107 protein-coding genes, 2 pseudogenes and 1 riboswitch (1 of these 110 cut by a window edge) are annotated in these 115,343 nt (G+C 51.0%); of the genes and pseudogenes, 58 read left to right on the top strand and 51 right to left on the bottom strand.

The genetic code is table 11. The features are described from left to right. Positions 1 to 513: the 5' portion of an ATP-dependent endonuclease gene (locus tag A1SC_RS20095; protein WP_016261851.1), read on the bottom strand. Its footprint begins 1,146 nt before the window's first position; 513 of the gene's 1,659 nt are visible here — the first part of the coding sequence; it begins with the start codon at positions 511 to 513; its stop codon lies off the left edge, out of view. Positions 514 to 937: 424 nt separating this feature from the next. Between A1SC_RS20095 and aqpZ the strand changes: the two genes are divergently transcribed. From aqpZ to A1SC_RS20135, 8 genes are all read left to right on the top strand, one after another. Then, positions 938 to 1,633, top strand: coding sequence for an aquaporin Z (gene aqpZ / locus A1SC_RS20100; RefSeq protein ID WP_001516085.1), 696 nt, complete (start codon positions 938 to 940; stop codon positions 1,631 to 1,633). A gap of 140 nt (positions 1,634 to 1,773) precedes the next feature. After that, positions 1,774 to 2,673 (top strand): L-lysine exporter LysO, encoded by a 900-nt coding sequence (lysO, locus tag A1SC_RS20105; protein ID WP_000491126.1) that lies wholly within the window; start codon positions 1,774 to 1,776, stop codon positions 2,671 to 2,673. Positions 2,674 to 2,815: 142 nt separating this feature from the next. Beyond that, a complete protein-coding gene (gene hcp, locus A1SC_RS20110) occupies positions 2,816 to 4,468 on the top strand; it encodes a hydroxylamine reductase (protein ID WP_000458827.1) in 1,653 nt (550 codons plus the stop codon). Positions 4,469 to 4,479: 11 nt separating this feature from the next. Next, positions 4,480 to 5,448, top strand: coding sequence for an NADH oxidoreductase (hcr, locus tag A1SC_RS20115; protein WP_016261850.1), 969 nt, complete (start codon positions 4,480 to 4,482; stop codon positions 5,446 to 5,448). Between the two features lie 132 nt (positions 5,449 to 5,580). Next, complete coding sequence (gene poxB / locus A1SC_RS20120) at positions 5,581 to 7,299, top strand: ubiquinone-dependent pyruvate dehydrogenase (RefSeq protein WP_016261849.1); 1,719 nt, start codon at positions 5,581 to 5,583, stop codon at positions 7,297 to 7,299. A 36-nt stretch (positions 7,300 to 7,335) separates the two neighbouring features. Then, positions 7,336 to 8,337, top strand: a complete 1,002-nt coding sequence (gene ltaE, locus A1SC_RS20125; RefSeq protein ID WP_000566404.1) for a low-specificity L-threonine aldolase — start codon at positions 7,336 to 7,338, stop codon at positions 8,335 to 8,337. A 10-nt stretch (positions 8,338 to 8,347) separates the two neighbouring features. After that, entirely contained in the window at positions 8,348 to 9,778 is a 1,431-nt protein-coding gene (locus tag A1SC_RS20130; protein ID WP_016261848.1) for an SDR family oxidoreductase, read from the top strand. Positions 9,779 to 9,878: 100 nt separating this feature from the next. Continuing rightward, positions 9,879 to 10,892, top strand: coding sequence for an NAD-dependent epimerase/dehydratase family protein (locus tag A1SC_RS20135; protein ID WP_000866894.1), 1,014 nt, complete (start codon positions 9,879 to 9,881; stop codon positions 10,890 to 10,892). On the opposite strand, the gene amiD is transcribed toward A1SC_RS20135, so the two are convergent. Next, positions 10,889 to 11,719, bottom strand: a complete 831-nt coding sequence (gene amiD, locus A1SC_RS20140; RefSeq protein ID WP_001516080.1) for an N-acetylmuramoyl-L-alanine amidase AmiD — start codon at positions 11,717 to 11,719, stop codon at positions 10,889 to 10,891. The genes A1SC_RS20135 and amiD overlap by 4 nt on opposite strands. After that, the gene (locus tag A1SC_RS20145) at positions 11,716 to 12,039 is read right to left on the bottom strand and encodes a heavy metal-binding domain-containing protein (RefSeq protein WP_001160731.1); all 324 of its coding nucleotides are present in this window, start codon (positions 12,037 to 12,039) and stop codon (positions 11,716 to 11,718) included. Before A1SC_RS20145 ends, amiD begins: the two co-directional genes overlap by 4 nt. Positions 12,040 to 12,164: 125 nt before the next feature. Between A1SC_RS20145 and A1SC_RS20150 the strand changes: the two genes are divergently transcribed. The 6 genes from A1SC_RS20150 to artJ all read left to right on the top strand — a co-directional run bounded on the left by A1SC_RS20150 (position 12,165) and on the right by artJ (position 16,801). Then, a complete protein-coding gene (locus A1SC_RS20150; RefSeq protein ID WP_016261847.1) occupies positions 12,165 to 12,680 on the top strand; it encodes a lipoprotein in 516 nt (171 codons plus the stop codon). A gap of 217 nt (positions 12,681 to 12,897) precedes the next feature. Next, positions 12,898 to 13,626 (top strand): arginine ABC transporter ATP-binding protein ArtP, encoded by a 729-nt coding sequence (gene artP / locus A1SC_RS20155; RefSeq protein WP_000027205.1) that lies wholly within the window; start codon positions 12,898 to 12,900, stop codon positions 13,624 to 13,626. A gap of 17 nt (positions 13,627 to 13,643) precedes the next feature. Continuing rightward, positions 13,644 to 14,375 carry an arginine ABC transporter substrate-binding protein ArtI gene (gene artI / locus A1SC_RS20160; protein WP_000756581.1) on the top strand — a complete coding sequence of 244 codons (732 nt, stop codon included), beginning with the start codon at positions 13,644 to 13,646 and terminating at the stop codon, positions 14,373 to 14,375. A gap of 6 nt (positions 14,376 to 14,381) precedes the next feature. Beyond that, the gene (artQ, locus tag A1SC_RS20165) at positions 14,382 to 15,098 is read left to right on the top strand and encodes an arginine ABC transporter permease ArtQ (protein WP_001001690.1); all 717 of its coding nucleotides are present in this window, start codon (positions 14,382 to 14,384) and stop codon (positions 15,096 to 15,098) included. Further along, positions 15,098 to 15,766: an arginine ABC transporter permease ArtM gene (gene artM, locus A1SC_RS20170; RefSeq protein WP_000895404.1), complete on the top strand. Its 669-nt coding sequence runs from the start codon at positions 15,098 to 15,100 to the stop codon at positions 15,764 to 15,766. The genes artQ and artM overlap by 1 nt, the downstream gene beginning before the upstream one ends. A gap of 303 nt (positions 15,767 to 16,069) precedes the next feature. Then, the gene (gene artJ, locus A1SC_RS20175) at positions 16,070 to 16,801 is read left to right on the top strand and encodes an arginine ABC transporter substrate-binding protein ArtJ (protein ID WP_001516078.1); all 732 of its coding nucleotides are present in this window, start codon (positions 16,070 to 16,072) and stop codon (positions 16,799 to 16,801) included. 174 nt (positions 16,802 to 16,975) lie between these two features. On the opposite strand, the gene rlmC is transcribed toward artJ, so the two are convergent. The 10 genes from rlmC to A1SC_RS20225 all read right to left on the bottom strand — a co-directional run bounded on the left by rlmC (position 16,976) and on the right by A1SC_RS20225 (position 25,699). Then, the gene (gene rlmC, locus A1SC_RS20180; RefSeq protein ID WP_001149757.1) at positions 16,976 to 18,103 is read right to left on the bottom strand and encodes a 23S rRNA (uracil(747)-C(5))-methyltransferase RlmC; all 1,128 of its coding nucleotides are present in this window, start codon (positions 18,101 to 18,103) and stop codon (positions 16,976 to 16,978) included. Between the two features lie 40 nt (positions 18,104 to 18,143). Further along, the gene (locus tag A1SC_RS20185) at positions 18,144 to 18,632 is read right to left on the bottom strand and encodes a YbjO family protein (RefSeq protein ID WP_000389253.1); all 489 of its coding nucleotides are present in this window, start codon (positions 18,630 to 18,632) and stop codon (positions 18,144 to 18,146) included. A gap of 59 nt (positions 18,633 to 18,691) precedes the next feature. Then, entirely contained in the window at positions 18,692 to 19,537 is an 846-nt protein-coding gene (gene potI, locus A1SC_RS20190) for a putrescine ABC transporter permease PotI (RefSeq protein ID WP_016261846.1), read from the bottom strand. Next, complete coding sequence (gene potH, locus A1SC_RS20195; RefSeq protein ID WP_001516075.1) at positions 19,534 to 20,478, bottom strand: putrescine ABC transporter permease PotH; 945 nt, start codon at positions 20,476 to 20,478, stop codon at positions 19,534 to 19,536. The genes potI and potH overlap by 4 nt, the downstream gene beginning before the upstream one ends. Positions 20,479 to 20,487: 9 nt before the next feature. Further along, the gene (gene potG, locus A1SC_RS20200) at positions 20,488 to 21,621 is read right to left on the bottom strand and encodes a putrescine ABC transporter ATP-binding subunit PotG (protein WP_000995979.1); all 1,134 of its coding nucleotides are present in this window, start codon (positions 21,619 to 21,621) and stop codon (positions 20,488 to 20,490) included. 94 nt (positions 21,622 to 21,715) lie between these two features. Next, entirely contained in the window at positions 21,716 to 22,828 is a 1,113-nt protein-coding gene (potF, locus tag A1SC_RS20205; RefSeq protein WP_000147250.1) for a spermidine/putrescine ABC transporter substrate-binding protein PotF, read from the bottom strand. Positions 22,829 to 23,178: 350 nt separating this feature from the next. After that, the gene (locus tag A1SC_RS20210; protein ID WP_001516074.1) at positions 23,179 to 23,655 is read right to left on the bottom strand and encodes a type III secretion system chaperone family protein; all 477 of its coding nucleotides are present in this window, start codon (positions 23,653 to 23,655) and stop codon (positions 23,179 to 23,181) included. An 87-nt stretch (positions 23,656 to 23,742) separates the two neighbouring features. Further along, the gene (rimK, locus tag A1SC_RS20215; protein ID WP_016261845.1) at positions 23,743 to 24,645 is read right to left on the bottom strand and encodes a 30S ribosomal protein S6--L-glutamate ligase; all 903 of its coding nucleotides are present in this window, start codon (positions 24,643 to 24,645) and stop codon (positions 23,743 to 23,745) included. Between the two features lie 60 nt (positions 24,646 to 24,705). After that, complete coding sequence (nfsA, locus tag A1SC_RS20220) at positions 24,706 to 25,428, bottom strand: nitroreductase NfsA (protein WP_001516073.1); 723 nt, start codon at positions 25,426 to 25,428, stop codon at positions 24,706 to 24,708. Next, positions 25,412 to 25,699, bottom strand: a complete 288-nt coding sequence (locus A1SC_RS20225) for a YbjC family protein (RefSeq protein ID WP_001259126.1) — start codon at positions 25,697 to 25,699, stop codon at positions 25,412 to 25,414. Before A1SC_RS20225 ends, nfsA begins: the two co-directional genes overlap by 17 nt. Positions 25,700 to 25,858: 159 nt before the next feature. Between A1SC_RS20225 and grxA the strand changes: the two genes are divergently transcribed. After that, positions 25,859 to 26,116, top strand: a complete 258-nt coding sequence (gene grxA, locus A1SC_RS20230) for a glutaredoxin 1 (RefSeq protein ID WP_001195226.1) — start codon at positions 25,859 to 25,861, stop codon at positions 26,114 to 26,116. Positions 26,117 to 26,148: 32 nt separating this feature from the next. Here the strand turns inward: grxA and A1SC_RS20235 are convergent, their stop codons facing one another. Next, positions 26,149 to 26,526 (bottom strand): inner membrane protein YbjM, encoded by a 378-nt coding sequence (locus A1SC_RS20235; RefSeq protein ID WP_000681115.1) that lies wholly within the window; start codon positions 26,524 to 26,526, stop codon positions 26,149 to 26,151. A gap of 268 nt (positions 26,527 to 26,794) precedes the next feature. On the opposite strand from A1SC_RS20235, the gene A1SC_RS20240 reads away from it, so the two are divergent. Further along, entirely contained in the window at positions 26,795 to 28,480 is a 1,686-nt protein-coding gene (locus A1SC_RS20240) for an aspartate:alanine antiporter (protein WP_001024862.1), read from the top strand. A gap of 135 nt (positions 28,481 to 28,615) precedes the next feature. On the opposite strand, the gene rcdA is transcribed toward A1SC_RS20240, so the two are convergent. After that, complete coding sequence (gene rcdA / locus A1SC_RS20245) at positions 28,616 to 29,191, bottom strand: DNA-binding transcriptional regulator RcdA (protein WP_016261844.1); 576 nt, start codon at positions 29,189 to 29,191, stop codon at positions 28,616 to 28,618. Positions 29,192 to 29,275: 84 nt separating this feature from the next. On the opposite strand from rcdA, the gene A1SC_RS20250 reads away from it, so the two are divergent. The 3 genes from A1SC_RS20250 (at position 29,276) to ybjH (ending at position 31,668) form a co-directional block, all read left to right on the top strand. Next, the gene (locus A1SC_RS20250) at positions 29,276 to 30,484 is read left to right on the top strand and encodes an MFS transporter (protein ID WP_010379705.1); all 1,209 of its coding nucleotides are present in this window, start codon (positions 29,276 to 29,278) and stop codon (positions 30,482 to 30,484) included. Further along, the gene (locus tag A1SC_RS20255) at positions 30,484 to 31,299 is read left to right on the top strand and encodes a Cof-type HAD-IIB family hydrolase (protein ID WP_001516070.1); all 816 of its coding nucleotides are present in this window, start codon (positions 30,484 to 30,486) and stop codon (positions 31,297 to 31,299) included. Before A1SC_RS20250 ends, A1SC_RS20255 begins: the two co-directional genes overlap by 1 nt. Before the next feature lie 84 nt (positions 31,300 to 31,383). Beyond that, the gene (gene ybjH / locus A1SC_RS20260; RefSeq protein WP_010379680.1) at positions 31,384 to 31,668 is read left to right on the top strand and encodes a protein YbjH; all 285 of its coding nucleotides are present in this window, start codon (positions 31,384 to 31,386) and stop codon (positions 31,666 to 31,668) included. A gap of 40 nt (positions 31,669 to 31,708) precedes the next feature. On the opposite strand, the gene mdfA is transcribed toward ybjH, so the two are convergent. Beyond that, on the bottom strand, positions 31,709 to 32,941 hold the full coding sequence (gene mdfA / locus A1SC_RS20265) for a multidrug efflux MFS transporter MdfA (protein WP_001516067.1): 1,233 nt from the start codon (positions 32,939 to 32,941) through the stop codon (positions 31,709 to 31,711). Positions 32,942 to 33,226: 285 nt separating this feature from the next. On the opposite strand from mdfA, the gene ybjG reads away from it, so the two are divergent. Both ybjG and deoR read left to right on the top strand, forming a co-directional pair. Further along, positions 33,227 to 33,823, top strand: a complete 597-nt coding sequence (gene ybjG / locus A1SC_RS20270; protein WP_000892326.1) for an undecaprenyl-diphosphate phosphatase — start codon at positions 33,227 to 33,229, stop codon at positions 33,821 to 33,823. A 57-nt stretch (positions 33,824 to 33,880) separates the two neighbouring features. Continuing rightward, on the top strand, positions 33,881 to 34,639 hold the full coding sequence (deoR, locus tag A1SC_RS20275) for a DNA-binding transcriptional repressor DeoR (RefSeq protein ID WP_000450142.1): 759 nt from the start codon (positions 33,881 to 33,883) through the stop codon (positions 34,637 to 34,639). A 47-nt stretch (positions 34,640 to 34,686) separates the two neighbouring features. Here deoR and dacC read toward each other — a convergent pair whose 3' ends face one another. Continuing rightward, positions 34,687 to 35,889, bottom strand: a complete 1,203-nt coding sequence (gene dacC / locus A1SC_RS20280) for a serine-type D-Ala-D-Ala carboxypeptidase (RefSeq protein WP_016261843.1) — start codon at positions 35,887 to 35,889, stop codon at positions 34,687 to 34,689. Between the two features lie 245 nt (positions 35,890 to 36,134). On the opposite strand from dacC, the gene gstB reads away from it, so the two are divergent. Next, positions 36,135 to 36,761, top strand: coding sequence for a glutathione S-transferase GstB (gene gstB, locus A1SC_RS20285; RefSeq protein WP_010379678.1), 627 nt, complete (start codon positions 36,135 to 36,137; stop codon positions 36,759 to 36,761). On the opposite strand, the gene A1SC_RS20290 is transcribed toward gstB, so the two are convergent. From A1SC_RS20290 to A1SC_RS20300, 3 genes are all read right to left on the bottom strand, one after another. Further along, complete coding sequence (locus tag A1SC_RS20290; RefSeq protein WP_016261842.1) at positions 36,758 to 37,876, bottom strand: PQQ-dependent sugar dehydrogenase; 1,119 nt, start codon at positions 37,874 to 37,876, stop codon at positions 36,758 to 36,760. The genes gstB and A1SC_RS20290 overlap by 4 nt on opposite strands. Before the next feature lie 110 nt (positions 37,877 to 37,986). Further along, a complete protein-coding gene (bssR, locus tag A1SC_RS20295) occupies positions 37,987 to 38,370 on the bottom strand; it encodes a biofilm formation regulator BssR (RefSeq protein WP_000497146.1) in 384 nt (127 codons plus the stop codon). A gap of 104 nt (positions 38,371 to 38,474) precedes the next feature. Continuing rightward, positions 38,475 to 40,529 carry a beta-galactosidase gene (locus tag A1SC_RS20300; protein WP_016261841.1) on the bottom strand — a complete coding sequence of 685 codons (2,055 nt, stop codon included), beginning with the start codon at positions 40,527 to 40,529 and terminating at the stop codon, positions 38,475 to 38,477. A gap of 233 nt (positions 40,530 to 40,762) precedes the next feature. On the opposite strand from A1SC_RS20300, the gene A1SC_RS20305 reads away from it, so the two are divergent. The 3 genes from A1SC_RS20305 to rimO all read left to right on the top strand — a co-directional run bounded on the left by A1SC_RS20305 (position 40,763) and on the right by rimO (position 44,788). Continuing rightward, a complete protein-coding gene (locus A1SC_RS20305) occupies positions 40,763 to 41,845 on the top strand; it encodes a LacI family DNA-binding transcriptional regulator (protein WP_000849774.1) in 1,083 nt (360 codons plus the stop codon). A gap of 254 nt (positions 41,846 to 42,099) precedes the next feature. Next, positions 42,100 to 43,335: an oligosaccharide MFS transporter gene (locus tag A1SC_RS20310; protein ID WP_001516062.1), complete on the top strand. Its 1,236-nt coding sequence runs from the start codon at positions 42,100 to 42,102 to the stop codon at positions 43,333 to 43,335. Between the two features lie 127 nt (positions 43,336 to 43,462). After that, entirely contained in the window at positions 43,463 to 44,788 is a 1,326-nt protein-coding gene (rimO, locus tag A1SC_RS20315; protein WP_000049369.1) for a 30S ribosomal protein S12 methylthiotransferase RimO, read from the top strand. 46 nt (positions 44,789 to 44,834) lie between these two features. Here the strand turns inward: rimO and A1SC_RS20320 are convergent, their stop codons facing one another. From A1SC_RS20320 to iaaA, 7 genes and pseudogenes are all read right to left on the bottom strand, one after another. Beyond that, positions 44,835 to 46,163 (bottom strand): GGDEF domain-containing protein, encoded by a 1,329-nt coding sequence (locus A1SC_RS20320; protein WP_001516061.1) that lies wholly within the window; start codon positions 46,161 to 46,163, stop codon positions 44,835 to 44,837. 7 nt (positions 46,164 to 46,170) lie between these two features. Then, a complete protein-coding gene (locus tag A1SC_RS20325) occupies positions 46,171 to 48,519 on the bottom strand; it encodes a sensor domain-containing phosphodiesterase (RefSeq protein WP_016261840.1) in 2,349 nt (782 codons plus the stop codon). 177 nt (positions 48,520 to 48,696) lie between these two features. Beyond that, complete coding sequence (gene gsiD, locus A1SC_RS20330; RefSeq protein ID WP_016248520.1) at positions 48,697 to 49,608, bottom strand: glutathione ABC transporter permease GsiD; 912 nt, start codon at positions 49,606 to 49,608, stop codon at positions 48,697 to 48,699. A 2-nt stretch (positions 49,609 to 49,610) separates the two neighbouring features. Continuing rightward, positions 49,611 to 50,530 (bottom strand): annotated as a pseudogene (gene gsiC, locus A1SC_RS20335) (glutathione ABC transporter permease GsiC). Positions 50,531 to 50,547: 17 nt separating this feature from the next. Beyond that, positions 50,548 to 52,086, bottom strand: a complete 1,539-nt coding sequence (gene gsiB, locus A1SC_RS20340; protein ID WP_001516057.1) for a glutathione ABC transporter substrate-binding protein GsiB — start codon at positions 52,084 to 52,086, stop codon at positions 50,548 to 50,550. 19 nt (positions 52,087 to 52,105) lie between these two features. After that, the gene (gene gsiA, locus A1SC_RS20345) at positions 52,106 to 53,977 is read right to left on the bottom strand and encodes a glutathione ABC transporter ATP-binding protein GsiA (protein WP_010379674.1); all 1,872 of its coding nucleotides are present in this window, start codon (positions 53,975 to 53,977) and stop codon (positions 52,106 to 52,108) included. After that, positions 53,964 to 54,929 (bottom strand): beta-aspartyl-peptidase, encoded by a 966-nt coding sequence (gene iaaA, locus A1SC_RS20350; protein WP_000513756.1) that lies wholly within the window; start codon positions 54,927 to 54,929, stop codon positions 53,964 to 53,966. Before iaaA ends, gsiA begins: the two co-directional genes overlap by 14 nt. A gap of 204 nt (positions 54,930 to 55,133) precedes the next feature. On the opposite strand from iaaA, the gene moeA reads away from it, so the two are divergent. Together moeA and moeB are read left to right on the top strand one after the other, a co-directional pair. After that, a complete protein-coding gene (gene moeA / locus A1SC_RS20355; protein WP_016248515.1) occupies positions 55,134 to 56,369 on the top strand; it encodes a molybdopterin molybdotransferase MoeA in 1,236 nt (411 codons plus the stop codon). Next, positions 56,369 to 57,118 (top strand): molybdopterin-synthase adenylyltransferase MoeB, encoded by a 750-nt coding sequence (gene moeB / locus A1SC_RS20360; protein WP_016248514.1) that lies wholly within the window; start codon positions 56,369 to 56,371, stop codon positions 57,116 to 57,118. Before moeA ends, moeB begins: the two co-directional genes overlap by 1 nt. A 187-nt stretch (positions 57,119 to 57,305) precedes the next feature. Here the strand turns inward: moeB and fsa are convergent, their stop codons facing one another. Further along, positions 57,306 to 57,968 (bottom strand): fructose-6-phosphate aldolase, encoded by a 663-nt coding sequence (gene fsa / locus A1SC_RS20365; protein ID WP_001516055.1) that lies wholly within the window; start codon positions 57,966 to 57,968, stop codon positions 57,306 to 57,308. Positions 57,969 to 58,096: 128 nt separating this feature from the next. Between fsa and A1SC_RS20370 the strand changes: the two genes are divergently transcribed. The 4 genes from A1SC_RS20370 to A1SC_RS20385 all read left to right on the top strand — a co-directional run bounded on the left by A1SC_RS20370 (position 58,097) and on the right by A1SC_RS20385 (position 63,805). Then, positions 58,097 to 58,996 carry a glycyl-radical enzyme activating protein gene (locus A1SC_RS20370; protein ID WP_001516054.1) on the top strand — a complete coding sequence of 300 codons (900 nt, stop codon included), beginning with the start codon at positions 58,097 to 58,099 and terminating at the stop codon, positions 58,994 to 58,996. Positions 58,997 to 59,001: 5 nt separating this feature from the next. Further along, positions 59,002 to 61,434: a glycyl radical protein gene (locus A1SC_RS20375; RefSeq protein ID WP_016261838.1), complete on the top strand. Its 2,433-nt coding sequence runs from the start codon at positions 59,002 to 59,004 to the stop codon at positions 61,432 to 61,434. 145 nt (positions 61,435 to 61,579) lie between these two features. Then, on the top strand, positions 61,580 to 62,395 hold the full coding sequence (ybiV, locus tag A1SC_RS20380; protein WP_016248513.1) for a sugar-phosphatase YbiV: 816 nt from the start codon (positions 61,580 to 61,582) through the stop codon (positions 62,393 to 62,395). A gap of 150 nt (positions 62,396 to 62,545) precedes the next feature. Continuing rightward, on the top strand, positions 62,546 to 63,805 hold the full coding sequence (locus tag A1SC_RS20385) for a DUF1479 domain-containing protein (RefSeq protein WP_000144645.1): 1,260 nt from the start codon (positions 62,546 to 62,548) through the stop codon (positions 63,803 to 63,805). Between the two features lie 221 nt (positions 63,806 to 64,026). Here the strand turns inward: A1SC_RS20385 and A1SC_RS20390 are convergent, their stop codons facing one another. After that, a complete protein-coding gene (locus A1SC_RS20390) occupies positions 64,027 to 65,619 on the bottom strand; it encodes an ABC-F family ATPase (protein WP_000961451.1) in 1,593 nt (530 codons plus the stop codon). 218 nt (positions 65,620 to 65,837) lie between these two features. On the opposite strand from A1SC_RS20390, the gene ldtB reads away from it, so the two are divergent. Continuing rightward, positions 65,838 to 66,758 (top strand): L,D-transpeptidase, encoded by a 921-nt coding sequence (gene ldtB, locus A1SC_RS20395; RefSeq protein ID WP_001056379.1) that lies wholly within the window; start codon positions 65,838 to 65,840, stop codon positions 66,756 to 66,758. Between the two features lie 57 nt (positions 66,759 to 66,815). Here ldtB and A1SC_RS20400 read toward each other — a convergent pair whose 3' ends face one another. Further along, positions 66,816 to 67,934: an anion transporter gene (locus A1SC_RS20400; protein WP_016248511.1), complete on the bottom strand. Its 1,119-nt coding sequence runs from the start codon at positions 67,932 to 67,934 to the stop codon at positions 66,816 to 66,818. Next, a complete protein-coding gene (gene mntR / locus A1SC_RS20405) occupies positions 67,931 to 68,398 on the bottom strand; it encodes a manganese-binding transcriptional regulator MntR (RefSeq protein WP_000091026.1) in 468 nt (155 codons plus the stop codon). Before mntR ends, A1SC_RS20400 begins: the two co-directional genes overlap by 4 nt. A 185-nt stretch (positions 68,399 to 68,583) precedes the next feature. On the opposite strand from mntR, the gene mntS reads away from it, so the two are divergent. Further along, positions 68,584 to 68,712, top strand: a complete 129-nt coding sequence (gene mntS, locus A1SC_RS20410) for a manganase accumulation protein MntS (protein WP_001001759.1) — start codon at positions 68,584 to 68,586, stop codon at positions 68,710 to 68,712. A gap of 267 nt (positions 68,713 to 68,979) precedes the next feature. Further along, a complete protein-coding gene (opgE, locus tag A1SC_RS20415) occupies positions 68,980 to 70,563 on the top strand; it encodes a phosphoethanolamine transferase (protein ID WP_016261836.1) in 1,584 nt (527 codons plus the stop codon). A 50-nt stretch (positions 70,564 to 70,613) separates the two neighbouring features. Here the strand turns inward: opgE and ompX are convergent, their stop codons facing one another. Both ompX and A1SC_RS24895 read right to left on the bottom strand, forming a co-directional pair. After that, on the bottom strand, positions 70,614 to 71,129 hold the full coding sequence (gene ompX / locus A1SC_RS20420; protein WP_001516050.1) for an outer membrane protein OmpX: 516 nt from the start codon (positions 71,127 to 71,129) through the stop codon (positions 70,614 to 70,616). A gap of 52 nt (positions 71,130 to 71,181) precedes the next feature. Continuing rightward, positions 71,182 to 71,247 carry a protein YliM gene (locus tag A1SC_RS24895; protein WP_120795379.1) on the bottom strand — a complete coding sequence of 22 codons (66 nt, stop codon included), beginning with the start codon at positions 71,245 to 71,247 and terminating at the stop codon, positions 71,182 to 71,184. Between the two features lie 233 nt (positions 71,248 to 71,480). Between A1SC_RS24895 and rhtA the strand changes: the two genes are divergently transcribed. The 6 genes from rhtA to ybiO all read left to right on the top strand — a co-directional run bounded on the left by rhtA (position 71,481) and on the right by ybiO (position 78,285). Next, positions 71,481 to 72,368, top strand: a complete 888-nt coding sequence (gene rhtA / locus A1SC_RS20425; RefSeq protein WP_001119539.1) for a threonine/homoserine exporter RhtA — start codon at positions 71,481 to 71,483, stop codon at positions 72,366 to 72,368. Positions 72,369 to 72,667: 299 nt separating this feature from the next. Further along, positions 72,668 to 73,171: a DNA starvation/stationary phase protection protein Dps gene (dps, locus tag A1SC_RS20430; protein ID WP_000100800.1), complete on the top strand. Its 504-nt coding sequence runs from the start codon at positions 72,668 to 72,670 to the stop codon at positions 73,169 to 73,171. A 402-nt stretch (positions 73,172 to 73,573) separates the two neighbouring features. Next, positions 73,574 to 74,320, top strand: a complete 747-nt coding sequence (gene glnH, locus A1SC_RS20435; RefSeq protein ID WP_001516049.1) for a glutamine ABC transporter substrate-binding protein GlnH — start codon at positions 73,574 to 73,576, stop codon at positions 74,318 to 74,320. Between the two features lie 108 nt (positions 74,321 to 74,428). Next, positions 74,429 to 75,088 carry a glutamine ABC transporter permease GlnP gene (gene glnP / locus A1SC_RS20440; protein ID WP_001159054.1) on the top strand — a complete coding sequence of 220 codons (660 nt, stop codon included), beginning with the start codon at positions 74,429 to 74,431 and terminating at the stop codon, positions 75,086 to 75,088. Continuing rightward, positions 75,085 to 75,807, top strand: a complete 723-nt coding sequence (gene glnQ / locus A1SC_RS20445; protein ID WP_000569100.1) for a glutamine ABC transporter ATP-binding protein GlnQ — start codon at positions 75,085 to 75,087, stop codon at positions 75,805 to 75,807. Before glnP ends, glnQ begins: the two co-directional genes overlap by 4 nt. Before the next feature lie 252 nt (positions 75,808 to 76,059). Further along, positions 76,060 to 78,285: a mechanosensitive channel protein gene (gene ybiO, locus A1SC_RS20450; RefSeq protein WP_016261835.1), complete on the top strand. Its 2,226-nt coding sequence runs from the start codon at positions 76,060 to 76,062 to the stop codon at positions 78,283 to 78,285. On the opposite strand, the gene rlmF is transcribed toward ybiO, so the two are convergent. After that, positions 78,282 to 79,208, bottom strand: a complete 927-nt coding sequence (rlmF, locus tag A1SC_RS20455; protein WP_001516046.1) for a 23S rRNA (adenine(1618)-N(6))-methyltransferase RlmF — start codon at positions 79,206 to 79,208, stop codon at positions 78,282 to 78,284. The two genes, ybiO and rlmF, sit on opposite strands and share 4 nt — an antisense overlap. A gap of 275 nt (positions 79,209 to 79,483) precedes the next feature. On the opposite strand from rlmF, the gene mcbA reads away from it, so the two are divergent. The 5 genes from mcbA to ybiJ all read left to right on the top strand — a co-directional run bounded on the left by mcbA (position 79,484) and on the right by ybiJ (position 84,043). Further along, a complete protein-coding gene (gene mcbA, locus A1SC_RS24890; protein WP_001516045.1) occupies positions 79,484 to 79,744 on the top strand; it encodes a DUF1471 family periplasmic protein McbA in 261 nt (86 codons plus the stop codon). Between the two features lie 263 nt (positions 79,745 to 80,007). Beyond that, positions 80,008 to 82,290, top strand: coding sequence for a catecholate siderophore receptor Fiu (locus tag A1SC_RS20465; RefSeq protein WP_016261834.1), 2,283 nt, complete (start codon positions 80,008 to 80,010; stop codon positions 82,288 to 82,290). Between the two features lie 211 nt (positions 82,291 to 82,501). Beyond that, a complete protein-coding gene (ybiX, locus tag A1SC_RS20470; RefSeq protein ID WP_001516044.1) occupies positions 82,502 to 83,179 on the top strand; it encodes a PKHD-type hydroxylase YbiX in 678 nt (225 codons plus the stop codon). Positions 83,180 to 83,252: 73 nt separating this feature from the next. Beyond that, a complete protein-coding gene (ybiI, locus tag A1SC_RS20475) occupies positions 83,253 to 83,519 on the top strand; it encodes a C4-type zinc finger protein YbiI (protein ID WP_000146371.1) in 267 nt (88 codons plus the stop codon). A 263-nt stretch (positions 83,520 to 83,782) separates the two neighbouring features. Further along, on the top strand, positions 83,783 to 84,043 hold the full coding sequence (ybiJ, locus tag A1SC_RS20480; protein ID WP_000849310.1) for a DUF1471 family protein YbiJ: 261 nt from the start codon (positions 83,783 to 83,785) through the stop codon (positions 84,041 to 84,043). A gap of 222 nt (positions 84,044 to 84,265) precedes the next feature. On the opposite strand, the gene A1SC_RS20485 is transcribed toward ybiJ, so the two are convergent. The 3 genes from A1SC_RS20485 to dinG all read right to left on the bottom strand — a co-directional run bounded on the left by A1SC_RS20485 (position 84,266) and on the right by dinG (position 88,626). After that, positions 84,266 to 85,339: a malate/lactate/ureidoglycolate dehydrogenase gene (locus tag A1SC_RS20485; RefSeq protein WP_001516042.1), complete on the bottom strand. Its 1,074-nt coding sequence runs from the start codon at positions 85,337 to 85,339 to the stop codon at positions 84,266 to 84,268. 140 nt (positions 85,340 to 85,479) lie between these two features. Beyond that, a complete protein-coding gene (ybiB, locus tag A1SC_RS20490) occupies positions 85,480 to 86,448 on the bottom strand; it encodes a DNA-binding protein YbiB (RefSeq protein WP_016248504.1) in 969 nt (322 codons plus the stop codon). A 27-nt stretch (positions 86,449 to 86,475) separates the two neighbouring features. Then, on the bottom strand, positions 86,476 to 88,626 hold the full coding sequence (gene dinG, locus A1SC_RS20495) for an ATP-dependent DNA helicase DinG (protein WP_016248503.1): 2,151 nt from the start codon (positions 88,624 to 88,626) through the stop codon (positions 86,476 to 86,478). Positions 88,627 to 88,745: 119 nt separating this feature from the next. Between dinG and A1SC_RS20500 the strand changes: the two genes are divergently transcribed. Beyond that, positions 88,746 to 89,228, top strand: a complete 483-nt coding sequence (locus tag A1SC_RS20500; protein ID WP_072274915.1) for an NADAR family protein — start codon at positions 88,746 to 88,748, stop codon at positions 89,226 to 89,228. Positions 89,229 to 89,461: 233 nt separating this feature from the next. On the opposite strand, the gene rhlE is transcribed toward A1SC_RS20500, so the two are convergent. After that, positions 89,462 to 90,826 (bottom strand): ATP-dependent RNA helicase RhlE, encoded by a 1,365-nt coding sequence (gene rhlE, locus A1SC_RS20505; RefSeq protein ID WP_000007078.1) that lies wholly within the window; start codon positions 90,824 to 90,826, stop codon positions 89,462 to 89,464. 228 nt (positions 90,827 to 91,054) lie between these two features. On the opposite strand from rhlE, the gene cecR reads away from it, so the two are divergent. Genes cecR through A1SC_RS20530 form a run of 5 tightly spaced genes read left to right on the top strand, consistent with a single transcriptional unit; the run spans position 91,055 to position 96,696 of the window. Continuing rightward, positions 91,055 to 91,726: a DNA-binding transcriptional regulator CecR gene (gene cecR, locus A1SC_RS20510; RefSeq protein WP_024191852.1), complete on the top strand. Its 672-nt coding sequence runs from the start codon at positions 91,055 to 91,057 to the stop codon at positions 91,724 to 91,726. Positions 91,727 to 91,728: 2 nt separating this feature from the next. Continuing rightward, the gene (gene hlyD / locus A1SC_RS20515) at positions 91,729 to 92,724 is read left to right on the top strand and encodes a secretion protein HlyD (protein ID WP_001516038.1); all 996 of its coding nucleotides are present in this window, start codon (positions 91,729 to 91,731) and stop codon (positions 92,722 to 92,724) included. Then, entirely contained in the window at positions 92,717 to 94,453 is a 1,737-nt protein-coding gene (locus A1SC_RS20520) for an ATP-binding cassette domain-containing protein (RefSeq protein ID WP_000997115.1), read from the top strand. Before hlyD ends, A1SC_RS20520 begins: the two co-directional genes overlap by 8 nt. After that, entirely contained in the window at positions 94,446 to 95,579 is a 1,134-nt protein-coding gene (locus A1SC_RS20525; protein WP_016248501.1) for an ABC transporter permease, read from the top strand. The genes A1SC_RS20520 and A1SC_RS20525 overlap by 8 nt, the downstream gene beginning before the upstream one ends. 10 nt (positions 95,580 to 95,589) lie before the next feature. Continuing rightward, the gene (locus tag A1SC_RS20530; protein ID WP_016261833.1) at positions 95,590 to 96,696 is read left to right on the top strand and encodes an ABC transporter permease; all 1,107 of its coding nucleotides are present in this window, start codon (positions 95,590 to 95,592) and stop codon (positions 96,694 to 96,696) included. Here the strand turns inward: A1SC_RS20530 and A1SC_RS20535 are convergent. Then, positions 96,658 to 97,068, bottom strand: a complete 411-nt coding sequence (locus A1SC_RS20535; protein ID WP_000871975.1) for a YbhQ family protein — start codon at positions 97,066 to 97,068, stop codon at positions 96,658 to 96,660. The two genes, A1SC_RS20530 and A1SC_RS20535, sit on opposite strands and share 39 nt — an antisense overlap. A 132-nt stretch (positions 97,069 to 97,200) precedes the next feature. Here A1SC_RS20535 and A1SC_RS20540 point away from each other — a divergent pair, with 132 nt between their 5' ends. Genes A1SC_RS20540 through A1SC_RS20550 form a run of 3 tightly spaced genes read left to right on the top strand, consistent with a single transcriptional unit; the run spans position 97,201 to position 100,156 of the window. Next, on the top strand, positions 97,201 to 97,962 hold the full coding sequence (locus A1SC_RS20540; RefSeq protein WP_001516034.1) for an endonuclease/exonuclease/phosphatase family protein: 762 nt from the start codon (positions 97,201 to 97,203) through the stop codon (positions 97,960 to 97,962). Beyond that, on the top strand, positions 97,959 to 99,200 hold the full coding sequence (clsB, locus tag A1SC_RS20545) for a cardiolipin synthase ClsB (RefSeq protein ID WP_000649633.1): 1,242 nt from the start codon (positions 97,959 to 97,961) through the stop codon (positions 99,198 to 99,200). Before A1SC_RS20540 ends, clsB begins: the two co-directional genes overlap by 4 nt. Beyond that, positions 99,200 to 100,156, top strand: coding sequence for a lysylphosphatidylglycerol synthase domain-containing protein (locus A1SC_RS20550; protein ID WP_016261832.1), 957 nt, complete (start codon positions 99,200 to 99,202; stop codon positions 100,154 to 100,156). Before clsB ends, A1SC_RS20550 begins: the two co-directional genes overlap by 1 nt. 211 nt (positions 100,157 to 100,367) lie before the next feature. Here A1SC_RS20550 and A1SC_RS26135 read toward each other — a convergent pair. The 7 genes and pseudogenes from A1SC_RS26135 to moaA all read right to left on the bottom strand — a co-directional run. Further along, positions 100,368 to 100,484: pseudogene (locus A1SC_RS26135) on the bottom strand (BAX inhibitor (BI)-1/YccA family protein); the annotation flags it as partial. 214 nt (positions 100,485 to 100,698) lie between these two features. Then, positions 100,699 to 101,403, bottom strand: a complete 705-nt coding sequence (locus tag A1SC_RS20555) for a Bax inhibitor-1/YccA family protein (RefSeq protein ID WP_000373618.1) — start codon at positions 101,401 to 101,403, stop codon at positions 100,699 to 100,701. 137 nt (positions 101,404 to 101,540) lie between these two features. Continuing rightward, the gene (gene moaE, locus A1SC_RS20560) at positions 101,541 to 101,993 is read right to left on the bottom strand and encodes a molybdopterin synthase catalytic subunit MoaE (RefSeq protein WP_000852287.1); all 453 of its coding nucleotides are present in this window, start codon (positions 101,991 to 101,993) and stop codon (positions 101,541 to 101,543) included. Between the two features lies 1 nt (position 101,994). Then, positions 101,995 to 102,240, bottom strand: a complete 246-nt coding sequence (gene moaD / locus A1SC_RS20565; protein ID WP_001516032.1) for a molybdopterin synthase sulfur carrier subunit — start codon at positions 102,238 to 102,240, stop codon at positions 101,995 to 101,997. Then, on the bottom strand, positions 102,233 to 102,718 hold the full coding sequence (moaC, locus tag A1SC_RS20570; RefSeq protein WP_000080885.1) for a cyclic pyranopterin monophosphate synthase MoaC: 486 nt from the start codon (positions 102,716 to 102,718) through the stop codon (positions 102,233 to 102,235). Before moaC ends, moaD begins: the two co-directional genes overlap by 8 nt. 2 nt (positions 102,719 to 102,720) lie before the next feature. Beyond that, the gene (gene moaB / locus A1SC_RS20575) at positions 102,721 to 103,233 is read right to left on the bottom strand and encodes a molybdenum cofactor biosynthesis protein B (RefSeq protein ID WP_016261831.1); all 513 of its coding nucleotides are present in this window, start codon (positions 103,231 to 103,233) and stop codon (positions 102,721 to 102,723) included. A 21-nt stretch (positions 103,234 to 103,254) separates the two neighbouring features. After that, positions 103,255 to 104,244 (bottom strand): GTP 3',8-cyclase MoaA, encoded by a 990-nt coding sequence (gene moaA, locus A1SC_RS20580; protein WP_001516029.1) that lies wholly within the window; start codon positions 104,242 to 104,244, stop codon positions 103,255 to 103,257. After that, a riboswitch (molybdenum cofactor riboswitch) is annotated at positions 104,232 to 104,376 on the bottom strand. Its footprint overlaps the gene before it by 13 nt. A 264-nt stretch (positions 104,377 to 104,640) precedes the next feature. Here moaA and yvcK point away from each other — a divergent pair. Continuing rightward, positions 104,641 to 105,549 (top strand): uridine diphosphate-N-acetylglucosamine-binding protein YvcK, encoded by a 909-nt coding sequence (gene yvcK, locus A1SC_RS20585; RefSeq protein WP_001246027.1) that lies wholly within the window; start codon positions 104,641 to 104,643, stop codon positions 105,547 to 105,549. A 192-nt stretch (positions 105,550 to 105,741) separates the two neighbouring features. Here yvcK and uvrB read toward each other — a convergent pair whose 3' ends face one another. The 5 genes from uvrB to bioB form a co-directional block, all read right to left on the bottom strand. Further along, positions 105,742 to 107,763, bottom strand: a complete 2,022-nt coding sequence (uvrB, locus tag A1SC_RS20590; protein WP_000042544.1) for an excinuclease ABC subunit UvrB — start codon at positions 107,761 to 107,763, stop codon at positions 105,742 to 105,744. A gap of 573 nt (positions 107,764 to 108,336) precedes the next feature. Next, positions 108,337 to 109,017 carry a dethiobiotin synthase gene (gene bioD, locus A1SC_RS20595; protein WP_016261830.1) on the bottom strand — a complete coding sequence of 227 codons (681 nt, stop codon included), beginning with the start codon at positions 109,015 to 109,017 and terminating at the stop codon, positions 108,337 to 108,339. Continuing rightward, entirely contained in the window at positions 109,010 to 109,765 is a 756-nt protein-coding gene (bioC, locus tag A1SC_RS20600; RefSeq protein ID WP_001516028.1) for a malonyl-ACP O-methyltransferase BioC, read from the bottom strand. The genes bioD and bioC overlap by 8 nt, the downstream gene beginning before the upstream one ends. Then, positions 109,752 to 110,906 (bottom strand): 8-amino-7-oxononanoate synthase, encoded by a 1,155-nt coding sequence (bioF, locus tag A1SC_RS20605; RefSeq protein ID WP_016261829.1) that lies wholly within the window; start codon positions 110,904 to 110,906, stop codon positions 109,752 to 109,754. The genes bioC and bioF overlap by 14 nt, the downstream gene beginning before the upstream one ends. After that, a complete protein-coding gene (gene bioB / locus A1SC_RS20610) occupies positions 110,903 to 111,943 on the bottom strand; it encodes a biotin synthase BioB (protein ID WP_000951218.1) in 1,041 nt (346 codons plus the stop codon). Before bioB ends, bioF begins: the two co-directional genes overlap by 4 nt. Before the next feature lie 86 nt (positions 111,944 to 112,029). Here bioB and bioA point away from each other — a divergent pair, with 86 nt between their 5' ends. The 3 genes from bioA (at position 112,030) to A1SC_RS20625 (ending at position 115,289) form a co-directional block, all read left to right on the top strand. Beyond that, entirely contained in the window at positions 112,030 to 113,319 is a 1,290-nt protein-coding gene (bioA, locus tag A1SC_RS20615; protein ID WP_016248498.1) for an adenosylmethionine--8-amino-7-oxononanoate transaminase, read from the top strand. A gap of 58 nt (positions 113,320 to 113,377) precedes the next feature. Beyond that, a complete protein-coding gene (locus A1SC_RS20620; RefSeq protein ID WP_001516024.1) occupies positions 113,378 to 113,854 on the top strand; it encodes a kinase inhibitor in 477 nt (158 codons plus the stop codon). Positions 113,855 to 114,005: 151 nt separating this feature from the next. Next, positions 114,006 to 115,289, top strand: coding sequence for a putative acyl-CoA thioester hydrolase (locus A1SC_RS20625; protein ID WP_001091591.1), 1,284 nt, complete (start codon positions 114,006 to 114,008; stop codon positions 115,287 to 115,289). The last annotated feature ends 54 nt before the right edge of the window (positions 115,290 to 115,343 follow it).

The following is a 115,343-nucleotide window of genomic DNA, read 5'->3' as shown; positions in this document are numbered from 1 at the left end:
TCCGTTGCGAATACGGCGCATAAAGCGGGCATCACGCAAGCGCAGAACAGGCATCAACCGCACCAGATGACGCGCCTGATCGTTAATATCATCAACCTCAATCGGATGCCCGTCTTTATCAAGAAAACTGCGCAGCGTCATCACGCTGCCATCTTCCGCACACTCCCCTTCCAGACGATAAAAAATGCGGTGATAACTATCGACGCACGGCGTCCAGCATGTTTCAAGTGGGCGATAACGGCGAACACGATGCCGCCCTGGCAGCGATTCACGAAAGGTCAGAATGATATGCAGATGGTGTTCCCGGCCATTGATATCGCCCGGCGGAAACCAGAAATCGTCGCGTTCAAAATGGTAGAGATCTGATTCTGGCGATAGCAGTAGGGTTAGCGCATCCAGCAAACTGGATTTACCCCACGCGTTCTCCCCAATCAGGACGTTGTTTTGTTCCAGCATCAACGATAGTCGGTTGATACCACGAAAGCCCACAATTTCAACGCGCTCAAGAATCATATCCCCTCCAGAAATATGTTACTTATCCTTTACTCCGGCAGTATAACGGGAAAGCCCCCAGGAATACGTGATGACATCACACTTAAGCATGGCAAATGTCTGAAAAATGAGCGAATAATTGTGTCAGACGCCCTCTCACTGATTTCCCGCAAAAAACAATAAAATCAAATGATTAATCTTGTGTATTATTTTTATTACCCCCAAAGGTTTAATTTCGTGGTTTGCACTACACTGTCAATCAGGCAAATGACTATATGGGGGAACCCTCATTTGTTCTAAATCAAAATTACTGGATTTATTTATCTGGCGAATGACTCAGCTTCGTTTTTAAAATACCCACGCATTATTTCTGTCGTCACTTTTTTACGACGACCCTATAAAACGACCATATTTTTCACAGGGTCAATTTTTAATTGAGGTGGATATGTTCAGAAAATTAGCAGCAGAATGTTTTGGTACTTTCTGGCTTGTATTTGGTGGCTGCGGTAGCGCTGTGCTGGCGGCAACATTTCCGGAATTAGGTATTGGCTTTGCTGGTGTCGCGCTGGCGTTTGGTCTGACAGTACTGACCATGGCCTTCGCTGTTGGTCATATTTCTGGTGGTCATTTTAACCCGGCAGTCACTATTGGTTTATGGGCTGGCGGTCGTTTCCCGGCAAAAGAAGTCGTTGGCTACGTCATTGCCCAGGTTGTTGGCGGTATTGTTGCGGCGGCACTGCTGTATTTAATCGCCAGCGGTAAAGCCGGATTTGACGCGGCGGCCAGCGGTTTTGCGTCTAACGGTTATGGTGAGCATTCACCTGGCGGCTATTCCATGCTTTCTGCATTGGTTGTTGAACTGGTATTGAGCGCTGGTTTCTTGCTGGTGATCCACGGTGCGACCGACAAATTCGCGCCGGCGGGTTTTGCGCCGATTGCCATTGGTCTGGCATTAACGCTGATTCACTTAATCAGTATTCCGGTCACTAACACCTCCGTTAACCCGGCGCGCAGCACTGCGGTTGCTATCTTCCAGGGTGGCTGGGCGTTAGAACAACTGTGGTTCTTCTGGGTAGTGCCCATTGTCGGCGGTATTATTGGTGGTCTGATTTACCGGACACTGCTGGAAAAACGCGATTAATTAACGCAGAAGGCCTGACGCAATGTCAGGCCTTCTTATTTGCATAACGTTTCCTTTTAATTGCAACTTTACTCATCCTTCCGCTTTCAGTAGTGTGTCATCGCGCATTCCGATTTCTTCTTTGCAAGGGCTGAGTTTTCATGTTTTCTGGGCTGTTAATCATTCTGGTGCCACTCATTGTGGGTTACCTCATTCCGCTTCGCCAAAAAGCTGCGTTAAAACGCATTAATCAGTTATTAAGCTGGATGGTCTATCTCATTCTCTTTTTTATGGGTATTAGCCTGGCGTTCCTTGATAATCTTGCCAGTAATTTGCTGGCGATCCTGCATTATTCCGCCGTCAGTATTACCGTTATTTTGCTATGCAATATTGTCGCCTTGCTGTGGCTGGAGCGTGGTTTGCCATGGCGTAATCACCACCAGCAAGAGAAATTACCGTCACGTATTGCGATGGCACTGGAGTCGCTAAAACTGTGCGGCGTAGTAGTGATTGGTTTTGCCATTGGCCTTAGCGGATTAGGTTTCTTACAACACGCCACTGAAGCCAGCGAATACACGTTAATTCTGTTACTTTTCCTCGTCGGTATTCAGCTACGCAATAATGGCATGACCTTAAAGCAGATTGTCCTTAATCGCCGGGGAATGATTGTCGCTGTGGTAGTGGTTGCCAGTTCATTAATTGGCGGTTTAATTAACGCCTTTATTCTTGATCTCCCTATCAACACCGCGCTGGCAATGGCCTCCGGTTTCGGCTGGTATTCTCTTTCCGGTATATTGTTGACCGAATCTTTTGGCCCGGTAATCGGTAGCGCAGCGTTTTTTAATGATCTGGCACGAGAGCTGATCGCCATCATGCTAATCCCCGGCCTTATCCGTCGCAGTCGCTCAACGGCGCTGGGTTTGTGCGGTGCCACATCGATGGATTTCACCCTGCCCGTTCTTCAGCGTACAGGTGGTCTGGAGATGGTCCCGGCGGCGATTGTTCACGGTTTTATTCTTAGCCTGCTGGTGCCCATTCTGATCGCCCTTTTCTCCGCGTAATACCTCTCTGGCGGTAGAACCCTGCCGCCAAAATTGCGCTAAATCAATCTCCCTTAAAGTTGCAACAAAAATCCCTTTTATCCCCGCGTTAAGCGTCTTAACCTTAAACATGTATATTAAATATAACTTTAAAGGTGTGATCATGTTTTGTGTGCAATGTGAACAAACTATCCGTACTCCGGCAGGAAACGGCTGCTCATACGCGCAGGGGATGTGTGGTAAAACGGCGGAAACCTCTGACCTTCAGGACTTACTGATTGCGGCGCTGCAAGGGCTTTCTGCCTGGGCGGTAAAAGCACGTGAATACGGCATCATCAACCACGACGTAGACAGCTTCGCGCCGCGTGCATTTTTCTCAACGCTGACTAACGTTAACTTCGATTCTCCTCGTATTGTCGGCTACGCCCGTGAAGCGATTGCCCTGCGTGAGGCGCTGAAAGCACAATGCCTGGCAGTAGATGCAAACGCCCGCGTCGATAACCCGATGGCTGACTTGCAACTGGTGAGCGATGATCTCGGTGAACTGCAACGTCAGGCGGCGGAATTTACGCCAAATAAAGATAAAGCAACGATTGGCGAAAATATTCTCGGCCTGCGTCTGCTCTGCCTGTATGGTCTGAAAGGTGCGGCGGCCTATATGGAACACGCTCACGTTCTCGGTCAGTACGACAACGATATTTACGCCCAGTACCATAAAATCATGGCATGGCTGGGAACCTGGCCTTCCGATATGAACGCACTTCTCGAGTGTTCCATGGAAATCGGCCAGATGAATTTCAAAGTGATGAGCATTCTGGATGCAGGCGAAACCGGTAAATACGGTCATCCGACACCGACTCAGGTCAACGTCAAAGCTACAGCGGGTAAATGCATTCTGATTTCCGGTCACGATCTCAAAGATCTCTATAACCTGCTGGAACAGACCGAAGGCACGGGCGTTAACGTCTACACCCACGGCGAAATGTTGCCTGCTCACGGCTACCCGGAGCTGCGTAAATTCAAGCATCTGGTCGGTAACTACGGCAGTGGCTGGCAGAATCAACAAGTTGAGTTCGCTCGCTTCCCTGGCCCTATCGTGATGACCTCTAACTGCATCATCGACCCAACCGTCGGCGCTTATGACGATCGTATCTGGACCCGCAGCATTGTTGGCTGGCCGGGCGTGCGTCATCTGGATGGTGAGGATTTCTCTGCGGTCATCGCCCAGGCGCAACAAATGGCGGGCTTCCCGTACAGCGAGATTCCGCATCTGATCACCGTAGGTTTTGGTCGTCAGACGCTGCTTGGCGCAGCCGATACGCTGATTGATCTGGTGAGCCGTGAAAAACTGCGTCATATCTTCCTGCTTGGCGGCTGTGACGGTGCCCGTGGTGAACGTCACTATTTCACCGATTTCGCTACCAGCGTGCCGGATGACTGCCTGATCCTGACGCTCGCCTGCGGTAAATATCGCTTTAACAAACTTGAGTTTGGCAATATCGAAGGTCTGCCGCGTCTGGTGGATGCTGGCCAGTGTAACGATGCATACTCAGCGATTATTCTGGCTGTCACCCTGGCAGAAAAACTGGGTTGCGGTGTCAACGATCTGCCACTCTCGCTGGTACTCTCCTGGTTTGAACAGAAGGCAATTGTTATTCTGCTGACGCTGCTTTCTCTGGGCGTGAAAAATATCGTCACCGGCCCGACTGCACCAGGCTTCCTGACCCCAGACCTGCTGGCGGTGCTGAATGAGAAATTCGGCCTGCGTTCTATCACCACTGTTGAAGAAGACATGAAGCAACTGTTGAGCGCGTAAGGAGTTTATCGATGACGATGCCAACGAATCAATGCCCGTGGCGGATGCAGGTTCATCACATTAAGCAAGAAACACCGGATGTGTGGACGCTTTCCCTGATTTGCCACGATTACTATCCGTATCGCGCCGGGCAATATGCGCTGGTCAGCGTGCGTAACTCAGCAGAAACGCTGCGTGCGTATACCATTTCCTCCACGCCAGGCGTGAGTGAATACATCACCCTGACCGTGCGGCGGATTGATGACGGTGTCGGCTCCCAGTGGCTGACTCGCGAGGTGAAACGCGGTGACTATCTCTGGCTTTCGGATGCGATGGGGGAATTTACCTGCGACGATAAAACAGAAGAGAAATTCCTGTTACTGGCAGCAGGCTGCGGTGTCACACCAATTATGTCGATGCGTCGCTGGCTGGCGAAAAATCGTCCGCAGGCCGATGTACAGGTGATCTACAACGTGCGCACACCGCAGGATGTCATTTTTGCCGACGAATGGCGCAACTATCCGGTGACGCTGGTGGCAGAAAATAACGTCAGCGAGGGCTTTATCGCTGGTCGCCTGACTCGCGAACTGCTGGAAAGCGTTCCTGACCTGGCTTCGCGTACCGTGATGACCTGTGGCCCGGCTCCGTATATGGATTGGGTGGAACAGGAAGTGAAAACACTTGGCGTAACACGCTTCTTTAAAGAGAAGTTCTTCACGCCGGTGGCGGACGCTGCGACCAGTGGTCTGAAATTCACCAAATTACAACCGGCACAAGAATTTTATGCCCCGGTTGGCACCACGCTGCTGGAGGCGCTGGAAAGCAATAAAGTTCCGGTCGTCGCCGCCTGTCGTGCGGGTGTTTGCGGCTGCTGTAAAACAAAAATAATTTCTGGCGAATACACGGTGAGCAGCACCATGACGCTGACTGACGCCGAAATCGCTGAGGGTTACGTGCTGGCCTGTTCCTGCCATCCGCAGGGAGATATGGTTCTCGCGTAATCGCATTATGCCCGATGATATTCCTGTCATCGGGCAATTTAACTGTTAGTGCCTCCTTTTTCTCCCATCCCTTCCCTCTCCGTCAGATGAACTAAACTTGTAACCGTTATCACATTCAGGAGACGGAAAACCATGAAACAAACGGTTGCAGCTTATATCGCTAAAACGCTCGAATCGGCTGGGGTGAAACGTATCTGGGGAGTGACAGGCGACTCGCTTAACGGCCTCAGCGACAGCCTTAATCGTATGGGCACTATCGAGTGGATGTCCACCCGCCATGAAGAGGTCGCGGCCTTTGCCGCTGGCGCTGAAGCCCAGCTTTCAGGAGAACTGGCGGTCTGCGCCGGATCGTGTGGGCCAGGCAACCTGCACTTAATCAACGGCCTGTTCGACTGTCATCGTAATCACGTTCCGGTACTGGCGATTGCCGCCCATATTCCTTCCAGCGAAATTGGTAGCGGTTATTTTCAGGAGACCCACCCGCAAGAGTTATTCCGCGAATGTAGTCACTATTGCGAGCTGGTTTCCAGCCCGGAGCAGATCCCGCAAGTACTGGCGATCGCCATGCGCAAAGCGGTGCTTAACCGTGGCGTTTCGGTGGTCGTTTTACCGGGCGATGTGGCGTTAAAACCTGCGCCAGAAGGGGCAACCACCCACTGGTATCACGCGCCACTGCCAATAGTGACGCCGGAAGAAGAAGAGTTACGCAAGCTGGCGCAACTACTGCGTTACTCCAGAAATATTGCACTGATGTGCGGCAGCGGCTGCGCGGGCGCGCATAAAGAGTTAGTAGAGTTTGCCGGGAAAATTAAAGCGCCAATCATCCATGCTCTGCGTGGTAAAGAACATGTCGAATACGATAATCCGTATGATGTCGGAATGACCGGCTTAATCGGTTTCTCATCGGGTTTTCATACCATGATGAATGCCGACACTTTAGTGCTGCTCGGCACCCAATTCCCCTACCGCGCGTTCTACCCGACCGATGCCAAAATTATTCAGATCGATGTCAATCCTGCCAGCATTGGCGCACACAGCAAGGTGGATATGGCGCTGGTGGGCGATATCAAATCAACCCTGCGATCACTTCTGCCATTGCTGGAAGAAAAAACCGATCGCAAGTTCCTGGATAAAGCGCTGGAAGATTACCGCGATGCCCGTAAAGGGCTGGACGATTTAGCCAAACCGAGCGAGAAAGCGATTCACCCGCAATATCTGGCTCAGCAAATTAGCCATTTTGCTGCCGATGATGCCATCTTTACCTGTGACGTCGGCACACCAACGGTATGGGCTGCGCGTTATCTGAAAATGAACGGTAAGCGTCGCTTGTTAGGTTCGTTTAACCACGGTTCGATGGCTAACGCCATGCCACAGGCGCTGGGCGCGCAGGCAACCGAGCCAGAACGTCAGGTAGTCGCCATGTGCGGTGATGGCGGTTTTAGTATGTTAATGGGCGATTTCCTCTCGGTGGTACAGATGAAACTACCGGTGAAAATCATCGTCTTTAACAACAGCGTGCTGGGCTTTGTGGCGATGGAGATGAAAGCTGGTGGTTACCTGACAGATGGCACTGAACTGCACGACACCAACTTTGCCCGCATTGCCGAAGCGTGCGGTATTACGGGCATCCGCGTAGAGAAAGCCGCTGAAATCGACGAAGCCCTGCAACGCGCCTTCTCCATCGACGGTCCTGTACTGGTGGATGTGGTCGTCGCGAAAGAAGAGTTAGCTATTCCACCGCAGATTAAACTCGAACAGGCCAAAGGTTTTAGCCTGTATATGTTGCGGGCGATCATTAGCGGACGCGGTGATGAAGTGATCGAACTGGCGAAAACAAACTGGCTAAGGTAAAAAGGGTGGCATTTCCCGTCATAATAAGGACATGCCATGATTGATTTACGCAGTGATACCGTTACCCGACCGAGCCGCGCCATGCTAGAAGCGATGATGGCCGCCCCGGTTGGGGACGACGTTTATGGAGACGACCCTACCGTTAATGCTCTGCAGGACTACGCGGCAGAGCTTTCCGGTAAAGAAGCCGCCATTTTTCTGCCTACCGGCACCCAGGCCAACCTGGTCGCTCTGCTCAGTCACTGCGAACGCGGCGAAGAGTATATTGTCGGTCAGGCAGCACATAACTATTTGTTTGAAGCTGGTGGTGCTGCGGTACTGGGCAGCATTCAGCCGCAACCCATCGATGCGGCTACCGACGGCACGCTGCCATTGGATAAAGTGGCGATGAAAATCAAACCTGACGATATCCACTTCGCCCGCACAAAGTTGCTTAGTCTGGAAAACACCCACAACGGCAAAGTACTACCGCGTGAATACCTGAAACAGGCATGGGAATTTACCCGCGAGCGCAATCTGGCGCTGCACGTTGACGGCGCTCGCATCTTTAACGCCGTGGTGGCTTATGGCTGCGAACTGAAAGCGATCACGCAATATTGTGATTCGTTCACCATATGTCTGTCGAAAGGTCTTGGTACGCCGGTAGGTTCGCTACTGGTAGGCAATCGTGATTACATTAAACGAGCCATCCGCTGGCGGAAAATGACCGGTGGCGGGATGCGTCAGTCCGGGATCCTGGCGGCCGCCGGGATGTATGCGCTGAAAAATAACGTCGCGCGTTTACAGGAAGACCACGACAATGCCGCCTGGATGGCAGAGCAACTGCGTGAAGCGGGCGCTGATGTGATGCGCCAGGACACCAATATGCTGTTTGTTCGCGTCGGGGAAGAAAATGCTGCTGCGTTGGGTGAATACATGAAAGCGAGAAACGTGCTGATTAACGCCTCACCGATTGTTCGCCTGGTAACACATCTCGACGTCTCGCGTGAACAACTGGCTGAAGTCGCCGCCCACTGGCGCGCTTTCCTGACGCGTTAAGGAGCGAGACGTGCCGCAACGCATTTTAGTTCTCGGTGCCAGTGGCTACATTGGTCAGCATCTGGTGCGCACACTCAACCAGCAAGGGCATCAGATCCTGGCGGCGGCACGTCATGTCGACAGGCTTACAAAGCTACAACTGGCTAATGTCAGTTGCCATAAAGTCGATCTTAGCTGGCCGGACAACCTTACGGCTCTGTTAAAAGATGTTGATACCGTCTATTTTCTGGTGCACAGCATGGGCGAAGGCGGTGATTTTATCGCTCAGGAACGCCAGGTTGCTCTCAACGTCCGTGATGCGCTGCGTGAAGTGCCGGTTAAGCAAGTCATCTTTCTTAGTTCATTGCAGGCTCCGCCCCATGAGCAATCGGATCATCTGCGCGCCCGTCAGGCCACGGCGGATATTTTGCGTGAAGCCGATGTGCCTGTTACTGAATTGCGTGCCGGAATTATCGTCGGAGCCGGGTCAGCGGCGTTCGAAGTCATGCGCGATATGGTTTACAACCTGCCAGTGCTAACACCACCGCGCTGGGTTCGTTCACGTACCACACCCATCGCGCTGGAAAACCTGCTGCACTATCTGGTGGCGCTGTTAGACCATCCGGCCTGCGAACATCGGGTATTCGAAGCCGCCGGACCACAGGTGCTCAGCTATCAACAGCAGTTTGAACATTTTATGAGCGTGAGCGGCAAACACCGCGGGTTAATCCCCATCCCTTTCCCCACCCGCTGGATTTCGGTGTGGTTTCTCAATGTGATTACCTCCGTACCGTCCACCACCGCAAGTGCGTTGATTCAGGGACTGAAACACGATCTGCTGGCGGATGACACCGCCTTACGCGCGCTCATTCCACAACCGCTGATCGCTTTTGATGACGCTGTGCGTCGCACGTTGAGAGAGGAAGAAAAGTTCGCCAACTCCAGCGACTGGGGATATGACACTCAGGCCTTTGCCCGCTGGCGACCAGAATACGGTTATTTCGCCAAACAGGCGGGTTATACCGTTAAAACCTCCGCCAGCCTTCAGGCTTTATGGCGGGTAGTGAATCAAATCGGCGGTAAAGAACGTTACTTCTTTGGCAATATTTTGTGGCAGACCCGGGCGTTGATGGACCGCGCAATAGGTCACAAACTGGCGAAAGGTCGCCCCGAGCGAGAATATTTGCAAACCGGCGATGCGGTGGATAGCTGGAAAGTGATTGTCGTCGAGCCTGAAAAACAGCTTACCTTATTGTTTGGTATGAAAGCGCCAGGACTTGGGCGACTTTGTTTTACTCTCGAAGATAAAGGCGACTATCGCACTATTGATGTCCGCGCTTTCTGGCACCCGCACGGGATGCCAGGGCTGTTTTACTGGCTGTTCATGATCCCCGCACATCTGTTTATTTTTCGCGGGATGGCAAAACGAATCGCCAGACTGGCAGAACAAAGCACAGATTAATCGAAAAAAACCTGCGTTATTCTTTCATGTTTCCCATTGCATCAAGGATGAAATCACGGAAGAATGCGCACGTCGTTTTTATCAACAACAGTGGAATGATATGAAGGTACTGGTTACCGGCGCCACCAGCGGCTTAGGTCGAAACGCGGTTGAATTTTTATGCCGAAAAGGCATCAGCGTAAGAGCGACCGGTCGCAATGAAGCGATGGGTAAATTGCTGGAGAAAATAGGCGCAGAGTTTGTCCAGGCGGATCTGACTGAACTGGTCTCATCGCAGGCAAAAGTAATGCTCGCAGGCATTGATACGCTGTGGCACTGTTCCAGCTTTACCTCGCCGTGGGGAACGCAGCAGGCTTTCGATCTGGCAAACGTTCGCGCCACTCGCCGCCTGGGTGAATGGGCTGTCGCCTGGGGCGTACGTAATTTTATTCATATCTCTTCACCGTCACTGTACTTCGATTACCACCACCACCGCGACATCAAAGAAGATTTTCGTCCGCACCGCTTCGCCAACGAATTTGCCCGCAGCAAAGCCGCCAGTGAAGAGGTCATCAATATGCTTTCGCAGACAAATCCACAAACGCGCTTTACCATTCTGCGCCCACAAAGCCTGTTTGGGCCGCACGATAAAGTCTTTATTCCCCGTCTGGCGCATATGATGCACCACTACGGCAGCATCCTGTTACCCCACGGTGGCAGCGCACTGGTCGATATGACTTACTATGAAAATGCGGTGCACGCTATGTGGCTGGCGAGCCAGGAAGCGTGCGATAAACTGCCTTCTGGTCGTGCGTATAACATTACCAACGGCGAACATCGCACTCTGCGCAGTATCGTGCAGAAATTGATCGACGAGCTGAATATTGATTGCCGTATCCGTTCGGTGCCTTACCCGATGCTGGATATGATTGCCCGCAGTATGGAGCGTTTAGGACGCAAGTCAGCAAAAGAGCCGCCGCTAACCCATTACGGCGTCTCCAAGTTGAATTTTGACTTTACGCTGGATATTACGCGAGCACAGGAGGAGCTGGGGTATCAGCCGGTCATCTCGCTGGATGAAGGTATCGAGCAAACTGCTGCCTGGCTGCGCGACCACGGAAAACTGCCGCGCTAGTCCTGGCCGTATTTCTCCAGTAGGGCTTCGGCAATCGCCTGAGTTTCTGCATCCGCTTCGCCGTTATATAACGTCGGGCGGAAGTGCATCTGAAACGCCATAATGACTCGCTGCTGTTCGCGCGGCGTCATTTCAGGTTTTACGTCATAGCCGTAGCGCGCCAAAAGCTCCAGTAACGATGCTGTTTCTACCGGCGTGTGTGGTGCGCGTCCGGCCAGATAAAAGCTAACGCGCGATGCATCCGGCCAGGCACCAATCCCCTGCTGCGCCAGTTGCTGCCACGGAAATAACGGGCCAGGATCGTCCTTGCGCTGTGGGGCTATATCCGCATGTGCCACCACATTCTCTGGTTTGATGTGATAGCGGGCGATAATCTCTTTCGCCAGTGGAATGAGCGCCTGAATCTGCGCCGGTTCAAACGGCGCAAAATATTTCACCCCCGCCGATTTTTGCCAGCCACGATTTTCCAACTCAATACCAATAGAGGTGTCGTTAATTCGTGTTGCTCCGCGCCAGGCGCTGATCCCCGCATGCCAGGCCAGTTCCTGTTCCGGCACCAATTGCCAGATACGTGGTTTGCCGTTGTAACGCGGCGGCACGGCAGGCACCAGATAATGCGAGCTGACCTGCTTATCGGTCAGTGTCGCCAGCGAAGAATCGAAGTCATCTGCAGTGTAATGGATCACCAACACTTTGATACGAGGATACGCTGCCTGTGCCTGACGTCGGGTATCGAGCTGGTATCCCTCCTTCTCAACAATTCCTTTTTCTCCTGCGCACCCTGCCAGTAACAGAACCGCAGCAACCAGCCAGAAGATTCTTCTCATCGACGCGTTTTCACCGCTGTTCCGCTGACGCTGACCATCAGCATACTGCCGTTTTGCCCGACCGTTTCATAGTCGATATCAATGCCGACCACTGCGTCAGCACCCAGCGCCCGTGCCTGATCGCCTAACTCTTCAAACGCAATCTCCCGTGCTTTACGCAGTTCTTTTTCGTAAGCCCCGGAGCGTCCGCCGACGATATCGCGGATGCCCGCAAAGAAATCGCGAAAAATATTGGCACCTAAAATCGCTTCGCCCGTCACCACACCGCAATATTCAACGATGGTCTGACCTTCAAGTGTTGGGGTTGTGGAAAATTGCATGACCGATCTCCTTGTTTGCTAAGCCTTCGATCTCAAAAGCATTATCGGACTGATACGCTATTATTGAAAGGATATCATTATTATCGTAGAACGCTTTCAAGGTGTTCGCTTATAAGGAAATCATTATGCGCTACAGCAAATTGACCATGCTTATCCCTTGCGCACTGTTACTCAGTGCTTGTACCACCGTTACGCCAGCCTATAAAGACAATGGCACTCGCACAAGTTCTTGCGTCCAGGGCGGCCCTGACAGCGTGGCTCAGCAATTCTATGACTACCGTATTCAGCATCGCAGTAACGACATTACCGCTCTGCGCCCGTATTTGAGCGATAAACTGGCGGCACTGCTCAGCGATGCCAACCGCGATAACAACCATCGCGAATTGTTAAGCAGCGATCCGTTCTCCAGCCGTACTACCTTGCCTGATAGCGCCCGAGTCGCCAGCGCGTCGACCATCCCGAATCGCGATGCGCGCAATATTCCGCTGCGCGTAGATCTGAAACAAGGCGATCAGAGCTGGCAGGATGAAGTATTGATGATTCAGGAGGGGCAATGTTGGGTTATCGATGATGTGCGCTATTTAGGTGGCAGCGTTCACGCCAAAGCGGGAACATTACGTCAGTCCGTTGAGAACCGTTAATCCCTTGATCAGATTATAACCCCCATAAATTGTCCGGCATTCTGCGAGGAATGCCGACATTTATGCTCGCCGCCCATCACCCTCGTTATTTTGTGCTATGTTTAGTGAATAATGTGCTTTGCTTTTAACTTTTAAAGCAGAAATATTGCATAATTATTCTGTCAAAGGTACTATCTTCGACCTCAATAGCTATCAGACTGCCAGTATACGAGTGTCAATGAGTATTCAATTAAACGGCATTAATTGCTTCTACGGCGCACATCAGGCGCTGTTCGATATCACGCTGGATTGCCCGCAGGGCGAAACGCTGGTGTTACTTGGCCCCAGCGGCGCGGGGAAAAGCTCGCTGCTGCGTGTACTCAATCTGCTTGAGATGCCGCGCTCCGGTACGCTCAACATTGCAGGCAATCATTTCGATTTCACCAAAACACCGTCTGACAAAGCGATTCGCGACCTGCGTCGTAACGTTGGCATGGTGTTTCAGCAATACAATCTGTGGCCGCATCTCACCGTGCAGCAAAACTTGATCGAAGCACCCTGCCGCGTACTCGGCTTGAGTAAAGATCAGGCGCTGGCTCGTGCAGAAAAACTGCTGGAACGTCTGCGTCTCAAACCTTATAGCGATCGTTATCCACTGCACCTTTCTGGTGGCCAGCAACAACGTGTTGCTATCGCCCGAGCGCTGATGATGGAACCGCAGGTGTTGCTGTTTGATGAGCCGACCGCCGCACTGGACCCGGAAATTACAGCGCAAATCGTCAGTATCATTCGTGAACTGGCGGAAACCAACATTACCCAGGTGATCGTCACCCACGAAGTTGAAGTCGCGCGTAAAACCGCCAGCCGTGTGGTGTATATGGAAAACGGTCACATCGTAGAGCAAGGCGACGCGAGCTGTTTTACCGAGCCGCAAACCGAAGCATTTAAAAACTATCTCTCTCACTAAGATTCGGGATAACGACAATGAAAAAAGTTCTGATTGCCGCGTTAATTGCTGGTTTTAGTCTTTCCGCCACAGCCGCTGAAACCATTCGTTTTGCTACCGAAGCATCCTATCCTCCGTTTGAATCGATGGATGCGAATAACCAGATCGTCGGGTTTGACGTTGACCTGGCGCAGGCGTTGTGCAAAGAGATCGATGCGACCTGTACTTTCTCTAACCAGGCGTTTGACAGCCTGATCCCGAGTCTGAAATTCCGTCGTGTGGACGCCGTTATGGCGGGTATGGATATCACTCCTGAGCGTGAAAAACAGGTACTGTTCACCACCCCGTACTATGACAACTCTGCACTGTTTGTTGGTCAGCAAGGCAAATACACCAGCGTTGATCAACTGAAAGGCAAAAAAGTCGGCGTGCAGAACGGGACGACGCACCAGAAATTCATTATGGATAAACATCCGGAAATCACCACTGTTCCATATGACAGCTACCAGAACGCGAAACTGGATCTACAAAATGGCCGTATTGACGGCGTATTCGGTGACACCGCAGTGGTAACCGAATGGCTGAACAATAATCCCAAACTGGCACCAGTTGGCGACAAAGTGACCGATAAAGATTACTTCGGTACTGGCCTCGGTATTGCGGTACGTCAGGGCAACACTGAACTGCAGCAGAAATTCAACGCTGCGCTGGAAAAAGTGAAGAAAGATGGCACTTACGAAACCATCTACAACAAATGGTTCCAGAAGTAATTCCTGATGAATGAATTTTTTCCTTTAGCAAGCGCCGCCGGGATGACCGTCGGCCTTGCCGTTTGTGCATTGATTGTCGGTCTGGCGCTGGCGATGTTCTTCGCGGTGTGGGAGTCAGCAAAATGGCGTCCTGTCGCGTGGGCAGGTTCGGCGCTGGTAACGATTCTGCGCGGCCTGCCAGAAATTCTGGTAGTGCTGTTTATCTATTTTGGTTCTTCGCAGCTACTACTGACACTTTCGGATGGCTTCACCATCAACCTTGGGTTCGTACAGATCCCGGTGCAGATGGACATAGAGAACTTCGACGTTAGCCCGTTCCTCTGCGGGGTGATCGCCCTGTCCCTGCTGTATGCTGCCTATGCCTCGCAAACCCTGCGCGGTGCACTGAAAGCGGTGCCGGTGGGTCAGTGGGAGTCTGGTCAGGCGCTGGGGCTGTCGAAATCGGCTATATTTTTCCGTCTGGTGATGCCGCAGATGTGGCGTCATGCGCTGCCTGGTCTCGGCAACCAGTGGTTGGTACTGCTGAAAGATACCGCGCTGGTCAGTTTGATTAGTGTGAATGATTTAATGCTGCAAACCAAAAGCATCGCCACCCGTACCCAGGAACCATTTACCTGGTACATTGTGGCGGCGGCGATTTACCTGGTGATTACCCTGTTGAGCCAGTACATTCTCAAACGCATTGATCTGCGCGCGACACGTTTTGAGCGGAGACCTGGCTGATGCTTGAGTATTTACCTGAACTGATGAAAGGGCTGCATACCAGCCTGACGCTGACGGTCGCCTCGCTGATTGTGGCGCTGATTCTGGCGTTAATTTTTACCATCGTCCTGACGCTGAAAACACCGGTGCTGGTGTGGCTGGTGCGGGGTTACATCACACTGTTTACCGGTACGCCGCTGCTGGTGCAGATCTTCCTGATTTACTACGGACCGGGCCAGTTCCCGACGTTGCAGGAGTATCCGGCGCTGTGGCATTTGCTGTCGGAACCTTGGTTGTGTGCACTGATTGCGTTGTCGCTGAATAGTGCCGCGTATACCACGCAACTGTTTTACGGAGCAATTCGTGCGATCCCGGAAGGTCAGTGGCAATCCTGTAGCGCCCTGGGGATGAGTAAAAAAGATACGCTGGCGATCCTGCTGCCGTATGCATTTAAACGCTCGCTCTCTTCTTATTCCAACGAAGTGGTGCTGGTGTTTAAAAGTACCTCGCTGGCTTACACCATTACGCTGATGGAAGTGATGGGATACAGCCAGTTGCTGTACGGACGCACCTACGATGTGATGGTGTTTGGCGCGGCGGGGATTATTTACCTGATCGTTAACGGCCTGCTGACGTTGATGATGCGCCTGATCGAGCGTAAAGCGCTGGCGTTCGAGCGTCGGAATTAATGTGGCTGCATTGATAACGTGCTAATGCCGGATGCGGCGTGAACGCCTTATCCGGCCTACATTCGCAGGATAATTTGTAGGTCTGATAAGACACGCAAGCATCGCATCAGACACCAGCACAGAACCCGCATATTGCATAAATCCTTATAATGAAGACGGGCAACCCACTAAGTTGTCCGTCTTTTTTTATCTATTCTGAATTATTTAATCATATTTATTGCATATAAATTCACTTAATGGCATTGTTAACCCATGCCGCAGACACGGCCAATAAACATAAGATTGACAGACGGGAGTTCCATCATGAAAAAGTTAGTTCTTGCCGCATTACTTGCTTCCTTTACTTTCGGCGCTTCTGCCGCAGAGAAAATCAATTTTGGCGTATCAGCTACCTATCCCCCCTTTGAATCTATAGGTGCTAATAATGAGATCGTCGGCTTTGATATCGATCTGGCAAAAGCGTTATGCAAACAAATGCAGGCAGAATGTACTTTTACTAATCACGCTTTCGACAGCCTGATCCCGTCACTAAAATTCAGGAAATATGACGCCGTGATTTCCGGGATGGACATCACACCAGAGCGCAGCAAACAGGTGGCCTTTACCACGCCATACTACGAAAACTCTGCCGTCGTGATTGCCAAAAAAGATACCTATAAGACTTTTGCCGATTTGAAAGGTAAACGTATTGGTATGGAAAACGGCACCACCCACCAGAAATATATTCAGGATCAGCATCCGGAAGTGAAAACCGTCTCTTATGACAGCTATCAGAATGCATTTATCGACCTGAAAAATGGCCGTATCGATGGTGTATTTGGTGACACAGCGGTAGTTAATGAATGGCTGAAAACCAATCCACAACTGGGCGTTGCGACTGAGAAAGTGACCGATCCGCAGTACTTCGGCACCGGCCTGGGCATCGCTGTTCGTCCGGATAACAAAGCTCTGCTGGAGAAACTGAATAACGCACTGGCAGCCGTTAAAGCCGACGGTACGTATCAGAAAATCAGTGATCAATGGTTCCCGCAGTAATTGAGACTGATGACAAAAGTAAGATGGCCTGATGCGCTACGTTTATCTGGCCTACATTGACTCTACAATATATTGATTTCGCAAGATTTTGTAGGTTGCATAAGGTGTTCACCCCGCATCCGGCATGAACAAAGCGCATCTGGTCAACAATCTGAAGCCGCAGCCGCGGCTTTTTTATTGCTTCACCAACAGCGTCAGCACTTCATAATGCGCGGTGTGCGGGAACATATCGAAAAGCTGTACCCGCTCAATGCGATAACCAGGCAGTTCGCGAATATCTTTCGCCATCGTTTGAGCGTTACAACTGGAGTAAATAATAAAACGCGGTGCCATCGTTGAGAGATAGTCACACAGTGGCTTTCCAATGCCGCGACGCGGTGGATTAACCAGCACCAGTTCCGGCACTTCGCCTTGCGCGGTGGCAAACTGAGTGGAGTCCAGCGCCTGAAATTGCAAACGCGTTAAGCCCAGCTCAGCAGCAGACTGTTTCGCACAAGCAATCGCTTCTGGTGCAATTTCAATCCCCGTTAACTGCATTTCTGGCGTCGCACAATGCAAACCAAAACCGCCAACACCGCAAAACAGATCCCACATATGGTTTACCGGTAGTTGCTGCACCCAATCGCGCGCGGTGGCATAAAGCTGGCTGGCAACTGCCGGATTGGTCTGGAAGAAACTTTGCGGACGGATCCACAACGGTACGTTATTAAAACGCTCTGCCAGCGCCTGTTGTTCGGTCAGGTAGATCTCCGTCTCCCCTTCCATAATCGCCATATGTACTGGCTGAATATTGACGGTAATGACGTTGAGCTGCGGCAGTTGTGCCTGTAGCCACGGTAGCGCCTTACGCAGTTGCGCCAGCTTGGTTTCCGAGCGCAGCACAAAACGCAGCATCATGCCGCCATCAGTCTGGCTTTCAGTCAGCAGAATGTATTTCAGTTCACCACGCTTACGCGCCACGTTGTACGGCGTCAGCCCGGCGCGGGCAATAAACGGTTTTAGCGCCGCAAAAACGGGCGCAAATGAGGCAGGATAAAGCGGACAGTCGCAAAGATCTTCCGGCGTGCCGTCGCGGTGTAGCATTCCGAGCAGTGGCTTTTCAACGCTGCCACTCACCACCATTTTGGCTTTATTACGAAACCCTTGTTCGGGGCCAGACACCGGCGCGCACCACTCCGCAACCGGAAAATCGGTCAGCAGATTTTTAAGATCGGCGGTTTTAGCGGAGAGTTGCTCTGGAATCGGCTGCGTTATCCACTGACAGGAACGACAGCGACCCGCGTCGTAAAGTGCGCACTGCATACATTGACCTTCACATCATCAGGGGCGACGATTATACACATTATTGCAACTGGAAGAACCGCCGACTGGTAGCGGGAACGAATAGCAACAACAGGATGAGCATATCCGGCAGCTTCTGCAGCATCAGGCTATGGAGGATTTCGCGTTTTGATTCACCGGGAATGCTGAACAGCTCAGGATAACCATAACCGAGTGAAGCCGCCCACAGATAACTGGCAGCCGTAATTTGTGTCAGCAGATACAGCCAGCGCGCCCAGCTACAGCCTTTCACCAGCGAAAACGCACACCAGATTTCAATAAAAACCAGCGCCAGGCTGCTTAAAAAGACCAGCGTTAAACTCCAGGTTTGTACGCTACGATGAATGAATTCGCCAATACCGTGAACGCCCAGCGTATTGAAAATCATCAGCACGTCGAGACCACGGATCATAATAATGGCGAGCGCCGCCACCTGCACCAGCGCAGGCACATTCAGGCGAGCATGTGATGAAGATGTTTTCTTAAAAAATCCCAACGTTTCGTCTTCCATGAAAACAATGCCGCGACATGCGCGGCATTATGTAGCCAGGTTGGCAAATTTTAGTGTCTTCAGCCACGTCTTGCACGCTGGATATCGCGTATCCGCTGCTTTTCTGCACGCGCCATTAAATACCAGGCGATAAATCCGATAATTCCTACCGCCCCGAGGATCAACGTCGCCAGGGCGTTAATCTCCGGATTCATCCCCATCCGCACGCTGGAAAAAACCAACATCGGCAATGTGGTGGCACCGGGTCCGGAAACAAAACTGGCAATCACCAGGTCATCGAGCGACAGAGTAAAAGCAAGCAACCAACCAGAAATGATTGCCGGCATGATCATCGGCAGCGTAATCACGAAAAATACTTTCAGCGGCATCGCACCGAGATCCATCGCCGCTTCTTCTATCGAGCGATCCAGTTCCCGCAAACGTGAAGAAATAACGACCGCCACATACGCCGTACAGAAAGTTACGTGCGCCAGCCAGATAGTCAACATGCCGCGATCGGCTGGCCAGCCAATGGCATGAGCAAGGGCAACGAACAATAACAACAACGACAGACCAGTTATCACATCCGGCATGACAAGCGGCGCGGTGATCATAAAGGCAAAGCCATTTGAGCCACGAAACCGTCCAAACCGTACCAGCACGACCGCCGCAATAGTCCCGAGGATCGCCGCCGCGGTCGCCGCACAGGCGGCAATAGTCAGACTTAACCCGACCGCACTCATCATCGCATCGTCACGCAATAATTCGCCGTACCAGCGCGTTGACCAACCGGCCCACACCGTCACCAGTTTCGAACTGTTAAACGAATAGATAACCAGCATCAGCATCGGCGCATAGAGAAAGGTGAAACCCAGCAGCAAAATCACAATCCGCCAGGGAGAACGAACGACCGGTAAATTATTCATCCGTGCTCCCCCACGCTTTTTTGCTGATATTTGTGGAACCACATAATTGGCACAATCAGCAGCAATAACATGATGATCGCCACCGCTGAGGCCACCGGCCAGTCGCGGTTATTGAAAAACTCCTGCCACAGGACGCGTCCGATCATAATACTGTCCGGGCCGCCGAGCAGTTCCGGGATCACAAACTCACCAACCGCCGGAATGAAAACCAACATCGATCCGGCGATAATCCCGCCTTTGGTCAGTGGCACAATGACGGTGAAGAACGTTTTCAGCGGTCGCGCGCCGAGATCCAGTGCCGCCTCTACCAGCGAATAATCGATGCGGGTTAACGCGGTGTAGATCGGCAACACCATAAACGGCACATAGGCGTAAACAATGCCGATATAAACTGCCAGATTGGTATGCAGAATGGTCAGCGGTTGATCGATAACGCCCAGCCACAGCAGGAAATTATTCAATACACCGTTGTTTTTCAGGATCCCCATCCAGGCGTAAACGCGGATCAAAAACGAAGTCCACGACGGCAGGATCACCAGCAGCAATAAGATATTACGGGTTGAAGGCTTACTGTGCGCCACCGCCCACGCCAGCGGGTAGCCGAGCAATAAGCAACAAACGGTCGAAATCGCCGCTACCTGTAACGACTGGAGATAAGCATCGAAATAGAGCGGATCGTCGGTTAGCTGCAGGAAATTACCAAGGTTGAGGGTGATCGACAGTTGCCCATCCGCCCATTCCATCAGTTCGGTGTAAGGGGGAATGGCGCGCGCCATCTCTGCCAGACTTATTTTAAAGACGATAAGAAATGGCAGCAGAAACAGCAAAATCAACCAGATATACGGCAGCGCAATCACCAGTTTACGCCCGTGCTTCATCTGCCACTGCGTAAGCCACAGTTTCAACCCGCCCGGCTGGACAGGAGGTTCAAGTGTACTCATCTTTGCTCCTTAAACCGTCAGCACCACACAACTGTCCACTTCCCAACATAAACGGACTTCATCGCCCCAGGTCGGCAGCCCTTTACGATGACGATGGGCGTTTTGTAACTGAGCGCTGATCATCTGCCCACTTTTCAGGCGAACATGATAAACAGACAAATCACCGAGATAGGCAATATGTGTCACCTCTCCCACCGCAAAATTGCAGCCATCAGTAGGCGGTTCGTCACAGAGCATGATTTTTTCCGGACGCAGCGCCACATGCACCGGCACGTTATCGACCACTGACGCCTGCGGATCGACTTTCAACGGATGCACCAGCCCCGGCGAATAGAGCAATAGTCCGTCTTCCTGGCGCTCTTTTAGCAGCCCTTCAAAGACGTTAACTGAACCAATAAACTCGGCGCTGTAGCGGGTGGTCGGGTGCTCATAAATTTCTTCCGGCTCGCCAATCTGGACAAATTTACCGCGATTCATAATGGCAATACGCCCCGCCATGGTCATCGCCTCTTCCTGATCGTGGGTGACCATCACACAGGTCACGCCGACACGCTCGAGAATATCCACCACTTCAAGCTGCATCCGGTCACGTAGTTTTTTATCCAGCGCGCCCATCGGTTCATCAAGCAGCAGAAGTTTTGGGCGCTTGGCAAGGCTTCGGGCCAGCGCCACACGCTGGCGTTGACCGCCGGAAAGTTGATGCGGTTTGCGTTTGGCGAACTCCTGCATATGCACCAACCCGAGCATCTCGTTGACCCGGCTGGCAATTTCCGCTTTTGGTAACTTGTCCTGTTTCAGGCCAAAGGCGATGTTCTGTTCCACGGACATATGCGGAAACAGCGCATAGGACTGGAACATCATATTGATGGGGCGCAGATAAGGCGGCACCTGTGACAAATCAACGCCATCAAGCATAATCTGCCCGGCAGAAGGCTGTTCGAAACCTGCCAGCATACGCAGCAGTGTGGACTTGCCACAGCCAGATGCGCCCAGCAGTGCAAAGATTTCGCCTTTATAAATGGTCAGACTGACATCATCGACCGCATGTTGACCATCGTAAGATTTGGTCAAATTGCGGATTTCTAATAGTGGTGTCAGCGACTTCCGACTTTTCGCCTGTGGGCGAGGGATAGCGTCATTCACGGCTGCTCTCCGGCATTTAAGGTGTGCAAGCGCACCATGATGGTGCAAATTGCCGGAGGGACTGGCGCGCCCGTCCGGCATCTACGGCTGCGGATTATTTTCCGCTCTTCACTTTAGTCCAGGCGCGGGTGCGCACTCGGTCAATTTTCGGGTCCTGCACTTGCAGTGTGAACATTTTGCCGCGAACGTCTGCCGGAGGATAAATCCCCGGGTTATCACGCACTTCCGCGCTTACCAGCGGCGTCGCTTCTTTGTTGGCGTTGGCATAGAACACATGGTCGGAGATATGCGCTACTACATCCGGGCGTAGCAGGTAATTCAGGAACTGATACGCTTCGTCTTTATTTTTGGCGTCGGCAGGCATGGCGAATACATCAAAGAATGCCATCGCCCCTTCTTTCGGAATCGAGAAAGAGACATTTACGCCATTCTTCGCTTCCTTCGCACGGTTTGACGCCTGCCAGACATCACCCGCCCAGCCGATAGCGACGCAGATATCACCGTTTGCCAGATCGTTTATGTACTGAGAGGAGTGGAAATAGCGAATATTCGGGCGCAGTTTCAACAGTAAGTCGGTAGCCGGTCCGGTGTAATCATCTGCTTTGGTACTGTTCGGATCTTTGCCGAGATAATTCAGCACGGTAGCAAAAACTTCTTCCGGCGCATCGAGGAAAGAGACGCCGCAGCTTTTCAGTTTTTCCAGATTTTCAGGTTTGAGGATCAAGTCCCAGCTATCGACAGGCGCATTTTCACCCAGTACCGCTTTAACTTTATCGACGTTATAGCCAATGCCAGTCGTCGCCCACATATATGGCATGGCAAATTTATTGCCGGGATCGTGTTTTGCCACCAGTTTCAACAGTTCTGGATCGAGATTCTTCCATTCTGGCAATTTGCTTTTATCCAGCGGCTGGAACACACCGGCAGTCAACTGGCGTTCAAGAAAGCTGGCTGATGGAACGACAAGATCAAAGCCGGTGCTCCCCGCCATTAATTTGCCTTCCAGCACTTCGTTGGAATCAAAAACATCGTAGACGACTTTGATACCGGTCTCTTTTTCAAAATTTGCCACCGTATCCGGGGCGATATAATCAGACCAGTTATAAATGTGGAGTGTTTTTTGTTCAGCCGCGAGCGTGCCGACAGAGACAGCCATCAGAGCACCCGCAACCAGACCCGATAGCCATTTTTTATTTAAGCCGGTCATATCTCTTTCCTTCTGAAAGTTCGTTAACAAACGAACAAAAGTTGTCACACTGAAAGATATGCAATAAATATGCATATTTTTTATCGGCGCGGTGTAAGAAAAGAGGACTCTCTCCCGGCCAGCATTGCTCGCTATATAAAAGCATTGCAAGAATAACTTTAGCCAGGGTTTGAAACTATAGCTGTAATAAAAAAACGGCATTTAACAAATTTTTATGCGTATTTGCTCTATGTGATAAAGCAAATCCGGCACAACAGAAGTGAAATAATCTTTAATGAAAGGTTAAAATCAGCAGAAAATATTACAACGCGCAGCCACTGCGGCAGCGACTGCGTGCTCAAAAGGAATTATCAGTGAAGGAAATAGTTTTCGCTAACGTTGTTTTGCCCTTCATCATCAGTCGGTAACAGCAGTTGATGGGCATTGGCTTCAAGGATAACCATCGAAATCTGCTCTTCGCTCTGACGTACAAACCATGCAAACTGTTCATAGGTTACGCCCTGCATAACGGATAAAGACTGGCAAACCACCAGCTTTGGCAGATTATCATCCTGCATATCAAGAAATGCTTTCACGGTCAGCGAACTGGCATTGATGGCTGATAAATCCGCCGCCAGCGGTAACACGGCTGAAGGTCTGACTTCCGCCATAGCAGAAAACAGGATTGTGTTATCTATCAGATCGATTTTGGCATCAAAGACACCGTCGAAATTCTGCATATGTGGCAGATGCAGAGCCTGACAGTTATCACATTCAAAAAAACTCATCCCCAGGTCATCGAGCCATTGACGCAACGTATCCAGACCAGGAACGACCAGCGATGTCATAATTTTGTACAACCTCTTCCGATAAAAAGACCGGCACAGCTTACGCAAAAAGCGCAGGCAAAACCATGATCAGTCACGTTATTGCGACTAACCACCGGTTTTTAAGCAATATTCCGCCGTAGCATGGCGTTCAATCCAGCGGATCATTTTACCCGCGATGTCGATACCGGTGGTTTTTTCTATCCCTTCCAGACCTGGCGATGCATTTACCTCCATCACCAACGGTCCGCGATTTGCACGCAGAATATCCACACCGGCAACATCCAGCGCCATCGTTCGCGCGGCTTTAATGGCGATTTCGCGCTCCTGCGGCGTGATACTTGCGACGCTTGCCGCGCCACCACGATGCAAATTGGAACGAAAATCGCCTTCTTTCGCCCGCCGTTCAATCGCCGCAACCACTTCATCACCGACGACCAGACAGCGAACATCGCGCCCTTGCGCCTCTTTGATATATTCCTGCACCAGAATATGGGCATTCAGGCCGCGAAATGCATCAATCACGCTTTCTGCCGCCTGACGCGTCTCCGCCAGCACCACACCAATTCCCTGCGTACCTTCAACCAGCTTGACCACCAGCGGCGCACCACCGACCATCTCGATTAAGTCGCTGGTATCGTCCGGCGAATGCGCAATCCCCGTGACAGGCAGGTCAATACCCTGACGTGCCAGCAATTGCATTGAACGCAATTTGTCACGCGCACGGGCAATAGCAACCGATTCATTTAGCGGATAACTGCCCAGCATTTCAAACTGGCGCAGCGCCGCCGTTCCATAAAAGGTAATGGCGGTGCCAATGCGCGGGATCACCGCATCAAAATGGGGAAGCTTGCGACCTTTATAATGAATGGACGACGCCGCAGGATTAATGTTCATGTAACAAGAAAGCGGATCGAGAATTTCAACCAGGTGGCCGCGCTGCAACGCCGCTGCACGCAGTCGCTTACACGAATAGAGCGTTCCATCCCGGGACAATATGGCAATTTTCACCCTGCACCTCTCTGTCAGACCTGGTCAAAAGCCCGCGTATAATACATCGGCGTTACGGTTTTAGCGCGTCGCCCAACCTTGTTTATGTAAATAATCGAGAATAAAAGGACGACTTTCTTTGATAATCGTCCGGCGAATATGATCGCTCCAGGTATCACGGCGATTATTGCTACCACGGGTGAGATAATATTCCGCCAGTTGCTCGTCATACTGCGCCAGAATGTCTTTATCCAGCGGTTGGTAGCTGTTTTCATGCACCAAAATAGAGGACGGTAAACGCGGCTTGAGATCCGGGTTATCCGCAGGCCAGCCCAGGCACAAGCCAAACAGCGGCAATACATGCTTCGGCAATTTCAGCAGTTCCGTCACTGCTTCAATGTTATTGCGCAGGCCGCCGATATATACACCGCCCAATCCCAGCGATTCCGCTGCGGTTAAGGCGTTTTGCGCCATCATAGCCGTATCAACGACACCGAGTAACAACTGTTCCGCCAGGCCGAGTTGAGCATCCGGGCAAATCTGTAAATGGCGGTTAAAGTCGGCACAGAACACCCAGAACTCCGCCGCTTGCGCAACGTGTTTTTGCCCACCGGTCAGCGTTACCAGTTCATTACGCAGAGCTTTATCAGTAATGCGAATAATGCTGCTGCACTGCAAAAAACTGGAACTGGAAGTCGCCCGGGCGCTGTTGATAATCGCCTCGCGCTGTTCAGCGGAGACAGGTTCATCAGTGAAATGGCGAATGGAGCGATGACCACAAATGAGTTCAATGGTTGGCGTCATTATCTTTTTCTCTTTCTGAACATGAAGATTCTGGTGGACGATTCATCAGTTGCGGGGCAAGCCGTTTTGCAACCTGAAGAATAACCACCACCGCAGCGGGAAGCATGAGCAAAACACCGAGAAAAATCATCAGAATTTGCGCTTCTGGTGTAGAAAACGGCATCGGAAGCGAAAGGTAGTCGCTTACCGACAGCAGCGACACAGCCAGTAACATCATTCCGAGAAATTCCAGTATCAACACACTGTCAGGCAATTTACCGATCGTGCGCATAGGATTCCCTCTGCAAAGTGAGCGGCCAGTTTAAAACCTTTCATCACATTGTGCTTAACAGTTATAGCTTTAAGCAATCAATGCAACAGGTTAAACCTACTTTCAGCGAATAAGATTTGGCGTGATCATGCACGCATGACAGATAAATGGAGAGAGAAAATGCAAACCGTTATTTTCGGCCGTCCGGGTTGCCCTTACTGCGTTCGTGCAAAAGATCTGGCAGAAAAATTAAGCAACGAGCGCGATGATTTTCACTATCAGTATGTGGATATTCGTGCTGAAGGGATCACTAAAGAAGATTTACAACAGAAGGCCGGGAAGCCCGTTGAAACCGTGCCGCAGATTTTTGTCGATCAGCAACACATCGGTGGCTATACCGATTTTGCAGCCTGGGTAAAAGAGAATCTTGACGCCTGATTTGCCGGATAAGCCCTCTCTGTTTGAGGGCTTTATTGATTTTTTCTGTGTTGTGGCTTGAACAAGCTACTGATAAACAAGAAACACAACGCCCCCAGCGCACACCAGAAGACAGCACTCAATAACCATGCCAGCTCTTGCCAGAATGAGCGTGTTGGTGAAAAAAACAGGCGCATAATTAACATAGAACACGGTGCTGCCAGCATTGCGCCAAACAGGGGTTTAAGGACTTCTCTACGCTGCGAAAAAAAACTGGCGACAGCTCCAGGAAGAATGAAAAACAGTAAGCCGATTTCAGGATGCCCGGCAGCCCGAAAAGCGCCCTTCATATGCGTCGCCAGGAAAAGGCACACCACAATGAAGAGGACAAAACAGCAGACTGCCCCCGCCCAACGTTGTTTATGTTTCACATCTTCCTCCTGACACTGCCTCTATCGAACACATTTTTCGCCAGTGTGGCGCTCAGTAAGATAAAGCCGCTTCGCATTCCATGCTAATATAGGCCAACACAATTCTTATAGCCGTTGGTATCTAATGTGATTACACTAGTAAAATATATTGTTACTTTACTATTGATTAAGTGCGCTGAATGAATCTGCGCCCTGAATTCAGGTAAAAACATTATCTTAAATTACCATTTCTTTCAACAGCTTACTCGTAAACAAGAAGTTAGTCTCCGTGAATATAAACGTCGCCGAATTGTTAAATGGGAATTACATTCTGTTATTATTCGTGGTCCTCGCGCTTGGGCTATGTCTCGGAAAATTACGACTTGGTTCAATCCAACTGGGTAATTCCATTGGCGTTTTAGTCGTATCGCTATTATTAGGTCAACAACATTTCAGTATTAACACCGACGCGCTTAATCTTGGCTTTATGCTGTTTATTTTCTGCGTCGGGGTCGAAGCCGGACCCAACTTTTTTTCCATTTTTTTCCGCGATGGGAAAAATTACCTAATGTTAGCGCTGGTAATGGTCGGTAGTGCGCTGTTGATCGCCTTAGGTTTGGGTAAGCTGTTTGGCTGGGACATTGGCCTGACGGCCGGTATGTTGGCTGGCTCCATGACATCGACGCCGGTTCTGGTCGGTGCGGGCGATACGTTACGCCACTCTGGTATAGAAAGCGGGCAGCTCTCCGCGGCACTGGATAATTTAAGCCTTGGGTATGCATTAACCTATTTGATCGGTCTGGTGAGCCTGATTGTCGGAGCGCGTTACCTGCCCAAGTTACAGCATCAGGACTTACAGACCAGCGCCCAGCAAATCGCTCGTGAGCGAGGTCTGGACACCGACGCCAGCCGCAAAGTCTATCTGCCGGTGATTCGCGCTTACCGAGTCGGACCGGAACTGGTCGCCTGGGCCGACGGCAAGAACTTGCGTGAATTGGGTATTTATCGACAGACCGGTTGCTACATTGAACGTATCCGTCGTAACGGGATTCTGGCAAATCCGGATGGTGACGCCGTGTTGCAAATGGGCGATGAAATAGCGTTGGTAGGATATCCCGATGCCCACGCCCGACTCGATCCCAGCTTCCGTAACGGTAAAGAAGTTTTTGATCGTGACCTTCTCGACATGCGTATTGTCACTGAAGAGGTGGTCGTCAAAAACCATAACGCCGTCGGTAAACGTCTGGCGCAATTGAAGTTGACCGATCACGGTTGCTTCCTTAACCGCGTGATCCGCAGTCAGATCGAGATGCCAATTGACGATAACGTAGTGCTTAACAAAGGTGACGTTTTGCAGGTGAGCGGCGATGCCCGCCGTGTGAAGACCATCGCTGACCGTATCGGCTTTATTTCGATTCACAGCCAGGTCACCGACTTGCTGGCATTCTGCGCATTCTTTGTTATAGGCCTGATGATCGGGATGATTACCTTCCAGTTCAGCACTTTCAGTTTTGGCATGGGTAACGCTGCCGGATTGTTATTCGCTGGCATTATGCTGGGCTTTATGCGCGCTAACCACCCGACCTTCGGCTATATTCCGCAGGGTGCGTTAAGTATGGTGAAAGAGTTTGGTTTGATGGTGTTTATGGCGGGTGTTGGTTTAAGCGCCGGTAGCGGCATCAATAACGGCCTGGGCGCGATTGGCGGTCAGATGTTGATTGCCGGATTGATTGTCAGTCTGGTGCCCGTTGTTATCTGCTTCCTGTTCGGTGCTTACGTATTGCGTATGAACCGCGCACTGTTATTCGGCGCAATGATGGGCGCACGAACCTGCGCACCGGCAATGGAGATCATCAGTGATACAGCCCGCAGTAACATCCCGGCGCTGGGCTATGCGGGCACTTATGCAATAGCTAACGTACTGCTGACACTGGCAGGGACAATCATTGTGATGGTATGGCCCGGACTCGGATAAAACTGAAGTTGCCCTAAAAATGAAATTTTTTTGTACAACCGCAGAACTTTTCTTCAGGGTATCAGTCTTAATTAGTGCCACTGCTTTTCTTTGATGTCCCCATTTTGTGGAGCCCATCAACCCCGCCATTTAGGTTCAAGGTTGATGGGTTTTTTGTTGCCTGAAATTTATCTCCAGCCCTGCCACTCGCTCCACCATCCTCAAAATCTCCTCATGCGATAGCGGCTTACGGTCGGTGACAAAATGCAGACTCATCCCTTCAATAAAAGCATCCAGCGCCCGGGCAGTTTCCGCTTCAAACCATTGTTCAAGCGTTTGCTGACTACGCTGCATCCAGTTTTGCATCACCGTTTTTAATAGCGGTTTTCGGCTGGCCAATGCGTAGAGCTGGTACATCAGTTCCATGTTATCCGGCGTTGCGACCTGCGAGCTGTAGATCATGTCTGTTATGGCCTGGCAGGCGCTGGGGGCGTCATTGACATCATCAAAAAAAGCCTGATATTGCCGCGACATCGTCTGCGTAAAACGGCTAAACGCTTCCAGCAACAACTCATCAATTCCTGAAAAATAGTAGGTCATTGATCCTAACGGCACTCCGGCGAGGGTGGCGATTTTACGGTGCGTAACGGCATGTATCCCGTAAAGTTTCACTGCCTCCAGCGTGGCCTGAATGATTTTTTCTCGCCGTTGGGGATCATTAGCGCGGCGCATATTTTTACCCTCTCTCTGCAATTGTGTACAAATGTACACAACCTTGCTAAGGTTGTCTTCCCTCTTCTTTTTTTGACGTGATCTATGACAGTAAATTCTTCACGTAATGCCTTGAAACGCCGTACCTGGGCGTTGTTTATGTTCTTCTTTTTGCCAGGACTGCTAATGGCTTCCTGGGCCACCCGCACGCCAGCAATTCGGGATATTCTCTCTGTCTCTATCGCTGAAATGGGCGGTGTACTCTTTGGCCTGTCGATAGGTTCGATGAGCGGTATCCTCTGCTCGGCGTGGTTAGTGAAACGCTTTGGGACGCGTAATGTCATTCTGGTCACTATGTCCTGCGCTTTGATCGGGATGATGATATTAAGTCTGGCGCTCTGGCTGACATCCCCCGTCCTCTTTGCCGTTGGTCTTGGTGTCTTTGGAGCCAGTTTTGGTTCCGCTGAAGTGGCGATAAACGTTGAAGGCGCAGCCGTTGAGCGAGAAATGAATAAAACGGTTTTGCCTATGATGCACGGCTTTTATAGCCTGGGCACGCTGGCAGGCGCTGGTGTCGGGATGGCGTTGACAGCCTTTGGTGTTCCGGCAACTGTACATATTTTGTTGGCGGCACTGGCGGGCATCGCACCTATTTATATTGCTATTAAGGCAATCCCTGGCGGTACGGGCAAAAACGCTGCCGATGGCTCGCAGCATGACGAAAAAGGTGTGCCTTTTTACCGTGACATCCAGTTGCTGTTGATTGGTGTCGTAGTACTGGCAATGGCTTTTGCAGAAGGCTCTGCCAACGATTGGTTACCCTTATTAATGGTTGATGGCCACGGTTTTAGTCCAACGTCAGGCTCACTGATTTATGCCGGTTTCACATTGGGGATGACCGTTGGACGCTTCACCGGTGGCTGGTTCATCGACCGTTACAGCCGCGTTGCCGTAGTACGTGCCAGTGCCTTGATGGGTGCGTTGGGTATCGGACTGATTATTTTTGTCGATAGCGCATGGGTCGCTGGGGTATCTGTTGTGCTTTGGGGATTGGGCGCTTCTCTGGGCTTCCCACTAACCATTTCTGCCGCCAGCGATACCGGCCCCGATGCGCCGACCCGTGTCAGCGTAGTGGCAACGACGGGTTATCTGGCATTCCTCGTCGGGCCGCCACTGCTGGGCTATCTCGGAGAACATTATGGATTACGTAGTGCAATGCTGGTTGTGCTGGCGCTGGTTATTCTTGCGGCTATTGTCGCTAAAGCCGTCGCCAAACCCGATACAAAAACGCAAACTGCGATGGAGAATAGTTGATGGGCATTAAATTAATTGCGGTAGATATGGACGGTACTTTCTTAAGCGATCAAAAAACCTATAACCGTGAGCGGTTTATGGCCCAGTATCAGCAGATGAAAGCACAAGGTATTCGCTTTGTGGTCGCCAGTGGAAATCAATATTATCAGTTAATTTCGTTCTTTCCCGAAATTGCCAATGAAATTGCCTTTGTGGCGGAAAACGGCGGCTGGGTGGTGAACGAAGGCAAAGATGTTTTTAATGGCGAACTGTCGAAGGACGCATTTTCCACTATTGTGGAGCATTTACTGACGCGCCCGGAGGTGGAAATTATTGCCTGTGGAAAAAATAGCGCCTATACCCTGAAAAAGTATGACGCCGAAATGAAGGCCGTGGCGGAGATGTACTATCATCGCCTGGAATATGTCGATAACTTTGACAATATCGACGATATCTTCTTCAAGTTTGGGTTAAATCTCTCTGACGAACTGATTCCGCAAGTGCAAAAAGAGTTACATGATTCTATTGGCGATATTATGGTGCCAGTCCATACCGGCAACGGTAGTATCGATTTGATTATCCCCGGCGTACATAAAGCCAATGGCCTGCGTCAACTCCAGAAATTATGGGGCATAGACGACAGCGAAGTGGTGGTTTTTGGCGATGGCGGTAATGATATTGAGATGCTGCGTCAGGCGGGCTTTAGCTTTGCAATGGAAAATGCTGGCAACGCAGTCGTAGCGGCGGCGAAATACCGTGCAGGCTCCAATAACCATGAAGGCGTACTGGACATTATCGATAAAGTTCTTAAACACGAAGCGCCATTTAATCAATAAAACGGCAGCACGCCCGGCAACACAATGCCTGAATGAAGGATGCATAATCCGCGGAAATTACCCTTCTGGATTATTTCAGGCGAAATGATGATGAAAAAATGTGTACTGCTGGGCGCGTTTCTGTTGAGTTTTACTGGTGTGGCAATGGCGCAAAGTGTCACCGTTGATGTGCCGAGTGGATACAAAGTGGTGGTGGTCCCTGATTCAGTCAGCGTTCCGCAAGCCGTCAGCGTTGCCAGCGTGCCGCAAACCGTATACGTAGCCCCTACGCCAGCTCCGGCTTACCGTGCACATCCATATGTCCGTCACCTTGCCAGCGTAGGCGAAGGGATGGTAATCGAACATCAGATCGACGACCATCACCACTAATCCCTGAATGCCTGATTGTATAAAACAACCAGGCATTTTCTTATCCGTCGTTAGAATTTCCTGTTTGTTTATCTTTTAAAAAGATAAACATCAGCAGCAGCCACAAAACTCCGTTGGCAAGATTAAACAGATTAAACAATCCATTACCGCCATTCAGCCAGGCATGTTTACTGATCTCAATACCTACGGTAAAGATCAGCATTTGCAACATCCCCATCGCCGCCGATACCGTCCCTTTACTCATATCACTGGCGAACAACGTTAAACGCACCAGCCCTGCATTCGCCAGACCAATACCAAAAGCATAAATACTTAACCCGGCGGTCATCCATAAATACGCGTGCGATGAGATGACCGTGGCCGCTGCGGCGACCAGCAGACCAATCATAATCGGCCAGCCCCCCATAATAATCAGCGAACGTACGGTACGGCGCGAGGTCAGACGTGCCAGCAGCAAATTACCCGCAATTAACGCGCCGAAAATGGGCACTTGCAGCAAACCATATTCATAGCTACTCAACTGTTCACCGGTGATGATGATAATCGGTGACTGGGCAATCCACGCCAGTAACGGCAGACTGACAAATCCCAGCGCCAGCGCTCCTGCAACAAAGCGGCTGTTCTTCAGTACCAGCTTATAGTCTCGACCAAGCTCTTTCAGCGACAGTTTCTCGCCAATGCGCGTAGCCGTTTCTGGCATCGCACGTTGCAGACCGAAGAAGGAGATCGCCGCCAATGCAGCAAACAACACAAACATCCCTTCCCAGGGCAACACATGAATCCACGCGGCACCCACCAATGGCCCGAGTAACGGAGCAATCAGCGCCACATTCGCCATCAGCGCGGTGATCTTGATACAAACCGCCTCTTCAAAAGATTCCTGAATCGCGGCGTAACCCACAGCGCCAATGAAACAGAGGCTTATCCCCTGTAGAAAGCGCAACAGCGTGAATTGTTCAATGTTTTGCGCCAGTAATATCGCCAGGCAGGTGATTATGAACCACACCACGCCAGCTAACATTACCGGACGGCGACCAATACGATCCGACAGTGGTCCTAACAGCCACTGTAAAAACATCCCTCCCGCCAGGTAAGCGGTCATCGAAGTAGGAACCCAGTCAATACCCGCCTGATACTGCTCCACCACGGCGAGCATACCGGGTTGAATCATATCGTTGCCGATATAGGTCGAGAATTCGTAGAGCACCAGACAGAGGGGGAAAAGTAATGCCTGACGCCCAAGTCTGGCACCTGTTGCTAATTTATTTTGCATGCAATTTCTTCGCCAATAATAATCGCGCAAATTTTAATAAAAGCGTGGCAAACGAGAAAGCAAATTTTGTAGCTGAAACCACGGTTAAGCACATTCTTACGTTATTCCGAGTATAGCCCCCCTTTCTTTAAGCTTTATTTAATTTCTTCGCGTTACCATTCTCTGCTGTAAGCCAATCCGGTTGAGGTAAATAAGACGATGCCGCTTTACCCTGTTTAACAAGCGATTTATTCTCATCGACTTGCCTGATGGCTGCCCACTAATCACCTTTTGAGTCTGAAAGTTATGCTGGAAAATCTGAATTATTCATTATTCTCTCTTATTAATGCGACGCCAGACTCATCCGCATGGATGATTTCGTTAGCAATTTTTATTGCCAAAGATTTAATTACCGTGGTGCCATTGTTGGCTACGGTGCTTTGGCTATGGGGATTTACGGCGCAACGACAACTGGTGATAAAAATCGCCATCGCGCTAGCGGTCAGTCTGTTTGTTTCCTGGACGATGGGCCATCTGTTTCCGCATGACCGTCCATTTGTCGAGAATGTCGGCTATAACTTCCTGCATCATGCAGCAGATGACTCTTTCCCGAGCGATCATGGCACGGTGATATTTACCTTTGCGCTGGCATTTTTATGCTGGCATCGTTTGTGGTCAGGAGCAATCCTCATGGTACTGGCGGTAGTTATTGCCTGGTCGCGCGTTTATCTCGGTGTTCACTGGCCGCTGGACATGCTTGGTGGATTGTTGGCGGGAATGATTGGTTGCCTTAGCGCCCAGATTATCTGGCAAGCTGTGGGATCCAGGCTCTACCAGCGGCTGCAATTGTGGTATCGCATCTGTTTCGCCTTACCAATACGTAAAGGCTGGGTGCGTGGCTGATTTCGGATAAAAAGTGTAATATCAGGCGGCTCGCTTCAATAACAATTCAGAGGGATTATGGAAACACGTCGCGAAGAGCGTATCGGGCAATTACTGCAAGAATTAAAACGCAGCGATAAGTTACATCTGAAGGACGCCGCCACCCTGCTCGGGGTTTCAGAGATGACGATTCGCCGCGATTTGAATAACAACAGCGCCCCCGTCGTATTACTCGGCGGTTATATCGTTCTGGAACCGCGCAGTGCCAGCCATTACCTGTTAAGCGATCAAAAATCCCGTCTGGTGGAAGAAAAACGCCGGGCGGCAAAACTGGCTGCGACGCTGGTAGAACCCGATCAGACCCTCTTTTTTGACTGTGGCACTACCACGCCGTGGATTATTGAAGCGATAGATAATGAAATCCCTTTCACCGCCGTTTGTTATTCACTAAATACCTTTCTGGCACTGAAAGAGAAACCCCATTGCCGGGTGTTTCTTTGCGGCGGTGAATTTCATGCCAGTAACGCCATTTTTAAACCCGTCGATTTTCAGTTGACGTTGAATAATTTCTGTCCAGATATCGCTTTTTATTCCGCAGCCGGAGTGCATATCAGTAAAGGTGCTACCTGTTTTAATCTTGAAGAGTTGCCGGTAAAACACTGGGCCATGTCGATGGCGCAAAAGCATGTGCTGGTTGTCGACCACAGTAAGTTTGGCAAGGTACGCCCGGCACGCATGAGTGACCTGAAACGATTTGATATTGTGGTAAGCGATCGTTGCCCGGAAGATGAGTATGTGAAGTACGCACAGACGCAGCATATTAAGTTGATGTATTGATGATGCATAACCGGATGACGTTAACGCGTCATCCGGTCATCAGAAGATTAAGAGAACCAGCCGCCGAACCACTGATGGAATTTCATCATTACGAAGTCCCACATCCGACCAAAGAATCCGCCCTCTTCCACATTTTCCATCACGATCAGCGGACGCTGTTCAATCGACTTGCCGTTAAGCTGGAAATCAATAGTGCCGACGACCTGACCTTTTTTCAGCGGTGCGGTAAGCTGCGGTTCCGTTAACGTGTAACTGGCTTTCAGGTTTTTCAGTTGCCCACGAGGGATGGTCACCGATCCCCCTTCACCGGCACCGAGATTCACTTCGCTCTTATCACCAAACCAAACCCGCTGAGTCACAAAGGTGGCATCAGGTTTAATTGGTGTCACGGTTTCAAAGAAGCGGAAACCCCAGGTCAGTAATTTCTCAGACTCATTAAAACGGATACGGTCAGTTTTCGCCCCCAGCACCACAGAGATCAAACGCATATCACCCTGGGTAGCCGAAGCGACCAGATTGTATCCCGCACCTGCCGTGGTTCCGGTCTTCATACCATCAACATTAACGTTACTGTTCCACAACAGGCGATTACGGTTAGGTTGGCGAATTTTGTTAAAGGTAAACTCTTTCTCTTTATGAATGGCATACTCTTCCGGTACATCGTGAATTAACGCTTTACCCAGCAATGCCATATCGCGTGCGGTACTAAACTGCCCCGGTGCATCCAGGCCGTGTACCGTCTGAAAGGTGGTGTTGGTCAGGCCCAGTTTCTTCGCATAACCATTCATCAAACCAATAAATGACTCCTGGCTGCCCGCAACATAATCTGCCAGTGCAATACAGGCATCATTACCGGACTGAATGATCACACCTTTATTCAAATCCGCCACAGAGACCTGATCGCCCGGTTTGAGAAACATGACCGATGAACCGCGCAGCGCTGGATTGCCCGTTGCCCAGGCATCTTTGCCGACCGTCACCATATCGGTGAGTTTGATCTTATCGGCCTTAAGCGCCTGCCCAACCACATAGCTGGTCATGATTTTAGTCAGGCTTGCGGGGTCCAGTTTCTCATCCGCATTGCCTTCTGCCAGCACTTTGCCGCTGGCATAATCCATTAAAATCCATGCACGCGCATCCACGCTCGGCGCTTCAACGGTCTGTTCCGCCGCAAATGCCGTTGGGGCAAAAAGGAATAAAAATGCAGAACCCGCTGCAAGACCACGAAGGAAAGAGGAGTATTGCGTCATAAATGCCACCCGAGTATCCATTCAAAAAAAATACGTTATATCGCCGTATGATAAGTTCGGTGATTAATAACGCACACACAAGCTTAAAGAAACCGTAAGTTGGTAAAGTTTTTAAAGTTTATGCAATATCCTGCCGCTTCGCTGCTTCTGGTGTCATTTTTTTACTCACTGTTGCTTAAAAGTTAACTTTACTTCACCATCGGAATCCTGTTCAGCCTGTGGCTGCCTGTATAAAAGGGGTGACTATGATTACGCTGTGGGGTCGGAATAATTCAACCAACGTTAAAAAAGTGTTGCTGACGCTCGAAGAACTGGAACTACCTTATGAGCAAATTTTGGCGGGTCGTGAGTTTGGGGTAAACCATGACGCCGATTTTCTGGCAATGAATCCTAACGGGCTGGTGCCGCTGTTGCGTGACGACGAAAGTAATTTAATTCTTTGGGAATCAAACGCCATTGTCCGCTACCTTGCAGCACAGTACGGGCAAAACCGTTTATGGATCGACTCACCGGCACGCCGCGCAGAAGCCGAAAAGTGGATGGACTGGGCAAACCAGACGCTCAGTAATGCCCATCGAGGGATCCTGATGGGATTGGTCAGAACGCCACCGGAAGAGCGCGATCAGGCCGCCATTGACGCCAGTTGCAAGGAATGCGACGCCCTGTTTGCCCTTCTCGATGCAGAGTTGGCGAAAGTGAAATGGTTCTCCGGCGATGCATTTGGTGTGGGCGACATTGCCATCGCGCCGTTTATCTACAATTTGTTTAACGTTGGCCTGACCTGGACACCACGTCCGAATCTGCAACGCTGGTATCAGCAACTCACCGAACGCCCCGCGGTGCGTAAAGTTGTGATGATCCCTGTTAGCTAATTATTGCGTGGGCTAACTTTGAGTAATTCTCCATTGGACTCGTCGGTCAGAACGTATAAATAACCGTCGGGTCCGCTGCGAACATCACGAATTCGCTGCCTCCTGTCCGTTAATATGCGACCATCTTCTGCCACCTTGTTGCCTTTAACGCTCATCACGATGACATTTTTATCTTTCAGCGCGCCAATAAATAATTTTTGCCGCCACTGGGGGAATTTGTCGCTGTTATAGAAGGCCATGCCGCTCACCGCCGGTGAATCCTTCCAGTAAAAAATGGGTTGTTCAGTCCCGGCGACAATTTCCCCTTTCGCTTCCGGTATTTTAAAACCTGAGTAATTCATCCCCCAGGTTGCCAGCGGCCAACCGTAGTTTTTACCTTTTTCCGGGATATTAATTTCATCGCCGCCGCGCGGACCGTGTTCATTCAACCACAGCGTATTACTCCACGGATTCATCGCCATCCCTTGCGGGTTACGAATGCCATAAGACCAGATCCCGGCTCGCACACCAGACCCCTCCACAAAGGGATTATCATCCGGGATCTCGCCCTGGTCGGTCAGGCGCACTAATTTACCCTGCAATTTATCCAGATCCTGCGCCGTCGGGCGCTGATTGTTTTCACCCAGACCAATATACAGATAGCCTTTACCATCAAATACCAGCCGCCCGCCAAAATGATTACCGGTAGAAAGTTTTGGCGTCTGGCGAAAAACGGTGCGGAAGTCCATCACTTTTGCGAGGTCATCAGTTAAGCGGCCATAACCTACGGCAGTTCCGGCTTTACCATCATCACCGACTTCAGAAAAACTTAACCAGATACGGCGCGACTGGGCAAAATCAGGCGCTAATGCCACATCCAGCAAACCGCCCTGCCCGTGCGCCCAGACTTCCGGCACACCGGCAAGCGGCGCAGATAATCCTTTTCCTGCTTGCCAGTGGCGTAACTCGCCGCCGCGCAGGGTGATTAACATGCCGTGATTATCCGGTAAGAAGGCCAGCGCCCACGGATGGTCGAGTTTATCCTGCAGTACTTCGACATTTACCGTTTCGGGTGCCGCCCAAAGAGCGGAAGGAATACAGAGAAGGGGCACAAAGTAAAAGGATTGTCGATACATAACACCTCCGGATTGACTCTGGCTTAAAGCGTAGTCAGTCAGGGGCGTGACAAATTTATTTTTACATAAACTTAAATATGAAGGGGGAGACGCCTTCTCCCCCTTAGCTTTCAGGCCTGCTCAAGCATGGCGTGCTTCTCCAGGCTCTGGATACTCAGCGTTAAGCTCATCAGACAATTTTCAAGCTTATCGGCGTTGACGGTAATAAAAGTTGGGCAATCATGATACCCACTCATCAAACATACTGCGGCTGTCGCTAATGCTTCTTCAGCATGATGAAGAGCATTCCACTCTTCCTGATCCAGGTGAAGATTCAACCGCAGCGATTTATCGTGCAGTTCGCGATTCAGTTTAAAAAAGTTATCTCGTAGATGATTGCTTTCGCTGACGGACATGTATCCTTTGGCCTTCCTCAGTCGCACATATGCGGCGAGGTCAACTCGAGCATCGTTCAACCGATTAAGCAGATCGCTTCGCTGTCTGTCAACGAACATACTTCGATCCTCCTCTTTGCAGCCTTAGTGCAATTAAATAGTATGGCTACTTTTTGAACAAAGTGCTGTCAAGGATCAATACTTCACATCTTATTAATAATAATTTACATTATTTCTCTTTCCAGTACCTCGCATCCCCAGGGTGCCAGTTCTAATTGTTGTGAACAAGCCTTGCCTGTTTCCGCCACTCGCCATGCACCAGGAAGCACCACATTTTGTACATGAGCAGTGTAATTTTGTACAAAAACCCATTCCTGATTGCCGTCTGTCCGACGCGTTGCAATAACGCCAACAGGAAGTTCAGTCGCAAGGGCTTTTGGAAGATTAAGTGAGTTGATCAACATCGCAGCAAACGCTTGATGAAATGACGCATCATTACGCGAAGCCACATAGAAAGCACGTCCCTGTCCGACGTGATTTACCGTTAACGCAGGTGTACCTGCATAAAAATCCTCACCATAGCGCGCCAGAACCTGTGCGCCTTCGGCGTGAATAACCGCACATAATTCCCTTGCCTGCCATTTACCTTGCAATCCATAGGCATTCGGCTCGCAGATAACTTCGTTATGCTGATAATCATTAAGGCTATCGATCTCTTCAGCCCACACGCCCATCAGGTCACGCAACGGGCCAGGAAAACCGCCCAGGTGACATAAATCAGTTTCATTGACAATCCCGGACCAGTAAGTGGTGACAAAATTGCCACCAGCTTCGACATAGGCACGGGCACGATCAGCAAATCCATCGCGAACCATATAGAGCATTGGAGCGATAACTAATTGATAACCCGTAAGATCACAATCAGCGTTGATAATATCGACCGCCACCCCCTGCTCCCAGAAAGGTCGGTAATGATCCACTACCGTTTGTTCGTAATGGATACCGCAATTGCGCGGCCCGGCAGCATCATTAACCGCCCAGCGGTTTTCCCAGTCGAAAATAATGGCAACTTTAGCCTGAGTTTTCGTCCCGACCAATTGCTTAAGATGTGCCAGTCGTTGCCCTAGCTGTATAACTTCGCGCCCGGTACGCGTCTCCAGATGACCGACGTGATCAACCACCGCACCATGAAACTTCTCCACGGCTCCGCGACTCTTACGCCACTGAAAATAGTGCACGCCATCTGCGCCATGAGCGACGGCCTGTAAAGAAGAAAGAATGTTCATTCCCGGCTTTTTCAATTTGCTGGTTGGCTGCCAACTTGTCTGGCTGGGGGTGGATTCCATCAGAATGAACGGTTTATTTTTCAAGGTACGCATCAGATCGTGATACATCGCTGTTTTACAAGCTACGGCGCGTTCATCTTCCTGTTTGTGCCACATGGGATAGCTATCCCAACTTACAAAATCGACAACCTCAGCTAATGACCAGTAGTTGTAATCATTGAAATACCACATAAAATTGGTCGTCGCGGGTAACTCAGGCCGTTCTGCTTTTAGCGGCGCGACTTCCATTTGATAGAATTCTTTTACCTGCGATGTGACAAAGCGTCGCCAGTCAAGATTCAGGCCGTGGTTAGACATCTCACCTAATGGAGAAGGTGACTCAATTTGTGACCAGTCACTGTATGTATGGCTCCAGAAGCCTGTCCACCATGCCTGATTAAGTGCCTCAAGAGTGGTGTAACGAGTCTGCAACCAATGGCGAAACGCCTGTTGGCATCCGTTACAATGACACTCACCGCCATACTCATTACTGATATGCCATCCCAGAACCGCCGGATGATTCGCGTATCGCTGCGCCAGCTTACGGTTAATTTGCGTCACTTTTTCTTTATACACTGGCGAAGAAAGGCAGTGATTATGGCGACCGCCGTGAAGCATTTTCTCGCGTGACGCGCTAACTCTCAGAACCTCTGGATAACGTGCTGCAAGCCAGGCGGGTTTGGCTCCGCTCGGGGTTGCCAGGAAGACAGAGATCCCGCCAGCATGAAGTTTATCCAACACCTCATCCAGCCAGTCAAAGCGATATTCCCCCTCTGTGGGTTCCAGCATTGACCAGCTAAAGATGCCCACCGACATGGTGTTACAACCAGCCTGTTGCATCATGGCAATATCTTTCTCCAGGATCCCAGGGACATGTAACCATTGTTCCGGATTGTAATCGGCACCATGAAGTAACCACGGGGCTGTGGGGATGATCGGTGGATGCTTGTCCATGTTGACTCCTGAATTGTTTTAAACAGACAAAAAATGTTATTCGTTCACAATACTGTCATCTAGTAATTAATTGCTTCGTTATGCAAGAAGTGTCCGGTAGAAATGTGAGCAACTACGCGTTTTTCCATTCAAACAGGCTCCACGGTTTGGCAGACATGCGCTGAAATACGTGAGCGTGATACGTATGACATTCACTGCGGTATACTGTGACAAATCTTTTAGCCGGGGCGAATATGAAAACCAAAGCTGCAACCCTTGCCGATGTTGCTCGTCATGCCAATGTTTCTTATCAGACAGTGTCGCGGGTGCTTAACAATTCAGCGAACGTGTCTGCCAAAACACGTCAAAAAATTGAACAAGCCATTGCCGAACTTAAGTACGTTCCAAATCGCGTAGCTCAACAGTTGGTAGGGAAAGAGAGCAAAACGGTGGGGCTGGTCACCACCTCACTCGCCCTACATGCCCCTTCACAAATTGCGGCGGCGGTAAAAAAATATGCCGGGGAGCAGGGATATCAGGTGCTGATATCGATGATTGATGATGTTGATATTAAAGGTATTCAGGCTGCAGTTAATGACTTAAAAGCACAACGGGTAACAAAGATTATTATCAACGCCCCCCTGGAAACGGCATTGGCTGAAACTCTGGTTGCTGAAAACAGTGATGTATTGTGTCTGTTTCTCGACGTGGACCCTTATAGCCCGGTGTTTAACGTCACCTTTAATCCCGCAGAAGGTGCACGCGCCAGCGTAAAATATCTTTACGACTTGGGGCATCGTCAATTTTGCTTGATCTCTGGCCCTGAAAATTCAGTACCGGCGCGGTTACGACTCAATACCTGGCGCGATACCCTCGCCTCACTCCAACTGACACCGCTGGCCATACATTACGGTAGCTGGGACGCTCAAAGCGGCTATCTGGCGACATTACAGATGCTACGTGAAACGCCACAGGCGACCGCTCTTCTGATCGCGAACGATCAGATGGCGTTGGGTGCGTTAAGCGCCTTACATCAACAAAAACGTAAAATCCCGCAGGATATTTCTGTCATTGGCTATGACGACACCTATGAGAGTGCGTTTTTTGAACCTTCACTGACGACCGTCGCAATCGACTTTGATTTGCAAGGGAAAATTGCCGTTCAACAAATTTTACAGCCGGACGATGCACAAGCTATGCTCCGCTCTTCAACCATCCTTCCCAGCCGTCTGGTCGTGCGTAATTCTGCTGGCCCTCTGCACTCACCACAGGCTGATCTGATGAATATTGCCGAACACCTTCGCACGCTGGCAGATGAGCTAACACGCAAGGCATAAAAGTAATACGTTCTCATAAAGAAGATTTAGTGATCCATTTCGCTAAATCTTTTTTATTATCAACAATAAATGTGATGTAAATCTCAAACATTCGTTTAACACATTGCCTAATCATCAATGTCAGGGCCAGAGTAAAAATGAAATTGTTAACGTATGACATTTCCGGAGATGCATACCAAAACAATAACCAGTAAGCACAGCTAATGCCTGTGCCAACGGTAAATGACCCAACGCCAGTGATTGAGGATATGGCTATGTTATTGCCCGGTAAACGTAATTATATTTTGCTCAGTATTTTCGATTTTCTGTACCTCTTCGCCTGGTCGGCAACGATGGCATTTTTTGTCATATGGACGACACAGCATCTGGAAATTACCGCCACACGCACAGGATTACTTTATTCCGTTAATGCTTTCATTGCGTTATTAATGCAGCCGTTCTTCGGTTTCATCTCCGATAAATTTGGTCTTAAGAAACAACTCATCTGGATCCTCGTCGCATTATTACTTCCCGTAGGCCCATTCTTTATTTATGTGTATGCCCCGCTTCTGGTTCATAACTTCTGGCTGGGCGCTGTTTTGGGTGGCGTTTACCTGGGGATCATTTTTAATTCTGGCTGTGGCGTTCTGGATTCCTGGATAGATAAAGTTTCGCGTCGTTATCATTTTGAATATGGTCGCGTAAGGATGTGGGGCTCTCTGGGATGGGCCGCCGCCGCGTGGATTGTTGGTAAATATATTGATACCAACCCTAATCTCTCTTTCTGGCTGGCAAGCTGCGCCATTGTGATCGCCGCAATCTGCTTTATGTTTACCAAAATCGAACTTACCGAGGCCGAAATTGAAAAAACCAATTCGCTGAAAGCCATCCATGCCCTTGAGCTGGCAAAAAATAGTCAGTTCTGGTTTTTATTGATGTTCACTCTGTTCGTAACACAAATTTATGACACCTACGATCAACAGTTCGCACAGTATTTTTCGCTGCAATTTCCGACACCAGAAGAAGGCAATCGCTGGTACGGAATTCTGGCTTCTGTTCAGGTCTGCGGAGAAACCTTATTTCTCTGCCTGATGCCGTGGTTTGTTAACCGCACTGGTGCAAAATGGGCGTTAGTGATTGCCGGAACCATTATGTCGTTACGCATTGCCGGTTCTGCAATCCAACTGGGACCGGTGTGGATTGCAGCCGTTAAAATGATGCACGCCATCGAAAAACCACTGATCCTGGTGTCTGTGTTTAAATTTATCGCGGCTAACTTTGATCATAAACTCTCTTCAACGGTCTACCTGCTAGTGCTTTTTGTGGCATCCATCGCCACAGCAATCTATTCACCCATTGCAGGCTATCTGTATGACACCATTGGCTTTGCTGAAACCTATCTAATCCTGGGGGCTATTGCCGGTTGCTTCACGCTTATTTCGGTCTTTACGCTGCGGGACAAATCCAGCAGCCAGCCTACGGAGACGCTAACTGAAAATTCTGTAGCATGATCCTCATTTGCGCCCCTTTATTTGGGGCGCTTTCCTCACCGGTTGACCAGATTGCGATACAAATTTTATCCAGAACTCTGTAGAATCCCTGCCCTGACCTTTCCTGTAACTGAATATTTTTTAAGCTATGAGCAAAGTAACTCCCCAGCCGAAAATCGGCTTTGTTTCCCTCGGCTGTCCGAAAAACCTCGTCGATTCAGAGCGCATTCTGACCGAACTGCGCACTGAAGGTTATGATGTAGTACCGAGCTATGACGACGCAGATATGGTGATCGTCAACACCTGCGGCTTTATTGACAGTGCGGTGCAAGAATCACTGGAAGCCATTGGCGAAGCGTTGAATGAAAACGGCAAGGTAATTGTGACCGGTTGTCTGGGGGCGAAAGAAGATCAAATCCGCGAAGTCCATCCAAAAGTGCTGGAAATCACCGGCCCTCATAGCTACGAGCAGGTTCTGGAACACGTTCATCACTACGTGCCAAAACCGAAACACAACCCATTCCTGAGCCTGGTGCCGGAGCAAGGTGTTAAGCTGACACCGCGTCATTATGCTTATCTGAAGATTTCCGAAGGCTGTAACCATCGTTGCACCTTCTGCATTATTCCGTCTATGCGCGGCGATCTGGTGAGCCGCCCGATTGGCGAAGTGTTAAGTGAAGCGAAACGTCTGGTTGATGCGGGTGTTAAAGAGATTCTGGTGATCTCCCAGGATACTTCCGCGTATGGTGTTGATGTAAAACACCGCACTGGCTTCCACAACGGTGAACCGGTAAAAACCAGCATGGTCAGCCTGTGCGAACAGCTATCAAAACTGGGGATCTGGACGCGCCTGCACTACGTTTACCCTTACCCGCATGTGGATGACGTCATCCCGTTGATGGCAGAAGGCAAAATTCTGCCATATCTGGATATTCCGTTACAGCACGCCAGCCCGCGTATTCTCAAACTGATGAAGCGTCCGGGTTCTGTAGATCGCCAACTGGCGCGCATTAAACAGTGGCGCGAAATTTGCCCGGAACTGACACTGCGCTCAACCTTTATTGTCGGCTTCCCTGGCGAGACGGAAGAAGATTTCCAGATGCTGCTCGATTTCCTGAAAGAAGCTCGTCTGGATCGCGTTGGTTGCTTTAAATACAGCCCGGTTGAAGGTGCTGATGCCAATGCCCTGCCTGACCAGGTTCCGGAAGAAGTGAAAGAAGAACGCTGGAACCGCTTCATGCAACTGCAACAGCAGATTTCCGCCGAGCGTCTGCAGGAGAAGGTGGGTCGTGAAATTCTGGTGATCATCGACGAAGTGGACGAAGAAGGCGCGATTGGCCGCAGCATGGCAGATGCACCGGAAATCGACGGCGCGGTTTATCTCAATGGTGAAACCAACGTTAAGCCGGGTGATATTGTGCGTGTGAAAGTCGAACACGCCGATGAGTACGATTTGTGGGGTAGTCGGGTTTAATTAATGTCAGGCCGGGCAAATTACCCGCCCGGCCTGCTAATAAGCATTATTGCCAGCTAATCTGCGCCCTGCCGTTTTTCTTACTTTTATACAGCCGCTCATCTGCCAGCATTTTCAGCCGTTCAACGGTAGTACATTCATTTGAATGCGCCACGCCGATACTGGTGCTTAAGTTAATGCTCCCCACCTGGAAATGGACGATTTCTTTTAGTATTGATAGCAACTCTTCCAGAGTACCACCGGTATAAATCACCGCAAATTCGTCGCCGCCAAAGCGGTAGACTTTGCCTTTATCTACCGGAATCTGTGATTTGAGAATTTTCACTACCTTCATCAACACTTCATCGCCCAGCAAATGCCCGAAGGTATCGTTAATGTTTTTGAATTTATCGACGTCAAACAGGCACAAATAGCCACCTTTTTCCGGCAGGGCTTTTAAATCTTCATCAAAAGATTTTCTGCCCATTGCTTTCGTCAGGTCGTCAAGAAACGCTGAGTTATACATGCTGTAGAGTTTTTTGACATCCGCCGCCGAGAAGAAAAGCCCACCATCCAGCACGCGGTCAAAATGGTTATTAATGATAGCTTCTTTCTCAACGATGCCACGATTAATGACTCTGCGTACCAGATACATGCAACTTATCCCCGATATCGCTGCCACTAATGCGGCAAAGAAAATAATTAAAGTACAAACCTGAAAATAGACATCCTTCTTATAAGCAAAGACATACAACCCCGTTGGTAAATAAGTGAAGTGTTCCATCGCTTCCGAAACAGTAAAGATGGCATTTTTCGCGTTATATTCATCCCCAACAACTGGCTTGCCACCTTTGAATAAAGAGAACATCAGGTTCTCGCTATCCATTGCCAGCGACTTTGAGAGTAACGAAAATCGTTCCAGCCCAAGCAAAAATATCAGACTGCGGTTGTGAGTAACCGGATAGAGATAATAGACGAAGGTTTTACCGTCAAAAGAGATAAACCCCGTATTTTTGACATGCCGATACTTAACAACCTGCATAATATCTGCACAATAATTTTTTTCATACTCCTTAACCTGAATACACTCGTCGCTGGAAATCAGATAAGGACCAACATCATACAAATAAGAAGGTGAAACCGAGTCAGCGTAAGCTGTGCGCAAGCCAACCAACAGTTGTTCTTCAGTCGGATTAAGCGTGTTAATGAGATCAATTGACACACTGCGCCGATATTCGGCAATATTTGCCACCGCAAAAGCAGTATCAATAACGGACTGTTTCAGGCCATACACCCGTTCTTTTACCATCTGGGTATAGATCCCGCAGGCAACTGCTGAAATCATGATAAAAATCAGCAGACTGACTGTAAGTACGAATTTATTGATTCTGGACATACCTAAACTACTCTTTTACTAACTTTCCACTTTTGTCCCAGGCAGAGAATGGCAACGGCTTCTGATATAGATACCCCTGGGCCTGAATACACCCTAATTTGATTAATTCACGCGCAACCTCTTCGCTCTCAACACCTTCTGCAATTACCGGGATCCGGTTATAGCGGGCCAGGTCGAAGATAATGCGTACAATTTTTCCCGCAGTGCCGAAAATATCGCCGGTAAATTGCGAGTCTACTTTTATGCTGTCAGGATTAATTTCATAAAAACGCTTCAGGTTTGACAAACCTGTACCAAAGTCATCAATCGATATCCGTACTCCTTGTTGACGCAGTTGTTCAATATTGAGATAAAAATGTTCATTAATACGTTCAATCACTGTTTCAGTGATCTCAATACAGATGCTATTCGCTTTCAGCTCATGTTCTTCCATAATAGCTGTAAAACGCGCATGAAAGTGTGGCTCGTTTAACTGCCAGGGCGAAACATTAATATGCAGTAAGAAACCTTCCTGCAGTTCCGCACGCTGGCTAAAATGTCTGAATTCCCCCATCGCCGTTTTAATAATTTGATAACCCAGTTCATTGATAAAACCGATATCTTCGGCGATAGCAATAAACTTCAGCGGCGAGATTATCCCCCGCTCTGCTGAAACCCAGCGGCACAGCGCCTCAGCTCCCAGAATGTCGCGGGTATTAATATCAACAATCGGTTGATAGACCAAAAATAGCTCGCCTTTTTCCATTGCATTACGGATATTGCGAGCAATCCAGATATTTTCTTCAATTTCTCTGAGTTTCTCATCATCACAGAAAATAAATTCAGAGAACATATGATCGCGGATACTGGAAATCGCCAGTTTTAGTTTTTCTGCGTAGCTCCAGGCATTTTCGCCTTTCAGAGGTTCACAAATGGCAGATTTATGTATACGCAGATTGCGGTAGCCAAAGCTACTGTCGAAATCGTTTATCATCGCGATCTTATGGGTAAAAATCTCTACATTTTCCCGACACAATAATAAATAGAGATCGGCATTGAATGTCACAATATCGCAACATTGCGCGTATTTCTCGGCAATTTGCTGACACAGTTTCCTGACGATTTTGTTGCGTTCCTCAACGCCAAACACCGCTTCGACGGCTTCCAGTCCGCACAGTTTGATGATCCCAACGGCCAGATACTGATTATTGTTTGACTCAATAATCGCCATATTTTTGATAAACCCGCTTTCCTGATCGTAGGAGATCAGCGAGAGCAATTTATTTGAACGCTCAACTTCTGCATCTTTCATTTCCGCGATCGAATTTTTGATGCTGATAATCTCTTTTGCATCGCCTTCACGAATTTTCAGTGCCTGCATTTGATCCGCAGAGTCGGGTAAAAATTCCAGCGTATTGACCAGCGTTGTCATTTCGGAAAATTGTCGACGGAACACACGGGTGGTCATTAAGTAAACCACCAGCAATACGATAATAATGAAAGCAAATGGTAAATAAAAGAGTTTGTCTGATGCGTTAAATAAATCCCCCGTAGGATAATAAAAATAGATATCGAACAATGGATTATTAGGAACTGCCGATTTCCTTGCGATATATTCTATATCAACAGAATCAATAATATTATAACTATCTTCGCTATTATAAATAATAAATTTTTCGCGAGCGAGTTGATTCTTGGCAATGATTTCATGACCTTGTTTCAGAAACAGGACTTCATCCGTTGCGCTGATTTGATCAAGGTATTCGTTCAGATATCGCCAATTTAAATCGACGTGAATTTTATCAACAGCCAGCAAATCACGATCTTTGCCGTTAATTCGTAGCGTAAAAGAAATACATTTTTTACCCGGGCGATCAAAGCAATTGTATGCCGGATTCCAGCTACTGTCAGAGCTATCCGAGGATACAGACCACGGACGTTGCGACGGGTTAAAATCGGAAAAAATAACGCGCCCCGCCTCATCGATAAGCGGCCCATTAACCTTTTCCTGATGATAAACAACGATTTTATCGTTCGCCCGCCGCGAAAAGAGATAATATTTATTATTATCCAGCACCAGTCCCACTGAATCTAAAAATGGCATCATTTCCATTTTCAGAATAACAGCACGTTTAATCTCCTCACTGTTTTTCAACAAATAGAGTGAGTCTTTTAACGTCAGGGCCGAACGTTCAATATCTTTAAAGAAATAGCCAACGTTTTTTTGAATAAGTTCAAAGCGGCTATCGGCACGTTTTACCGCACGTTCCGATACCAACTGATAGTTAATGATGAAAAAAAGACCAATAAATGACAGCGCAGCCAATAAAAATAAAATTATCAGCCTTATCTTTATCTTTTCGTATAAACTCAGCATGTTAATACATTTAACAAAATAACTGCCAGTACGCTGTGCCGCTGCATAAATAGTTCCCCACAGCGACTTTTTAACTAAATGACCAGATTCTACAAAATCAGCAAAAAGTTACAACACTTGCTTCAGGCAATAATTTCCTGCGAGGTGATAACCCTTTCAAGCAATATTCAACCGTGATTATCCTTTAATTTTGGGGTCCAGCGCATCGCGTAAACCATCGCCCAGCAAGTTGAAAGCCAGCACGGTCAGAAAAATGGCCAGTGCCGGAAAAACCGCCACATGCGGCGCGATAACCATATCCGCTCTCGCTTCATTGAGCATCGCCCCCCACTCTGGCGTCGGCGGCTGCGCGCCAAGGCCGAGAAACGACAGGCTGGCGGCGGAAATAATCGAGGTGCCAATACGCATGGTGAAGAACACGACGATAGAAGAGACTGTCCCCGGTAAGATGTGACGCAACAAAATAGTCACATCGCTGGCACCAATACTGCGTGCTGATTCAATAAAGGTTTGCTGTTTCAACACTAGTGTGTTGCCGCGCACCAATCGGGCAAACGCCGGAATGGAAAAGATAGCGACGGCGATAATCACGTTAGCAATGCCACTTCCCAACACCGCGACAACAGCGATAGCCAGCAAAATACCGGGAAACGCAAACAGCACATCGCAAATGCGCATGATCAGTCGGTCCCACCAGCCTTCATAATATCCTGCCAGCAAGCCCAGCAACGTCCCAATCGCCGCACCAATAAACACCGCAAATACGCCAGCCGCCAGCGAGATTTGCGCCCCCACCAGGACACGGCTGAAAATGTCGCGCCCCAGTGAATCGACGCCAAACCAGTGCTGCAAAGAGGGGCCGTTATTCAGGTTGTCATAGTCAAAATAATTTTCGGCGTCATAAGGAGCGATCCAGCGCGCCAAAACAGCCACTATAATCAATAAGATAACGAACAATGCGGCGCTCATCGCCATATGCTGACGACGAAAACGCCGCCAGAACTCATGCCACGGTGTACGTACCAGGTCAGGTTTTACCAGTGGCATAGCGTTTAACACCGCCTGACGTCGCCAGTTAAATAATCGCATCCTTACTTGTACCTGATAGCCGGGTTAATGGCAGCGTAAAGCACATCCACCACTAAGTTGATAAGAATAAATTCCAGCGAGAAAAGCAGAATTTCTGCCTGAATCACCGGGTAATCACGCATTTCTACCGAATCGACCAGTAAACGTCCAAGTCCGGCCAGTTAAAGACTTTCTCCACGACAATGGAGCCGCCGAGCAAGAAGCCAAACTGTAAGCCCATCATGGTAACCACCGGGATCATCGCATTACGTAACCCATGTTTGAGGATGACCCAGGTTTCGCTCACCCCTTTCGCCCTCGCGGTACGCATATAATCTTCACTTAAGACATCGGCAAATGAAGCACGGGTAAAACGCGCCATCACCGCCGCCACCGCTGCGCCAAGTGTCAGGGAGGGTAAAATGTAGTGCTGCCAACTGTCTGCACCAACAGTCGGCAGCCACCCCAACTCAACGGAGAACACCTGAATCAAAAGCATCCCCAGCGCAAATGCCGGGAAGGAAATCCCCGATACCGCGATGGTCATGCTCAATCGATCCGGCCAACGGTTACGCCAGACGGCGGCCACAATCCCCGCCGCCATACCAAATATCACCGCCCAAACCATACTGGTAATAGTCAGCCACAATGTAGGCATGAAGCGGCTGGCAATCTCATCGGCAACCGGACGACGCGACACCATCGACAGACCAAAATCCCCCTGTACGGCGTTGCTGATGTAGTGCCAGAACTGGTAATACAGCGGCTGATCCAGCCCCAGTTGCTGGCGCACCAGTTCGATAACCTGAGCATCTGCTTCGGGGCCGGCAATCAATCGCGCCGGATCGCCGGGCAGCATATGGACAAATAAAAACACCAGCACCGAGACGATAAACAGCGTTGGGATCAATCCCAGTAAGCGTTTGATAACGTAATTAAGCATTCCACTCCCTGCGTTGCTTATTGCAAATCCGCGTCTTCAAAGCTAAAGCCTGTATCTGGCATGATCCAAAAACCGGTCAGGTTTTTACTGTGTGCCGACACCAGTTTTTCTACCACCAGCGGGATCCACGGCGATTCTTGCCAGATGATATCCTGCGCCGCCTTATACAAGCGTGCCTTTTCCGCCGGATCGTTGGTTTTCAGTGCCTGAGCAAGGTCTTCATCCACCTGCTTATTGCTGTAAAACGCGGTATTAAACAGCGTCGGTGGCCAGTTCTGCGAAGCAAACAGCGGCGAAAGCGCCCAGTCAGCTTCGCCGGTCGATGCCGACCACCCCGTGTAGAACATCCGCACATTGCTCTCTTTCTGCCCTTTTCCTTCCACTTCCGCCGCCCGTTGTCCGGCATCCATCGCCGTCACCTGGGCTTTAATCCCTACCTGCGCTAACTGCTGCTGGGTAAATTGCAGCACTTTCTGCGCGGTGCTGTGGTTATGTGATGACCACAGCGTGGTACTGAAACCGTTGGGATACCCCGCCTCTTTCAGTAACTCACGTGCTTTAGCCGGATTGTAAGGCCACGGTTGATAACTTTGCGCGTAGGCAATACTCGGAGGTACAACACCGGTAGCTGGCGTTGCATATCCTGCAAATGCCACCTTAACCAGCGCCTGACGGTTGATGGCGTAATTCAGCGCCTCACGCACTTTCGGATTATCGAACGGCTTTTGCGTCACGTTCATGCTGATATAACGCTGCATAATCGACGGACTGGCCATCAGCTCGATATTTTTGTTCTTCTCCAGTAACGCGGCTTGTTCATAAGGAATAGGGAAAGCAAACTGCGCTTCACCGGTTTGCAACATTGCCGCCCGGGTGTTGTTGTCCGCCACCGGACGCCAGGTAATGCTGTCCAGTTTGGGCAGACCGGGCTGCCAGTAACCCGCAAATTTCTTCACTTTCACAAAATCGGTCTGATTCCAGGTATCCAGCGCATACGGCCCGGTTCCGACCGGATGAAAGCCGATCTCTTTACCATATTTTTCCAGTGCCGCAGGTGAAATCATTGCTGTCGCCGGATGAGCGAGAATATTAATAAACGCGGAAAACGGCTGTTTGAGCGTAATCTTCACCGTTGTCGGATCGACCGCTTCAGTTTTGGCAATATTTTTGTACAAGTTATAGCGTTTAAGATGATTCGCCGGATCGCTGGCTCGATCCAGATTCGCTTTTACCGCCGCAGCGTTGAAGTCAGTGCCGTCCTGGAACTTAATCCCTTCGCGCAATTTCACGGTGTAAGTGAGGCCGTCATCAGAGACGGTATAACTCTCTGCCAGCACATTTTTCAGCTTCATCTCTTTATCCAGACCGAACAGCCCCTGATAAAACGATTTCGCCACAGCCTGCGATAACGTGTCATTCGCGTCATACGGATCGAGCGTGGTGAAGTTCGACCCCACCGCCACAACCACATCTTTGGCAGCGAATGCACAAGATGCCATCAACGCTGTGGCAATGCCCAGCGCCACTAACCCACTACGGTGTACAGCTCTTGCCATTTTATTCTCCGCCTGAATGTTATCTACGCATGAATGCGTATTCTGATTGTGGTTGTGCGACGTAATGCCCCGGTCCGACGCATTGTAACGAGACGGTGGCAACCTCTTCGCCACGCAGATGAATATTGCTGGGAAGATCGTCCGACAACAGTACGCGCCGTGGTCGCAGTCGGGACGGTTCCGCCACCGGAACTGCCGCCAGTAATTTACGCGTATAAGGGTGCTGCGGATTTTCAAATATCGCGCGCCGTGGGCCAATCTCAACGATTTGCCCGAGATACATCACCGCCACGCGATGACTGATCCGCTCCACGACTGCCATATCGTGGGAGATAAATAGATACGCGATACCGAAATCACGCTGAAGATCAAGCAACAGGTTGATAATTTGCCCGCGAATAGAAACATCCAGCGCCGACACGGCTTCATCGGCAATAATCACTTTCGGATTCAGCGCCAACGCACGGGCAATGCAGATGCGCTGACGCTGACCACCAGAAAACTCATGCGGGTAACGCCATGCGTGTTCAGGTAACAGGCCAACGCGCTCCAGCAACCACGCAACGCGTGCAGCAGCTTCTTTACCCTGCAATAAACCGTGTACGCGCAGCGGTTCGATAATCGAATCACCGATGGTCTGGCGAGGATCCAGCGAGGCGTAAGGATCCTGAAAAATAAACTGGATATTGCGGCGCAACGACTGAAGTTTACCGGGCGAGAGAGTATCGATTCGCTGACCGTTAAAGATAATTTCGCCGCTCTGCGATTCGACCAGGCGCAACAGCGCCCGTCCGGTAGTGGATTTACCGCTGCCAGACTCGCCCACCAGCGACAGCGTTTCACCAGGCCTGAGATCAAAACTGACTTTCTCAACGGCGTGCACTTCTCGCGTTACGCGATTCAACAACCCGCTACGCAAAGGGAAACGGGTAACCAGATTACGCACCTGTAAAACAGGTTCGCCATCCACCACCGTTTTCTGTTCGACAGGACTTTCCTGTTTAGCCGGATGTTCAAGTGATATCAGCGGAAAACGACGGGGATAATCTTGCCCTTTCATCGCGCCGAGCTGCGGAACAGCAGCCAGCAGTGCACGGGTATAGGGGTGCTGCGGCGCATGAAATATCTGTTCGACGCTACCCGTTTCAACCGCCTCGCCCTGATACATCACCAGCACCCGATCGGCAATCTCTGCCACCACGCCCATATCGTGAGTGATAAAGATGACGCCCATCGACATCTCTTTTTGCAATACTTTGATTAATTGCAGGATCTGCGCCTGGATGGTGACATCCAGCGCGGTGGTCGGCTCATCGGCAATCAGCACCGCCGGGCGACATGACAGTGCCATTGCGATCATGACCCGCTGGCGCATCCCTCCGGAGAGTTGATGGGGATAACGTGAAAGAATGGTTTGAGCTTCCGGAATGCGAACCTGATCCAGCATCCGCTTCGCCTCCACCATCGCTTCTTCACGACTGGCGTTTTGATGCAAACGGATAGACTCAGCAATCTGCTCACCCACAGTAAATACCGGGTTTAGCGACGTCATCGGCTCCTGGAAAATCATCGCTATATCTGCGCCGCGTATATGCTGCATTTGCCCGGAGCTCTGCGTACTAAGCTCAATCACCTCATGGCTGCGCCGCCGCAACAGCATTTTATCGCACTGTACCAAACCGCCCGCCTGTTCCAGCAGACGCATCAACGCCAGTGCTGTAACTGACTTGCCGGAACCGGATTCGCCAACAATCGCCAGCGTCTCGCCGCGTTGCAGACTAAAAGAGAGGCCGCGAACCGCAGCCATTTTCTGCAGGTCTTGTATAAAGGCAATATTGAGGTTCTCAACCGCCAGCACATCACCGGCATCAAGCTCATCACTGTGTGGCAACGGTGTCCCCTTTTTCACGGTAGATACCGGTGGTTGGCGTATCGCCTGCATAGCCCCAGGCGCGATACATTCCTTCGGTGTTAAACGGTAACGCGACGTTACCTTCATGATCGATAGCGATTAAACCACCACTGCCATCAAGCGCAGGGAGTTTTTCCATCACTACCCGCTCGCAGGCTTCCGCGAGACTTAAACCGCCGTAATCCATTAACGCAGCGATGTCATATGCCGCCAGCGTACGAATGAAGACTTCGCCCGTACCGGTACAAGAAACCGCCACGCTGGCGTTATTGGCGTAGCACCCGGCACCGACAAGCGGGCTGTCACCGACCCGACCGGGTAATTTGTTAGTCATTCCCCCCGTGGACGTGGCTGCCGCCAGGTTGCCGTATTGATCCAACGCCACAGCGCCCACAGTGCCCATTTTCTGTTTTTCATCCAGCGGTGCGTCGCTATGGTCGAGGATCATTTCCCCTTCCTCACGCGCCGCCATCAGTTGTTCATAACGCAAAGGCGTGGAAAAAATCTCCGGCGAGACGCGTTCCATGTCATGAGCAAAAGCAAAATTTTCCGCTCCTTCGCCAATCATCATCACATGCGGGCTTTGCTCCATCACCAGACGGGCAGCAAGAATCGGATTGCGCAGATGACTGACGCCCGCGACCGCACCGGCTTTCAGGGTGTTACCATCCATCACACAGGCATCCAGCTCATGAGTTTCATCACGGGTGAAGACAGCACCAATACCGGCGTTAAATAGTGGGCACTCTTCCAGCAAGCGCACAGCTTCTGTTACCACATCCAGCGCACTTTCGCCCGCTTCAAGCATTTTCTGCCCGGTTTCAACAATGGCAGACAGCGCCTCAATGTAGCGTAATTCCTGTTGCAGACTCATCTGCGCGCGGCTAATTGCGCCTGCGCCACCGTGAATTGCAATGACTGCTTTGCCCATAGTTTTCGTCCATTAAAGGGTGGCTCGCCACTTTTGCTATAAATATCAGAATTTTTATGAATTACTCATTCAATTTTTGAATATAGAAAGATGTATATGGCATGTAAAGGCAGGAACCCACGCTACGCCCGAGGTGGCATACAGTCCGGGGCGTTTTTCTGACATAATAAGCAAATTCGATTTTGCCTCCGCAGGAGTGTTTTCATGGAATTTACCACCGGTTTGATGCCGCTCGACACCGCGCTTAATGAGATGCTTTCTCGCGTTACCCCTCTGACTCCCCAGGAAACGCTGCCACTGGTACAGTGTTTTGGTCGCATTCTGGCAAGCGATGTCACTTCGCCGCTGGATGTCCCTGGGTTTGATAACTCCGCAATGGACGGCTACGCGGTTCGTTTAGCCGATGTCGCTTCCGGTCAACCACTGCCCGTCGCCGGTAAGTCGTTTGCGGGTCAGCCGTATCATGGCGAGTGGCCTGCTGGCACCTGTATTCGTATTATGACCGGCGCGCCGGTGCCGGAAGGCTGTGAAGCTGTGGTAATGCAGGAACAGACTGAACAAACGGACAATGGCGTACGTTTTACCGCTGAAGTAAGTCGCGGGCAAAATATTCGTCGACGCGGTGAGGATATCTCCGCGGGAGCAGTTGTTTTCCCGACAGGTACTCGCCTGACTACTGCCGAACTGCCCGTGATTGCTTCGTTGGGGATTGCCGAAGTTCCGGTGATTCGCAAAGTGCGTGTGGCGCTATTTTCCACGGGTGATGAGTTACAGTTACCCGGTCAGCCGCTGGGTGATGGTCAAATCTACGATACCAACCGTCTCGCCGTGCACCTGATGCTGGAACAGTTAGGTTGCGAGGTAATTAACTTAGGGATTATCCGTGACGACCCGAACGCATTACGTGCGGCATTTATTGAAGCTGACAGTCAGGCGGATGTGGTGATCAGTTCCGGCGGCGTTTCGGTTGGTGAAGCGGATTACACCAAAAACATTCTCGAAGAGCTGGGCGAAATCGCATTCTGGAAACTGGCGATTAAACCAGGCAAACCGTTTGCGTTCGGCAAACTCTCTAATAGCTGGTTCTGTGGCCTGCCGGGCAACCCGGTTTCTGCGACGCTGACTTTCTATCAACTGGTACAACCGTTACTGGCAAAATTAAGCGGCAACACCGCCAGCGGCCTGCCAGCGCGTCAGCGCGTACGCACAGTATCTCGACTGAAGAAATCCCCCGGACGTCTTGATTTCCAGCGTGGCGTGCTACAACGCAACGCCAACGGCGAACTGGAAGTGTCGACCACCGGACATCAGGGTTCGCATATTTTTAGTTCTTTTAGTCTCGGTAACTGTTTTATCGTGCTGGAACGCGATCGCGGAAATGTAGAAGCGGGCGAATGGGTAGAAGTCGAGCCATTTAACGCGTTGTTCGGGGGCTTGTAATGGCGGAACTCAGCGATCAGGAGATGCTGCGCTATAACCGGCAAATCATCCTGCGTGGTTTTGATTTTGACGGTCAGGAAGCGCTGAAAGATTCTCGCGTGTTGGTCGTTGGCCTGGGCGGGCTGGGGTGTGCAGCATCGCAATATCTGGCAAGTGCGGGCATCGGCAACCTGACGTTGCTCGACTTTGACACCGTTTCGCTCTCGAATCTGCAACGTCAGACACTACACAGTGATGCCACGGTCGGGCAACCGAAGGTTGAATCCGCCCGTGAGGCACTGGCGCGAATCAATCCTCACATCGCAATTACACCGGTGAATGCGCTGCTTGACGACGCTGAACTTGCTGCGTTGATTGCAAAACACAATCTGGTGCTCGACTGTACAGATAATGTCACGGTACGTAATCAACTTAACGCGGGCTGTTTTGCCGCAAAGGTGCCGCTGGTTTCTGGCGCGGCGATTCGTATGGAAGGTCAAATCACCGTCTTTACCTGGCAGGATGGTGAACCGTGCTACCGTTGCCTGAGTCGTCTGTTTGGCGAAAACGCGTTAACCTGCGTGGAAGCAGGCGTAATGGCTCCGTTGATCGGCGTAATTGGTTCGTTGCAGGCAATGGAAGCGATCAAACTGCTGGCAGGTTATGGCAAACCTGCCAATGGGAAAATCGTGATGTACGATGCGATGACCTGTCAGTTTCGCGAAATGAAGCTGATGCGCAATCCTGGATGTGAGGTGTGCGGACAGTAATTGTCGCCTGTAGTCCTGATAAGACGCGGCAGGCATCGCATGGGCATTTGCTCCAGACGCCAGATGCGGCGCGAACGCCTTATCTGGCCTACGGTTCGGGCGCAGATTTCCAGGCCTGATAAGACGCGGCAGGCGTCGGTGCACTCCGCCACGTCATAATCAATTTTTGAGGATGGTGAACGTCCTGTTAAATCGACGTCCGGCCAAACGCCCCCTGCCAGTCCTGCTCAAACTTCGCCACGGCGGCATCGACCGCCGGATAACTAATCATCTGCTGCGCAACATCCAGCGGCAGCGTGATTGACTCACATCCTGCCAGTAAGCAGTCCAGCGCCTGACGCGGGGTTTTGAAACTCGCCGCCAGCACTTTCGCCTGTGGTGCATGCATTTTCAGCAACTGATGCAAATCGGTCACAGTCTGAATACCACTTCCGCCCTGGGCATCAATACGGTTCACGTAAGGCGCAACATATTCCGCACCCGCCAGCGCTGACAGCAGACCTTGCGCCGCGCCATACACCGCCGTGCCCAACGTTGGGATCCCTTCCGCCTTTAACATCTTGATGGCTGCCAGCCCCTCGGCGGTCACCGGTACTTTAACCACGATATCCGCAATAATAGAACGCAGTTTGCGTGCATCGTTCAACATGCCTTCAGCGGTGGTAGCCATTACCTGGGCAAACAAACGCCCCTGCCCCCCCATCGCTTCGTGAAGTTCCGGAAGCACAACCTCCAGCGGCTTTTTGCCTGCAGCGATAATGCTTGGGTTAGTGGTCACACCCGCCAGCGGGAAAACACGCGCCAGCGCCTTCACTGCAGCAACGTCTGAAGTATCCAGATACAGTTCCATAGCCATCCTCAAATGTACTTTTGTATGAAATCAGACTATCACGAAAAAACCCTCTGAACAGTTGATGCACATCAATTTAACTTTCATTCGAAAGCTATTTAATGTTTGAACGAAACGGAGGGACATCTATGATCTTCAATATTCAACGCTACTCGACCCACGACGGTCCCGGTATCCGCACCGTAGTTTTTCTTAAAGGCTGCTCATTGGGCTGCCGCTGGTGTCAGAACCCGGAAAGCCGCGCCCGCACGCAGGATCTGCTGTATGACGCACGTCTGTGCCTGGAAGGCTGCGAGCTGTGCGCTAAGGCGGCCCCGGAAGTGATTGAGCGAGCGCTGAATGGTTTACTTATCCATCGTGAAAAGTTAACGCCTGAGCATCTGAGCGCGCTGACCGACTGCTGCCCAACTCAGGCACTGACCGTATGCGGTGAAACAAAAAACGTTGAGGAGATCATGGCGACCGTCCTGCGCGACAAACCGTTTTACGATCGCAGCGGCGGCGGTTTAACGCTTTCTGGCGGGGAGCCGTTTATGCAGCCGGAAATGGCGGCGGCGTTACTGCAAGCCAGCCACGAAGCCGGTATTCATACCGCAGTGGAAACCTGTCTGCATGTGCCGTGGAAATATATCGCGCCTTCCCTGCCTTATATCGATCTGTTTCTTGCCGATTTAAAACACGTTGCCGACGCACCGTTTAAACAATGGACCGACGGTAACGCCGCCAGAGTGTTGGATAACCTGAAAAAACTTGCGGCGGCAGGGAAAAAAATCATCATCCGCGTACCGCTGATTCAGGGCTTTAATGCCGATGAAACCGCAGTGAAAGCCATTACCGATTTTGCCGCCGATGAACTACAGGTTGGTGAAATTCATTTCCTGCCCTACCACACGCTGGGCATCAACAAATATCACTTACTTAATCTGCCCTATGACGCCCCGGAAAAACCGCTTGATGCGCCAGAACTGCTCGACTTTGCCCAGCAGTATGCCTGCCAGAAAGGGTTAACCGCGACCTTACGAGGATAACAATCATGACAACACTGAAACTGAATACGCTCAGCGACCGCATTAAAGCGCACAAAAATGCGCTGGTACATATTGTGAAACCACCGGTTTGTACCGAGCGCGCACAGCACTATACCGAGATGTATCAACAACATCTCGATAAGCCAATCCCGGTTCGTCGCGCGCTGGCGCTGGCGCATCACCTGGCTAATCGCACCATCTGGATCAAACACGATGAGTTGATCATCGGCAACCAGGCAAGCGAAGTCCGCGCCGCGCCGATCTTCCCGGAATATACCGTGTCGTGGATCGAAAAAGAGATTGATGATCTGGCGGATCGTCCCGGCGCTGGTTTTGCGGTGAGCGAAGAGAACAAACGTGTTCTACATGAAGTCTGCCCGTGGTGGCGCGGTCAAACCGTACAGGATCGCTGCTATGGCATGTTTACCGATGAGCAAAAAGGCCTGCTGGCAACCGGCATCATTAAAGCGGAAGGCAATATGACCTCCGGCGATGCGCACCTGGCGGTCAATTTCCCGCTGCTGCTGGAAAAAGGGCTTGATGGTCTGCGCGAAAAAGTGGCGGAGCGCCGCTCGCGTATTAACCTGACGGTACTGGAAGATTTGCACGGCGAGCAATTCCTGAAAGCCATTGATATCGTGCTGGTGGCAGTCAGTGAACACATTGAACGTTTCGCCGCCCTGGCGCGTGAAATGGCAGCCACCGAAACCCGCGAAAGCCGTCGCGATGAGCTGCTGGCAATGGCCGAAAACTGCGATCTCATCGCCCACCAGCCACCGCAGACTTTCTGGCAGGCGCTGCAATTATGCTATTTCATCCAGTTGATTTTGCAGATCGAATCCAACGGTCACTCGGTATCGTTTGGTCGTATGGATCAGTATCTCTATCCGTACTATCGTCGCGACGTTGAACTCAACCAGACGCTGGATCGTGAACACGCCATTGAGATGCTGCATAGCTGCTGGCTGAAGTTGCTGGAAGTGAACAAAATCCGCTCCGGTTCGCACTCCAAAGCCTCTGCCGGTAGCCCGCTGTATCAGAACGTCACCATCGGTGGGCAAAACCTGGTTGATGGTCAGCCGATGGATGCGGTGAATCCGCTCTCCTACGCAATCCTCGAATCCTGTGGTCGCCTGCGTTCAACTCAGCCTAACCTCAGCGTGCGTTACCACGCGGGAATGAGTAACGATTTCCTCGATGCCTGCGTGCAAGTGATCCGCTGTGGCTTCGGGATGCCGGCATTTAACAACGATGAAATCGTGATCCCGGAATTTATTAAACTCGGTATTGAACCGAAGGACGCTTACGATTACGCGGCAATTGGCTGTATCGAAACTGCCGTCGGTGGCAAATGGGGCTATCGCTGCACCGGCATGAGCTTTATCAACTTCGCCCGCGTAATGCTGGCGGCGCTGGAAGGTGGTCGTGATGCCACCAGCGGCAAAGTGTTCCTGCCACAAGAAAAAGCGTTGTCAGCGGGTAACTTCAACAACTTCGATGAAGTCATGGACGCGTGGGATACACAAATCCGTTACTACACGCGCAAATCGATCGAAATCGAATATGTCGTCGACACCATGCTGGAAGAGAACGTACACGATATTCTCTGCTCGGCGCTGGTGGATGACTGCATTGAGCGAGCGAAAAGTATTAAGCAAGGCGGCGCGAAATATGACTGGGTTTCTGGCTTACAGGTCGGTATTGCCAACCTGGGTAACAGCCTGGCCGCTGTGAAAAAACTGGTGTTTGAACAAGGCGCGATTGGTCAGCAACAGCTTGCTGCCGCGCTGGCGGATGACTTTGAAGGGCTGACTCACGAGCAACTGCGTCAGCGTCTGATTAATGGCGCGCCGAAGTACGGCAACGACGATGATACCGTCGATACACTGCTGGCTCGCGCTTATCAGACCTATATCGATGAACTGAAGCAGTACCATAATCCGCGCTACGGTCGTGGCCCGGTTGGCGGTAACTATTACGCAGGTACGTCGTCTATCTCCGCGAACGTACCGTTTGGTGCACAGACGATGGCGACACCGGATGGGCGTAAAGCGCATACGCCTCTGGCGGAAGGTGCAAGCCCGGCCTCCGGCACCGACCACCTCGGCCCAACGGCGGTGATTGGTTCGGTAGGTAAACTGCCTACGGCGTCGATTCTTGGTGGTGTACTGCTCAACCAGAAACTGAATCCGGCGACACTGGAGAATGAGTCCGACAAGCAGAAGCTGATGGTTCTGCTGCGTACCTTCTTCGAAGTGCATAAAGGCTGGCATATTCAGTACAACATCGTTTCCCGCGAAACACTGCTGGAAGCAAAAAAACATCCTGATCAGTATCGCGATCTGGTGGTACGTGTAGCAGGCTATTCCGCCTTCTTCACCGCGCTCTCTCCTGACGCTCAGGACGATATCATCGCCCGTACCGAACATATGCTGTAGTCCTCTCCGCCCGGTAGCCGTCGTTACCGGGCTAAATCATTCACATAATCAATTCCCCCTTACTTTCATTCGAAATATAATTTGTGCTCCACGTCACATTGTTATTACACTGTTACGGTTTCATTTTTGAGCCAGGAGCACACATATGAGCGTAAAAGTTATCGTCACAGACATGGACGGTACTTTTCTTAACGATGCCAAAACGTACAATCGGGCACGTTTTATGGCGCAATATCAGGAGCTGAAAAAGCGCGGCATCGAGTTCGTTGTCGCCAGCGGTAACCAGTATTACCAGCTCATTTCCTTCTTTCCTGAGCTAAAGAATGAGATCTCTTTTGTCGCGGAAAATGGCGCGCTGGTCTACGAACATGGCAAGCAGTTGTTCCACGGCGAACTGACCCCGCATGAATCTCGAATTGTCATTGGTGAACTGCTGAAAGATAAACAGCTCAATTTTGTTGCCTGCGGTCTGCAAAGTGCATACATCAGTGAAAATGCCCCTGAATCATTCGTTGCATTGATGGCAAAACACTACCATCGCCTGAAACCGGTAAAAGATTATCAGGACATTGATGATGTTCTGTTCAAGTTTTCACTTAACCTGCCGGATGAGCAGATCCCGCTGGTAGTTGACAAACTACACGTTGCGCTCGACGGCATAATGAAACCCGTTACCAGTGGCTTTGGGTTTATCGACCTGATTATTCCCGGCCTGCATAAAGCGAATGGCATTTCACGGTTACTGAAACGCTGGGATCTGTCGCCGCAAAATGTGGTGGCAATTGGCGACAGCGGTAACGACGCAGAGATGCTGAAAATGGCGCGTTATTCTTTTGCGATGGGCAATGCAGCGGAAAACATTAAACACATCGCCCGTTACACTACCGATGATAATAATCATGACGGCGCGCTGAATGTGATTCAGGCGGTGCTGGATAACACAGATCCTTTCAATAAGTAATCTTCCCCTGGCCGGAGCGCCCCCGCCGGCCTCTCTCTTTTTTCTCGCTTTGTGCAGTGACTCAAAATTTTTATTTTGCGTTAACTTATTTTTAACTTAAAGTATCAATCGTAATCATTTTTACTTTCGAATGAAAGATGCGAGGTTGATATGACTTTTACCTGTGAGACACTGCCAACAGATACGAAAGCGGCTATCCGTAAGATGAAAGCGGAGCTGCGACAGCAGATCGGTGATGTGCAACATGTCTTCGATAAACTCTCAGCAAAAATCGAAGCGCGTGTAGCAGAAATAGATGCCCTGAAAGCACAAGGATTGCCGGTTTGGCCGGAGATCTCTTATAGGGATATTGCAGCCGGTACAGTAAACAATGTCACTCGCAATGAAATTAAGCGCCGCGGTTGTGCGGTAATAAAAGGCCATTTCCCTCGTGAGCAGGCGCTGGCGTGGGATCGCGCAATGCTCGACTACCTTGATGCCAATCACTTTGATGATGTGTATAGAGGTCCTGGCGACAGTTTTTTCGGTTCGCTGGAGGCTTCTCGCCCCGAAATCTATCCCATTTACTGGTCACAGGCGCAGATGCAAGCGCGGCAGAGCGACAATATGTCTGCGGTTCAATCTTTCCTTAACCGCCTGTGGAAATCTGAAAGCAACGGCAAACAATGGTTTGATCCCGATGTCAGCGTGATTTATCCGGACAGAATTCGCCGTCGCCCACCGGGCACGACGTCCAAAGGTCTGGGCGCACACACCGATTCTGGTGCTCTGGAACGCTGGCTATTACCCGCTTATCAGCGCGTTTTTGCCAATGTTTTCAACGGTAATTTTGATGATTATGATCCGTGGGATGCTGCGCATCGTACCGATGTAGAAGAATACACCGTAGATAACACCACCAAATGTTCGGTGTTCCGCACATTTCAGGGCTGGACGGCGCTCTCCGATATGTTGCCTGGCCAGGGATTATTACATGTGGTGCCAATCCCGGAAGCGATGGCATACGTTTTACTGCGTCCGTTACTGGATGACGTACCGGACGACGAGCTGTGCGGTGTCGCGCCTGGTAAGGTTCTGCCAATTTCAGAGAAATGGCACCCATTGTTGATAAAAGCACTCACGTCAATTCCGGCAATAACAGCGGGGGATTCCGTCTGGTGGCACTGCGATGTGATTCACTCCGTCGCGCCGGTAGACAATCAACAAGGCTGGGGGAACGTGATGTATATTCCCGCCGCGCCGATGTGCGAGAAAAACCGGGCTTATGCGCACAAGGTCAGAAAGGCACTGGAAAAAGGCGTCTCGCCGGGTGACTTCCCACGTGAAGATTATGAAGCAAACTGGGAAGGCCGCTTTACGCTGGAGGATCTGAACGTTCACGGTAAACGCGCGCTGGGCATGGACGTGTGAAAGTTGATAGATTAGTGGAAGTGAGGTTAAGGAAGTCGGTTCGATGTTACTCAGAGAGCTGACAACGTGCGCTTTGTTAATGCCGGATGCAGCCTACAAAATCTTGCAGATTCAATATATTGCAGGGACTGCGTAGGCCTGATAAGCGTAGCGCATCAGGCAATCTTGCGTTTGTCCTCAGCCGCCGTCACCCCGACTGTATCGGGGTGACGGGCAATAACTTACTCGATCCCTCTGCTACGCAGATAATCTTCGTAGTTGCCGCTAAAGTCGATCACGCGTTCCGGAGTGATTTCCAGAATACGGGTCGCCAGGGAGCTTACGAACTCACGGTCGTGAGAAACAAAGATCAGCGTGCCCTGATACAGTTCCAGTGCCATGTTCAGCGACTCGATGGATTCCATATCCAGGTGGTTGGTCGGTTCGTCCATGATCAGAATATTCGGTTTCTGCATCATTAACTTACCAAACAACATACGGCCTTTTTCACCACCGGAAAGTACTTTAGCAGGCTTTTTGATGTCGTCCTGGCTGAACAACAAACGACCGAGAATGCTGCGTACCGCCTGCTCGTCATCGCCTTCCTGCTTCCACTGGCTCATCCATTCAAACACGGTCAGATCATTATCGAACTCATATTCATGATCCTGTGCGTAGTAACCAATACGCGCATTTTCTGACCATTTTACAGTACCATTGTCCGGTTCCAGATCCCCTACCAGCGTTTTCAGCAGGGTCGATTTACCGACGCCATTGGTGCCGAGTACTGCCAGCTTTTCACCCACTTCCAGCAGCAGGTTGATATTTTTAAACAGCGGACCGTTATCAAACCCTTTAGTCAGGCCTTCTACTTCCAGCGCATTACGGAACAGCTTCTTATCCTGCTCAAAACGAATGAACGGGTTCTGACGGCTGGAGGCTTTCACCTCTTCCAGTTTGATTTTATCAATCTGACGCGCACGTGAAGTCGCCTGACGAGATTTCGATGCGTTGGCGCTAAAGCGGCTTACAAAGGACTGCAACTCGGCAATCTGCGCTTTCTTCTTGGCGTTATCAGCCAGCAGGCGTTCGCGTGCCTGGGTCGCCGCCGTCATGTACTCATCGTAGTTACCCGGATAAACGCGCAGCTCACCGTAATCCAAATCCGCCATGTGCGTACAGACCATATTGAGGAAGTGACGGTCGTGCGAAATGATGATCATGGTGCTGTCACGCTCGTTCAGCACCTGCTCCAGCCAACGAATGGTATCGATGTCCAGGTTGTTGGTTGGTTCGTCGAGCAGGAGAATATCAGGATCGGCAAACAGCGCCTGCGCCAGCAACACACGCAGTTTCCAGCCTGGAGCCACTTCGCTCATTGGACCGTAGTGTTGCTCCACTGGAATACCCACGCCAAGCAGCAGCTCACCGGCGCGTGCTTCCGCAGAGTAACCGTCCATTTCGCCGTATTTCACTTCCAGATCGGCAACTTTGTAGCCATCTTCTTCGCTCATTTCCGGCAAAGCATAGATGCGGTCGCGCTCCTGTTTCACTTCCCACAACTCTTTATGCCCCATGATCACCGTATCCAGCACGGTGAACTCTTCAAAGGCAAATTGATCCTGGCGCAGTTTACCAATGCGCTCGTTGGGATCGAGGGAAACGTTGCCCAGCGTCGGCTCTAAGTCGCCGCCGAGGATCTTCATAAAGGTGGATTTACCACTACCGTTCGCGCCAATCAGGCCGTAACGGTTGCCGCCGCCAAATTTGACGGAAATGTTTTCAAACAACGGCTTACTGCCGAACTGCATGGTGACGTTACTGGAAACTAACACAGGCGTATCCTGAAAAGAGATATGACAAACCGCGTATTATGCCATAAGTCTGAAAGAAGATCCCGCTCGCCGCTTAAGGTCTACACTCTTCCCAAAGGCAAAAAATGTGATTTCGTACACATCTGATTTCACTGTTAGCAGGAATGAACATATAATGCGCTTCCAATACTCTAATATTCTCAACCTAATGGCCTGCCAGGCACGAAATCTCGCTTAACATGAATATGAAATTGAAAACGTTATTCGCAGCGGCCTTCGCTGTTGTCGGCTTTTGCAGTACCGCGTCAGCGGTAACTTATCCTCTGCCAACCGACGGGAGTCGCCTGGTTGGTCAGAATCAGGTGATCACCATTCCAGAAGGCAATACCCAGCCGCTGGAGTATTTTGCGGCCGAGTATCAGATGGGGCTTTCCAATATGATGGAAGCGAACCCTGGTGTGGATACCTTCCTGCCGAAAGGCGGCACCGTCTTGAACATTCCGCAGCAACTGATCCTGCCAGACACGGTTCATGAAGGTATTGTAATTAACAGCGCAGAGATGCGTCTGTATTACTATCCGAAAGGGACTAACACCGTTATCGTGCTGCCGATCGGGATTGGTCAGTTAGGTAAAGACACGCCTATCAACTGGACCACCAAAGTAGAACGTAAGAAAGCCGGCCCGACCTGGACACCGACCGCCAAAATGCATGCGGAATACCGTGCTGCAGGCGAACCGCTTCCGGCTGTTGTTCCGGCTGGTCCGGATAACCCAATGGGGCTGTACGCTCTGTACATCGGTCGCCTGTACGCTATCCACGGCACCAACGCCAACTTTGGTATCGGCCTGCGTGTAAGCCACGGTTGTGTGCGTCTGCGTAACGAAGATATCAAATTCCTGTTCGAGAAAGTGCCTGTTGGTACGCGCGTACAGTTTATTGATGAACCAGTGAAAGCGACCACCGAGCCAGACGGCAGCCGTTATATTGAAGTCCATAACCCGCTGTCTACGACCGAAGCTCAGTTTGAAGGTCAGGAAATTGTACCAATTACCCTGACGAAGAGCGTACAGACCGTGACCGGTCAGCCAGATGTTGATCAGGCGGTTCTGGACCAGGCTATTCAAAACCGTTCCGGGATGCCAGTTCGTCTGAATTAATCTTCAAAACTTAAGCAAAAGGCGGACTGATAATCCGCCTTTTTTATTTTCCAGCGCTTATCCAACCGGGAGCATAACTAACAAAACGTATCCTACCAGCGCCGCCCACAACAGCATTGGTATCGAATAGAGATGGAAACGCCACCAGATACGACGATCGTTCGCCATACGCAGTGCAATCAAATTTGCCAGCGATCCCGGTAACAAACCAAAACCCCCGACATTTACCGCCCAGGCCAGTAACAACGACGGCGGCACATAGTTCAGCAGCAAAATTGTGCCCGGCACATTACTGATCACCTGCGATAAACCAATTGCCGTTAGCCATAATCCGGGTTCGGATAAATGACTCACGTGACTCAACACGCCCTGTAAAGCTGGAAGTTGGGTCAGCAAATGGACGTCGATAAACATCGCCATAAACACCAGCAGCAGCGTCCAGTCCACACTCAACACCACGCGACGTGCCAGCAGCGCAAATCCCGCTGCTACAATCACCAGCCCCCATAGCTCTTGTTTCAACTCAAGCGCCGTAAGAAAAACGATATACAGTCCCAGACAACTCCACACCAGTCGCGGCTTCCACTCCGGCGTTTGCGTACCAGTATGATACTGCAACGCCCTTCCAGGGAAACAACACCAGCACAGCAGCAATAGTGTCAGCATCATCACGCCAGCCAGCGGTGCCATTTGTGCAATAAAACCGGCGAACGAAAGGCCAGAGCGTCCCCAGATAAGAATATTTTGCGGGTTGCCTATCGGCGTCAGCAGCGATCCGGCATTCACCGCCAGCGCCTCGAATATAATCAACCGATTAACCGGGATCTCACACAGTCTCTTTAGCGTAATGGTCAGCGGAACAACAATGAACAGCGCAACATCGTTGGTCAGAAACGTAGAAAGTAGCGCCGCCGCCAGCACCATAAACATTGCCAGTCGACGTTCAGTGGCAAAACGGCGCACCATTTTACGCCCCAGCACATCAAAATAACCGCTTAACTCCACACCTTTGGTCAGCAGCATCAGGCCACTTAAGGTGATGATGGTGTGCCAGTCGATAGCGCCAGGCCAGGACTTTGGTGCGAAAGGAACGAAAAAACTTAATCCGATGCCAACAAGAATTAATAACTGAAAAAAACGATCGCCTTGTAGCGTGCGTAAAAAAGGCAGGCTCATTTGGCACCGTGTTTCTGGGTAAACAAACGAAAGGCGTCCAGCGTCTCTTCACTGACATGGTGTTCCATACCTTCCGCGTCACGACGGGCGATTTCCGGGCTGACGCCCAACACCAGCAAGAAATTTTCGACAATCTGATGCCGCTCACGGCTTTCCTGCGCCAGCTTTTCCCCTTCCGCAGTCAAAAACACGCCTCGCCAGGGGATCATTTCAATTAGCCCCATTGTTGCCAGCCGCTTGAGCATTTTAGCCACCGTCGGTTGAGAGACGCCCAGACGGGCGGCCATATCAACCTGACGTGCTTCTCCCACTTCTCTAATCAAATCAGAAATCAGCTCAACGTAATCGTCGATAAGCTCGCGACGATGTGCCTCTCTGACCTGGCGAAACCCTTCAACGTGCTCTTCCACGTTCACTAACTGCGTCACTTTTTTTACTGTTGGCGTACCTGCGCGACGACTCATTGTGCTTCCTCATTATGGTGACACATATATAGCGCTCTCATTTCGTGCGCACATTGTAAACCAGAGTTGTGAAGGCACAAAAATTTAACGTTTTAGCAATAGCTATATAATATAGCCTGTGCTATATCTGTATGTAATACAATCATCCCTCATGGATCGACGGGATTAGCAAGTCAGGAGGTCTTATGAATGAGTTCAAGAGGTGTATACGCGTGTTTAGTTACTCCCCCTTTAAAGTGCGGTTAATGCTGCTCTCGATGTTGTGCGATATGGTCAACAACAAACCGCAGCAAGATAAACCCTCCAATAAATAGCGGCGTCGCGGTACGCCGCTTCACTCCAGCTTTTAGCAGAAACATTGTTTGGCTTGAAAAACCCCACTTTTTGTCGGATTTGCTATCCTCTTCGCAAAAGATTTTTTCGTCAGTAGTTGACCTGAGCGGCGGCTCGCTCTATCTTCTTGCAGCCCTGCGTATATTGCGGCTCGCGGATGCGGACCACTCCACTCTCTTCTCGCACTCTTGCAGGTATTGACCCTTGACGCCAGGGTGAGCACATGGCGTTTGTTACGATAGTGGCATATGAATTTAACCCTCAAAGAATCGCTTGTTACCCGTAGCCGGGTATTTAGCCCGTGGACTGCGTTCTACTTTTTACAGTCGCTATTAATTAATCTCGGCTTAGGCTATCCCTTCAGTTTGCTCTACACCGCCGCGTTTACGGCTATTTTGCTTTTGCTATGGCGGACATTGCCTCACGTGCAAAAAGTCCTGATCGGCGTCAGTTCGTTAGTGGCAGCTTGTTATTTCCCCTTTGCTCAGGCCTACGGCGCGCCTAACTTCAATACATTGCTGGCATTGCACTCCACAAATATGGAAGAGTCGACTGAAATTCTGACGATTTTTCCGTGGTACAGCTATCTGGTCGGCTTATTTATTTTTGCGCTCGGCGTGATTGCTGTCCGGCGAAAAAAAGAGAGTGAAAAAGCGCGCTGGAATAAATTCGACAGCCTGTGCCTGGTATTCAGCGTGGCGACATTTTTTGTCGCTCCGGTTCAAAACCTGGCCTGGGGCGGCGTATTTAAACTGAAAGATACTGGCTATCCGGTATTTCGTTTTGCTAAGGATGTCATCGTTAACAATAACGAGGTAATTGAAGAGCAAGAACGGATGGCGAAACTTTCCGGGATGAAAGACACCTGGACGATTACGGCAGTTAAGCCGAAATACCACACTTATGTGGTGGTGATCGGTGAAAGTGCGCGGCGCGACGCGCTTGGTGCCTTTGGCGGCCACTGGAACAACACCCCGTTTGCCAGCAGCGTTAACGGCCTGATTTTTGCTGATTACATTGCCGCCAGTGGTTCCACGCAAAAATCGCTCGGCTTAACGCTTAACCGCGTGGTCGATGGCAAGCCACAGTTTCAGGATAACTTTGTCACCCTTGCCAACCGCGCGGGTTTTCAGACATGGTGGTTTTCCAATCAGGGACAAATTGGTGAATACGATACCGCCATCGCCAGCATCGCCAAACGTGCGGATGAAGTGTACTTCCTGAAAGAAGGGAATTTTGAAGCCGATAAGAACACCAAAGACGAAGCGTTGCTGCAAATGACCGCTCAGGTGTTGGCGGAAGAACACTCGCAACCGCAACTGATTGTTTTACATCTGATGGGCTCACATCCGCAGGCCTGCGACCGGACACAAGGCAAATACGAAACCTTCGTACAATCGAAAGAAACGTCATGCTATCTCTACACCATGACGCAAACGGACGACTTACTGCGCAAACTTTATGACCAGTTACGCAACAGCGGTAACAGTTTCTCTATGGTTTACTTTTCTGACCACGGTCTGGCCTTTAAGGAACGCGGTAAAGAAGTCCAGTATCTGGCTCACGACGATAAATATCAGCAAAATTTCCAGGTGCCTTTTATGGTCATTTCAAGCGACGATAAAGCGCATCGGGTAATTAAAGCACGCCGTTCAGCCAATGACTTCTTAGGCTTTTTCTCACAGTGGACGGGGATAAAAGCGAAGGAAATTAACATCAAATACCCGTTTATTTCTGAAAAGAAAGCCGGACCGATATACATCACAAACTTCCAGTTACAGAAGGTGGATTACAACCATCTCGGAACCGATATATTCGATCCCAAATCTTGAGACAAAAAAAATCCGCCCCGAGAGGCGGATTTTTTATATCACCGAAGTGATTAGAAGCGGTAACCAACACCGGCAATCCAGGTGCCTACGTCAACGTTACGAATACGGCTCTGCTCGTAAGAGAAGTCCAGAGCAACGTTTTCGATTGGGTTGAACTGCAGACCCGCACCGTAGGAGAAGCCGTAGTCGCTGGTGTCGTGTTTGAAGGTCGGGTAGTTAGTATCCTGGAATTTACCGTAACCAACACCGACTACACCATAGATGCTCGCCCAGTCATTGATACGGTATGCCGGACCTGCGGTGATGCCGTAGTACTGGGTTTTGTTGTAATCGCCTGCACTGTTAGTACGACTTTTTTCAGTGTAAGTGAAAGAACCGATCACACCCAGCGGGCTGTTGTCTTCTTCATAGCGGTATTTCAGGTTGAAACCGCCCATTTTGTTCATTTTGCCCTGAGCGTCGCTCTGAGCATAACCACCAGTAACGGTAGAAGTAGCAGCTACGGAAGTACCTGCGGTGAAAGCCAGAACTGCGGCCAGTGCTGAAAGACATGCAATTTTTTTCATAACCACCTCAAATGTGATTCAAATAAGTCCTAAGCTTTAAATATATCAAAAATTAATGGGAAACTCTTCGCGATTTGTGATGTCTAACGGGCCATTTCATGTAACAGAACGTTTCCACATGCCGCTATCCATCTAAATTTAAATCATTTTTTCAGTGAATTGCGTAAGTATTACGCATATTTTCACTCTCACTCATCCAGATTATTCCTAATCATCAGACTAATGAGTCAATCAATCCTGGCGCATTTTAGTCAAAACGGGGAAAAATTTTTCAACAAATGCTCAACCAGCCTGCGGTATATCCAGTACACTCCACGCTTTACCTTACTATACAAACTTATGGGAGAAATGATGCCAGGGTCATTACGTAAAATGCCGGTGTGGTTACCGATATTAATATTGCTCGTTGCCATGGCATCTATTCAAGGTGGAGCCTCATTAGCAAAATCTCTTTTTCCACTGGTTGGCGCGCCCGGGGTTACTGCACTGCGTCTTGCTCTGGGGACACTGATTCTTATCGCTTTCTTTAAGCCGTGGCGGCTGCGTTTTGCCAAAGAACAACGGTTGCCACTGTTGTTTTACGGTGTATCGCTGGGTGGAATGAACTATCTTTTTTATCTTTCTATTCAGACCGTACCACTGGGAATTGCGGTTGCGCTGGAGTTCACCGGACCACTGGCGGTGGCGCTGTTCTCCTCGCGTCGTCCGGTAGATTTCGTTTGGGTTTTGCTGGCAGTGCTCGGTCTGTGGTTCCTGCTGCCGCTGGGGCAAGATGTTTCCCATGTCGATTTAACCGGCTGTGCGCTGGCTCTCGGTGCCGGTGCTTGTTGGGCTATCTACATATTAAGTGGGCAACGTGCGGGTGCTGAACACGGCCCTGCAACGGTGGCAGTTGGCTCGCTGATTGCGGCGTTAATTTTCGTGCCAATTGGCGCGTTACAGGCAGGAGAGGCTCTCTGGCACTGGGCAGTGGTTCCATTGGGTTTGGCTGTCGCAATCCTCTCGACCGCTCTGCCCTACTCGCTGGAGATGATTGCCCTCACCCGTTTGCCGACGCGAACATTTGGCACTCTGATGAGCATGGAACCGGCGCTGGCCGCCATTTCCGGGATGATTTTCCTCGGTGAGATGCTGACGCCGATACAGCTTCTGGCACTCGGCGCTATCATTGCCGCTTCAATGGGCTCCACGCTGACAGCACGCAAAGAGAACAAAATAGAAGAATTAGATATTACTTAAATTTACAATTCTGCATGGTTATGCATAACCATGCAGAATATTCCGCTTTTTTTCACCTGCTACGGCCTTATATATCCGGTTATACAAAAGCATATTTATTCCGAAAGCTTCTGATGAACAAATAAATAAGAATCGTTCTTATCATTACATATAACTTACTGAATTTATATCAGATTTTATTTTTCACGTTTATTACCGCTATTAGTGCGATAGGAACAGCCACAATAGCGAAATACATAGCCGGTGCTATACTTAATCCCGTTAATTGCTGGGACATAACATCAAGAGGATATGAAATTATGAGTACCGCTAAATTAGTTAAATCAAAAGCGACCAATCTGCTTTATACCCGCAACGATGTCTCTGACAGCGAGAAGAAAGCAACAGTAGAGTTGCTAAATCGTCAGGTTATCCAGTTTATTGATCTTTCTTTGATTACTAAACAAGCGCACTGGAATATGCGCGGCGCTAACTTCATTGCCGTACATGAAATGCTGGATGGCTTCCGTACAGCCCTGATTGATCACCTGGATACCATGGCGGAACGTGCGGTACAACTGGGCGGCGTTGCCCTTGGCACCACTCAAGTTATCAATAGCAAAACACCGCTGAAAAGCTACCCGCTGGACATCCACAACGTTCAGGATCACCTGAAAGAACTGGCAGACCGTTACGCGATTGTCGCCAATGACGTACGTAAAGCAATCGGGGAAGCAAAAGATGATGACACTGCGGATATTCTGACCGCCGCTTCCCGCGACCTGGATAAATTCCTGTGGTTTATCGAATCTAACATCGAATAAATCCATCGCTGATGGTTCAAAACTTTAGTACGCAATGAAACGGCTTCCTGACAGGAGGCCGTTTTGCTTTGCTGCCCTTCTTAATGCACTTTTTTAGTGCATTCATCTACCGTTCCCGGCTGAATAAGTAAATTTTTTGTATCCACAACATCACACAATCGTTACATAAAGATTGTTTTTTCATCAGGATTTACGCTAAATGATCATTGTGCTGACTGCACAATTTTAGCGCACCACTTTGGTGCCCCAGAATGGTGCAATCTGGGGGCATTGCCCCATAGATCGTGCAGTAAGATTTCGTCGCATCTCGAAAAATCAACGGGTTGCAAAACTGGCACGATTTTTTCATATATATGAATGTCACGCAGGGGATCGTCCCGTGGATAGAAAAAAGGAAATGCTATGAAGTCTGTATTAAAAGTTTCACTGGCTGCACTGACCCTGGCTTTTGCGGTTTCTTCTCATGCCGCGGATAAAAAATTAGTTGTCGCGACAGATACCGCTTTCGTTCCGTTTGAATTTAAACAGGGCGACAAATACGTGGGCTTTGATGTCGATCTGTGGGCGGCAATTGCTAAAGAACTGAAGTTGGATTACGAACTGAAACCGATGGATTTCAGCGGCATTATTCCGGCATTACAAACCAAAAACATCGATCTGGCACTGGCGGGCATCACTATTACCGACGAGCGTAAAAAAGCGATCGATTTCTCTGACGGCTACTACAAAAGCGGCCTGTTGGTGATGGTAAAAGCCAACAATAACGATGTGAAAAGCGTGAAAGATCTCGACGGTAAAGTCGTTGCAGTGAAGAGCGGCACGGGTTCCGTTGATTACGCAAAAACTAACATCAAAACCAAAGATCTACGTCAGTTCCCGAATATTGATAACGCCTATATGGAACTGGGCACCAACCGCGCAGACGCTGTTTTGCACGATACACCAAACATTCTGTACTTCATCAAAACCGCCGGTAACGGCCAGTTCAAAGCGGTAGGTGACTCCCTGGAAGCTCAGCAATACGGTATTGCGTTCCCGAAAGGTAGCGACGAACTGCGTGACAAGGTCAACGGCGCGTTGAAAACCCTGCGCGAGAACGGAACTTACAACGAAATCTACAAAAAATGGTTCGGTACTGAGCCGAAATAATTATTGCCTTTAATTTATGGCCCGGTGGCCTTTTGCATACCGGGCCTGCGTTTCGCCCAGCCAGTCTTCTGGCTCAGGGTATTTACACCACGGTAACAGGAACAACATATGCAGTTTGACTGGAGTGCCATCTGGCCGGCCATTCCGCTTCTGATCGAAGGCGCTAAAATGACTCTGTGGATTTCTGTCCTCGGTCTGGCTGGCGGCCTGGTGATCGGCCTGGCGGCTGGTTTTGCACGCACCTTCGGTGGTTGGATAGCCAACCACGTCGCGCTGGTCTTTATTGAAGTGATCCGCGGGACACCTATCGTCGTCCAGGTAATGTTTATCTACTTCGCCCTGCCGATGGCGTTTAACGACTTACGTATCGATCCGTTTACTGCGGCGGTGGTCACCATCATGATCAACTCCGGCGCATACATCGCGGAAATTACCCGTGGAGCGGTATTGTCAATCCACAAAGGTTTTCGTGAAGCCGGGCTGGCGCTCGGTCTTTCACGCTGGGAAACCATTCGCTACGTGATTTTACCGCTGGCACTGCGCCGTATGCTGCCGCCACTGGGCAACCAGTGGATCATCAGCATTAAAGACACCTCGCTGTTTATTGTGATCGGCGTGGCGGAACTGACCCGTCAGGGACAAGAAATTATTGCCGGTAACTTCCGCGCCCTTGAGATCTGGAGCGCCGTAGCGGTGTTCTATCTGATTATTACCCTGGTGCTGAGCTTTGTTCTGCGTCGTCTGGAAAGAAGGATGAAAATCCTGTGATTGAATTTAAAAACGTCTCCAAGCACTTTGGGCCAACCCAGGTGCTGCACAATATCGATTTGAACATTAGCCAGGGCGAAGTGGTGGTGATTATCGGACCATCAGGTTCGGGTAAATCGACCCTGCTGCGCTGCATCAACAAACTGGAAGAAATCACCTCCGGCGATCTGATTGTCGATGGCCTGAAGGTTAACGATCCGAAAGTTGACGAGCGTCTGATTCGCCAGGAAGCAGGCATGGTGTTCCAGCAGTTTTACCTCTTCCCGCACCTGACTGCGCTTGAAAACGTAATGTTTGGCCCGCTGCGCGTGCGTGGTGCAAACAAAGAAGACGCAGAAAAACTGGCGCGTGAACTGCTGGCGAAAGTTGGCCTCGCGGAACGCGCGCATCACTACCCTTCCGAGCTTTCTGGTGGTCAGCAACAGCGTGTGGCGATTGCCCGTGCACTGGCGGTGAAGCCGAAAATGATGTTGTTCGATGAACCGACATCGGCTCTTGATCCGGAACTGCGCCATGAAGTGCTGAAGGTCATGCAGGATCTGGCAGAGGAAGGTATGACGATGGTGATCGTAACCCACGAAATCGGTTTTGCCGAAAAAGTGGCTTCACGTCTTATCTTTATCGACAAAGGCCGGATTGCGGAAGATGGCAATCCACAGGTGTTGATCAAGAATCCGCCAAGCCAGCGTTTGCAGGAATTTTTACAGCACGTCTCTTAATAAGACCCATTGCCTGATGTGCTACGCTTATCAGTCCTACAGAATATATAGCAACTTATTGAAATTGCATAAATTTGTAGGAGCGTTCACGCCGCATTCGGCAAAAAAGCCCGCACGTTATCAGCAACCTGCTTAATATCCCTTCCTCCCTTTCACCCGAAAGGGAGGAACACCAGATTCCTCTCATTTAAAATTCCCCCTCCCCCAGCATCTATACTTATCTTTTTGCTCTATTTTCTCACTGGAGGAGTCATGCGGTGGATCCTGTTCATCCTCTTCTGCCTGCTGGGCGCACCTGCCCACGCGGTATCCATACCCGGAGTTACAACCACAACGACAACGGCCCCAACGACTGAACCGGCTCCGGAACCGGATATTGAACAAAAAAAAGCGGCCTATGGTGCACTGGCGGATGTGCTGGATAATGACACCTCGCGCAAAGAGCTGGTCGATCAGTTACGCACCGTCGCCGCCACGCCCCCCGCGGAACCCGTACCGAAGATCGTGCCGCCAACGCTGGTTGAAGAGCAAACCGTGCTACAAAAGGTGACCGAAGTCAGTCGCCATTATGGTGAAGCTCTCTCCGCACGCTTCGGGCAACTTTATCGCAATATTACTGGCTCCCCACATAAACCGTTTAATCCGCAAACCTTCAGCAACGCCCTTACCCATTTTTCCATGCTGGCCGTTTTAGTGTTTAGTTTTTACTGGCTGGTTCGCCTGTGCGCACTGCCGTTATATCGCAAAATGGGTCTGTGGGCGCGGCAGAAAAATCGTGAGCGTAGTAACTGGTTGCAGCTTCCGGCGATGATTATCGGTGCGTTTATTATCGACCTGCTGTTACTGGCACTGACATTATTTGTCGGTCAGGTTTTAAGCGACAACCTGAATGCGGGCAGCCGCACCATTGCTTTTCAACAGAGTCTGTTTCTCAATGCTTTCGCCCTGATTGAATTTTTCAAAGCTGTTTTACGCCTGATTTTCTGCCCGAACGTTGCTGAACTGCGTCCATTCTCTATTCAGGATGAGAGTGCCCGCTACTGGTGCCGCCGCCTTAGCTGGCTAAGCGGCCTGATTGGTTATGGCCTGATTGTGGCTGTACCGATTATCTCAAACCAGGTGAATGTGCAAATCGGGGCACTTGCGAACGTCATCATCATGCTGTGTATGACGGTGTGGGCGTTGTATCTGATATTCCGTAATAAAAAAGAGATTACCCAGCATTTGCTCAACTTCGCGGAACACTCACTGGCCTTTTTCAGTCTGTTTATTCGTGCTTTTGCGCTGGTGTGGCACTGGCTGGCAAGCGCCTATTTTATCGTGCTGTTTTTCTTCTCGTTATTTGACCCAGGAAACAGCCTGAAATTTATGATGGGCGCGACGGTGCGTAGCCTGGCGATTATTGGGATCGCGGCGTTTGTTTCCGGTATGTTTTCTCGCTGGCTGGCAAAAACCATTACCCTTTCGCCACACACTCAGCGTAACTATCCGGAACTGCAAAAACGGCTGAACGGCTGGCTGTCGGCGGCGCTGAAAACGGCACGTATTCTGACAGTGTGCGTAGCGGTGATGCTACTATTCAGCGCCTGGGGACTGTTCGATTTCTGGAACTGGCTGCAAAACGGCGCGGGGCAGAAAACGGTGGATATCCTGATCCGCATCGCTCTCATCCTTTTCTTCTCGGCAGTTGGCTGGACGGTACTCGCCAGTTTGATCGAAAATCGGCTGGCTTCGGATATTCATGGTCGCCCGCTGCCCAGCGCCCGCACGCGTACCCTGCTGACACTGTTTCGCAACGCGCTGGCGGTGGTAATCAGTACCATCACCATTATGATTGTGTTGTCGGAAATTGGCGTCAATATTGCGCCGCTACTGGCAGGAGCCGGAGCGTTAGGGCTGGCGATTTCCTTCGGTTCGCAAACGCTGGTGAAAGATATTATTACCGGGGTGTTTATTCAGTTTGAAAACGGCATGAATACCGGAGATTTAGTCACCATCGGGCCGCTGACCGGCACGGTTGAACGCATGTCGATTCGATCCGTGGGCGTGCGCCAGGATACCGGGGCTTATCACATTATTCCGTGGTCCTCGATAACCACCTTTGCCAACTTTGTCCGCGGCATTGGCTCTGTGGTGGCGAATTACGATGTTGATCGTCATGAAGATGCCGATAAAGCCAATCAGGCGCTAAAAGATGCCGTGGCGGAAGTGATGGAAAATGAAGAAGTTCGCGGGCTGATTATCGGTGAACCTAACTTTGCCGGAATTGTTGGCTTAAGCAATACCGCGTTTACACTGCGTGTTTCGTTTACCACGCTGCCACTCAAACAGTGGACGGTACGTTTTGCCCTCGACAGCCAGGTAAAAAAACATTTCGACCAGGCGGGTGTTCGCGCACCGATTCAGACTTATCAAGTGCTGCCTGCTCCGGGCGTTACCCCGGCAGAACCATTACTACCGGGAGAACCGACACTTTAACGCTGACGATTGGCAAAACGACGACGCTGTTCGTCGTTCATAAAGGTCCAGGCAATGAAGCGGCTCTGCTTTTGCCCCTGGGCCATCTCTTTTTTGACCACTTTTACCGCGCCAACATCCGTCAGAGCACGATACAACGGCGGTAAGTTTTCGCCACGAGAAACCAGCGAGGTGAACCACATTACCTGCTTCGCAAAGCCTTTACTCTCTTCAATCATCTTTTTGATGAAAGCCACTTCACCGCCTTCGCACCACAGCTCCTGCTGCTGACCGCCAAAGTTCAACGCATCGTCTCTGTTTAATCCGAGATTACGCCGTTTGCGCTCGCTACCAGCACGCGCTGCCGCGGCAGAGTCGTGGAACGGCGGGTTACACAAGGTTGCGTCATATTGCTCATTTTTATGGATAATGCCGTTAAAAATAGCACTATTCTCTTTTTGCCGACGCAGGCGGATGGCGCGGTTAAGCCCCGGATTGGCGCTGATGATCGCCTGCGCGCTGCTTAACGCCTGACTGTTAGTTTCAGTACCGGTAAAACGCCAGCCATATTCATGTACGCCAATCAGCGGATAAATACAGTTCGCGCCAACGCCGATATCCAGAATGCTGGCACTGGCCGGAATTGTTCCGGTCGCCTCAGCCAGTAAATCGGCAAGATGATGAATATAATCCGCCCGGCCAGGTACTGGCGGACACAGAAAACCGTCAGGAATATCCCAGTTCGCCACGGCATAAAAATGTGCCAGCAACGCCTTGTTGAGCGCCTTCACCGCCAGCGGATTGGCGAAGTCTACGCTTTGCTCACCGGCAGGGGTAAGCGTGAGAAATTGCTTCAGTTCAGGATTCACCTGACAAAGCGTGGCGAGATCGTAGCGGCTGTGATGACGGTTGCGCGGGTGCAACCCCGGTTTCTGGGCGGACATAGCATTCTCCTTTAAGCAGCGGCGTAAGATACCCGCATAACGCGGCAGGGTAAATATCTGGCTGCGTTTAACATGACTCAAAACCTTAACCTGACTGCATTTTTCAGCAATTCACCATAAAAATCAGCACCCTGCATGTCATTGATTTGTCTGGTTTTGTAAAAATATATCGTTCAAAAAACAAGCACATCTCTGTCAATTTTTTGCGTCATTCTCATCACGCAGGAGACCTACACTTATCAGGCACTACTCGTTGTATTTATGAGGATGTCATTATGAAAAAGTGCCTCGCACTACTGCTTGCCACCGTCCTGAGCGGAATCACCTTCACGGCTTATGCCGCGCAACCTCTGAGTAACCAGGACAGCGGTCAACTACGGCCAGCCGGAACCGTTTCGGCAACCGGTGCATCTAACCTAAGCGATCTGGAGGAAAAACTGGCAGAAAAAGCGCGCGAACAAGGCGCGAAAGGTTATGTCATTAATTCCGCAGGCGGAAATGATCAGATGTTCGGTACTGCAACCATCTACAAATAACCACACCAACGCAACTGCATTCGCCTCTGGATGCAGTTTTCGCCTGTTTTGTAAGCAAAAAACATCAAATATGAACACAATGTAAATAAATGTATTTATTTTTCACGCAATGGGTGATAGAAAATCGCGCCAGGTGATAATGCTTATCAAAATTATTATCACTTCAAGATTACTATTACGGGATTAACAGTGGCATCGCATCCGCAGAGATGCTTTCTCGTGATAGTGAAAATTTAAACATATAAGAAAAAGTCACCTGCCAAATGGAAAACAATCGCAATTTCCCTGCCAGACCCTTTCATTCGCTCACGTTCTTTGCCGGTCTTTGTATCGGCATCACGCCTGTGCCACAGGCTCTCGCCGCAGAAGGGCAACAAAACGCTGATGATACACTGGTTGTCGAGGCATCGACGCCTTCGCTTTATGCGCCACTTAAATCTGCCGATCCAAAATTCTCCCGCCCGGTCATCGATACCACCCGCACAATGACGGTGATTTCTGAACAGGTGATAAAAGATCAGGGCGCAACCAACCTTACTGACGCGCTAAAAAACGTACCTGGCGTGGGCGCATTTTTTGCCGGTGAGAATGGTAATTCCACTACCGGCGACGCCATTTATATGCGCGGTGCGGATACCTCTAACAGCATTTATATTGATGGCATCCGCGATATTGGCAGTGTCTCACGTGACACTTTCAATACCGAACAGGTGGAAGTCATTAAAGGCCCATCCGGCACCGATTACGGACGCAGCGCGCCGACGGGTTCGATCAATATGATCAGTAAACAGCCACGTAATGACTCTGGTATTGACGCCTCTGCCAGTATTGGTAGCGCCTGGTTCCGTCGCGGCACACTGGACGTCAATCAGGTGATTGGTGACACCAGCGCAGTGCGCCTGAATGTGATGGGCGAAAAAACGCACGATGCCGGGCGCGATAAGGTTAAAAATGAACGTTACGGCGTCGCCCCTTCCGTGGCATTAGGCCTCGGTACGTCGACGCGTTTGTATCTCAACTATTTACACATTACCCAGCACAACACGCCGGACGGCGGCATTCCGACCATTGGTTTGCCGGGTTATTCCGCACCTTCTGCAGGAACGGCGGCACTGAACCATTCCGGTAAAGTGGATACGCATAACTTTTATGGTACGGACTCCGATTACGACGATTCGACCACCGATACCGCCACTATGCGTTTTGAACATGACATCAGCGATAACACCACCATTCGTAATACCACCCGCTGGTCGCGCGTGAAGCAGGATTATCTGATGACGGCGATTATGGGCGGAGCATCGAATATTACCCAGCCCACCAGCAATGTGGATAGCTGGACGTGGTCACGCACGGCGAATACTAAAGATGTGAGTAATAAAATCCTCACCAACCAGACTAACCTGACGTCGGCGTTCTATACCGGTTCAATCGCCCATGATGTCAGTACCGGCGTGGAATTTACCCGCGAAACGCAGACCAACTACGGCGTTAATCCGGTGACGTTACCGCCGGTGAACATTTACCATCCTGACAGCAGCATTCATCCTGGCAGTCTGACGCGCAACGGTGCCAATGCTAACGGTCAGACAGATACCTTCGCGATTTATGCCTTCGATACGCTGCAAATCACCCGTGATTTTGAGCTGAACGGCGGGATCCGTCTGGACAATTATCATACTGAATATGACAGTGCTACCGCCTGCGGCGGCAGTGGTCGCGGTGCCGTCACCTGCCCAACTGGCGCGGCAAACGGTTCTCCGGTCACCACCGTCGACACCGCCAGGTCAGGCAATCTGGTCAACTGGAAAGCCGGGGCGCTGTATCATCTGACGGAAAATGGCAATGTCTACGTCAACTATGCTGTTTCCCAACAACCGCCTGGCGGCAGCAACTTCGCTCTTGCACAGTCTGGCAGCGGTAACAGCGCCAACCGCACCGACTTTAAACCGCAAAAAGCGAAGACCAGCGAAATTGGCACCAAATGGCAAGTGCTGGATAAACGCCTGCTACTAACTGCCGCGCTGTTCCGTACCGATATCGAAAATGAAGTTGAGCAAAACGACGACGGGACTTACTCGCAGTACGGTAAAAAGCGCGTCGAAGGCTATGAGATTTCCGTGGCTGGAAATATCACTCCCGCATGGCAGGTGATTGGCGGATATACCCAGCAAAAAGCGACCATTAAAAATGGTGCGGACGTGGCTCAGGATGGTTCGTCATCACTGCCGTATACGCCAGAACACGCCTTTACCTTATGGAGCCAGTATCAGGCAACGGATGATATCTCCATTGGTGCAGGCGCACGCTATATCGGCAGTATGCATAAAGGTTCTGACGGCGCGGTGGGAACTCCGGCGTTTACTGAAGGTTATTGGGTTGCCGATGCCAAATTGGGCTATCGCGTCAATCGCAACCTCGATTTCCAGTTAAACGTCTACAACCTGTTTGATACCAATTACGTGGCCTCGATTAACAAGAGCGGCTACCGCTATCATCCGGGCGAGCCAAGAACCTTCCTGCTCACCGCCAATATGCATTTCTGATTCAGATATGGGGCGCAGGACTTACTAAGATTGATGGCGAGAACAGGACTGCCTGATGCGCTGCGCTTATCAGGCCTACAAGGTTGTACAACACGTTGAGTTCACATCATTTGGTAGGCCGGATAAGGCATTCACGCCGCATCCGGCATGAACAAAGCACCTGCTGTTAAAAATCGGTGTGGGGTGAAGCCCCACTTTTTGGAGAACTTGTATGATGTACCACATTCCCGGCGTGTTATCGCCACAGGACGTCGCACGTCTTCGTGAACAACTGGAACAAGCCGAATGGATTGATGGTCGTGTCACCACTGGCGCGCAGGGCGCACAAGTTAAGAGCAATCAGCAAGTGGACACCCGCAGCGCGTTATATGCCGCATTGCAAACTGAGGTGCTTAACGCGGTTAACCAACATGCTCTGTTCTTTGCCGCTGCCTTGCCGCGTACCCTATCCACGCCGCTGTTTAATCGTTATCAGAACAATGAAACCTATGGTTTTCATGTGGATGGCGCAGTACGCAGTCATCCGCAAAACGGCTGGATGCGCACAGACCTTTCTGCGACGCTGTTTTTGAGCGATCCACAAAGCTATGAAGGCGGCGAACTGGTCGTCAATGACACCTTCGGGCAGCATCGGGTAAAACTCCCGGCAGGCGATCTGGTGTTGTATCCTTCGAGTAGCCTGCACAGCGTAACGCCCGTCACGCGCGGCGTGCGGATGGCATCGTTTATGTGGATCCAGTCGATGATCCGCGATGATAAAAAGCGCGCCATGCTATTCGATTTGGACAACAACATTCAGTCGCTGAAAAACCGCTTTGGTGAAGGTGAAGAAATCCTGTCGCTACTCAATCTTTATCACAATCTGCTGCGAGAATGGTCGGAGATATGACAATTGAACTGCCAGAGTTTGTCCCTATATTAGCTACACTTAATTGTACAAGCATTGATATGGGGAGGACGATATGGCATCCGGTTGGGCTAATGATGACGCCGTCAACGAACAGATCAACAGTACAATTGAAGATGCGGTTGCCCGCGCTCGGGATGAAATCCCGCGTGGTGAAAGCCTGTATGAATGTGAAGAGTGCGGTGCTCCCATCCCGCAGGCCCGTCGGGAAGCCATTCCTGGCGTGCGCTTATGCATCCACTGCCAGCAGGAGAAAGATTTACAAAAACATTCTTATACAGGATATAATCGCAGAGGCTCGAAGGACAGCCAGTTACGTTAACTACAACTGGCATGGAGTACAGCAAGTATAATTTGCATTTTGCGTGGCATTCCGTGCCTTTAACGCAGCCGTAACTGACACGCGGTACAAAATTGAATCATAAGCACGACAAATAGATGAATTATCAGCATCTTAGATATCAATCAATTTATTTGAACAAGGCGGTCAATTCTCTTCGATTTTATCTCTCGTGAAAAAACGTGATACTCATCACATCGACGAAACAACGTCACTTAAACAAAATCACCTGCGAGAGATTAATTATGAAAACTATCAATACTGTTGTTGCTGCTATGGCTCTTTCAACTCTGTCATTTGGCGTGTTCGCGGCACAACCGGTAACGGCATCCCAGGCACAAAGCATGAATAAAATCGGCGTAGTTTCTGCCGATGGCGCATCCACCCTCGACGCGCTGGAAGCAAAACTGGCAGAAAAAGCTGCGGCGGCTGGTGCCAGTGGATACAGCATTACTTCTGCCACCAACAACAATAAATTAAGCGGAACTGCGGTTATCTATAAGTAATTCACAGGTCGTATAAGGTGTTTACGCCATATCCGGCAACAAGTGCCTGATGCGACGCTACCGCGTCTTATCAGGCCTACAAAATCCGAACCGTTGACCGGCATCCGGCAAAAGAATTTCCCTGTCTGTTTACCGACAGACGCATGTGCTCTAACCCTCATTGATCCTATGTTACCCTTGTTTGCCCGTCCGTCACTGGACGGGCTTTTTTTCGCTGGCTGACTATTGGCAGAAAGTCTGCAACGTCGCTTCTGGTACACCAATTTGCCGCGCCGCGTCACAAATCGCCTGCCAGCTCCCGGCATCTAACGGGATCCCCAGCTCCTGCCGTTCACGGCGCATATTCACTTCCCATTCGCCTGGCAGCAAAATCGGCTTATCTTCATCATGCGGCGAAGCTTTCACCCACTCGGCAAAGGCTTCGGTCTGCTCTGCACAATCTGGCGCGCCGAACAATTCCGGGTTAACGATGATGGTGGTCATACAGTTAAGAATGGTATCGGGGCTGGTTTGTAACGTTTCCTGATGGGTCGTTTTGCCGCCGGAAAGCGCACCACCAAGAATTTCGCACATCGCCGCCAGGGCATAACCTTTATGTTCGGCAAAGGTCAGCAGTGATCCCAACGGTGACTCCTGCATCACTGCCGGATTGGTCGTTGGCACGCCGTTAACATCAATCAGGCAGCCTGGCGGTACGGGCACACCTTTATGCCAGGCGACACGGGTTTTGCCAAATGCAATGGCGCTGGTGGCATAATCAAGCAACAGCGGGAAGTTATCCTTTCGTGGAAAGACCACGCAGAACGGATTGGTGCCGAAGCGACGATCGCGACCATGGAACGGTGCCACCATCGGAATCCCCACTACGCTCACAAAGTGAACAGAGACAAACCCCGCCGCTGCGCACTGTTCCGCCCAGTAACCGATACGCCCGATATGATGAGAGTTACGCAGTGCCACAGCAGCAATTCCGTGCTGACGCGCTTTTTCAATGCCAAGTGTCATGGCCTCGTACGCCGCCACCTGACCGAATGCACGATCGCCATCAAGCGTGACCACTGCCCCCGCATCTTTGACAATTTTAGCGTGATGGTTGATTTGCAAAGAACCCAGTCGCCAGGAATGCACATAGCTCGGGATCATGCCAATCCCATGTGAATCATGCCCTGCCAGATTTGCCGCAATTAAATGATCTGCTACTAGTTTTGCTTCCTGTTCCTCGCTACCCATCTGACGAAACACAGTCAGAATAAAGTTGTGCAGCGTCCGGGCATGAAAGCGATGACCACTTGCCATAGTTAACTCCTGTTTATGTTATATGCCTGTTGCTTTTTTATGCTGCGCGCCGCACGCGGGAAGGTCAATAAATATGCTGCAATTTCATGTTGCTGTGGAGTAAAGGCCGGATGACGCTCATCATCCGGCAGGGGGAGAAATTAAAATGATTGCTTAACGCGCGCCAGGCCATCGCTAACGGATGCCACTTCGCCCGCCGCCACCAAGCAGCAAGCCATCTGGATTTTTAGTGATTTGGGAATCGGTTCGCTGCCTGCCAGACAACGCTCAATCCACTTCGCAGTGGTTTCCGGGTCTTTTGCTTCTGGCAGTATCAGTAGCTCACTGCCTGCATCGTCCTGTTTTTCATACAGCACCCGCGTTCCTTCGCGATCAATCAGATTGATTTGCGGACAGCGTTGCGGATTTGCATACACTTCGCCTTCGGTGCCGTGCATTAACAGCGCCCTCCCACCGATGTCGTTAAAGAATTTCGCCACCCGCCCGACATATTCCGGATGCGAAACACTGGAAAGACGCAGCGCATCACCTTCAGCAAATGGCGTCGCCAGTTTCGCCAGCGTATGCGCACTGTTACGCACGCCCATTCGCCAGCGCATCGCCAGTTGTTTTTCCAGCGGCGGGCAAAACGCGCCTACAGGCATAAACACAGGTTGATGTTCGTCGAGCTTCGCCTGCGCCTGGCCGCCGTGCAGCGTTGGCGTAATCCCCATCAGTTCGAAAATGGTTTCGCTCAGCACGCGGGTCGGATCTTCGCTAACACCGTGAACCACTACTGGAAAACCGAGTTTGTGCAGCAGGATCGCCAGCAATGGCGTCAGGTTGGCCTGTTTCCGTGCACCGTTGTAACTGGGAATAACAACAGGCATCGGCTTGCCAACAGGGGGCGTCAACTTGATGGTGTGATTTTGCATGGCTTCGTAAAAGCCGAGCATCTCTGCTTCCCCTTCCCCTTTGATACGCAGCGCCATCAATACGCCGCCCAACTCAAGGTCAGGTACTTCACCGTTGAGCATATGGGCATACAGGCCGCGCGCCGTATCCTGGTCTAAATCGCGCGCATGGTTTTTGCCGCGCCCGATCTCTTTGATGATTTTGCGATAGTCCATTTATGACTCCTTACCTGACTCACATCATTAACGCCGCCGACGGCGTGGGGATTTTGCTTTTTCTTTCTTTTTAACTATACCTTCAGGGACTTCTGGTTGCTCAATCGGAAACACCGGTAAGGCATCAAGTAACCGCTTGCCGTAGTTTTTGGTTAACAAGCGTTTATCATAAATCACCACTTCACCCCAGCAACTGTGGCTTCGAATCAGACGCCCAACTTGCTGAATCAGGTTAAACGAGGCGCTCGGCAGGCTTTGTACCTCAAAGGGATAACGATTAAGACTTTTTAGCCATTCGCCTTCGGTGATCACCACCGGGCTGTCGATGGGGGGAAAGGCGATTTTATGAATATGCACCTGACTTAGCAGGTCACCTTTCAGATCAAGGCCTTCGGCAAAAGACTGTAAACCTACCAATACACTGCGCTCACCGTTAGCAACGCGTTTACGATGCAGTTCAACTAAGCGGTAGCGAGGCTGATCGCCCTGCACCAGCAACATCAGACGTAAATCCGTCACATAGTCGAGAAATCGCTGCATCGCCCGCCCGCTGGCAAACAACACCAACATGCCGAGATGTTTTTTGCTCTCTACCTGCTCACGGAAAAAGGCCGCCATTTCGGCAATATGCTGCTCTTCGTTGTCAATGGACGGTTCATAACGCATCTGCGGAATGACAATTTTGCCCTGTTCGCAGTGGTTGAAGGGGGAATCCAGCGCCACAAAGCGATCGCCCGCTTTCTCTTTCAACCCACTCATCTCCTGCAAACGCGAAAAACTGTTCAGCGAACGCAAGGTTGCAGAAGTGATAATAATGTGCGGAATACTGCGCCACAGCAGCCTTTCGAGTTGATCGCTGACGCGGATCCCCACACAGTGAAACCAGAGATGTAGCTGCCCGTCGCGTTCTTCCCGCGTCGCCCATTTGGTTACCGGCGCACCAGAAGATTGCGCCAGAGACGCCAGCCGCCAGAGTTTGCTCTGCGCCTCAAACATCCCCAGCGCGCGGTTCATCTGCAAAATCAGTCGATGCAAACGCACAATGTCATGGCTACCGGTTTTCTCACTTAAATCATTGAGGAATAACTCAGCCAGACCACGCAGCATCTCGGTCAGTTTTGCCAGCCGCTGGCAGATCTCCAGTACTTCATCCGGCAATTCGCCCATCGCAAAACGGTGCTCTGCCTCTTGCCCGGCAGGCATATAGAGATTGAGGATGTTGTTTAAAGAGGCGATAAGCTCATACAACTCTTCACAATGCGCATTCAACCGTTCAGGGATCGCCAGCGGTGGAATGGTCTTCGGGCGAAACTGCTCCATGCAGGTGGCGACCAGTTTTGTGAACAGATCCAGTTGTAGCCGATACCAGGGTGCAGTAATTTCCGCGCTCATTTCCAGCGCATCCCGCGCCACGTCCGGCAGGTGATGACCTTCATCCAGCACCAGCAGCAAATTTTTCGGTTCTGGCAATACCGCTTCGCTTTCCATCGCCGCCATCACCAGCGCATGGTTTGCCACTACCACTTCCGCTTCCTGAATTTCCCGGCGGGCAACAAAAAACGGACATTCGCGGTAGTAATAACAGTTACGGTTGAGGCAACTGGCTTTGTCGGTACTCAGACGACGCCAGAGATCGTCATCAATGGCGATATCAGTGTGATCGCGCAGGCCATCCCATTTATAAGTATCGAGATCGCCCTTCAGCTTTGCACAACGTTTTTGTTCTTCCTGATTGTTCGGTGTCAGTTCATCGTCGAGAAACGCGAGCAGATCCTGTTGTGTGGGTTCGGTACTGGCAAGCGCCGTCAGGTTACGCGGGCAAACGTAGCGCCCACGCCCGAAAGCGGCGGTGAATTTTAGATCGGGAATGATCTTTTTCAGCAGCGGCAAATCTTTGCTGTAGATCTGATCCTGCAACGCCACGTTAGCGGTACTCACCACCAGCGTTTTTTGCTCTTCGCGGGCAATGGCGATGCCGGGGAGCAAATAGGAGAGCGTTTTCCCAACGCCGGTGGGGGCTTCAATCGCCAGATGCCGCCCTTCTTCTCCGGCCAGTGTTTTGGCGACATCCGCAATCATCTGCCGCTGCGGCGCACGGGGAATAAAGTCGGGGATCTGTTCCTGAAGCGCCTTATACCAGGCGGCAATTTGCGCTTTAAGCGCGGCGGTTAATGCCATGAGAAAACCTGAAATACTGTATAAACAGCCAATATTGTGGCATTTTTCAGTTTTCAGGGGTAATGATTTTTCTGTTTCTGGAAAGTGGCTCGCAATAACCGCCAGGATAATACGGTCTAATTCCTGTTCGACAACAAAGGATTCAACACGTCATGCAAGACACCATCATAAATTTCTACAGCACCAGTGACGACTACGGGGATTTTTCTAACTTTGCCGCCTGGGCCATCAAGATTGACGGCAAAACCTGGCCCACCTCAGAACACTATTTTCAGGCACAAAAGTTCCTTGATGAAAAATACCACGAAGAGATCCGCCGGATTTCCTCACCCATGATCGCCGCGCGTATGGGGCGTGACCGTTCTAAGCCCCTGCGTAAAAACTGGGAGTCGATAAAAGAAGAGGTGATGCGCAAAGCGCTTCGCGCTAAATTCGAACAACACGCAGAACTGCGCGCGCTCCTGCTGGCAACCGCGTCAGCGAAACTGGTTGAGCATACGAAAAATGATGCTTACTGGGGAGATGGCGGTAATGGTCAGGGCAAGAATCGCCTGGGCTACCTTTTAATGGAGCTGCGCGAACAATTGGCTGCGGAGAAGTAACGCATCGGGTGGCTTGTGGGCGGTAAAACAGAGAAATCTTTTTGCCGCGCTTGCAAATTGCTGACTAGCGCTTGTAGTGATATGCCGGATGCGGCGCGAACGCCTTATCCGGCCTACAAGTTGTTAAAATTCAATATATTGTAGGAACCACGTAGGCCTGATAAGCGTAGCGCATCAGGCAGTTTTGCGTTTGTCATCAGTCTCAGATGCCGGGCATTACCCGGCATAAAAGATTACTGAGCTGCGGCAGGTTTACGCGGACGGCGGCGACGTTGTTGCTCGCCTGCCGGTTTGGCATCACCAAGACGACGAGACGGTTTTGCTGCAGGCTTCGCGTTACCAGCCTTCGCACCGCTTTCTGCGCGACGCGGTTGCTGTTGACTACGACCACCGCTCTGCCCACGACCGCCGCCGCTGCGTTGCTGGCGACCGTTCTGGATCGGTTCGGCTTTAATTGACGGATCCGGCTCATAGCCCGGAACAGCGATACGCGGGATCTCTTTTTTCAGCAGTTTTTCGATATCGCGCAACAGTTTGTGCTCATCAACACACACCAGCGATAACGCTTCGCCGGTGGCTGCGGCACGACCGGTACGCCCGATGCGGTGCACGTAATCTTCCGGTACGTTTGGCAGCTCATAGTTGACGACGTGTGGCAACTCTTCGATATCCAGGCCACGCGCGGCGATATCGGTCGCCACCAGCACACGAATATCACCCGATTTAAAATCGGCCAACGCACGAGTACGCGCACCTTGCGATTTATTACCGTGGATCGCCGCACTGCGGATGCCATCTTTATTTAGCTGTTCTGCCAGATGGTTGGCACCATGTTTGGTACGTGTAAACACCAGCACCTGCTGCCAGTTACCTTTACCAATCATGTGCGACAGTAATTCCCGTTTGCGTTTCTTATCAACAAAATGAACGTGCTGAGTCACTTGCTCAGAGGCGGTATTACGGCGCGCCACTTCGATTTCCAGCGGGTTATGCAGCAGTTTTTCTGCCAGCGCTTTAATCTCGTCAGAGAAAGTCGCGGAGAACAGCAGGTTCTGGCGCTTCGCGGGCAGCTTTGTTAACACACGGCGAATATCGTGGATAAAGCCCATATCGAGCATACGGTCAGCTTCATCAAGGACGAGGATTTCTATCTGATCCAGTTTCACCGCATTCTGGTGTTCCAGGTCCAGCAGACGCCCGGGCGTTGCCACCAGCACATCAACACCGCCGCGCAGTTTCATCATCTGCGGGTTAATGCTGACGCCGCCAAACACCACCAGCGAACGAATGTTCAGGTATTTGCTGTAATCACGGACGTTTTCGCCAATCTGCGCCGCCAGTTCACGGGTCGGGGTGAGGATCAACGCACGAACCGGACGACGCCCTTTGGCGTGCGGCTCACGGGAAATCAGGTGTTGCAGTAGCGGCAGCGTAAAGCCCGCTGTTTTACCCGTGCCGGTCTGGGCACTGGCCATCAGATCACGGCCTTCCAGTACTGCGGGGATCGCCTGCTGCTGAATAGGGGTGGGTTCACGGTAACCTTGCTCGGCAACGGCGCGCAGGATATCAGGGCTTAAACCCAAAGAATCGAAAGACATAACTACTCCGAACCGCCCCGACCGTTACCGGTGTAGTTTTCAGGGAGATACTGAAAAGGAAAATGACAAAAACCACAATGTCATGAGGGAGCGGAGTGTAGCAGTTTTTGTGACGCAGCGCATAAATTATCCCTGTGACTGGCGTTGCTAAAATTCTTAGCCATACTGGACAACGCTAAAAATGAGTCATAATCTTAATCAATCATTTGATTAAGAATGGGCTGTGCGATGAATAGTCCTGCCATGACAACCAAAGGTGAACAGGCCAAAAAACAGCTAATTGCTGCGGCACTGGCACAGTTTGGTGAGTATGGAATGAACGCCACCACCCGCGATATCGCCGCCCAGGCCGGGCAGAATATCGCAGCCATCACCTATTACTTCGGTTCGAAAGAAGATTTATACCTCGCCTGCGCCCAGTGGATTGCCGATTTTATTGGCGAGCAGTTCCGTCCGCACGCCGAGGAAGCCGAACGCTTGTTCGCACAACCACAGCCGGATCGCGCCGCTATCCGCGAACTGATCCTTCGCGCTTGCAGGAACATGATTCAACTGCTCACCCAGGATGATACCGTCAACCTCAGCAAGTTTATCTCCCGTGAGCAGCTCTCTCCCACGGCGGCCTACCATCTGGTGCATGAACAGGTGATTAGTCCGCTACACAGCCACCTTACACGCCTGATTGCCGCCTGGACCGGCTGTGACGCCAACGATACCCGCATGATCCTCCATACTCATGCGCTGATTGGCGAGATTCTGGCGTTTCGTCTCGGCAAAGAAACGATTCTGTTACGTACCGGCTGGACCGCGTTCGATGAAGAAAAGACCGAACTGATTAACCAGACGGTAACCTGTCATATCGACCTGATTTTGCAAGGATTATCGCAAAGGAGTTTGTAGTGATGAAAAAACCTGTCGTGATTGGACTGGCGGTAGTGGTACTTGCCGCCGTGGTTGCCGGAGGCTACTGGTGGTATCAAAGCCGCCAGGATAACGGCCTGACGCTGTATGGCAACGTGGATATTCGCACTGTTAATCTTAGCTTCCGTGTCGGTGGTCGCGTTGAATCTCTGGCGGTAGACGAAGGTGATGCCATCAAAGCGGGTCAGGTGCTGGGCGAACTGGATCACAAGCCGTATGAGATTGCGCTGATGCAGGCGAAAGCAGGCGTTTCGGTGGCGCAGGCACAATATGATCTGATGCTTGCCGGTTATCGCGATGAAGAAATCGCCCAGGCTGCCGCTGCCGTAAAACAGGCGCAGGCCGCTTACGACTATGCGCAGAATTTCTATGCTCGTCAGCAAGGATTGTGGAAAAGCCGCACTATTTCGGCAAACGACCTGGAAAATGCCCGCTCCTCGCGCGACCAGGCCCAGGCAACGCTGAAATCAGCACAGGATAAATTGCGTCAGTACCGTTCCGGTAACCGTGAACAGGACATCGCCCAGGCGAAAGCCAGCCTGGAACAGGCGCAGGCGCAACTGGCGCAGGCGGAGCTGAATTTACAGGACTCAACGTTGGTAGCCCCCTCTGATGGCACGCTGTTAACCCGCGCGGTAGAGCCTGGCACAGTGCTCAATGAAGGTGGCACGGTGTTTACCGTTTCACTAACGCGTCCGGTGTGGGTGCGTGCCTATGTCGATGAGCGCAATCTCGACCAGGCCCAGCCAGGCCGCAAAGTGCTGCTCTATACCGATGGTCGCCCGGACAAGCCGTATCACGGGCAGATTGGCTTTGTCTCACCTACCGCTGAATTTACCCCGAAAACCGTCGAAACGCCGGATCTGCGCACCGACCTTGTCTATCGCCTGCGGATTGTGGTGACCGACGCCGATGATGCGTTACGCCAGGGAATGCCAGTAACGGTGCAATTCGGTGACGAGGCAGGACATGAATGATGCCGTTATCACGCTAAACGGCCTGGAAAAACGCTTTCCGGGTATGGACAAGCCCGCCGTCGCACCGCTCAACTGTACCATTCATGCCGGTTATGTTACGGGGCTGGTGGGGCCGGATGGCGCGGGTAAAACCACGTTGATGCGGATGCTGGCCGGGTTACTGAAACCCGACAACGGCAGTGCTACGGTCATTGGCTTTGATCCGATCAAAAACGACGCTGCGTTACACGCGGTGCTCGGCTATATGCCGCAGAAATTCGGTCTGTATGAAGATCTCACGGTGATGGAGAATCTTAATCTGTACGCGGATTTGCGCAGCGTAACCGGTGAAGCGCGAAAACAGACGTTTGCTCGCCTGCTGGAGTTTACTTCTCTTGGCCCATTTACCGGACGCCTGGCGGGTAAGCTCTCTGGCGGGATGAAACAAAAACTCGGGCTGGCCTGTACCCTGGTGGGTGAGCCGAAAGTGTTACTGCTCGATGAACCCGGCGTCGGCGTAGACCCCATCTCACGGCGCGAGCTGTGGCAGATGGTGCACGAACTGGCAGGCGAAGGGATGCTGATCCTCTGGAGTACCTCATATCTCGATGAAGCCGAACAGTGCCGTGACGTATTGCTGATGAACGAAGGTGAGTTGCTGTATCAGGGAGAACCGAAGGCTCTGACGCAAACCATGGCCGGACGTAGCTTTCTGATGACCAGCCCGCACGAAAGCAACCGCAAACTGCTGCAACGAACGCTGAAACTGCCGCAGGTCAGCGACGGGATGATTCAGGGGAAATCAGTACGTCTGATCCTCAAAAAAGAGGCCACACCAGACGATATTCGCCGCGCCGACGGAATGCCGGAAATCAACATCAACGAAACCACACCTCGCTTTGAAGATGCGTTTATTGATTTGCTGGGCGGTGCCGGAACCTCAGAATCACCGCTGGGCGCAATATTGCATACGGTAGAAGGCTCACCGGACGAGACAGTGATCGAAGCGAAAGAGCTGACCAAGAAGTTTGGCGATTTTGCCGCCACCGATCACGTCAATTTTGCCGTCAAACGCGGTGAAATCTTTGGTTTGCTGGGGCCAAACGGTGCGGGGAAATCCACCACCTTTAAGATGATGTGCGGCTTGCTGGTGCCGACCTCCGGTCAGGCGCTGGTGCTGGGAATGGATCTGAAAGAGAGTTCCGGTAAAGCGCGCCAGCATCTCGGCTATATGGCGCAAAAATTTTCGCTGTATGGCAACCTGACAGTCGAACAGAATTTACGCTTTTTCTCCGGCGTGTATGGCTTACGCGGTCGGGCGCAGACTGAAAAAATCACCCGTATGAGCGAAGCGTTCGGCCTGAAAAGCATTGCCTCACATGCTACCGATGAACTGCCATTAGGTTTTAAGCAGCGGCTGGCGCTGGCCTGCTCGTTGATGCATGAACCGGATATTCTGTTTCTCGATGAACCCACTTCCGGCGTCGATCCCCTCACCCGCCGCGAGTTTTGGCTACATATCAACAGCATGGTAGAGAAAGGTGTCACGGTGATGGTCACCACCCACTTTATGGATGAAGCGGAATATTGCGACCGCATCGGACTGGTGTATCGCGGGAAACTGATTGCCAGCGGCACGCCGGACGATTTGAAAGCGCAATCGGCCAACGATGAGCAACCCGACCCCACGATGGAGCAAGCCTTTATTCAGTTGATCCACGACTGGGATAAGGAGCATGGCAATGAGTAATCCGATCCTGTCCTGGCGTCGCGTGCGAGCGCTGTGCGTTAAAGAGACGCGGCAGATCATTCGCGATCCGAGTAGCTGGCTGATTGCGGTGGTGATCCCGCTGTTGCTGCTGTTTATTTTTGGCTACGGCATTAACCTCGACTCCAGCAAGCTGAGGGTCGGAATATTGCTTGAACAGCGTAGCGAAGCGGCGCTGGATTTCACCCACACCATGACAGGCTCACCTTATATCGACGCCACTATCAGCGATAATCGCCAGGAATTAATCGCCAAAATGCAGGCGGGGAAAATTCGTGGTCTGGTGGTGATTCCGGTGGATTTCGCGGAACAGATGGAGCGTGCCAACGCCACCGCGCCAATTCAGGTGATTACCGACGGCAGCGAGCCAAATACCGCCAACTTTGTGCAGGGTTATGTCGAAGGGATCTGGCAGATCTGGCAAATGCAGCGAGCGGAAGACAACGGGCAGACTTTTGAGCCGCTTATTGATGTCCAGACTCGCTACTGGTTTAACCCGGCGGCGATTAGCCAGCACTTTATTATTCCCGGTGCTGTAACCATTATCATGACGGTGATCGGCGCGATCCTCACCTCGCTGGTGGTGGCGCGGGAGTGGGAACGCGGCACTATGGAGGCTTTGCTCTCTACGGAGATTACCCGCACGGAACTGCTGCTGTGTAAGCTGCTCCCCTATTACGTCCTCGGCATGCTGGCAATGCTGCTGTGTATGCTGGTGTCGGTATTTATTCTCGGTGTGCCATATCGCGGTTCGCTGCTGATTCTGTTTTTTATCTCCAGCCTGTTTTTACTCAGTACGCTGGGGATGGGACTGCTGATTTCAACGATTACCCGCAACCAGTTCAACGCCGCACAAGTCGCACTGAACGCCGCGTTCTTGCCGTCGATTATGCTCTCTGGCTTTATTTTTCAGATCGACAGTATGCCTGCGGTGATCCGCGCGGTGACGTACATTATTCCCGCACGTTATTTCGTCAGCACCCTGCAAAGCCTGTTTCTCGCCGGGAATATTCCGGTAGTGCTGGTCGTGAATGTGCTGTTTTTGATCGCTTCGGCGGTGATGTTTATCGGTCTGACGTGGCTGAAAACCAAACGTCGACTGGATTAGGGAGAAGAGCATGTTTCATCGCTTATGGACGTTAATTCGCAAAGAGTTGCAGTCGCTGCTGCGCGAACCGCAGACGCGCGCGATTCTGATTTTACCCGTGCTGATTCAGGTGATCCTGTTCCCGTTCGCCGCCACGCTGGAAGTAACCAACGCCACCATCGCCATTTACGACGAAGATAACGGCGCACATTCGGTAGAACTGACCCAACGTTTTGCCCGCGCCAGCGCCTTTACCCATGTGTTGCTGCTGAAAAGTCCACAGGAGATCCGCCCGACCATCGACACGCAAAAGGCGTTATTGCTGGTGCGCTTCCCGCCTGATTTCTCGCGCAAACTGGATACCTTCCAGACCGCGCCGTTGCAATTAATTCTCGACGGACGTAACTCCAACAGTGCGCAAATCGCCGCTAACTACCTGCAACAAATCGTCAAAAACTATCAGCAGGAGCTGCTGGAAGGAAAGCCGAAGCCAAACAACAGCGAGCTGGTGGTGCGCAACTGGTATAACCCGAACCTCGACTACAAATGGTTCGTGGTGCCATCACTGATCGCCATGATCACCACTATCGGCGTAATGATCGTCACTTCGCTTTCTGTTGCCCGCGAACGTGAACAGGGAACGCTCAATCAGTTGCTGGTTTCACCCCTCACCACCTGGCAGATATTTATTGGTAAAGCCGTCCCTGCGTTAATTGTCGCCACGTTCCAGGCCACCATTGTGCTGGCGATTGGTATCTGGGCGTATCAAATCCCCTTCGCCGGTTCGCTGGCGCTGTTCTACTTTACGATGGTGATTTACGGTTTATCGCTGGTGGGCTTCGGTCTGTTGATTTCATCACTTTGTTCAACGCAACAGCAGGCGTTTATCGGCGTATTTGTCTTTATGATGCCTGCAATCCTGCTTTCCGGTTACGTTTCGCCGGTGGAGAACATGCCAGTATGGCTGCAAAACCTGACGTGGATTAACCCTATCCGCCACTTTACAGACATTACCAAGCAGATCTATTTGAAGGATGCGAGTCTGGATATTGTGTGGAATAGTTTGTGGCCGTTACTGGTGATAACGGCCACAACAGGATCAGCGGCGTACGCGATGTTTAGACGCAAGGTGATGTAACTTTTTATCTTTCGCCAGTAGCGACACTACCGCCGGGCCGGCAAGGATCGCCAGCCCTGCAATTGCCAGCAAATAGTTATTTTCCAGCACGCGGGACAACAGCCACAGCACAATCAGCGCCGCGCCAAAATACCAGGTGGTGGTCAACTCTTCCAGCACATCTGCTACCTCGCGCCAGCGTTGCTCAGGATGACGCTGTAACACCAGCATCATCACTACTGTTACACAATACAGCACGCATAACCCTACGCCGACATGAACCAGCGTCTTACTCATCCAGCCCATAACCAGCAGCGCCACTACCAGTAAATGCAACATAATCTGCCAGCAACTTAGGCCAGTTGCGACACGAACGCGTTGTTGCCACTTCATGGCTTCTCTCCTGAAGAATTTATCTCTACTAATTCAGAGTACCGAACTTTACGGAAAATTCCGTAAGACCGCACCTTTTTGTGACGCCGACTACACTATTTCAATGAGATAAGAGGCAAAAACAGGAAAATTATGCCCGACCAAACACAACATTTTTCGTTCAAGGTGCTCACCATCAATATTCACAAAGGCTTTACAGCATTTAACCGACGCTTCATTTTGCCGGAACTTCGCGACGCCGTGCGTGCCGTCAGCGCCGATATCGTCTGCCTGCAGGAAGTAATGGGGGCGCACGAAGTCCATCCACTGCATGTGAAGAACTGGCCCGATACTTCGCACTACGAGTTTCTTGCCGACACCATGTGGAGTGATTTTGCCTACGGACGTAATGCTGTATACCCGGAAGGGCATCACGGGAACGCGGTGCTGTCACGCTATCCCATTGAACATTATGAGAATCGCGATGTTTCGGTCGATGGCGCGGAAAAGCGCGGCGTGCTTTATTGCCGCATTGTTCCGCCAGTCACGGGGAAAGCGATTCATGTGATGTGCGTGCATCTCGGCTTGCGGGAGGCGCACCGTCAGGCGCAGCTTGCGATGCTTGCTGAATGGGTGAATCAACTACCGAACGGCGAACCAGTATTAGTCGCGGGAGATTTCAACGACTGGCGGCAAAAAGCCAATCATCCCTTAAAAGTACTGGCTGGGCTGGATGAGATATTTACCCGCGCCCACGGACGCCCGGCGCGAACATTTCCGGTGCAATTTCCCGTTCTTCGTCTGGACAGGATTTACGTCAAAAACGCCAGTGCCAGTGCGCCCACAGCGCTGCCGCTGCGGACCTGGCGACATCTTTCTGACCATGCCCCTTTGAGTGTGGAGATCCATCTATGAAATGTGGTTGGCGCGAAGGGAACAAGATTCAGTTACTGGAAAACGGCGAGCAATATTACCCTGCTGTGTTTAAAGCGATTAACGAAGCAGAGCAACGCATCATCCTTGAGACATTTATCTGGTTTGAAGATGACGTCGGCAAACAGCTACATGCGGCGCTGCTGGCAGCGGCGCAACGTGGGGTTAAAGCGGAAGTCTTGCTGGATGGCTATGGTTCGCCAGATCTCAGCGATGAATTTGTCAGCGAACTGACCGCGGCTGGCGTGGTATTTCGTTATTACGATCCTCGTCCTCGCCTGTTCGGTATGCGCACGAATGTGTTCCGCCGGATGCATCGCAAAATTGTGGTCATCGATACACGAATCGCCTTTATCGGCGGGATAAATTACTCCGCCGAGCATATGTCCAGCTACGGCCCACAGGCCAAACAGGATTACGCGGTGCGGCTGGAAGGGCCGATTGTTGAAGATATTCTGCAGTTTGAGCTGGAAAACTTGCCTGGGCAGAGCGCGGCACGCCGCTGGTGGCGACGTCACCATAAAGCGGAAGAAAACCGCCAACCGGGGGAAGCGCAGGTATTGCTGGTCTGGCGCGATAACGAAGAACATCGCAGCGATATCGAGCGCCACTATTTGAAAATGCTCACTCAGGCGCGGCGGGAAGTGATTATCGCCAACGCCTACTTCTTTCCCGGCTATCGATTTTTACACGCCTTACGTAAAGCGGCACGGCGCGGGGTGCGGATCAAACTGATTATTCAGGGTGAACCGGATATGCCGATTGTCAGGGTTGGCGCGCGTTTGCTCTATAACTATCTGGTTAAAGGCGGCGTTCAAGTGTTTGAGTATCGCCGCCGCCCGCTCCACGGCAAAGTGGCGTTAATGGATGATCACTGGGCGACGGTAGGCTCCAGTAATCTCGATCCGCTCAGTTTGTCGCTGAATCTCGAAGCTAACGTCATCATCTACGATCGTAATTTTAACCAGACGCTACGCGACAATCTTAATGGCATCATCGCCGCCGATTGTCGGCAGGTAGATGAAAGTATGCTGCCCAAACGCACCTGGTGGAATCTGACTAAAAGCGTGCTGGCATTCCACTTTTTGCGCCACTTCCCGGCGCTGGTGGGCTGGCTTCCGGCGCATACGCCGCGTCTGGCACAGGTTGAGCCGCCCGCGCAACCGGCAATGGAAACGCAGGATCGGGTAGAAACAGAAAATACGGGGGTAAAGCCCTGATGAGTAAATCCCATCCTCGCTGGCGCTTAGCAAAGAAGATCCTTACCTGGCTATTTTTTATCGCGGTGATTGTGTTGCTGGTGGTCTACGCCAAAAAAGTGGACTGGGAAGAGGTCTGGAAGGTCATCCGCGACTATAACCGCGTTGTGCTATTGAGTGCGGTCGGGCTGGTGGTCGTCAGTTATCTGATTTACGGCTGCTATGACCTGCTCGCCCGTTTCTACTGCGGTCACAAACTGGCGAAGCGCCAGGTGATGCTGGTGTCATTTATCTGCTATGCCTTCAACCTGACGCTCAGTACCTGGGTCGGCGGGATTGGGATGCGTTATCGCCTTTATTCGCGTCTGGGATTACCGGGCGGCACCATCACACGCATTTTCTCGCTGAGTATTACCACCAACTGGCTGGGCTATATTTTATTAGCCGGGATTATTTTTACCGCAGGCGTGGTGGAGTTACCGGATCACTGGTATGTCGATCAAACCACGCTGCGTATTCTCGGCATTGGCTTACTGATGATTATCGCGGTTTATTTATGGTTTTGCGCTTTCGCGAAGCACCGCCATATGACCATCAAGGGGCAAAAGCTGGTGCTGCCTTCATGGAAATTCGCCCTCGCTCAGATGCTGATTTCCAGCGTTAACTGGATGGTGATGGGGGCAATTATCTGGCTGTTACTTGACCAAAGCGTGAATTATTTCTTTGTCTTAGGCGTGTTACTGGTTAGTAGTATTGCTGGTGTCATCGTGCATATTCCGGCGGGGATTGGCGTGCTGGAAGCGGTGTTTATCGCGCTACTGGCAGGAGAGAATACATCCAAAGGCACAATTATCGCCGCCCTACTCGCTTACCGTGTGCTGTATTACTTTATCCCGCTGCTGCTGGCGCTGATCTGTTACCTGTTGCTGGAAAGTCAGGCGAAGAAGCTACGGGCGAAAAATGAAGCGGCGATGTGAAGTTCGGTTAAGTTCTTTTGGTTTGTGCAGATTGTTAGCAACGTGCTATTTGTTCATGGCGGATGCGGCGTAAACGCCTTATCCGCCCTACAAAACCGGGCTAAATTAATAGATTACAATTCCAGTCTGTGCCTGCTAAGCGTAGCGCATCGGGCTCATTGCGTTTCCTCACAATTTTACCCAAGAAAGAAATTTACCTATTTTTCTATGACTAATGAAAAAACCGCGTATGCCTTTGCCAAACAAGTGTTATAGCTATTGCTGCAAGAATCCCGAAGAAGCCGATAAAATAATAATAGAGAGTTAACGCCCCTATAAAAGCGCAACGACAATCACCACCAAAGAGATTAAAAAAAGATACATTACACCTGCAATGGCAGCATTTATCTTATTGATATCTTTACTTAAGCCATATATACAAAAAATTATATTTATGGATGCGCCCCCATGTCATGGGCGCATTTTATAACAGGCTTTTATTCATTGTCGTTTTAATTAGAAAAAATCCCGACGCCAGGCCGGGATTTGGAGGGGAAACGGAATTAACGGCGGTTGCCAAAAATCCGCAGCAACATCAGGAACAGGTTGATGAAGTCGAGATACAACGTTAATGCGCCAAGAATTGAATATTTGCGCAGGTTCGACGTGTCGCGGGTATCAATCTGCTCACCCATATTTTTCAGTTTCTGGGTGTCATAGGCGGTCAGGCCGACAAAGACAATCACTCCGATATAGGTCACCACCCACATCAACGCCTCGCTTTTCAGCCAGAAGTTCACCAGCGAGGCGATGACAATGCCGATTAACGCCATAAACAGCATATTGCCGAAGCCGCTTAAATCGCGCTTCGTGGTGTAGCCGTACAGACTCATCGCACCGAACATTCCGGCGGTAACAACGAAAGTACTGGCGATAGAGGCGGCGGTGTAGACAATGAAAATGCTGGAAAGCGTCAGACCTGTCAGCGCCGAATAAAGCATAAAGAGCATGGTTGTCACACCCGCGCTGAGCTTTTGAATCATCGCTGATAACACAATTACCAGAGCTAATTGCGCTATTACCAGACCAATTAAAAAGATGCGGTTGGTGAAAAGCAGCTCCATCACGGCGGCGGAGTTAGCAGCATACCAGGCAACAAACGCGGTCAACAACAGGCCAACGGTCATCCAGCCATAGACCTGTGCCATATAGGTTTGCAGGCCAGTCCTGGCTTGTACGATTGAATCAGAACGTGGGAATCTGTCCATGAAGATCTCCTGAAGATATAAGGAATATCTAAAGGATACTGCAAATGATGAGGGTGTGCATCGCCGCAGCGTAAACGTATGTCCGGTACGGTGAAATTGCCGGATGCAGCTCTATGCCTTATCCGGCCAACAAAAAACTACCAGCGTTTTGCTGCCTGCTGATCGCTCTCCCGCGCTTCGACCCAGCGGTCACCTTCCGGCGTAGCTTCGCGCTTCCAGAACGGTGCGCGGGTTTTGAGATAATCCATAATAAACTGCCCGGCCTCAAACGCACTACTGCGATGCGCACTGGTAACGCCGACAAAAACGATTTCATCACCCGGCCATAATTCGCCAATACGATGAATCACCGTGACTCGCCCCAGCGGCCAGCGGTTACGCGCTTCATCAACGATTTCCGCCAGTGCTTTTTCAGTCATTCCCGGATAGTGTTCGAGGGTTAATGCTTTTACGCTGTCACCCAGGTTATGGTTACGCACCTTACCGGTAAAGGTGACCACCGCACCGTCTTCATCACGCTCAGCCAGCCACGGATACTCTTCCCCTACGCTGAACGGCTGCGGTCCGACAACAATTTTGGTTTCAGCCATCTTAGCCTCCGGTTACCGGCGGGAAGAAAGCCACTTCGTCGCCGTCAGTTAGCGGATGGTCGAAACTCACCAGCGTCTGGTTGACGGCAGCCAGTAATTTGCCATCTTCCAGCGCCAGCGCCCAACGATCGCTCTGCGCTGCCAGGTGCTGGCGTAACGCTTCAACGGTTGGAAAATCCGCGGCAACGTCGGTTGCATCGGTCCCCACCAGCTCGCGCACCTGGGCGAAAAAAAGAACTTTAATCATCCGCTTCCACCTTAAAGTCACCCGACTTGCCGCCGCTCTTCGCCAGCAGGCGTACCGGACCAATCACCATATCTTTTTGCACGGCTTTACACATATCGTAAATGGTCAGCGCCGCCACGGAGGCCGCGGTTAACGCTTCCATTTCGACGCCGGTTTTCCCGGTCAGGCGGCATAAGGTTTCTATACGTACCCGATTGTGTTCCGGCTCTGCCTGCAAATTGACTTCAACTTTACTGAGCATTAGCGGGTGACACAGTGGGATCAGATCCCATGTACGTTTTGCCGCCTGAATACCGGCAATCCGCGCGGTGGCAAATACGTCGCCTTTGTGGTGACGACCATCGATGATCATCGCCAGCGTCTCGCTGCGCATGGTGACAAAGGCTTCCGCCCGTGCTTCACGTACAGTTTCCGCTTTGGCGGAGACATCCACCATGTGCGCTTCGCCAGCGGCGTTGATATGAGTCAGTTGCGACATACTTATTTCTTCAAATGTGGATGGAAATTGCATGGACGTGTACGGGCATCCAGTTGCGGCGCGATGATATTTTCCCATGCGGTGTGGCACGCTTTGGTCGAACCCGGCATAGCGAAAATCAGTGTCTTGTTAGCAACGCCCGCTACCGCACGAGATTGCAACGTTGCGGTGCCAATCTCTTCGAATGACAACATACGGAATACTTCACCGAAGCCTTCGACTTCACGATCGAACAGCGGCAGCAACGCTTCTGGTGCCTGATCGCCTTCCGTCAGTCCGGTGCCGCCAGTAATCAGCACCACTTGCACATCGTCGCTGGCGATCCACGCAGATACCTGCGCGCGGATGGCGTAGCGGTTTTCTTTAACAATCGCTTTATCGACAATGTGATGGCCCGCTTCCTGCGCCGAATCGCGCAGATAATGACCGGAGGTATCGTCTTCTTCACCGCGACGATTAGAAACCGTAAGAATAGCAATACGGGTCGGGATAAATTCAGTGCTTACCTGACTCATCTGATCTCTCCTTTTGACGTTTTAGCCGCCAATGTACGATAAGTTTTGCGTAATACCGGTGTTATTTTGATGCAGGAAATGGGTCTGTTTTTTCTCCCGCAGCGCCGCTGAAATACGCGCTTCCAGTGCCTGTTGCTGGGCATCATCTTCCAGCAGATCGCGCAGGTTAACGCCGCCTTCACCAAACAGGCAGAGATGGAGTTTACCAATGGAGGAGACGCGCAGACGGTTGCAGGTGGCGCAGAAATCTTTTTCATACGGCATGATAAGGCCGATTTCTCCGGCGTAATCCGGATGACAAAAGACTTGCGCGGGGCCGTCGCTGCGTTGACGAAGTTGATGGATCCAGCCGCGACGCAGCAGTTCGTCACGCAGAATCTGACCAGAGATATGGTGCTTACGGAAAAGTTCGCTACCCTCGCCCGTTTCCATCAGTTCGATGAAACGTAACTGGATGGGGCGATGCTGGATCCAGTTCAGAAAGGTGTCGAGCTGGTGATGATTGACATCGCGCATCAGCACGGTATTGACTTTGACCTTCTCAAACCCGGCTTCAAATGCGGCATCAATCCCCGCCATCACCTGGTTGAATTTATCCTGACCGGTAATAGCATAAAACTGGCGAGCGTCGAGGCTATCGACACTGACGTTAATCCCCGTCAGTCCGGCATCGCGCCAGTTCGCCACGTCGCGTTCCAGGCGGTAACCATTGGTGGTGACCGCTATCTGACGAATAGCGTCGTTTTCCCGCACGGCTGCGATGATATCGGTAAAGTCGCGGCGTAAAGACGGTTCACCGCCTGTCAGACGTACTTTTTCGGTGCCCAAACTGGCGAAGGCGCGAGTAACCCGGCGAATTTCATCGACGGTCAGAAAGCCTTTATTGGTGACGCCGCTCGGCTTATAGCCATCCGGCAGGCAGTAGGTGCAACGAAAGTTACACACATCGGTAATCGACAGGCGCAAGTAATAAAACTTACGCGCAAATGCATCAGTCAGTTGTGAAGCCATGTACACCTTTCCAGATACGGGAGGCGAAGTCATTTCTTCCTTCGCCCTGGTGGCAATCTTTATGAGCATTGTCACGGCCAAAGCACCATATCAGTTGACCCAGGTGCAGAGGCTAGAGTGTTTAGTGGTTATGTCGATACTAGCGTGTAAATGAGATTTTTACCATTCACACTTTCCGCTATGTAATCATATATATAGCGTCATGATCGTGCTATTTCGCTACAGAATAAGGGAATATGGCGGTTTTACTTTGATATACATCATCAGGGATGCACAGCGAACCTCGTCCTTTAGAGGTAGAAGAAAATATTTGTATCCTCAATATTGGCAGGTTAATTGCCGTTTCCCTGTCAGTTGCGCTACTGTAGCGCGGATAATCTGACTTCAGGAATCTATATGCGCAATCGTACGCTGGCTGACCTTGATCGTGTTGTTGCACTCGGCGGAGGGCATGGATTAGGACGCGTTCTTTCATCACTTTCATCTTTAGGCTCTCGTTTAACGGGCATTGTCACCACCACCGATAATGGCGGTTCAACAGGCCGTATTCGCCGCTCAGAAGGCGGCATTGCCTGGGGCGACATGCGCAACTGCCTCAACCAACTGATAACGGAACCGAGCGTCGCCTCCGCGATGTTTGAATACCGTTTTGGCGGCAATGGCGAGCTTTCCGGTCATAATCTCGGAAACTTGATGTTAAAGGCGCTGGATCACCTTAGCGTGCGGCCTCTGGAAGCCATCAATTTAATTCGTAATCTGTTGAAAGTGGACGCGCAATTAATTCCGATGTCAGAGCATCCCGTTGATCTGATGGCCATTGACGATCAGGGGCATGAAGTTTATGGCGAGGTCAATATCGACCAGTTAACTACGCCAATTCAGGAATTGCTCTTAACCCCGAATGTGCCCGCAACGCGTGAAGCGGTTCATGCTATCAATGACGCAGATCTGATCCTTATCGGACCTGGCAGTTTTTATACCAGCCTGATGCCAATTCTGCTGCTTAAGGAAATGGCACAGGCATTACGCCGCACGCCAGCGCCGATGGTTTATATCGGCAATCTGGGGCGTGAATTGAGCCTGCCTGCGGCGAATCTGAAGCTGGAAAATAAGCTGGCGATTATGGAACAGTATGTCGGGAAGAAAGTGATTGATGCCGTAGTCGTTGGGCCGAAAGTGGATGTTTCTGCGGTCAGCGACAGAATAGTGATTCAGGACGTACTGGAGGCCAGCGATATCCCCTATCGCCATGACCGCCAGTTGTTACATAACGCACTGGAAAAGGCGTTACAGGCATTGGGTTAACGGGAAGCCGGAAGAGAATTCCGGATTCAGATTGCTGACAAAGTGCACGTTATCCATGCCGGATGCGGCCTACAAGCCGCGCAAATTCAATATATTGCAGAGATCATGTAGGCCTGATAAGCGTAGCGCATCAGGCAATTTTGCGTTCTCATTAGCCTCAAACCAGAAGAACATTCCTGCTTCTTCATCTCGTCACGACGCGGCAATAAACAGCTCACGCAACTGATGCAACTGGTCACGGATTTGCGCCGCCTCTTCGAATTCGAGGTTTTGCGCATGTTTCATCATCTGCCCTTCCAGCTCATGGATTTTCTGCTGCAACGCTTTTGGCGACATATCCATCGGCACATTATCCGGCTCAACAATCGGGCGCGATTTCCCTCTGCCCTTCGCTTTGGTTTTGGCAATGTTCTGCCCCAGCGCCAGGATATCGACCACTTTTTTATTAAGACCTTGTGGCGTAATACCATGCTCTTCGTTGTACCGCTGCTGTTTCTCACGACGACGTTCCGTTTCGCCAATCGCTTTCGCCATCGACGGGGTTATCTTATCACCGTAGAGAATCGCTTTGCCGTTGATGTTACGCGCCGCACGGCCAATGGTCTGGATCAGCGAACGTTCTGAACGCAGGAACCCTTCTTTGTCAGCATCGAGGATCGCCACCAATGAGACCTCCGGCATATCCAGACCTTCACGCAGTAAGTTGATCCCCACCAGTACGTCGAACTCGCCCAGACGCAAGTCGCGGATAATCTCCATACGCTCAACGGTATCAATGTCGGAGTGAAGATAACGCACGCGCTCACCGTGTTCTTCCAGATATTCCGTTAGATCTTCCGCCATTCGCTTGGTCAACGTCGTCACCAGAACGCGTTCGTTAATTGCCGCACGCAGGCGAATCTCCGAAAGAAGATCATCGACCTGGGTCGCTACCGGACGCACTTCGATAATCGGATCGAGCAAGCCAGTCGGGCGCACCACCTGATCCACCACGTCACCACCGGATTTCTCCAGTTCGTAGTTACCTGGCGTCGCAGAAACATAAATCGTTTGCGGAGCCAGCGCTTCAAACTCCTCAAATTTCAGCGGACGGTTATCCAGCGCCGATGGCAATCGGAAACCATACTCCACCAGAGTCTCTTTACGCGCCCTGTCACCGCGATACATTCCGCCAATTTGTGGAATGGTGACGTGAGATTCATCGACCACCAGCAGACCATCGGCAGGCAGGTAATCAAATAACGTCGGCGGTGGTTCGCCAGGTCCACGCCCGGAGAGAAAGCGCGAATAGTTTTCAATCCCCGAACAGTAGCCCAGCTCATTCATCATCTCCAGATCAAACTGGGTTCGTTGAGTCAGACGCTGCTCTTCCAAAAGTTTATTGTTTTCCAGCAGCACTTTGCGTCGGTCCGCCAGTTCTGTTTTGATCTCTTCCATCGCCTGCACAATGCGTTCACGCGGCGTAACATAGTGCGTTTTCGGGTAGATGGTAAAACGTGGGACTGTTGAAACGATTTGCCCGGTTAATGGATCAAACAACGACAATCGTTCAACTTCTTCATCAAACAGCTCCACGCGTAGCGCAATGTCGTCGGACTCCGCCGGGAAAATGTCGATCACTTCACCACGCACGCGGAAGGTCCCGCGCTGGAATGCCTGGTCATTGCGGGTATATTGCAACTCCGCCAGGCGACGCAGGATCGCACGTTGGTCGATAATCATGCCGACCGTGAGGTGCAGCATCATTTTGAGATATAAATCAGGATCACCCAGACCATAAATAGCGGAAACTGACGCAACAACAATAACATCCCGCCGCTCCAGCAACGCTTTGGTTGCTGAAAGACGCATCTGTTCAATATGTTCGTTTACCGAGGCATCTTTCTCAATAAACGTATCAGAGCTTGGTACGTAGGCTTCCGGCTGATAGTAGTCGTAGTAGGAGACGAAGTATTCCACCGCGTTTTCCGGGAAGAATTCTTTCATCTCACCATAAAGTTGCGCTGCCAGCGTTTTGTTGGGTGCCAGCACCATCGTTGGGCGTTGCAGATCAGCAATGACATTAGCAATGGTGAAGGTTTTCCCCGACCCCGTCACACCGAGCAGAGTCTGGTGCGCGAGGCCATCCTCCAGCCCCTCTTTGAGGCGGCGAATCGCCTCCGGCTGATCGCCAGAAGGTTTGAACGCGGAATTCAGTTTGAATGGTTTACTCATGAGTCGCTACCTGAAGGAGTGGGCGGGCAGGTGTGTAATTTTACTCGTCATGATTAATAATGCCAACAAATAACACTGGATAAAAAAACAGGCTCACACCACAATATCTCTGTTACGCCGTAAACTAAGGTGTCAACCGTAGGCAAAATTGACGCAGTGACGAGATAAAACACCAGTGTTGCAGGGTTATCCCCAGAGCAATGGCTTTTTTAACATTTGTCAAGATGGCTGATGACGGATTTATTGCAGGAGATGACACTTTCCTGACAGCCATTGCATTTATCTAACCAATTAAAAAATAACATATATTTCTTTAAGCCGTCTTTAGCGCCAATTTGCGTGCAGGCCGCGTATTCTCTCGCTTACATTACGTTTTCTAACTCTAATGCACATGGTTATCCACAGGAATAGTGGATAACTGCCTGCAGCCCCTATGTCCAGCCGCCTGGGCAATTCCCATACTAATCGTATAATGCAGGGGTAAAAATTTTTTCGCGATTTTTTTAGCCTTTGATTGGTTAAATTACGGACGACTGAAAACGCCAGCTCGCTCGCAATTCAACCAATTTTTTGCTACTTCAGTGAAGTGAGAGTGATATATCTTCCGGTTAACGCACTTTCTGGATTTTCCTCAAGCCAGGGGATTTCCCCCAGCAGCGGTGCAGGAATCATTCGTGTGAGAGTGGCCATATATTCGACATGCCGTTTGCCTGGCGGCGTGACATCGTTTGCCACCCAGCCTGCGAGAGTGAGTCCAGCCTGCTGTACTGCCTGTGCTGTCAGCATCGCGTGATTAATGCAGCCCAGTTTTATCCCAACGACCAGAATCACCGGCAGTTGTTCGCTCTTCACCCAATCGGCAAAAGTGAAAGTAGCAGAAAGCGGCGTAAACCAGCCACCAGCGCCTTCCACTAACACCCAGTCAGCCTGTTGCCCCAGCGCGCGTAATCCGGCGCTCATTACCTTCGGCTCAATCGGTCTCCCCTCTTCCGCGCTGATGATATGTGGCGAAGTAGGTTCAGCGAAGGTGTAAGGATTTACCGTGGCGTAATCCAGGTGCAAGCTGCTGTTGCGCTGTAACGCCAGCGCGTCGCTGTTACGTAAACCTTCTGTAGTCATTTCGCTGCCGGAGGCCACCGGTTTATAACCTGCTGTCCGGTAACCTGCAGCCTTAGCGGCCTGTAAAAGCGCACAACTGGCAACGGTTTTCCCCACTTCGGTGTCCGTCCCGGTAACAAAAAAGCGTTTACTCACGAGTAATCACTCCCAAAAAAAGATGATAAGTCAGAGGGTATCGCCCCTGTTGTTGCGGCCAGGCCAGTTGCAATCGCTGTAACTGTGAACGCGTTAATACTCGCTGGTCGCGCCCTTCGTGAAGATGCGTTGCACCAATACCTTTCAGTGAACGCATGGCGCTGAGTGCGTCATCAAACCACAGCGTAATGGGTTGAATATTGTATTGATGACGAAAACCTTTCAACGCCCGTTCAATTTCTGCTGGCGGTAAAAAGTGATTAGCGTGGGGGCGTGCGTCTACAGCCTGCCATGCCTGATGTAGCTCTGGTAATGAGCCTTGTGCCAGGGTGGTAAACGCCACAATTCCGCCAGGACACACTACCCGATAAAGCTCGCGTAATGCCGTAGATAATTCAGCGCACCATTGCACGGCAAGGTTGCTCCACGCGAGATCAAACGTCGTGTTCGCCAGCGGTAAGGATTCGATATCCCCCGTCAGGTAATGATGTGCGGCATCCTGCTGACGTGCCTGTACAAGCATAAGCGGAGAGAGATCCAGTGCCGTCACCTGTGCGCTACGTTCACGCCAGCGGCGGCTCATCCAGCCAGGCCCGCAACCAGCGTCCAACACCCGGGCGTACTGGCGTTGCGGGAGCATTGCCAGTAAGGCGTCGGCACTCTGGCGCTGCAACTCTGCGTGTTGCTCATACTGTGAGGCTGCCCGACCAAATGCCGCCGCAATGGCCTGCTTATTAACCGTTGCCATGCAGCACCTCCAGCAGACGGTCGATATCCGGTATTTCATGCCCTGCGGTTAAAGTCAGGCGCAGCCGCGCGGTGCCAGCGGGTACGGTTGGCGGGCGAATCGCCGTCACCCAGCAACCTTGCTGACGCAGGTTTTCTGCCAGGCGTAGCGCGCGAGCGTTATCACCAACGATTAATGGCTGGATGGCACTGCATGAGTCCGCGAGAGTAAATGGCGAACCCTGTACTCCACTACGAAAACGTGCAATCAGATCCGCCAGTTTTTCCCGCCGTGCGTCACCCTCTTCGCTACGAATCACCGCCAGCGATGCACGTAATGCCTGCGCCTGAGCGGGCGGCATACTGGTGCTGTAGATAAGATGGCGGGCAAACTGCAACAGATAATCTGCCACGCTATCGGAGCAAAGTACCGCCGCCCCACTGACGCCAAATCCTTTGCCAAAAGTCACCACCAACAATTCTGGTTTCATCTTTTGCTGCCAGCAACTGCCGCGCCCCTGCTCACCGATAACGCCCGTCCCGTGGGCATCGTCGACCATTAACCAGGCGTTGTGCTGTTGCGCTACTTGCCGGATTTCTGCCAACGGCGCGCTATCACCGTCCATGCTAAACACGCCTTCTGTCACCACCAGTTGCTGCCCCGGACAGGAGGCTGTAAGCAGACGCGTCAGATGAGTGACATCGTTATGGCTAAAACGGCGAAGCTGCGCCGGACTTAAACTGGCAGCCTCCAGCAACGAAGCATGACTAAGACGGTCGGCAACGATGCGATCCTCTTTCGCCATCATCGCGGCAATGACCGCCTGATTGGCAGCGAAACCGGAGATAAACAGTAGCGCCCGCGAATAGCCCAGCCACTCCGCCAGTTCTTCTTCCAGCGCCTGATGCACCACGCTATAACCGCTGACATGCCCGGAACCGCCGCTACCGACACCAAATTGTTCCACACCCTGCTGCCAGGCGCGGATGATGTGCGGATGATGGCTTAAACCGAGGTAATCGTTACTGGAAAAGTTCAGATACTGGCGACCATCTGCCACCAGCCAGCGTCCGGCTCCCTGCGCCACCGGATAGCGACGACGCAGGGCATCAGCTTCGCGCCGCGCATCAAGCGCCGCGTCGATTTTCTCCTGCCAGGTCATAGGGCTGCCGCGTTGTAGTATTCGTCAGTGTCCGGGGTCATCAGCGCCTGCTCCAGACGCTGCTGTTGTTCGTTATCGCCCGCCAGAACGGCGGTTTGTTGCGGATTCAGCCCCAGTTTGCGGAACAGTTGCAGGTCTTTATCTTCTTCCGGATTCGGCGTGGTCAGCAATTTGCAGCCGTAGAAAATCGAGTTAGCCCCAGCCATAAAGCACATCGCCTGAGTCTGTTCATTCATCTGCTCGCGTCCGGCAGAAAGACGCACATATGAGGTCGGCATCATGATCCGCGCCACTGCAATGGTACGAATAAAATCAAAGGCATCGACATCATCGTTATCTGCCAGCGGCGTGCCTTTCACCTTCACCAGCATGTTGATCGGCACACTTTCCGGTGGCGTCGGCAGATTCGCCAGTTGTAGCAATAATCCGGCGCGATCTTTCACCGTTTCACCTAAACCAACAATGCCGCCAGAACAGACTTTGATCCCGGCTTCGCGCACTTTTTCCAGCGTATCAAGACGCTCCTGATAAGTGCGTGTAGTGATGATGTTGCCGTAAAACTCCGGCGAGGTATCAAGGTTGTGGTTGTAGTAATCCAGCCCGGCATTCGCGAGGCGCTGCGCCTGGGATTCGCTCAACGTGCCCAGCGTCATACACGCTTCCAGGCCCATCGCTTTTACCCCCTGCACCATTTGTTCCAGGTACGGCATATCGCGCTCGTGCGGATTTTTCCACGCCGCGCCCATGCAGAAGCGCGTCGAGCCAGCCGCTTTCGCTTTGCGCGCTGATTCCAGTACCTGTTCGACTTCCATCAACCGCTCAGCTTCCAGACCGGTTTTATAGCGAGAGCTTTGCGGGCAGTATTTGCAATCTTCCGGACAAGCGCCGGTTTTAATCGACAGCAAAGTGCTGACCTGTACCTGGCGAGGATCGAAATGCTGACGGTGAACCTGCTGCGCTTCGAACAGCAGATCCAGTAATGGTTTTTCAAATAATTCTGTGACTTGCGACAATGTCCAGCGTGGGCGGTGAGCCATGGGGCTTCTCCAAAACGTGTTTTTTGTTGTTAATTCGGTGTAGACTTGTAAACCTAAAGCTTTTCAATTTGGTTTACAAGTCGATTATGACAACGGATGATCTTGCCTTTGACCAACGCCATATCTGGCACCCGTACACATCCATGACCTCCCCACTACCGGTTTATCCAGTGGCGAGCGCAGAAGGTTGCGAACTGATTTTGTCTGACGCCAGACGCCTGGTTGACGGTATGTCTTCCTGGTGGGCGGCGATCCACGGCTACAATCACCCACAGCTCAATGCCGCGATGAAATCGCAAATTGATGCCATGTCACACGTGATGTTTGGCGGTATTACCCATGCGCCAGCCATTGAGCTGTGCCGCAAACTGGTGGCAATGACGCCGGAATCGCTGGAGTGCGTTTTTCTCGCGGACTCCGGTTCCGTGGCGGTAGAAGTGGCGATGAAGATGGCGTTGCAGTACTGGCAGGCCAAAGGCGAAACGCGCCAGCGTTTTCTGACCTTCCGCAATGGTTATCATGGCGATACTTTTGGCGCGATGTCGGTGTGCGATCCGGACAACTCAATGCACAGCCTGTGGAAAGGCTACCTGCCGGAAAACTTGTTTGCTCCCGCCCCGCAAAGCCGTATGGACGGCGAATGGGATGAGCGCGATATGGTGGGCTTCGCGCGGCTAATGGCGGCGCATCGTCATGAAATCGCTGCCGTAATCATTGAACCTATTGTTCAGGGCGCAGGCGGGATGCGTATGTACCATCCGGAGTGGTTAAAACGAATCCGCAAAATGTGCGATCGCGAAGGTATCTTGCTGATTGCTGACGAGATTGCCACCGGTTTTGGCCGTACCGGCAAACTTTTTGCCTGCGAACATGCGGGTATCGCACCGGATATTTTATGTCTCGGCAAAGCCTTAACGGGCGGTACAATGACGCTTTCCGCCACACTCACTACGCGCCTGGTTGCGGAAACCATCAGTAACGGCGAAGCTGCCTGCTTTATGCATGGGCCAACTTTTATGGGTAATCCGCTGGCCTGCGCAGCAGCAAACGCCAGCCTGACGATTATCGAATCTGGCGACTGGCAGCAGCAGGTAGCGGCTATTGAAGCACAACTACGCGAGCAACTCACACCCGCCCGTGACGCCGAAATGGTTGCCGATGTCCGCGTGCTGGGGGCTATTGGTGTGGTCGAAACCACACGCCCGGTAAATATGGCGGCTCTGCAAAAATTCTTCGTCGAACAGGGGGTATGGATCCGGCCATTTGGCAAACTTATCTACCTGATGCCACCCTATATTATTCGCCCGGAACAGTTACAGCGCCTGACGGCAGCCGTTAACCGAGCGGTACAGGATGAAACATTTTTTTGCCAATAACGAGAAGTCAGCGTGAGTGTTTCTGGCTACACTTTCTGCAAACAAGAAAGGAGGGTTCATGAAACTCATCAGTAATGATCTGCGCGATGGCGATAAGTTACCGCATCGTCATGTCTTTAATGGCATGGGCTACGATGGCGATAATATTTCGCCGCACCTGGCGTGGGACGACGTTCCTGCGGGAACCAAAAGTTTTGTTGTCACCTGTTACGATCCGGATGCGCCAACGGGTTCTGGCTGGTGGCACTGGGTAGTTGTTAACTTGCCTGCCGATACCCGCGTATTGCCGCAAGGGTTTGGCTCTGATCTGGTGGCTATACCAGACGGTGTTTTGCAGACGCGTACCGATTTTGGTAAAACCGGATACGATGGCGCTGCGCCACCGAAAGGCGAAACCCATCGCTACATTTTTACCGTTCACGCACTGGATGTAGAACGTATTGATGTCGATGAAGGTGCCAGCGGCGCGATGGTCGGCTTTAACGTCCATTTCCACTCTCTGGCAAGTGCCTCGATTACCGCGATGTTCAGTTAAATACTCTGCCAGATGGCGCGATACCATCTGGCATCACTTAAAGGTATTAAAAACAACTTTTTGTCTTTTTACCTTCCCGTTTCGCTAAAGTTAGTATAAAAAAGCAGGCTTCAACGGATTCATTTTTCCATTTCAAAGCCCGGAGCAACCTGTGAACACATTTTCAGTTTCCCGTCTGGCGCTGGCACTGGCTTTTGGCGTGACGCTGACCGCCTGTAGCTCAACACCGCCCGATCAACGTCCTTCTGATCAAACCGCACCTGGTACGTCTTCTCGCCCGATTCTGTCGGCAAAAGAAGCGCAGAATTTCGATGCGCAGCACTATTTCTCCTCACTGACGCCAGGTGCTGCAGCGTGGAATCCTTCACCGATTACCCTGCCCGCGCAACCTGACTTTGTTGTTGGACCAGCGGGTACACAAGGTGTGACGCACACGACCATTCAGGCTGCGGTGGATGCGGCAATTATCAAGCGCACCAATAAGCGCCAGTATATTGCCGTGCTGCCAGGTGAGTATGAAGGCACGGTTTACGTTCCTGCAGCTCCGGGTGGAATCACTTTGTACGGTACGGGTGAAAAACCGATTGATGTCAAAATTGGGCTTTCCCTTGATGGTGGAATGAGTCCTGCCGACTGGCGTCACGACGTCAACCCACGCGGCAAATATATGCCAGGTAAACCAGCGTGGTATATGTACGATAGCTGCCAGAGCAAACGCAGCGACAGTATCGGTGTACTGTGTTCTGCGGTCTTCTGGTCGCAAAACAATGGTCTGCAACTGCAAAATCTGACCATCGAAAACACCCTGGGCGATAGCGTAGATGCGGGTAATCATCCGGCGGTGGCGCTGCGTACCGATGGCGATAAAGTGCAGATCAATAACGTCAATATTCTCGGTCGTCAGAATACCTTCTTTGTCACCAACAGCGGTGTGCAGAACCGTCTGGAAACCAATCGCCAGCCGCGTACACTGGTGACAAATAGCTACATTGAAGGGGATGTGGATATCGTTTCCGGTCGTGGCGCAGTGGTGTTCGATAACACCGAATTCCGCGTGGTGAACTCTCGTACCCAGCAGGAAGCGTATGTTTTTGCACCGGCGACGCTGTCTAACATCTATTACGGTTTCCTCGCGGTAAACAGCCGTTTCAATGCTTCTGGTGATGGTGTCGCGCAATTAGGCCGCTCGCTGGATGTTGATGCCAATACCAACGGTCAGGTGGTAATCCGTGACAGTGTGATCAACGAAGGCTTCAACACTGTCAAACCGTGGGCCGATGCGGTGATCTCTAATCGTCCGTTTGCGGGTAACACCGGCAGCGTTGATGATGATGACGAAGTGCAGCGCAATCTGAATGACACAAACTACAACCGTATGTGGGAATACAATAACCGCGGCGTGGGTAGCAAAGTGGTTGCAGAGGCGAAGAAGTAAGCGCTGTTAACTATTTATTGGCCGGATGCGGCGTAAACGCCTTATCCGGCCTAC

Source organism: Escherichia sp. KTE52 (assembly GCF_000408325.1).
GTDB lineage: Bacteria > Pseudomonadota > Gammaproteobacteria > Enterobacterales > Enterobacteriaceae > Escherichia > Escherichia marmotae.
Note: the sequence above shows the minus strand (reverse complement) of the source record. Positions and strands in the feature narration are given on the sequence as shown.

Excerpts from the sequence above, each read along its gene's own strand:
- aqpZ (WP_001516085.1), top strand. The coding sequence starts at position 938 with ATGTTCAGAAAATTAGCAGCAGAATGTTTTGGTACTTTCTGGCTTGTA.
- lysO (WP_000491126.1), top strand. The coding sequence starts at position 1,774 with ATGTTTTCTGGGCTGTTAATCATTCTGGTGCCACTCATTGTGGGTTAC.
- hcp (WP_000458827.1), top strand. The coding sequence starts at position 2,816 with ATGTTTTGTGTGCAATGTGAACAAACTATCCGTACTCCGGCAGGAAAC.
- hcr (WP_016261850.1), top strand. The coding sequence starts at position 4,480 with ATGACGATGCCAACGAATCAATGCCCGTGGCGGATGCAGGTTCATCAC.
- poxB (WP_016261849.1), top strand. The coding sequence starts at position 5,581 with ATGAAACAAACGGTTGCAGCTTATATCGCTAAAACGCTCGAATCGGCT.
- ltaE (WP_000566404.1), top strand. The coding sequence starts at position 7,336 with ATGATTGATTTACGCAGTGATACCGTTACCCGACCGAGCCGCGCCATG.
- A1SC_RS20135 (WP_000866894.1), top strand. The coding sequence starts at position 9,879 with ATGAAGGTACTGGTTACCGGCGCCACCAGCGGCTTAGGTCGAAACGCG.
- amiD (WP_001516080.1), bottom strand. The coding sequence starts at position 11,719 with ATGAGAAGAATCTTCTGGCTGGTTGCTGCGGTTCTGTTACTGGCAGGG.
- A1SC_RS20145 (WP_001160731.1), bottom strand. The coding sequence starts at position 12,039 with ATGCAATTTTCCACAACCCCAACACTTGAAGGTCAGACCATCGTTGAA.
- A1SC_RS20150 (WP_016261847.1), top strand. The coding sequence starts at position 12,165 with ATGCGCTACAGCAAATTGACCATGCTTATCCCTTGCGCACTGTTACTC.
- artP (WP_000027205.1), top strand. The coding sequence starts at position 12,898 with ATGAGTATTCAATTAAACGGCATTAATTGCTTCTACGGCGCACATCAG.
- artI (WP_000756581.1), top strand. The coding sequence starts at position 13,644 with ATGAAAAAAGTTCTGATTGCCGCGTTAATTGCTGGTTTTAGTCTTTCC.
- artQ (WP_001001690.1), top strand. The coding sequence starts at position 14,382 with ATGAATGAATTTTTTCCTTTAGCAAGCGCCGCCGGGATGACCGTCGGC.
- artM (WP_000895404.1), top strand. The coding sequence starts at position 15,098 with ATGCTTGAGTATTTACCTGAACTGATGAAAGGGCTGCATACCAGCCTG.
- artJ (WP_001516078.1), top strand. The coding sequence starts at position 16,070 with ATGAAAAAGTTAGTTCTTGCCGCATTACTTGCTTCCTTTACTTTCGGC.
- rlmC (WP_001149757.1), bottom strand. The coding sequence starts at position 18,103 with ATGCAGTGCGCACTTTACGACGCGGGTCGCTGTCGTTCCTGTCAGTGG.
- A1SC_RS20185 (WP_000389253.1), bottom strand. The coding sequence starts at position 18,632 with ATGGAAGACGAAACGTTGGGATTTTTTAAGAAAACATCTTCATCACAT.
- potI (WP_016261846.1), bottom strand. The coding sequence starts at position 19,537 with ATGAATAATTTACCGGTCGTTCGTTCTCCCTGGCGGATTGTGATTTTG.
- potH (WP_001516075.1), bottom strand. The coding sequence starts at position 20,478 with ATGAGTACACTTGAACCTCCTGTCCAGCCGGGCGGGTTGAAACTGTGG.
- potF (WP_000147250.1), bottom strand. The coding sequence starts at position 22,828 with ATGACCGGCTTAAATAAAAAATGGCTATCGGGTCTGGTTGCGGGTGCT.
- A1SC_RS20210 (WP_001516074.1), bottom strand. The coding sequence starts at position 23,655 with ATGACATCGCTGGTCGTTCCTGGTCTGGATACGTTGCGTCAATGGCTC.
- nfsA (WP_001516073.1), bottom strand. The coding sequence starts at position 25,428 with ATGACGCCAACCATTGAACTCATTTGTGGTCATCGCTCCATTCGCCAT.
- A1SC_RS20225 (WP_001259126.1), bottom strand. The coding sequence starts at position 25,699 with ATGCGCACGATCGGTAAATTGCCTGACAGTGTGTTGATACTGGAATTT.
- grxA (WP_001195226.1), top strand. The coding sequence starts at position 25,859 with ATGCAAACCGTTATTTTCGGCCGTCCGGGTTGCCCTTACTGCGTTCGT.
- rcdA (WP_016261844.1), bottom strand. The coding sequence starts at position 29,191 with ATGCGCCGCGCTAATGATCCCCAACGGCGAGAAAAAATCATTCAGGCC.
- A1SC_RS20250 (WP_010379705.1), top strand. The coding sequence starts at position 29,276 with ATGACAGTAAATTCTTCACGTAATGCCTTGAAACGCCGTACCTGGGCG.
- A1SC_RS20255 (WP_001516070.1), top strand. The coding sequence starts at position 30,484 with ATGGGCATTAAATTAATTGCGGTAGATATGGACGGTACTTTCTTAAGC.
- ybjH (WP_010379680.1), top strand. The coding sequence starts at position 31,384 with ATGATGATGAAAAAATGTGTACTGCTGGGCGCGTTTCTGTTGAGTTTT.
- mdfA (WP_001516067.1), bottom strand. The coding sequence starts at position 32,941 with ATGCAAAATAAATTAGCAACAGGTGCCAGACTTGGGCGTCAGGCATTA.
- ybjG (WP_000892326.1), top strand. The coding sequence starts at position 33,227 with ATGCTGGAAAATCTGAATTATTCATTATTCTCTCTTATTAATGCGACG.
- deoR (WP_000450142.1), top strand. The coding sequence starts at position 33,881 with ATGGAAACACGTCGCGAAGAGCGTATCGGGCAATTACTGCAAGAATTA.
- dacC (WP_016261843.1), bottom strand. The coding sequence starts at position 35,889 with ATGACGCAATACTCCTCTTTCCTTCGTGGTCTTGCAGCGGGTTCTGCA.
- gstB (WP_010379678.1), top strand. The coding sequence starts at position 36,135 with ATGATTACGCTGTGGGGTCGGAATAATTCAACCAACGTTAAAAAAGTG.
- A1SC_RS20290 (WP_016261842.1), bottom strand. The coding sequence starts at position 37,876 with ATGTATCGACAATCCTTTTACTTTGTGCCCCTTCTCTGTATTCCTTCC.
- bssR (WP_000497146.1), bottom strand. The coding sequence starts at position 38,370 with ATGTTCGTTGACAGACAGCGAAGCGATCTGCTTAATCGGTTGAACGAT.
- A1SC_RS20300 (WP_016261841.1), bottom strand. The coding sequence starts at position 40,529 with ATGGACAAGCATCCACCGATCATCCCCACAGCCCCGTGGTTACTTCAT.
- A1SC_RS20305 (WP_000849774.1), top strand. The coding sequence starts at position 40,763 with ATGAAAACCAAAGCTGCAACCCTTGCCGATGTTGCTCGTCATGCCAAT.
- A1SC_RS20310 (WP_001516062.1), top strand. The coding sequence starts at position 42,100 with ATGTTATTGCCCGGTAAACGTAATTATATTTTGCTCAGTATTTTCGAT.
- rimO (WP_000049369.1), top strand. The coding sequence starts at position 43,463 with ATGAGCAAAGTAACTCCCCAGCCGAAAATCGGCTTTGTTTCCCTCGGC.
- A1SC_RS20320 (WP_001516061.1), bottom strand. The coding sequence starts at position 46,163 with ATGTCCAGAATCAATAAATTCGTACTTACAGTCAGTCTGCTGATTTTT.
- A1SC_RS20325 (WP_016261840.1), bottom strand. The coding sequence starts at position 48,519 with ATGCTGAGTTTATACGAAAAGATAAAGATAAGGCTGATAATTTTATTT.
- gsiD (WP_016248520.1), bottom strand. The coding sequence starts at position 49,608 with ATGCGATTATTTAACTGGCGACGTCAGGCGGTGTTAAACGCTATGCCA.
- gsiB (WP_001516057.1), bottom strand. The coding sequence starts at position 52,086 with ATGGCAAGAGCTGTACACCGTAGTGGGTTAGTGGCGCTGGGCATTGCC.
- iaaA (WP_000513756.1), bottom strand. The coding sequence starts at position 54,929 with ATGGGCAAAGCAGTCATTGCAATTCACGGTGGCGCAGGCGCAATTAGC.
- moeA (WP_016248515.1), top strand. The coding sequence starts at position 55,134 with ATGGAATTTACCACCGGTTTGATGCCGCTCGACACCGCGCTTAATGAG.
- moeB (WP_016248514.1), top strand. The coding sequence starts at position 56,369 with ATGGCGGAACTCAGCGATCAGGAGATGCTGCGCTATAACCGGCAAATC.
- fsa (WP_001516055.1), bottom strand. The coding sequence starts at position 57,968 with ATGGAACTGTATCTGGATACTTCAGACGTTGCTGCAGTGAAGGCGCTG.
- A1SC_RS20370 (WP_001516054.1), top strand. The coding sequence starts at position 58,097 with ATGATCTTCAATATTCAACGCTACTCGACCCACGACGGTCCCGGTATC.
- A1SC_RS20375 (WP_016261838.1), top strand. The coding sequence starts at position 59,002 with ATGACAACACTGAAACTGAATACGCTCAGCGACCGCATTAAAGCGCAC.
- ybiV (WP_016248513.1), top strand. The coding sequence starts at position 61,580 with ATGAGCGTAAAAGTTATCGTCACAGACATGGACGGTACTTTTCTTAAC.
- A1SC_RS20385 (WP_000144645.1), top strand. The coding sequence starts at position 62,546 with ATGACTTTTACCTGTGAGACACTGCCAACAGATACGAAAGCGGCTATC.
- ldtB (WP_001056379.1), top strand. The coding sequence starts at position 65,838 with ATGAATATGAAATTGAAAACGTTATTCGCAGCGGCCTTCGCTGTTGTC.
- A1SC_RS20400 (WP_016248511.1), bottom strand. The coding sequence starts at position 67,934 with ATGAGCCTGCCTTTTTTACGCACGCTACAAGGCGATCGTTTTTTTCAG.
- mntR (WP_000091026.1), bottom strand. The coding sequence starts at position 68,398 with ATGAGTCGTCGCGCAGGTACGCCAACAGTAAAAAAAGTGACGCAGTTA.
- mntS (WP_001001759.1), top strand. The coding sequence starts at position 68,584 with ATGAATGAGTTCAAGAGGTGTATACGCGTGTTTAGTTACTCCCCCTTT.
- opgE (WP_016261836.1), top strand. The coding sequence starts at position 68,980 with ATGAATTTAACCCTCAAAGAATCGCTTGTTACCCGTAGCCGGGTATTT.
- ompX (WP_001516050.1), bottom strand. The coding sequence starts at position 71,129 with ATGAAAAAAATTGCATGTCTTTCAGCACTGGCCGCAGTTCTGGCTTTC.
- rhtA (WP_001119539.1), top strand. The coding sequence starts at position 71,481 with ATGCCAGGGTCATTACGTAAAATGCCGGTGTGGTTACCGATATTAATA.
- dps (WP_000100800.1), top strand. The coding sequence starts at position 72,668 with ATGAGTACCGCTAAATTAGTTAAATCAAAAGCGACCAATCTGCTTTAT.
- glnH (WP_001516049.1), top strand. The coding sequence starts at position 73,574 with ATGAAGTCTGTATTAAAAGTTTCACTGGCTGCACTGACCCTGGCTTTT.
- glnP (WP_001159054.1), top strand. The coding sequence starts at position 74,429 with ATGCAGTTTGACTGGAGTGCCATCTGGCCGGCCATTCCGCTTCTGATC.
- ybiO (WP_016261835.1), top strand. The coding sequence starts at position 76,060 with ATGCGGTGGATCCTGTTCATCCTCTTCTGCCTGCTGGGCGCACCTGCC.
- rlmF (WP_001516046.1), bottom strand. The coding sequence starts at position 79,208 with ATGTCCGCCCAGAAACCGGGGTTGCACCCGCGCAACCGTCATCACAGC.
- mcbA (WP_001516045.1), top strand. The coding sequence starts at position 79,484 with ATGAAAAAGTGCCTCGCACTACTGCTTGCCACCGTCCTGAGCGGAATC.
- A1SC_RS20465 (WP_016261834.1), top strand. The coding sequence starts at position 80,008 with ATGGAAAACAATCGCAATTTCCCTGCCAGACCCTTTCATTCGCTCACG.
- ybiX (WP_001516044.1), top strand. The coding sequence starts at position 82,502 with ATGATGTACCACATTCCCGGCGTGTTATCGCCACAGGACGTCGCACGT.
- ybiI (WP_000146371.1), top strand. The coding sequence starts at position 83,253 with ATGGCATCCGGTTGGGCTAATGATGACGCCGTCAACGAACAGATCAAC.
- ybiJ (WP_000849310.1), top strand. The coding sequence starts at position 83,783 with ATGAAAACTATCAATACTGTTGTTGCTGCTATGGCTCTTTCAACTCTG.
- A1SC_RS20485 (WP_001516042.1), bottom strand. The coding sequence starts at position 85,339 with ATGGCAAGTGGTCATCGCTTTCATGCCCGGACGCTGCACAACTTTATT.
- ybiB (WP_016248504.1), bottom strand. The coding sequence starts at position 86,448 with ATGGACTATCGCAAAATCATCAAAGAGATCGGGCGCGGCAAAAACCAT.
- dinG (WP_016248503.1), bottom strand. The coding sequence starts at position 88,626 with ATGGCATTAACCGCCGCGCTTAAAGCGCAAATTGCCGCCTGGTATAAG.
- rhlE (WP_000007078.1), bottom strand. The coding sequence starts at position 90,826 with ATGTCTTTCGATTCTTTGGGTTTAAGCCCTGATATCCTGCGCGCCGTT.
- cecR (WP_024191852.1), top strand. The coding sequence starts at position 91,055 with ATGAATAGTCCTGCCATGACAACCAAAGGTGAACAGGCCAAAAAACAG.
- hlyD (WP_001516038.1), top strand. The coding sequence starts at position 91,729 with ATGAAAAAACCTGTCGTGATTGGACTGGCGGTAGTGGTACTTGCCGCC.
- A1SC_RS20520 (WP_000997115.1), top strand. The coding sequence starts at position 92,717 with ATGAATGATGCCGTTATCACGCTAAACGGCCTGGAAAAACGCTTTCCG.
- A1SC_RS20525 (WP_016248501.1), top strand. The coding sequence starts at position 94,446 with ATGAGTAATCCGATCCTGTCCTGGCGTCGCGTGCGAGCGCTGTGCGTT.
- A1SC_RS20530 (WP_016261833.1), top strand. The coding sequence starts at position 95,590 with ATGTTTCATCGCTTATGGACGTTAATTCGCAAAGAGTTGCAGTCGCTG.
- A1SC_RS20535 (WP_000871975.1), bottom strand. The coding sequence starts at position 97,068 with ATGAAGTGGCAACAACGCGTTCGTGTCGCAACTGGCCTAAGTTGCTGG.
- A1SC_RS20540 (WP_001516034.1), top strand. The coding sequence starts at position 97,201 with ATGCCCGACCAAACACAACATTTTTCGTTCAAGGTGCTCACCATCAAT.
- clsB (WP_000649633.1), top strand. The coding sequence starts at position 97,959 with ATGAAATGTGGTTGGCGCGAAGGGAACAAGATTCAGTTACTGGAAAAC.
- A1SC_RS20550 (WP_016261832.1), top strand. The coding sequence starts at position 99,200 with ATGAGTAAATCCCATCCTCGCTGGCGCTTAGCAAAGAAGATCCTTACC.
- A1SC_RS20555 (WP_000373618.1), bottom strand. The coding sequence starts at position 101,403 with ATGGACAGATTCCCACGTTCTGATTCAATCGTACAAGCCAGGACTGGC.
- moaE (WP_000852287.1), bottom strand. The coding sequence starts at position 101,993 with ATGGCTGAAACCAAAATTGTTGTCGGACCGCAGCCGTTCAGCGTAGGG.
- moaD (WP_001516032.1), bottom strand. The coding sequence starts at position 102,240 with ATGATTAAAGTTCTTTTTTTCGCCCAGGTGCGCGAGCTGGTGGGGACC.
- moaC (WP_000080885.1), bottom strand. The coding sequence starts at position 102,718 with ATGTCGCAACTGACTCATATCAACGCCGCTGGCGAAGCGCACATGGTG.
- moaB (WP_016261831.1), bottom strand. The coding sequence starts at position 103,233 with ATGAGTCAGGTAAGCACTGAATTTATCCCGACCCGTATTGCTATTCTT.
- moaA (WP_001516029.1), bottom strand. The coding sequence starts at position 104,244 with ATGGCTTCACAACTGACTGATGCATTTGCGCGTAAGTTTTATTACTTG.
- yvcK (WP_001246027.1), top strand. The coding sequence starts at position 104,641 with ATGCGCAATCGTACGCTGGCTGACCTTGATCGTGTTGTTGCACTCGGC.
- uvrB (WP_000042544.1), bottom strand. The coding sequence starts at position 107,763 with ATGAGTAAACCATTCAAACTGAATTCCGCGTTCAAACCTTCTGGCGAT.
- bioC (WP_001516028.1), bottom strand. The coding sequence starts at position 109,765 with ATGGCAACGGTTAATAAGCAGGCCATTGCGGCGGCATTTGGTCGGGCA.
- bioF (WP_016261829.1), bottom strand. The coding sequence starts at position 110,906 with ATGACCTGGCAGGAGAAAATCGACGCGGCGCTTGATGCGCGGCGCGAA.
- bioB (WP_000951218.1), bottom strand. The coding sequence starts at position 111,943 with ATGGCTCACCGCCCACGCTGGACATTGTCGCAAGTCACAGAATTATTT.
- bioA (WP_016248498.1), top strand. The coding sequence starts at position 112,030 with ATGACAACGGATGATCTTGCCTTTGACCAACGCCATATCTGGCACCCG.
- A1SC_RS20620 (WP_001516024.1), top strand. The coding sequence starts at position 113,378 with ATGAAACTCATCAGTAATGATCTGCGCGATGGCGATAAGTTACCGCAT.